Here is a 114,508-nt window from a genome sequence, read left to right as displayed (position 1 = left end):
ACCGTGCCGGAACATGACGACGTGCTGCTGTCCACCGAGCGGCTGAACACCGTCGGTGAGGTGGACGCGAAAGAACGCCGGGTCAGGGTGGGCGCCGGCGTCACCCTCGCGGCGGTGCAACGCGCCGCCGCAACGGCCGGCCTGGTGTTCGGTGTCGACCTGACCGCCCGGGACACCGCGACCGTCGGCGGGATGGCCTCGACCAACGCCGGCGGACTGTGCACCGTGCACTACGGCAACATGGGCGAGCAGGTGCTTGGCATGGCGGTCGCGCTGCCCGACGGATCGCTGCTGAGCCGGCACAGCGCGGTGCGCGCCGACAACACCGGCTACAACCTGCCGGCGCTGTTCGTCGGCGCCGAGGGCACACTCGGCGTCATCACCGGCCTGGAGCTGCGGCTGCGGCCGGCGCCGGCGCATCGGGTCACCGCGATCTGCGGCTTCGCCGACCTCGACGCCCTGATCGGCGCCGCCCGGGTGTTCCGCGATCTCGACGGCATCGCCACGCTGGAATTGATCGACGCCCGTGTCGCAGCCCTGACCGGAGAGCGGCTCGGGGTCGCCGCGCCGGTGCGGGGCGACTGGCTGCTGCTGGTGGAGCTGGCCGGTGACACCGACCAAACCGATCGGCTGTTCGGCCTGCTGCAGCGGTTGTCGTGCAGCGACGAGCCGGCGGTCGGTGTCGACACCGCCACCCGGCAGCGGCTCTGGCGGGTGCGCGAGGCGGTCGCCGACGTGCTGGGCGTTTTCGGTCCGCCGTTGAAGTTCGACGTCTCGCTGCCGCTGGCCGCCGTGCCCGGTTTCGCTGCCGCGGCCGGCGCGGCGATCCGCACCCACGCACCGGACGCCGTGCCAGTGCTGTTCGGCCATATCGGCGAGGGCAACCTGCACTTGAACGTGCTGCGCTGCTCGGCAGCCGCCGAACCCGGGCTGTACGCGGCCATGATGGCGCTCATCGCCGACTGCGGCGGCAATGTCAGTTCCGAGCACGGGGTGGGCAGTCGCAAGCGCGCCTACCTGCCGATGTCTCGCGGGCCGGACGATATCGCCGCGATGCGGACGGTCAAGGCCGCCTTCGATCCGACCGGTTACCTCAACGCCGCGGTGCTGTTCGACTGACCGCCGCATGAACCCGGCGGTTCAGCGAGGCTCGACGAAGGAGAGCCGAGGCTGGGACCGCCGCATGAACCCGGCGGCTCGGCTAGTCGCGGTGGCGGATGCCCACCGCCTGGCGAAGCTGGGCGAGAAACTGGTCGGAGTCGTCGCTGCGGATGATGTAGTGCGAGATCGCGATCCGGATCGCCGCCGCGGCCTTCACCGCTGCGTCCGGGCCGGACAGCATCCGTTGCAGCCCTTCGCGCATCGGGACGATGATCCGGGAGAAATCGCCGAGTACGTGCTTGGGTTCGATGTCGATCATCCGCACGCCGGTCGACGAGTGCTGGTAGTCGACGATGAAACGCAATGCGGCGTCGAGCTTTTCGGTCCCCTTGAGGCCCTCGGTGGCGGCATGGAGTCCGCTGTCGAAGATATGCCGCTCATAGCGGGAGAACGCCGAGACCAACTCCTCCTTCGAGGCGAACCACCGGTACAGCGTCGGGCGTGACACCCCGGCCTGCGAGGCGACCTCGGACAGGCTGAGCTTGGTCAGCCCGTTGCGGCCGAGCACCTCGGCGGTCGCAGCGAGAATCCGCTGCCGCGTCGAGCTATCGGGGCCGTCCACCGTGCTCCGGGTCATATCGGAGACTTTACAAAAAATAGCGTCAGTGTCACGCTGGTTCGGTGCTTGGCCATCGTTCCTCACGGTCGCGGGACCACTGGACGGGGTCGGTAGGGCAATTATCGTGATCGAAGCACCACAAGTCACGTACGAGGATCGCGCGCACCCGCCGCGAGCCGTCATGATCATCACCGAGGCCTTCGGGATCGCGCAGACCGCCGCGGCGCAGCTTGCGGCGCACGGTCACCTGGTGCTGATCGGAAGCCGACAACCCGACCGCGCCGAACGGTTCGCGGCGCAACTGCGGCAGGGCGGAAGGAGTGCGTTCGCCGCCCGGCTGGATTTCGCAGACCCTCAGACGATCGACCGCTTCCTGACCACCGCGGAGTACCTCATCGGCACACCGGACGTGCTCATCACCGATTTCGGGTTGTCGGCCGAGCGAACCTGGGTGGGGGCGCAAATCCTTGCCACACAGGTGATCCCGGCGATGATAGCCAACGGCCCCGGCGATGTGGTGTTGGTCAGTCCGGAGTTGGTCGGGCCCGGCGATGCCGTGCGCCGGCGGGAGTTCGACGCCTGGGCGGCGGCCTTGGATGCGGAGTTCGTCGGCACCCAGGTGCGGGCATCGACCGTCCGATCGGCACCGGCCGGCGGCGTCACGTGCGCTGAAGACGCCGGGCGGCTGGTCGCGTCGATGATCACCGGGCCGCGGTTACGCCTTGTCGAGCTGCTCTCGCCGGCGCTACCGGCCTGATCAACGTCGCCGCACCAGCACCGATTGCTGGATGCCGGCCACCGCACCCTGCTCGTCGAAGAGCGTCCCGAGGGTGGTTCCGATGCCGTCCGGGCCGTAGTTGGTCTCGGCGCGGATCCCGATCCACTCGCCGCAGGGGATCCGGTGCAGGTGCACCACCAGGTCGGTATTCAGGAAAGTCCACTTCCTGATGTCGAGTTTCGTGCCGACCCCGTTCGCGTCGTCGGCCACCGCGAACAGCCGCTGCAATGGCGTCATCGGCTCGCCGGCCACCAGGTCCACGATCGGGCGGATCCAGGACTCGCCGGCGCCGGGAGCCAGCGGCTTGGTCAGCCACCGCCAGTCCAGGCTGTGCACGTAGTTGCGGTCCCAGTTCGCCTGCATATCCGTGCAGCGCGCCTCATCGACCGGCCGCAGCGGGGGAGCCGACGCGTTCGCCACCTCGGTGGTGTCCAGCATCTGCAACCGCCATCCGGTGGCGCGGGCGACCGCACGCGGATGCTGGTCGGGGCCGGGGGCCAGCATCTCGGCGCTGACGAGTTCGATCTGCTTGCCGGCCCGCTCGATCTGTGCGCGCACCCACAACGCACCCTCGGCGGGCACCGGACCGAGCAGGTCGACGGCGACCCGGCTCAGTCGGGTGTCGTCGCGGGCGGCCTGGCGCTCCAGCGCCCGCACCAGCAGCGCCGAAACCGGTGCGGCGTGCTGAATCTGCGCCGACCACGTGCCGCGCACCAGGTCCGTGGCAGCGAATTTCTCGCCCCGGGGGTCGTCCGCGTCGAGCAGTTCGTAGTAGAAGTCGGCCTTTTCCAGGGTCTCTTCCACGGTCTTTTCCACGGTCTTCTCCATGTTCGGACGAATCCCTTTCAGGGCAGCCCGGCGCCGGGGATCTCCACGGTCACCGTGTCCACGCGGGACTCACGGGTACCGACCAGTCGCTTGGGGTAGGCGTCGGTGCTGGACAGCAGGAACAGGGTGCGGCGCTTCGGCCCGCCCAGCATGCAGGCGATCGCGGCCCGTTCGCCGACGTCGATGCGCTGAGTGACGGTGCCGCCCCGCGTGATGCGCTCGAACTGGTGAGCCAGCGTCATCGAGGTCCACACCCCACCGGCCGCGTCGAGGGTGATGCCGTCGGGCGGACCGTCGAGGCCGTCGGCAAAGACCCGGCGGTCACCGAGGCCGCCGTCGGCGCCGATGGTGAATGCGGTGAGGCGCCGGCCGATGGACTCGGCGACGATCAGCGTGCCGCCGTCGGGGGTGATCACCATCCCGTTGGGAAAGTCGAGGTCGGTGGCGACGGTGTGCACGCCGGCGTCGGGATCAACCCGCACGATGACCCCGCCGGAGTACGCCTGCGAGCCGATGTAGCAGCGCCCGGCCGTGTCGATCACCATGTCGCCGAGGTCGGCCGGCGCGAGGTCGCTCAGGTCGGCGACGGTGCTGATCGCGTCGCCGTCGTAGCAGAGCACCTGACGGTCGTGGGCGGATGCGATCAGTAGCGAGCCGTCCGGCCGGAAGCCCAGGCCGCTCGGGGTATGGCCGGGCAGGGCCACCGTGGTCATCGAGCCGTGCAGGTCGACCGTATGGACCGCTTCGCCGAGCATGTCGGAGAACCACAGCAGGCCCTCGAACCAACGTGGGCCCTCGCCGAAGCAGAAGCCACCGGCCAGCCGGGTGGGCGTCAGGCCGGCTGCCGGGGCGTCGGGGTCGAGACTCGTTTCGGCGATGCTCAACAGGGTCGTCCTCCTGGCCTGCGTTCATGGGCGCGACCCGCCCACTTTACAAAACGTGACTGAAATGTCACGCTCGCGGAATGGCGCAGTCTCCTGAGTCCACCGAGATCTCCTCGCCGGCCACGCCCTGGTCAGTCACCGGGCTGCTCGACCTGTTCGAGGTGACGGCGGACGGCCCGGACCGGTTCACCGGCGCGACCGGTTTGGCCGGCGACGACGAACGACAGGTCGTGGAAGGCACCCAGCTGCTGTCGCAGGCAATCGTCGGCGTCGCAAAACGCTTCGGCGACAAGTCGATCCGTTCGGTGCACGCGGTGTTCGCCCGCGCTGTGCTGGTGGGCCCGCCGGTCGAATACGCCATCGATGTGGTCAACGAGGGCCGTTCCACGGCCACCGCGGTCGTCTCGGTGCTGCAGAACGGCAAGCGCTGCGCGACCATGACGGTGCTCGCCGACGTCCCGTCGGCCGACGTCATCCGCCACCACCTGCCGCGCCCGGACGTGGCGCCGCCCGCGCAGGCCAATCCCTGCGCAATGCCGATGACCGGCCGGCAAGTGCGCCTCGTCGATGTCGTCGACGTCAACAGTCCAGACGAGGTGGGACCGCCGGAGATCCACGCCTGGTTGCACTATGACCCCATCCCCGCCCGCGACGACCTCGCCAAGGCGCTGATCGCCTATTTCACCGGCCATCTGGGCATTTCGACGACGATGCGCGCCCACGCCGGGATCGGCACCAGCCAGTCGCATCTGACCGTGTCCACCGCGCCGATGACGGTCACGGTGAGCTTCCACGAACCGGTGCGGTGGGACGGCTGGCTGCTCTATGGCCATGAGAGCACCCAGGTGGGTGCGGGTATGTCTTACGTCCGCGGCACGGTGCACACCGAGGAGGGGGATCTCATCGCCTCCTTCGCCCAGGACGGGCTGATCCGACCGCTGCGCACCAGCGACAACAAGATCGCCGAGCAGGCCCGGATCTAGCGCTCCGGCGCGGCCGCGGGTTCCGGCAGGTCGGCGAACCCGCCGACACGTTCCATGTCGAAGCTGAAAAACCCTGCGATGGGCAGGCTTTCGGGCGGCGGGTCCGGGTAGCTCCAGGCCACGTCCGCGATGACCGTGTCGCCGACCACCGCCGACCAATACGTCGCGTAACCCTTGTAGTTGCAGTAGGTCGAGGTCTCCGACGGCTGCAGCAGGTCGGTGCGCACGCGGCCGGGGGCGACGTAGAGCCGCGGCTGCAGGGCGGTCTCGAACACGATCACCGTGTCGTCGGTGTCCACCAGGGCCGCGCCGGCGACCCCGACGCGCAGCGTCCGCCGCGTCGGTCGGCAATCGATCCGGTGATAGGGGTTGGGCGGGTAGTGCACCAGTTCGCGGCCCTCCTCGAACCAGGTGTCCACGGCATCCCACGGGACCTGCACGAACCCCGGGGCTTCCGGCACCGGCCGATGCGGCAGATCGCCGACGACGTCAACCGGGAAGGCGTAGGACAGCGGCTGGCCCTGGCGATGCACCAGCAGGGCGCGTTCGGTGTCGAGCACCGGGTGATCGGCACTGACCGCCTGTACCCGGCGCGGGTGCGGCTCGACATAGACCAGGCTGGTGGCGATCTCGGGCGAGAACCAACCGGCGCGCTCGGTGCTGAGCGGGCCGTGTCCGGCGACCAGGCTCACGTCGTGTCACCCCTCCCCATGTTCAGATCGTGACTTTACAATTTATGCCTCAACTGTAATATCTTCCAGAGTTGCGCCACCTCCTCGGACAAGCCCTGCCCGGCCGGTGGCGTCGCCTGAGATCCTCACGACGAGCTGGGATGATGCGATGACAAGCACCGCTGCGAGGCTGGACTTGCCGTTCGAGGATCCGCAACTGCGCTACCACCTGGATGTCATTGCGCTCGACGTCACCGCGCTGGTGCAGGCCGCCGGCGGCTGGCTGTATCACCGGGTGGCGACCGGATGGGACGTCAACGTGATGGTGCCGGCGCAGCAGGACCTGCGCCCGCTGCAGATTCTCGGGGTGCGGACAGCCGACCTGGAGACCGAGCTGTCGGCAACCAGCGGCGAGACGGCCAGGCAGGGCCTCGCCGTCGTCACCGATGCGTTCGCCAGGGATCCCCGGATCCGTCAGCGGGTGCAGTCCGCGCTGCGGCGCAGCGTGACCGAGGTCGTGCTGTGGGGCGAAAGCTGGCCGGTGGCCGTCAACCAGCGACTCGACGCGGTGCGCCATGTGCTCACCGTGGCGGGACGGGCCTTCAAGAGGCAAGCCCTGTTGGCCGCCGACACTCGGGCCGACCTCCGAGTGGACTCCACCGAGATGTTCCGCAGCGATCAGAAGCGTTGCCTGCCGGTCGATTCCGATCTGGTGTCGGTCGACTGATGCGTAAGTACTACGACCACACGCTGCTGTATCTGCATGAGACGATCGACCTCGGCCGGGGCACGACCGGCGAGTTCACCGGGAAGTTCACCGGCATCTACCAGCCGATGATGACCGAACTGGGCGCCCGGTTGTTCGCGCTGTGGGAGACCAGCCGCTACAACGGCCACTGGCCGCAGGTCACCATCATCTGGGAGATCGACGCGTTCGCCGACTACGCCCGCATCGGACGGGCGCAGGCCCGCGGCGGCAGCCACGCGAAGCCCGCTGCCGAGTGGTCGGCCTATCTCGCCGGCATCGGGGCCGCCGGGGAGGGCCGCATCATGTATCCCGCCCCGCAGAACAAGACCTTGGCGCAACTCGGCGACGCCGGCTTCGACGCGACGTTGGTGATCCAGGAGATCATGCAGACCAAACCCGGCCGCCAGGACGACTACATCCGGGAGTTGGAGCGCCTGTACGTGCCGTGGTCGGAACGTACCGGAAAACGCTGGCTCGGTTCGTTCACCACCACCTTCCGCTTCAACGAGGTCATCCACTACTGGGCGCTCGACGGCGACTGGGACTGCTTCGCGCAGCACTACCCGTCCTGGAAGGGTCAGCCACCGGCCGAGATCGTGACCTGGATGAGTGTGGCGCCGGCGCTGCGGGACGGCTGGGAGGACTCCATCCTGCAGGCGCTGCCGCCCGCCCCGCTCCAGCGAGGTGCCGAGTGACAGCGGTTGCGGACCGGGCCTTCTCGTACGACCCGTTCGACCCGGCCGTGATGGCCGACCCACTGCCGTACTATCGCGTGCTGCGCGATCACCACCCGGTGTACTACGTGCCCAAGTGGGATCTGTTCGCGCTCTCGCGATTCGACGACATCTGGGATGTGCTGGCGGTCAGTGACGGTACCTTCGTCGCCTCCGAGGGAACGCTGCCGGCAGCCAGCGTGCTGGCACAGCACAACAGCGGACCCGTCCCCGATCCGCCGCTGCACCCGCTGCCGTTTCACGCCGTCTTCGACAAGCCGATCTACGACGACATCCGCCGGCTGCAGTCACCGGCGTTTCGGCCCAGGTCGGTAGCCGACTGGACCGAGCGGATCCGCGTGCTGGCCAATCAGCGGCTCGACGAGCTGCTGCCGCAGGGCCGGTTCGACCTGACCTGTGACTACGGCGGAATCGTGGTGGCCCAAGTGGTCTGCGAGCTGCTGGGCGTCCCGCTCGAGCTGGCCGGCGAGGTGCTCGCGGCGGTGAACGCCGGCAGCCTCGCGCAGGCCGGCGCCGGGGTGGATACGGCTGCGGCCCGACCCAACTACCTGGAGTACCTGATCCCGGCCGTGCAGCGCCGGCGTGCCGAGCAGGGTGCGGGCGGGCTGCCGATCGTCGACGGCATGCTGGCCTACCGGCTGCCGGACGGGCGCGCACTTGACGACGTCGAAGCGGCGACCCAACTGCTGTGCATCTTCATCGGCGGTACCGAGACGGTGCCCAAGATCGTCGCGCACGGGCTGTGGGAGCTGGTCCGCCGGCCCGACCAGCTCGCCGCCGTGCGCGCCGACCCGGCGGCGGTGGAGCTCGCCCGCGAGGAGATGATCCGCTATTGCGCGCCGGCGCAATGGTTCGCGAGGACCGCCCGGAAGCCGTTCACCGTGCACGACACCACCATCGCGCCGGGGCAGCGCATCATCACGCTGCTGGCCTCGGCCAGCCGCGACGAGCGACAATACCCCGATCCCGACGAATTCCGGTGGGACCGGCCCATCAAACGCTCGCTGGCGTTCGGCCGCGGACAGCACTTCTGCATCGGCTACCACCTGGCCCGCCTCGAGGTGACCGTCCTGGTGCAGGAGTGGCTGCGCCGGGTGCCGGAGTTCCGCATCGTCGAGGACGGTGCGACCAGGCTGCCGTCGAGTTTCCAGTGGGGCTGGAACACCATTCCGGTGGAGGTCTGACGCATGTGGGTCCACCGGCTGGTCGCGCCGTACGAATTCGAGCGTATCGAGGTCCCCGACCTCACCGAGCAACAGCTCGGCGACGGACAGGTGCTGCTGTCCTTCGTCGCCGCCGGGGTGTGCGGCAGCGACCTGCCCGCCTTCCGCGGCGCGCAGGGCAGGCTGCCCGGTGACAGCGGCGCCAGCGCGGCGGAGAAGAACGGCTTCCCGATCCACGAGATCGTCGGGGACGTCCTCGCCAGCCGGCACCCGCGGCACCGCCCCGGCGACCGTGTCGTCGGGTGGGCCTCCGGCTTCGACGGCCTGATGCAGCGGGTGATCAGTGACGGCGACGGACTCGCCGGTTTCGACCCGACGCTGACGCCGGCCGAAGCGGTGGGCCTGCAGCCGTTGGCGTGCGTGCTCTACGCCATTGAAGCCGTTGCGCAGCGCACCGAGCTGGCCGGCCGCCATGTGGCGGTGCTCGGCCAGGGGTCGATCGGCCTGCTGTTCAGCGCGGTCGCCAAGGCGGCCGGCGCCCGGCGGGTCACCGGTGTGGACCCGGTCGACCGGCGAGCGGTCGCCGCCGGCTTCGGCGTCGACACCGCCGTGCAGGCCACCAGTGACCGCTGGGTGCACCATCTGGACCCCGCGGACCGGCCGGAGATCGTGATCGAGGCGGTCGGCCACCAGGTCGCCACCTTGAGCCACGCCATCGAGGCCGTCGCGCCCGGCGGCACCGTTTTCTACTTTGGTGTGCCTGACGACGACAGTTACCCGATCAACATGCGCACCATGCTGCGCAACAACCTGACGTTGATCTCCGGCGTGACGCGCGACCGCGGGCGGATGCTGGAGGCTGCAGGCAAGTTCGCTGCCGAGCATCCCGAGCTGCTGAAGAACTACCTCACCCATGTGTTCGGCTGCGATGACGCGCAGGCCGCCTTCGAGTTGGCGATCCGGCCGGTGCCGGACCGGGTCAAGATCGCGATCGTCGCATGACCTCGGCGCTGCGCACCGCGCTGGACCACCGGGCACCGCTGTGGGGCGGCTGGATCACCGGGCCGACGGTGCTGGGCCCGGAGGAATTCGCCCGGGCGGGCTACGACTATGTGGGGTTCGACGCCCAGCACAGCTACCTCGATGATGCGGAGATCGCAGGCATGCTGCGGCACACCGAGCACTTGCCGATCGCCACCGCGGTGCGGTTGCCGAACGCGGACGCCGCGCCGATCGGCCGGGTGCTCGATGCCGGCGCCGACGCGGTCATCATCGCGATGATCGAGACCGCCGAGCAGGCGGCGGCCGCGGTGGCTGCCGCGCAGTATCCACCGACCGGCGTCCGCAGCTTCGGTCCGCTGCGGTCGGGACTGGGACGTGACCTGACTGCCCTGGTGTCTCGGGCGGACGTATTCGCGATGATCGAAACCGCCGCCGCGCTGGCCGACGTGGAGCGGATCTGCGCGGTACCCGGGCTGGCCGGCATCTACGTCGGGCCCGCCGACCTGGCGATCTCGCTGGGCGTGGACGTGGCCCGGGCCACCACCGACCCCGGCATGCGGGAAGCGATGACACAGATTCAGCACGCGGCGTCGGCCGCCGGTGTGATCGCCGCCGTTCACGGCGGATCCGGTGTGGCGGGACGTCGGCTGGCCGCGCTGGGCTATCAGATGATCACCCTGGCAGCCGAATCCCAGGCGTTACGGTGCGGAGCGCTCGAGCACCTCAACGAGGCCAGGGGCAGCCACTGATGAAACGAGCACCCGTTGCCCTGGTCACCGGCGCCGCCCGCGGGCAGGGCCGGGCGATCGTGGAACGACTGCGCGCCGACGGGTTCGCCGTCGCCGCCTGTGACATCGACGGAGCCGGGCTGGACGCGGTGGTCACCGCGCTGGGTAACGACGCGGTGATCGGCATTCCGCTGGACGTGACCTCCCGGTCGCAGTGGGACGTCGCGGTGGCGACCACCGTGCAGCGGTTCGGGTCGCTGACCGCACTGATCAACAACGCGGGCGTACTGCACCGGGCGGCGATCGCCGACGAAACGCAGGACGGCTTCGAAAACGCCTGGCGGGTGAACTGTCTCGGTCCCTTTCTCGGAATCCAGGCGGCGCTGGAGCAGCTGCGCCGGGCCGACGGCGCCGCCGTGGTGAACACCTGCAGCACCGGCGCGATCCGGCCCTTCCCACAACACAGCGCCTACGGAGCGTCGAAGTGGGCGCTGCGTGGGCTCACCCAGACCGCGGCCGCCGAACTCGCAACGGCCGGAATCCGGGTCAACGCGGTCTTCCCCGGACCGATCGCCACCCCGATGCTCGACGACACCACCCAGCAGCGGCTGGCCGCGGTCTCGGCGACCGGCCGACTCGGTGAGCCGGGTGAGGTGGCCGACGCGGTGGCGTTCCTGGTCTCCGACGCGGCGTCGTTCATCACCGGCGCCGAACTCGTGGTGGACGGCGGCCAATGCCTACAGATCCGATGAGCAGACCGCGGCCGCTGTCGGTCGGCATCATCGGCGCCGGACCCGGCGGGCTGGCGCTGGGAATCCTGCTGCGGCGGGCGGGTTTCACCGATTTCACCATCTTCGACCGTGAGGACGGCGTCGGCGGCACCTGGCGGATCAACACCTATCCGGGCCTGGCCTGCGACGTCAAATCCCACCTGTACTCCTACTCCTTCGAGCTGAACCCGCACTGGTCGCGGCAGTGGTCCAAGCAACCGGAGATCCTGGCCTACTTCGAACGCTGCGCCGCCGACCACGGTCTCGGGCCGCACCTGAAGCTGCGGACCGAGATCCGCTCCGCGGCCTGGGAGGCCGACCGTCGGCAGTGGCGCCTGACCACCGCCGACGGCACCGAGCACCGCTACGACATCGTGGTCTCGGCGGTCGGCCTGTTCACCCAGCCGGTGCTGCCCGATCTCACCGAAGAGCAGCCGTTCACCGGCACCGTGATGCACTCGGCGCGCTGGGATCACTCGGTGCGACTCGCCGGCTCTCGGATCGCCGTGCTCGGAACCGGTTCCACCGCGGCACAGTTGGTGCCGGAATTGGCCGACGTCGCCGCGAAGGTCTATTCGGTGCAGCGGTCGCCGACCTGGATCCTGCCCAAACCCGATCGCAGCTACACCCCGCGGGAGCACTGGGTGTTCACCCGCATCCCGTTGGCCAAGCGGCTGTATCGAATGCGCCTGTGGCTGCGCAGCGAGGCGAACATCTCGGTGATCGAGAACGGCAGCGACAAGACGGCTGAGTTCACCGCCACCGCGCGGCGACTATTGGAGACCAACGTCACCGATCAGCGGTTGCGAGCCGCGCTGACCCCCGATCACCCGCTGGGCTGCAAACGGCTGGTCTTCTCCTCGGACTACCTGCCCGCGTTGGGCCGGCCCAACGTCGAGGTGGTGACCAGCCCGGCCAAGGCGCTGCGGTCGCACTCTTTGGTCACCGAGGACGGCACCGAGTGCGAGGTGGACGTGGTGGTCTGCGCCACCGGATATGCCGCCGCGGACTATCTCGGTCAGATCGAGGTGACCGGCGAGGACGGCGTGACGCTGCAGCAGGCGTGGCGCGACGGGCCGCGCGCCTACCTGGGCATGGCGATGCCCGGTTTCCCCAACTTCTTCATGCTGTATGGACCCAATACCAACGTCGGCTCCAACAGCGTCATCTTCGTGCTGGAAGCCCAGGCGCGCTACGTCGTCCGGGTGCTCAAGCACCTGCGGCGCACCGGCAAGACCTACGTCGCGGTGCGGCCCGCCGCGCTGGCCGCCTTCATCGCCAAGATCGACCGATGGATGCAGGGCACGGTGTGGACGACGCGATGCAGCAACTATTTCCGGGCCGCCAACGGCCGGGTGGTCACCCAGTGGCCGCGTAGCGCCGGCGCCTTCTGGGCGATGACCCGCCGCTTCCGGGCCCGCGACTTCACTTTTGGACCCAGGGTCAGTCGAACGTGATGACCTGGCGCACCGCGCCGCCGTCGGCCAACCGGTCCATCGCCTCGTTGATGTCGTCGAGGGCGATGGTAGACGACACCAGTTGTTGCACCGGGAGCTTGCCGGCGCGCCACAGTGCGACGAACCTCGGGATGTCACGGGCCGGCACCGTCGAGCCGAGATAGCTGCCGATCAGCGACCGGCCCTCGGCGACCAGGCCCAACGGGGACACGCTGATCCGGGCATCCGGCGGGGGCAGGCCGACGGTGATGGTGCGTCCGCCCGGGGCGGTCAGTTCGATCGCGGTCTGCAGGGCGGCAGGATGGCCGACCGCCTCGATCACCATCGGCGCCCGCACGCCGGCGTCGAGCGCCTGCTGTGGTGTGTAGGTGCGCTGCACCCCCAGCCCGCTGGCCGCGGCGAGCTTTTCCGGGAGCTGGTCGATGGCGATCACATCGACACCGTCGTGCGCCAGCACGGTCAGCACCGCCGCCATGCCGACGCCGCCGAGCCCGACCACCACCACGGTCTGGCCGGCCGCCGGACGGGCCACGTTGATCACCGCGCCGCCGCCGGTCAGCACCGCGCACCCCAGCAGCGCCGCCACCGATGGCGGCACATCGTCAGGCACCGGCACGGCACTGGTCGCGCTGACCACCGCGTGGGTGGCGAAACCGGAGACCCCGAGGTGGTGGTGGACCGGCTGACCGGCGCGGCGCAATCGGATGTCGCCGCCGAGCAGGGTGCCGGCGCCGTTGGCCGCGCTGCCGGGCTCACACGGGGTCAGCCCGCCGGTGGCGCACGCCGGGCACTGCCCGCAGCGCGGCAGAAACGTCAGCACCACCCGCTGCCCGACCGCGATGCCGCCGATGGCGGGGCCCGCGCCGACCGCCTCGACGATTCCGGCCGCTTCGTGGCCGAGCAGCATCGGCACCGGGCGCACCCGGTTGCCGTCGACCACCGACAGGTCGGAGTGACAGACCCCGGCGGCCTCCACCCGGACCAGCAGTTCGCCGGGGCCGGGCGGAGCCAGGTCCAGCCCGGACACCGCGAGCGGCCGTGACCGGGCGTAGGGCCGTGGCGCCCCGATCCGCTCCAGCACCGCGCCGCGGATGGCAACCATGTTGAAATACAACCATGAGTTCCGCGGTACCGCCCGCCCCGGAAGGGTTGACCAGCCGGGACTTTCCGGTGCATTGGCCGGTGCTGACCCGCTGGGCCGACAACGACATGTTCGGCCACCTCAACAACGCGGTGTACTACCAATTCTTCGACACCGCGATCAACGGCTGGATCGCGGCCAACGTGGCAGATCTCGACCCGGTCGCCATGCCGGAACTCGGTGTGGTGGCCGAGTCGGGCTGCCGCTTCCTAAGCGAGCTGGGCTTCCCGGACCGGCTCGCGGTCGGGCTGGCGGTCACCCGGCTGGGGCGCAGCAGCGTCACCTACCGGCTCGCGGTGTTCCGCGTCGACGATGACGCAGGCCCCGGGCCGCTCGCCGCGCTGGGGCACTGGGTGCATGTCTACGTCGACCGCGTCAGCCGACGGCCGGTGCCGATCCCCGATGGCATCCGCGCACTGCTGGCCACCGCGCAGGTGTAGCGGCACGCTATTCGGGGCTGGTTATGCTCGGCGGATGCCGCTCGTGAGCAAGACCGTCGAAGTCGCCGCCGACGCCGCCACGATCATGGGGATCGTCGCCGACTTCGAGGCGTACCCGCAGTGGAACGACGAGGTCAAAGGGATCTGGGTGCTGGCCCGCTACGACGACGGCCGGCCCAGCCAGCTACGGCTGGACGCGTCGTACTCCGGTTTCGACGGCACCTTCATCCAGGCCGTGTACTACCCGAGTGGCACGCAGATCCAGACCGTGCTCCAGCAGGGCGACCTGTTCAGCAAGCAGGAGCAGTTGTTCTCGGTGGTCGAGATCGGGCCCACCACGTTGCTCACCGTCGACATGGACATCGAGACGGAGATGTCGGTGCCCAAGCCGATGCTCAAGAAGGCCTTCAACAACGCCCTGGATTACTTGGCCGACAATCTCAAACGCCGCGCCGAGCAACTGGCTGCGGGTTAGTCTCAGCGTCAATCGCAGCGGGTCGGCGCCGCTGGTCCGGTGTCGGACGCAGCGGGTCGACGCAGCGTCGTCGTCACGAAGCGGGAGAGCCGATTGACCCATCCAACAACCGATCCCGCCGAACAGCCCTACCGCGCCCGACGGGCGAACTGGGTCAACCAGCTGGAACGGCATGCGCTGATGCAACCGGACGCCCCGGCGCTGCGGTTCCTGGGCCAGACCACCACGTGGGCGCAGTTGCGGAAAAGGGTCACCGCACTGGCCGACGCGCTGAGCCGCCGCGGCGTCGGCTTCGGCGACCGGGTCATGATCCTGATGCTCAACCGGACCGAGTTCGTCGAGGCGGTGCTGGCCGCCAACATGCTGGGCGCGATCGCCGTCCCGGTGAACTTCCGGCTAACCCCGCCGGAGCTCGCCTTCCTGGTCACCGACTGCGAGGCGCGGGTGCTGATCACCGAGACGGCGCTGGTGCCGGTGGCGGTCGGTGTGCGCGGGTTGACCGATCTGCTGGACGCCCCGGACGCCATAGTCGTGGCCGGACCGCCGCAGGGGCCCGGCGAGGACGGCCGGAGCGCACCCGGTCTGATCGCCTACGACGACCTGATCGCCGAGACCGGCACACCGCATCAACCGGTGGATGTCGAAAACGACTCGCCGGCCCTGATCATGTACACCTCGGGAACCACCGGCCACCCCAAGGGCGCGGTGCTCACCCACACCAACCTGGTCGGCCAGACCATGACCGCACTGCACACCGCGGGCACCGGCACGAACGACGTGGCCTTCATCGGGGTGCCGTTCTTCCACATCGCCGGTGTCGGCAACCTGCTGCCCGGCATGTGGCTGGGCATCCCGACCGTGATCAACCCGCTCGGCGCCTTCGACGCCGGCCAACTGCTCGACGTGCTGGCCGCCGAGCAGGTCACCGGCATCTTCCTGGTGCCCGCGCAATGGCAGGCCGTCTGCGCCGAGCAGCAGGCCAACCCGCGCGATATCCGGTTGCGGACCATGTCATGGGGGGCGGCGCCGGCCTCGGATGCGCTGCTGCGACAGATGGCCGAGACCTTCCCCGGCACCAAGATCCTGGCGGCATTCGGGCAGACCGAGATGTCGCCGGTGACGTGCATCTTGCTCGGCGAGGACGCCGTGCGGAAGCTCGGGTCGGTCGGCACCGTGATCCCGACCGTCACCGCCCGCGTCGTCGACGAGGACATGAACGACGTCCCCGTCGGTGAGGTCGGTGAGATCGTCTACCGGGCACCGACCCTGATGAGCGGTTACTGGAACAATCCCGAAGCCACCGCCGAGGCCTTCGCGGGCGGATGGTTCCACTCCGGGGATCTGGTCCGGATGGACGCCGAGGGCTACGTCTGGGTGGTCGACCGCAAGAAGGACATGATCATCTCCGGCGGCGAGAACGTGTACTGCGCCGAAGTGGAGAACGTCCTGGCCGGTCACCCCGACATCGCCGAGGTCGCCGTGATCGGCCGCGCGCACGAGCAGTGGGGCGAGGTGCCGATCGCGGTCGCCGCCGTCAACCGGGCCGATCTGCTGCTGGCCGACCTCGACGGCTACCTCACCGAGCGACTGGCGCGCTATAAGCACCCCAAAGGGTTGGAGATCGTCGACGCGCTGCCGCGTAACCCGGCAGGCAAGGTGCTCAAGACCGAACTGCGGAGCCGCTACGGCGCGGCCCGGGAATCCGAGTCGGTCACCGCCGCAACCGATACCGCACAGAACGCCGACGCTTGAGGTGGCGGCACATTACTGTCCGGTAGGAAACTGCCGACGTTGGAACGAATCGATCTCCTTCTCACGCAGTCATCAGGTATGGTCCGATGGTCGCCAACGGCACGTTGGGGCGCTATGGTGACGCGGGTCTCGGAGAGAACTTGGACGGATGGAGAGAGCCTGTGCGACGCGATCCCCTGCTGCGTCGTGACGCGGAGGCTCCGGTGAGGGGGGTGTTGTGACGGCTCCGGCGCGTCCCCGCCTGGTCGATTTCGCCCGTGATCGGGTGATGCCGCCGCTGGTGATGGTCGGCGGGTTTTTCCGGATGTGCGCGCTGACCGCGCGGGCACTGTTCATGCCGCCGTTCCAGTGGCGCGAGACCCTCCAGCAGGGCTGGTTCATCACCAGCGTCGCCCTCGTGCCGACCGTTGCCGTCGCGATCCCGCTGACGGTGCTGCTGGTCTTCACCCTCAATATCCTGTTGGCCCAGTTCGGAGCCGCCGACGTCTCGGGTGCCGGCGCCGGCATCGCAGCGGTCACCCAGCTGGGCCCGCTGGTCACCGTGCTGGTGGTCGCCGGCGCGGGTTCGACCGCGATCTGCGCCGACCTGGGCGCGCGCACCATCCGCGAGGAGATCGACGCGATGGAGGTGCTCGGTATCGACCCGATCCATCGCCTGGTGGTGCCGCGGGTGATCGCCGCGACCGTCGTCGCCCTGCTGCTCAACGCCCTGGTCATCGTCATCGGCCTGGCGGGCGGTTTCCTGTTCGGCGTGTACCTGCAGAATGTCTCCGGCGGTGCCTACCTGTCGACGCTGACATTGCTGACCGGGCTACCCGAGGTGATCATCTCCACGGTCAAGGCCAGCGTCTTCGGACTTATCGCAGGCTTGGTTGGTTGTTATCGGGGTCTTACTGTTCGCGGTGGTTCCAAAGGGTTGGGGACGGCCGTGAACGAGACGGTGGTGCTGTGCGTGATCGCGTTGTTCGCGGTGAACGTCGTGCTGACCACCATCGGCGTGAAGTTCGGAACGGGGACCTGAGATGTCGACATCAGCAGTGGTGCGCGCCCGGTTTCCCGGGCTGATCGCGAACTATCACCGTTACGTCGGAGCGGCGGGGCGTTCGCTCGACAAGAGCGGCCAGATGGGCTGGTTCTTCCTGACCGCCATTCGGCAGATCCCGTGGGCGCTGCGTCGATACCGCCGGGAGTCGCTGCGGCTGATCGCCGAGCTGGGGATGGGCACCGGCGCCATGGCCGTCATCGGCGGCACCGTGGCGATCATCGGCTTCGTGATGCTGGCCGGTGGCTCGCTGATCGCGATCCAGGGGTTCACCTCGCTCGGCAATATCGGGGTGGAGACCTACACCGGTTTCGCCGCGGCGCTGGTCAACGTCCGCGTGGTCGGCCCGGTCAACGCCGGCATCGCCCTGGCCGCGACCGTGGGCGCCGGAGCCACCGCCGAACTCGGCGCGATGCGGATCAGCGAAGAGATCGACGCGCTGGAGGTGATGGGGATCAACTCCATCTCCTACCTGGTGTCCACCCGCGTGGTGGCCGGCTTCACGGTGATCATCCCGCTGTACGCGCTGGCGCTGATCATGGCGTTCGCCTCGCCGCAGATCGTCACCACGCTGTTCTTCGGACAGTCATCGGGAACCTACGACCACTACTTCCGGACCTTCCTACGGGCCGACGACGTGTTCTGGTCGTTCATGGAGACCATCCTGATCGCGGTGATCGTCATGATCACCCACTGTTACTACGGCTTCAATGCCAGTGGTGGCCCGGTCGGTGTCGGCGAGGCGGTCGGCCGATCGATGCGACTGTCGCTGATCTCGGTCCCGACGGTCGTGTTGTTCGCCGCGTTGGCGCTCTACGGCGTCGACCCCAACTTCAACCTGACGATGTGATGACGATGGCAACCGGGAGAGAGAACAAGTCGCAGACCCCGCCCTACCGGGTCGCGGGTGTGGTGACCCTGGCGGTCCTGCTGCTCATCACCGGATTGGTCTACGGCCAGTTCCGCGGGGCGTTCATCAAGACGACGTCGCTGACCATGGTGGCGCCGCGTGCCGGCCTGGTGATGGACCCGGGCGGTCCGGTGACCTACAACGGCGTGCAGATCGGACGGGTGTCGGCCATCGCGCCGACGGAGTTCGAAGAGAAGCCGGCGGCCAAGTTCACCCTCGACGTGGACCCGAAATACATCAAGCTGATCCCGTCCAACGTCGAGGCCAACATCATGGCGACCACGTTGTTCGGCAACAAGTACGTGTCGCTGACCGCGCCGGACAACCCGACGACGGAGCGCATCAGCACCAAGCACATCATCGCGACGTCGGTGACCACCGAACTCAACACGCTGTTCGAGACGGTGACCAAGCTCTCCGAGAGCGTCGACCCGGTCAAACTGAACCTCACGCTGCACGCCGCCGCGGAGGCATTGACCGGCCTCGGGGACAAGTTCGGCGAATCCCTGGTCAACGGGAACGCGATCCTCGACGACGTCAACGCGCGGATGCCCTACTTCCGGCGCGACCTCAAGGGCTTCGCGACGCTCGGGGACGTCTACGCCGCCGGTGCGCCGGACCTGGTCGGCTTCCTGGAGCACTCGCCCACCACGGTGAAGACGATCACCACCCAGCAGAAACAACTGGACGCCGCGCTGCTGGCCGCGGCCGGCGTGGGCAACCTCGGCGCGGACATCACCGACCGGTTCGGTCCGTACCTGCGGGCGCAGTTCTCCGACCTGGTTCCGGTGTCGGCGCTGCTCGACGAGTACAGCCCGGAACTGTTCTGCGCCATCCGCAACCTCGCCGAGGGCGCGCCCAAGGTGTACAACTTCCTCGGCGGTGGCGACGGTTACGCGCTGGACACCGTCAGTGAGCTGGTCAGCCCGGCCAACCCCTACATCTACCCGGACAACCTGCCGCGCTACAACGCCCGCGGCGGACCCGGTGGGGCGCCCGGCTGTTGGCAGGAGATCACCCACGATTTCTGGCCGGCGCCGTACCTGGTGGCCGACACCGGAGTCAGCCAAGCACCCTACAACCATTTCGAGGTCGGATCGCCCTGGGCAATCGATTACGTCTGGGGCCGCCAAGTCGGGGATAACACGATCAACCCATGAACATCACCAGGACTGCAGTCAAACTCGGCGTCGTCGGATCGGTGCTGCTGCTCTTCACGATCGGGCTGGTCGTGGTATTCGGGCAGATCCGGTTCGACCGGACGTCGCGCTACTCCGCGGAGTTCACCAACGCCAGCGGCCTGCGCCAGGGCCAGTTCGTCCGTGCCTCCGGGGTGGAGATCGGCAAGGTCAAAAACGTGCACCTGGTCGACGGCGGCCGCCGCGTGGTGGTCGACTTCGACGTCGACCGCTCGCTGCCGCTGTACCAGTCGACCACCGCGCAGATCCGTTACGACGACCTCATCGGCAACCGGTACCTGGAGCTCAAGCGGGGCGACGGCGAGGGCGCCGACCAGCGCCTGCCCGCCGGCGGGTTCATCCCGGCCTCCCGCACCGAGCCGGCCCTTGACCTCGATGCGCTGATCGGTGGATTCAAACCGGTGTTCCGGGCGCTCGACCCGGACAAGATCAACACCATCGCCTCGTCGATCGTCACGGTGTTCCAGGGCCAGGGCGGCACCATCAACGACATCCTGCAGCAGACCGCGCAGCTGACCGCGCACATCGCCGACCGGGACGCCGCGATCGGCGAGGTGGTCAAGAACCTCAACACCGTGCTGGACACCGCGGTTCGGCACCGCCAGACGTTCGACGAGACCGTCGACAACTTCGACAAGCTGGTCAAGGGCCTCAACGACCACCGCACCGGTCTGGCCTTCGGCACCGCCGAATTCGGCAACGCCGCCGGCAACCTGGCCGACCTGCTGGCCGACAACCGTCCGCAGCTGCACAGCATCTTCCCGGTCGCGGGCCCCGAGCCACCGGACCGCATGGCCGACGTCGAGGGACTGTTGGAGCGGATCCCGCAGGCGCTCAAGCTCATCGGGCGGACTGGCGTCTACGGCGACTTCTTCAACTTCTACATCTGTGACGCCACTATCAAGCTTCCGGGCCTGCAGCCCGGCGGACCGGTTCGCAACGTCCGGCTCTGGCAGCAGCCGACCGGGAGGTGCACACCGCAGTGAGGACTCTGGAACCGCCCAACCGGGCACGGATCGGCGTGATCGGCATCATCACGGTCGCATTGGTGACCTTGGTGGGGCAGACCTTCACCACGGTGCCGATGCTGTTCGCCGAGCCGAGCTACTTCGGCGAGCTCTCCGACACCGGTGGGCTCACCGCCGGGGACAAGGTCCGCATCTCGGGCGTGGATGTCGGCAAGGTCCAGGACCTGTCCATCGACGGCGATCACGTCCTGGTCCGGTTCTCCGTCGGCGCCAACCCGATCGGGACGGACAGCCTCATCGGGGTGAAGACCGACACCATCCTGGGCCGCAAGGTATTGGCCATCGACCCCAAGGGCGAAAAGAAGTTGTCGCCGCAGGGAGTGCTGCCGCTGGGGCAGAGCACCACGCCCTATCAGCTCTACGACGCGGTCTTCGACGTCACCAAGGCCGCGGCCGGCTGGGACATCGACACCGTCAAGCGGTCCCTGAAGGTGCTCTCGGAGACGGTCAGCGAGACCGCCCCCGATCTGAGTGCGGCGTTGGACGGCGTTGCCAAGTTCTCCGACACCATCGGCAAGCGCGACGACGAGATCACCCATCTGCTGGCCCAGGCCAACAAGATCGCCGCGGTGATGGGCGACCGCAGCGGCCAGATCGACGCGGTGCTGCGCAACACCCAGACCCTGCTGGGCGCGTTCAACCAGCGCAGTCAGGCCATCTCGGCGTTGCTGGGCAACATCGCCTACTTCGGCGAACAGGTGCAGGGCCTGGTCAGGGACAACCCGAACCTGGATCTGCGCCACGTGTTCGTCGAGGCCCAGAACATCACCGACATGCTGGTGCGCCGCCAGGACAACCTGCGCGAGATATTCACGATCCTGGGCCGCTACCTGACGATCGTCAACGACGCGATCGCCTCGGGACCGTACTTCAAGGTCTCGGCGCTCAACGTGATCCCGTTCTGGATTCTGCAGCCGTGGGTCGACGCCGCGTTCAAGAAGCGCGGCATCTCGCCGGAGGAGTTCTGGCGCAACGCGGGCCTGCCGGAGTTCCGCTACCCCGACCCCAACGGGACCCGGTTCGCCAACGGCGCACCGCCGCCCGCACCGCAGGTGATCGAGGGCACGCCGGAGCACCCCGGACCGGCCGTGGCACCGGGATCGCCGTGCTCCTACGCGCCGGCAGCCGGCCTGTTCCCGACCCCGGGCAACCCGTTGCCCTGCGCGAACCTGGACCCGAACGCGGGACCGTTCGGTCCGAGCGGACCGTACCCGGGCCCGACCGATGTGCTGGTCTCGCCGCCGAACCCGGACGGGTTGCCGTCGACGCCGGGCATTCCGATCGCCGGCCGGCCCGGCGAGACCCCGCCGGTGGTGCCGGGCACCCCGGTACCGATGCCCGACGCCAATCCGGGAGCGCGCTCCGAGCCGCTGGGCCCGATGCCCGGACCGGCTCCGGCCAACCCGGGTGCGGCGCCCCCGCCGGCGCCCAGGGCACCCGGTCCGGCCGCACCGCCGGGACCGGGCGACCAACTGCCGGCGCCGTTCATCGCTCCCGGTGAAGGCGGAAACAGTCAGCCAGGTGGCGGCGGCGGCTCGCTGGAAGGGAGGTAGCCGGACGTGAGTACCGCTTTCGACATTCGCAACGTGCGTCTGCCCCAGATGTCGCGTGCCACGATCATCGTGGGTTCGGCGCTGCTGGTGCTGGCGTTGGTGGCCGGCTTCGGCGGTCTGCAGCTGTTCCGCAAGCTCAACAGCACCACGGTCGTCGCCTACTTCCCGTCGACCGACGCGCTGTACGCCGGCGACGCCGTCCAGATCATGGGTGTGCGGGTGGGCGCGATCGACAAGATCGAACCGGCCGGCGACAAGATGAAGGTCACGCTGCACTTCAACAACAAGTACAAGGTGCCGGCCGACGCCAAGGCGATCATCTTGAACCCGACCCTGGTGGCATCACGCACCATTCAGCTGGAGCCGCCCTACCGCGGCGGCCCGGTGCTGGCCAACAAGGCAGTCATCCCCGAAGAACGCACCGAGGTGCCGGTCGAGTGGGACACGCTGCGCAACGACGTCACCAACATCATCACCAAGCTGGGCCCGACCAAGGAGCAGCCCAAGGGGCCGATCGGCGAGGCGATCGAGACCTTCGCCGACAGCCTGGCCGGCAAGGGCGAGCAGATCAACACGACGTTCAGCAGCCTCTCGGATGCGCTGACCGCGCTGAACAAGGGCCGCGGCGACTTCTACGCCGTGACGCGCAGCCTCGCGCTGTTCGTGCGGGCGCTCGACCACAACGACCAGCAGTTCGTTCAGCTCAACCGGGACCTGGCCACGTTCAGCAACAACCTGACCACCACCGATCAGGAGCTCGCGAAGGCCTCCGACCAGTTCTACGCCACCATGACGATCGTCCGGGCGTTCCTGAACCAGAACCAGGAACCGCTGGTCAAGACCATCGACAACATGGCCGAGGTGTCGACGGCCCTCACCCAGCCGGACCCGCTCGAAGGCCTGGAGACCGCACTGCACGTGCTGCCGAACGTGTTGGCCGGCGCGGGTGAGATCTACCACCCCGCGCAGGGCGCCGTCACCGGCTTCCCGGTGCTGCCGAACTTCGCCAACCCGATGCAGTTCATCTGTAGCGCGATCCAGGCCGGCAGCCGGCTGGGTTACCAGGACTCGGCCGAACTGTGCGCGGAGTACCTCGCGCCGGTGGCCGACGCCATCAAGTTCAACTACCTGCCGTTCGGTATCAACATCTGGACCAGCGCCTACACCACGCCCAAGCAGATCGCGTACTCCGAGCCGCGGCTGCAGCCGCCACCGGGATACAAGGACACCACCGTGCCCGGCATCTGGGTACCGGACACCCCGCTGTCGCACAAGAACTCGCAGCCGGGCTGGATCACCGCACCCGGAATGCAGGGTGTGGAGCCCGGTCACGACACCGCCCGGCTGTTGACACCCGAATCGCTGGCGCAGTTGATGGGCGGCCCGGACCCGGCGCCGATCGAGTCCCAGTATCAGACCCCGCCCGGCCCGCCGAACGCCTACGACGAGGCGCCCGGTCCGCTGCCGTTCATCGGTCAGCCGCCCGGGGTGGCTCCGATAGCACCGCCCCCGCCCGGACCGAATGTGATCCCGGGCCCGGTGGCACCGCTTCCCCCGCGAGGTGAAGGCTGATGAGACGAAGTAGAGCGATGAAGACCGTCAGCCGGCGCTCCTGGCAGGCCCTGGTGCTGCTGATGGTGGCGTTGACGCTGACCTCGTGTCGGGATTGGCGGGGTATCGCCAACGTTCCGCTGCCGGGCGGGCCCGGCAGCGGCCCCGGCTCCTACACCGTCTATGTGCAGGTGCCGGACACCTTGGCGCTCAACGGCAACAGCCGGGTGCTCGTCGCCGACGTGTTCGTCGGCGCGGTCGACCAGATCGAGTTGAAGAACTGGGTCGCCACGCTGAAGCTCAAGCTCAACAAGGACGTTCACCTGCCGCGCAACGCCACCGCGAAGATCGGCCAGACCAGCCTGCTGGGATCTCAGCACATCGAGCTGGCGGCGCCGCCGGACCCGGTGGGCGAGCTCAAGGACGGCGACACCATCGGGCTGAACAACTCGACGTCGTTCCCGACCATCGAGCGGACCCTCGCCGGTATCTCGCTGCTGTTGCACCGCGGCGGGTTGTCGGACCTGGAGACCATCACCACCGAGTTCGACGCGATCATGGGTGGCCGGGCCGAACAGATCCGGGCGTTCCTGGACAAACTGGACACGTTCATCGGTTCCCTCAACGACCAGCGTGACGACATCACGCACGCCATCGACTCCACCAACCGGCTGCTCGGCTACTTCAGCGAGCACAACGACGCCATCGACCGGGTGCTGACCGACTTCCCGCCGCTGTTCAAGTACTTCAACGCCCAGCAGGCGATCTTCATCAACGCCATCGACGGGCTCGGCCAGATGGGCCGGGCGACCAACGAACAGATCGCGCCGGCCCGGGGCGACCTCAACAAGGTGCTGACGTCGATGCAGTGTCCCGCGCGGGAACTCCGCAAGGCGTCACCGTTCATACCGGACCTGTTGCAGGTCATGATCACCGCGCCGTACCACGTCGACGGTGCCTTCAAGGCGGTGCGCGGCGACTTCATCAACTCCTCGCTGGTCGTGGATCTGACGTTCGCCTCGATCGACAACGCGATCCTGACCGGCACCGGGTTCTCGGGGATGCTGCGCGCGCTCGAGCAGTCCTTCGGCCACGACCCCGAGAAGATGATCCCGGACGTCCGGTACACGCCGAACCCCGCCAGCGCGCCCGGCGGTCCGTATGTGGAAAGGGCTGACCGGAATTGCTGACAGCGCAGATCAAACGGCAGCTGATCATCTTCAGCGTGCTGACCGTCGCCGCCCTGGCGGTGCTGGGCGTGTACTACTTGCGCCTGCCGAGCCTTGCCGGCCTGGGTCAGTACACCCTCAAGGCGAACCTGCCCGAGGCCGGTGGTCTGTACAAGACCGCCAACGTCACCTACCGCGGAACCATCATCGGCCGGGTCACCGGAGTCGAGCCGACCGAGACGGGCGCGCAGGCCACGATGCAGATCTCCGACAAGTACAAGATCCCGGTCGACGCGACCGCGAATGTGCATTCGGTGTCGGCGATCGGTGAGCAGTACCTGGATCTGGTGTCCACGGATAACCCGGACCAGTACCTCAAACGGGGCCAGACGATCACCAAGGGCACCGTGCCGTCGGCGATCGGGCCGGCGCTGGACGCCGCCAACCGCGGCCTGGCCGCGTTGCCGACGGGCAAGATCACCGAGGTGCTCGACGAGACCGCGACCGCTGTCGGCGGTTTGGGGCCCTCGCTGCAGCGACTGGTCGACGCGACGCAGGCGATCGTCGCCGACCTCAAGGAGAACCTCGGCGACGTCGACGACATCATCGAGAAATCGGCGCCGATCATCGAGAGCCAGGTCCAGTCGGGCGACGCGATCCACCAATGGGCGCGCAACCTCAACGTCCTGAGCGCTCAGGCCGCCAGCCGCGACGAAACGGTGAAGCACATCCTGACCGACCTGCCGCCGCTGGTCGAGCAGGTGCACAGCGTGTTCACCCAGTCCAAGGACAGCCTGCCGCAGATGATGGCGAACATGTCGATCCTGACCGAGATGGCCAAGCGCTACAACCGCAACACCGAACAGGTGTTGGTGTTCCTGCCGCAGGCCGGTTCCATCGTCCAGACGGTCAGCTCGACGTTCCCGGGGCGCGCATCAATAGACGTGGCACTCGGGGCCTTCCCGGGCCCGGTTTTCCCGATCCCGATTCCGGGCCTGAGCCTGGGCTACCCGCCGCCGTGTCTGACCGGCTACCTGCCGGCATCGGAGTGGCGGGCGTTCGCCGACACCAGTCCCGCCGACCTCCCCGACGTCTCCTGCCGGATTCCGCAGGACACGCCGTCGAACAACGTGCGCGGCGTCCGCAACATCCCGTGTGTCGACGTGCCGGGCAAGCGGGCCCCGACGCCGAAGGAATGCCGCAGCGACAAGCCCTACATCCCGCTGGGCACCAACCCCTGGTACGGCGACCCGAACCAGATCCGCAACTGCCCGGCACTGGGGGCGCGCTGTGACCAGCCCGTCGAACCCGGCCACGTGATCCCGGCGCCGTCGATCAACACCGGCCTCAACCCGCTACCGGCGGATATGGTGCCCCCGACGCCGCCGCCGCTGAACGACCCGCTGACCCGGCCGGGTACCGGTAGCGTGCAGTGCAACGGGCAGCAACCGAACCCCTGCGTCTACACGCCGGGCGGGGGGCCCGCTGCGATCTACAATCCACAGAGTGGCCAGGCGGTGGGGCCGGACGGCGTCGAATACTCCGTCGAGAACTCGACCAACATAGGAGACGACGCATGGAAGGGGATGCTGGCACCGTTCCAGTGACCACGGACGGGGAGCAGCAGACCGCAGACACCGCCGCTACCACAGATTCCGCAATTGTTGCGGACGAGCCCAGCGCAGCAGACGACGCGACGACGGAATCGATCCAGGCCGACGCAGCGGACGCCGGGTCGGCGCCGTCCCGCCTCGGGCGCCGACACCTGCTCGGTAGCTGTGCGTTGTTGGTCGTACTGGCCGCGGGGTTGGTGGCCGCCGGCTACCAGGGTCTGCGCGACCATGCCGCGAGTCAGGTCATGGCCCGCGACAACGCGGAAGCGGTGGAGGCGGCGAAGCACTGCGTCCTGGCCACCCAGGCGCCCGACGGATCCGACGTGGCCTTGGCCCAGCAGCAGATCCTCGACTGCGCCGCCGGCGAGTTCCGGACCCAGGCGGGCCTGTACGGGGAGATCTTCGTTCAGGCATATCGGGCGGCCAAGGTGCGCACCGAGCTCACCGAAATGGGTGCCGCGGTCGAGCGGAACAACGAGGACGGCTCGGTCGACGTCCTGGTCGCTTTCCGGGTCAAGGTCGACAACGTCGAGACCCAGGGCAAAGAGGTGGGCTACCGGCTGCGGGCCCAGATGGTCCGCGAAGACGGCCAGTACCGGATCGGCAGACTCGATCAGGTGGCCCGGTGACCGACGCGGTAACGCAGGCGCCCGAGCCGGCGCGGTGGCGGGCACGGGCGGCCGCGCTGGCGATCGACCTGCTGCCGGGCGCGGTGGTGGCGGCGGCGATGGCGCTGGTGGCACTGGGCTTTCCGGCCGGCGGGCCGTGGTGGTGGGTCACGATGTCGATCGCCGGGCTGGCGATCCTGGCGACCGCGGTCAACCGGACGCTGCTGCCGGTGCTCACCGGGTGGAGCCTGGGCCGCGCATACTCCGGAATCGAGGTGGTGCGCGGTGGCGGCACGACCGAACCGGTCGGTGTTGCGCGGTTGTTGCTGCGCGAGGTGGCGCACCTGCTCGATACCGTGCCGTTCTTGGCGGGCTGGATCTGGTCGCTGCGCGACAAGCGTGGGCGGACCTTCGCCGACATCCTGACCGGCACCGAGGTCCGCCAGGCCGGGACACGCCCGCGGCCGGAGGGAATCCGGGCCAAGACGGGCGCGGCGTTCGTGGCGGCCGCCGCGCTCAGCGTCATCGCCGCAGTGGTCAGCTACCTGCTGGTCTTCCAGCGTGAGCACTCCGCGGAGGTGGCGCGGGGCGAGCTCTCCCGGCAGGGACCCAAGATCGTCGCGGACATGTTGTCGTACGACCCGAAGACCCTGCAGGACGACTTCGCCCGGGCCCAGTCGTTGGCGACCGAGAAATATCGCGAACAGTTGGTGCCGCAACAAGATGCGATCCGCAACGGCGCACCGGTTCCGAACTACTACCGGGTCGCCGACGCCGCCGTCCTCAACGCGACCCCGCGCCGGGGGGCGATGCTGCTGTTCCTGCAGGGGCAGCGCGGCACCGCCGGAAAGGAGCGCCTGATCAGCGCCACCGTGCGGGTCACCTTCGCCAAGGCCGCAGGGGACTGGCGGGTCGATGACCTCACCGTCGTCAGCAAGCCGCTGCCGGCCGAGGGGGAGAGATGAGTCCGCGGCGGCAGCTCGGCGCCGATCACCGGCCGCTGTTCGTCGAGCGGGACGTGCCGCCGGGCCGGGCGCTGACCGCCGTGCTGACGGCCGCACTGCTGCTGGCGGCCGCGGCGATCACGGTGTGCACCCTGGTGTTGGTCTCGCATGCCTCCAACCATCGGGCGGCGATGCGCGATGTCGAGGTCCTCGGCGAAGTGGAGGCCTTCATGACGATGTTCTCCTCGCCGGATCCGTTCAACGCCAACGACTACGTCGCAGACGTGATGGCCCACGCCACCGGCGAATTCGAGCAGGAGTGCCAGGACAAGGCCAATCAGATCCTGCTCGCGGTCGCGCGTAGCGAGCCGACCACCGGAACGGTGGTCGGGACCGGGGTCGAGCGGTGGAACGACGATGGCAGCGTCAACGTGTTGGTGGCCGTCGAGAACAGCGGTAAATCACCCGACGGCAAGCAGGACATCAGCGCCGCATCCCGCTGGCTGCTGACGGCGCAGAAGGAAGGGGACCAGTGGAAGATCAGCAATCTGAACCAGGTGCTGTGACCGAGACGTCCTCCGACGGTGACGACGGTCTGACCGAGGACATCGAGGCCACCACCACCGACGACGACGGTGACGGTGACGGCGAACCCGGAGACGAGACCGACGAAACCCGGGACGGCGACGAAAGCGAAACCGCCGCAACGAAACCCCGTGTCCGCAGGCGGATCAGCCTGCGGGTGGCCGGCGCGCTGGCCAGTGCGCTCTTCATCGCGTCGGCGGCGTTCGCGGCCGGCGCCGCCCAGCCCTACCTCGTCGACCGCGCCGAGGTGGCCACCAAACTCGACATCGCCCGCACCGCGGCCCGGGCGATCCACACACTGTGGAACTACACGCCCGAGAACATGGACACCCTGCCGGATCGGGCGGCGGTCTATCTCAGTGGTGACCTGGAAGCCCAGTACCGCAAGTTCATCGCCGCGATCGCCGAGAGCAACAAGCAGGCCAAGGTCACCGACACCACCGAGATCGTCGGTGCCGCGGTGGAATCCCTGGACGGGCCGGAAGCCACTGTCCTCGTGTACACCAACACCTCGGCCACCAGCGAACTGAACAGGGCCGTTCCGTCGATCAAATACCTGGCCTACCGGCTTTACATGAAACGCGAGCAGAACCGATGGGTGGTCACCAGAATGCCCACCATCACCTCGCTGGACCTCACGCCGCGATTCCAGAGCTGACCCATGCTCGTCACGTCGCCGATCTCACCGCGGCGCACCGTGACCGCCCTGCTGCTGCTGACCTTCGCCACCGGCCTGGTCGACGCGATCAGCGTCCTGGTGCTCGGGCGTGTCTTCGTCGCGAACATGACCGGCAACGCGATCTTTCTGGGCTTCGTGTTCGTCCCGGGTGCGGGATTCGACCTGACCGCGGTGTTGCTGGCGTTCGGCGGCTTCTTGCTCGGGGCGATCTTCGGCGGCCGACTGGTGCGGAGCCTGGGTCACCGGCCCCGGGTGTGGGTGACCGCGGCGTTGAGCATCGAGGTGGTGTTACTGCTCGTGCTGGCCGCGCTGACCGGTGCCGGCGTGTTGCAATACGCCGACGCCACCAGACTGCTCTTGATCGGCGGCCTCGCGGTGGCGTTCGGCGTACAGAACTCGACCGCACGCCAGTTCGGCATCCAGGAGCTCTACACCACCGTCCTCACCTCGACGATCGTGGGCCTCGGGGTGGACAGCCGGCTGGCCGACGGCACCGGCGAGCGCCAGAAGCTGCGGCTGGGAGTGGTGCTGACGATGATCGGCGGTGCCGTCGTCGGCGCCACGCTGGCCCGCGCCGTCGTGGCGCCGGTGATCGCGCTGGCCGCGGCGGTGGTCACGGCGAGCATGCTGCTGTTCCGCTACGCCTGAGACACCGGCCCGCTCTCCGCGAGATTGCAACCATGCAGCATTTTCCGCGGATTCGCCTGCATCAGTTCAATCTCGGCGAAGGATAGCCCGTCAGGCGCCGCCGGGTTCATGCGGCGGTCCCAGTGTCGCCTCTCCTCCGTCGAGGCTCGCTGAACCGCCGAATTCAGGGCGGAGGATCGAACTGAGCGCCGACAGCGGGATGTGCGCTTGGACGTTGCCGCCGTCCATGTACCACTGCATCTGGTTGTACTGGATCGGCGAGTCGTGGCTGACCGGGTAATCGGGCATGTACAGGATCAACTCGTCGGGGGTCAACGCCCATGACCGGTAACCCCCGGAGAACACCTTGTCGGGGGTGAATCGTTCGGGCACGAACGGATAGTCACCGGGGCGGTGCTCCCAGAACGCCCGGTCCAATGCCGCCACGATGTAGGGCTCGCCGAGCTGCGGGATCGTCGCGAACGGATCCACCCCCGGTTTGGTGATGTCGGCCAACTGCAGTTGTTGTCCACGAGCCATGTCGAAGGTGAAGGTGCGGTAGGCGTTGTTGATGTACGGCCCGTCGGAGTGGTAGTCCTCGTGGAAGACCACGCTCAGCGCGTCACCGTGCTGGAAGATCTCGAAATTCTCGTTGCCCCAGCTGTCGGCGACCATCGAGGCGCCCTTGGCGCGCCAGTTGCCGAACAACTTCGACAGGTAGTCACGGATCGGCGGCCCGGCGACCGGGTGGTCGATCAGGTCACCGGGCACCGCCATCCGGATGTAGCGGGTCGCCTGTCGCTCGGAGCGCACATCGGTGCTGCAGTAGTGGCCGTCCCAGGCGCCGCCCAGCCCGCTGCAGAACGACGGCGCCGAGGCGCTCGCCGGCGGTGCCGCGGACACCAACAACGCCGCGGCCGCTACGCCCGTCAGTAGCCGGGTCGCCCACATAGCTTCCCTCCTAGGGCAGTTCGACTTTGCCGGCCAGCCATCGGCCGTCGACCTTCTGCATCGTCATCTTCATCCGGCTGCGATCGACCCGCGGGTCGGGGCGCGCGGTGTTGCTGACCGTCTGATCGACCATCACCAGCACCACCACCTTGTCGGTGGACTCCGACTGGACCGCCGAGTCCACCACCGTGCCGCGCGCCGAGGCCTTGTTGTCGATGAGCAGCTGGCGCAGCTCAACGCTGGCCTTGGTGTAGGTGTCCTTGAAATCACCGGTCGCGCCGTTGAGTACCGTGGCGAAGTCGTCGTCGACCTTGCCGGAGTCGATGCTGGTCAACACCTGGGCGTAGTCCACGGCGGCACGCTGCCCGGCCGCGGCGGCGGCGGCGACCCGGTGTTGTTGCCACAGTTGCCAGCCCAGCCCCGCTGCCAGGCCGAACACCGTCAGGTAGACGGCGGCGATGCCGGCGATCGCCCACCGGTTCGGCGGTGGCGGGCCGGCCGTCTGCGGCGCGGCGGCCGGTTTCTCGGTGACCGTCGATTCCGGTTCGCCCTCGGCGGTTTCCGTCTGCTTGGGGGTATCTTCGGCGGCCGGTTCGTCAGCGGTGCTCACCGCGGCGTCTCCTCGGGTGTCATTCTGGCGGCTCGATCAACATCGGCGGCCCGCCGTACTCGGTGGGAACGGTGTAGCGCCCCTTGGGGGTCGGGTCGGTGGTCGCGGCCAAGTCGGCGCCCGGCGGCGGGCCGGCGGTGTCGTCCCCCGGCGGGCGCGGCGCGTTGTGGGCACCACGCACCAAGACCGACTGGTCGGTGTCACGGCAATAGCCGTACAAGAACGGCTCGGGGTAGTCCGCCGCCGACGGCGGGCGCCGCGGCGTGCCGTAATCGCAGGTGTAGCGCGGGTAGATGTCCACCGTCGCCCACATCCCGTCCTCGTGGATCGCCGAGTCGAGCGCCTCCACCGTCGACCGGCGGTAATCGGGGAACAGCGCGTTGAGCGCCGGAACCCGGACGTAGAGCAGTTGCGCCGTGGTGGCCAGATTGGCCAGTAGGCCGACCATGGTGTCGGAGTTGTCGTCGAAGAGCCCGTCGACCGCCGACAGCATGCCGGGCGCCTGGTCGACGAATCGGCGGTAGCCGCCCATCATCGGGCTGATTCCCTTGAACACCTTGTCGAGGTTCGCCGAGGTCACGGCCATACCGTTGTTGACGTCGCTGAGCATGGTGAGCACCACCCGGCTCGACTTCAGCAAGCTCACCGTCTCCGGCAGCACCGAATCCAGGGTGGACAACAAGAAGGTGCCGCCGTCGACGATGTCGGTGAGCTTCTGGGGGCCCTCGTCGGACAGGCTGAGTTCCTTCTTGATCAGGTCGAGTTTGCGCGGGTCGGTCTGTGCCAGCATGCCATCGGCGTCGGCGAGCAACTGCGACATCGGGATCGGGGTCGTCACACGGTCCTGGGAGACGACGCTGCCGCCCGAGAGGAAGGGCCCGGCGCTGGACGGGGGCTCGAAGTCGATGTACTGCTCACCGGCGGCCGACAGACCCGACACCCGCACCTTGCTGGCGGCCGGAATCTTCACCGTCGAGGAGATGTTGGCGACCGCGTCGACACCGGTGCCGCTGACCCGCAGCGACTCGATCCGGCCCACCGGAACCCCGCGGACCGAGACGTCCTGGTTGGCGAGCAGCCCACCGGAATCGGGCAGCGCGATCGTGATCTGGTAGGTCGAGCGGGTCGGATTGACCCGCAGCGCCCCCACCAACAGGTAGGCGGTCGCCACCACCAGGGTCATCGCCAGCGCGAGCCCCGACAGCAGGTTCTTTCGCCGGTAACCGGCGCGAACCAGCGCGACGATGCGACGGCTGACGGCATCGATCATGGTGTCGGCCCCTGCCCCATCAGGCCCGGGTCGTTGGCAGCGGCCTCAGCCTCGGCCGGTGTCGGGGGGATCGGTGGCCCGACGGCCGTCCACGGCGCCTGACCCATGTCGGAGTCCGGGCCGCGACCCACCACGCGTTCTTGCAGCCGCCAGAGCGCGTACTTGATCGAGCCGGCCAGTTTGGCCCAGTCGTAGCGTTTCGGGCCGTGGAACGCCGGGTCGCCCTTGAACCCGGCGTCGGGCATCGAGCCCCACACCAGTCGGTCGATGCTGGCGTGTACCGCGACACCGGTGCCGGCCGTCGATTTGATCAACGGTGCCATCAGCCGGTTCAGCGCGCGCAGGCTGGTGTTCGGGTCGGTCGCCACATCGTTCCAAGCGCCGGCGATTATGTTGGCGTCCTTGATGAAACTGTGCCCGGAGTCGTCGGTCCCGGCGATCGACGGAAACCGGGCCAGCTGTCGGCTGGTTGCGCCGAGCTCCTCGACGAGGTCGGCGAGCTGACTGGTGTTGTCCACCAGTGTGTCGGTGGCCGGGCCCGCCGCGTTGAGCATCTCGGTCAGCGCCTCGCTGCGGGCGTCGAGCCGGTCGGCGAGCCGGCTGGTCTCACGCAGCGCCGTCTCGATCTCGCCGGAGCGGGCGTTGAGTTTCGCCAGCAGTTCGTTGGACTGGTTGATCAGTTTCCCGAACGCTTCGCCCTGGTCGCCGGTGGCCTTACCGGCGCCGTTGACGAGGTTGGTGAAGTTCTGCACCGCACCGCCGTTCACCAGCAGCGCTGCCGAGCTCAGAACCGACTCCACGGTGGCGGCCGACGCGGTGGCGTCCAACCCGATGACGTCGCCGCCCTTGAGCAGCGGGGCCGACGGGTCGACCCGGGCCGGCGGTTTGATCGCGACGAACACGTCGCCGAGCGGGGTCGCCGACCGCAATTCAGCGGTGCTGCCCACCGGGATCCGGACACCGTCCATGATCCGCAGTTCGGTGACCGCGGTGTAGTTGCGGGCGACCATCGACTCTAGCTGACCGACGTCGGCGCCGGCGAGCTTCACCTTGGCGTGCCCGGGCAGGTTCAGCGCGTTGGCGAACACCGCGGTGATCCGATATCCCCCACTGCCGATGCCGGGCGCCGGCAGCGGCAGGCTGCCCAGGCCATTGGTGCCGCAGCCCGCCGCCGACGAGACCACCATTGCACTGCACAGCAGGGCCAGTGCCGCCCTCGGGGACCCCAGTCGTCGCGTCACGTCTACTGCCCCATCATCGAAAGGCCGTCCAGCACATACGTCAGCCCGAAATCCGGGCCGTAATCCGCCAAGGTTCCGGTGCCACAACCCAACTGGCGAAGGTGCATCATGTTGCACAGCTCCTTGGTGCTTTGGCTGTCGACGAGGATCTTGTCGACCAGGGCGTGCAGCCGGACCGCCCCGTTGTTGGTGTCGACGGCGTTGTAGAGGTTCTCCAACGTCAACGGCAGCAGGTTGAGCAGCTCGGCCAGGTCGCGTTGCTTTTCGACGAGCGTCGTCGCTGCCGTGTCGCCGTTGAGGACGGCTTGCTTGAGGTTGTCCCGGTTGGCCTGCAGCAGCGTGGTCGCCTGCGTGATGATCTCGTTGAACTTGTGACCGGTGCTGCCGGTGCCGAAGTCCTCGTCGGCGAGCATCTGACCCAATTGCCGGGTGGTGGAGCCGAATTGACGCAACTTGGCGTCGTTGCGGGCCGCCGCGTCCATCAGTGAGCTGAGATTGGTGATGATCGTGGTCAATTGATCACCGGTCGCCTCGCCGTTGTCGGAGCTGAGTCGCAGGGCCCGGGACAACTCGCCGAGCGCCGATTTGATCTTCTCGCCGTTGCCGTCGGCGATGTCGGCGCCGGCGTTGATCACATCGGCGATCGGCCCGTTGCCTTTGCCGTCGCCGCCGAGCGATTTGGAGACCTTGTCGAGCATGTCCAGCACGCGGTCGAACGCCACCGGTGTCCGGGTGCGATTCAGTCCGATGGTGGTGCGGTCGGCCAGCACCGGGCCGCCCGCGTAGGCCGGCGTCAACTCGATCTGCCGTGCGGTGAGGATCGAGGTGTTGATGGTCACCGCGTGGACATCGGCGGGCACCTTCACCCCGCGGTCGACGGTGAACTCCGCCTCGACGTATTCGCCCTTCGGGGTGACCTTTTTGACCTTGCCCACCGGCATCCCGAGCACCGCGACCACATTGTCCTCGTACAACCCTGCGGCGCTGTCGAACTGGGCGGTGACGGTGATGTGCCCACCGAACGGTTTGAGGTAGTAGACGGCCACGCCTGCGACGACCAGCGCGCCGGCGATCAGGCTCGTCACGATCGCCCTGAGGCGCCGACGGTCCCGGCCGGAGCCTGCCGAGAGTGCCTGGCGGGTCGACGGACCCGGGTCATCCGGCTCCTCGATCGGGTCATCGGCGGCGATCCTCGGGGGCGCGCTCATTTGCAGTCCTTGAAGTATTCGATCATGCCGAACTGCTTGGCGCGGCCGCTGATGGCGCACATCCAGGAGTCGATCGCGATCCCGTTGCCGGCGAAGAACTCGATGCCCGGGCCGTAACCGGTGGCGTTGGTGATACCCCGCAGCGGCGGCGGCGCGGACTGGATCAGGCTGCGCAGCAGGTCGTCGTGCTGGCCGAGCATGTCCGACAGTGAGCGCACGTTGACCAGCATGTCGTCGAGCATCGCCCGGTCGTTGACCACGATGTTGTTCAGGTTGCCCGTCAGACTGGTCAGCGCCGCCAGCATCGCGTGGAAAGTGTGCTGCCGCAACACCAACTCCCCGATGAGATCCTGGCCCTGATCGACCAGGTTGCCCAAGTTCGTCTGTTGGTTGTGCAGCGTGTTGGCCACCCGCTGGGTGCTGGCCAGCAGTGTGCCGAGCTGGTCGCGCCGGTCGGCGGTGATCTTGGCCAGCGAATGCAGGTTGGCCATCGCCCGCGGGATGATCGGCGGCATCCCCTGGAGTTGCTGGCCGAGCACTGCCAGCGACTGCGCGAACTGGTCGGAGTCGACCTGGTCGAACGTGGTGGTGGCGTCCTCGAGCAGCGACTCCAGGTCGTAGGGCACCTCGGTGTGGGTGAGGCTGATCCGTTTGCCGGGCAACGAACCGGGGCCGTCGGGCTCCAACTTGAGGTAGCGGGAGCCGAGGATCGTCATCACCTGGATCTTGGCCCGGGTGTCCTTGCCCAGCGGGATGTCGTTGCGCACCGTCAGGCCGGCCTCGACGTGGTTGCCGGCGAGTCGCATGCTCGACACCCGGCCCACCTCGATGCCGGCGACCACGATCGGGTTGCCGGGGGACAGGGCGGCGGCCTGGGCGAACTCGGCGGTGTAACGGGTGTAGCCGACGCCGAGCACCTTGACCAACAGCGCCGCGGCGACGAGCACCGCCACCACGGCCAGCGCGCCGAATCCCAACCAGGTGGTGTGGTAGGACTCCAGCGGTCGCTCCCGCCACCGGCGGAGGAATCCGCCGCTCCGCATCGGCATGGCGCTACCCATCGACGGTGTTCCGGCATCGGGGCGAGTGCCACGCCAGGTTCTCCCGGGTGATCGGGCGGGCATTGCCGGGGGTGGCGGCGTTGACGATGATCGTGGTGATGTCGTTGAGGCCGGGGAAGAAGCCGGTGGCGTTCAGGTCGCAGAGGTAGGCGTTGCCGTAGGCGCCCTCCCCGAACGCCCGTCCCAGGCCCTTGAGCAGCAGCGGCAGGTTCGCGCCGGTGAACGCCAGTTGCGGTTCTATCCCCGCCATGTGCTTGGTGAACCCGGGTTCCCGGTTGACCATCTCCTCGAAGGACGGGAAGACCTCGTCGGCGATGTTGGACAGTTGCCGCGTCACCCGGGCCAGCGAGCCGACCGAGGACTGCAATGCCGGGCGGCGCGCATCCAGGTCGGTGACCGCCCGCCGGGCCTGGTTGAGGGCGTGGTCCAACTGATCGTTCTGTCCGGCGATGGTTCCGGTCAGCCGGTTGAGACTGGTGATCAGGTCACCGAGCATCTCGTCGCGCCCGGCCAGCGTGGCGGTCAGCGTCGACGACTGATCCACCAGCGCAGCGATCGACGCCTGGTCGCCCTGCAGCGACTGCAGCACCCCCTTGGTCAGATCGTCGGCTTGCTTGGGATTCAGCAGCGACATCAACGGTTTGAAGCCGTTGAGCAGGGCGCCGACGTCGAAGGACGGTTCGGTGTGTTCCACTCCGATGACGCTGCCGCGGGGCAGCACCCGGTCCTGGTCGGGGGCGCCCGCGCCCGCACCCAGCGACAACCCGAGATAGCGCTGGCCGATGATGTTCTGATACGTCACCGATGCGACCGTATTGCCGTACAGCTTCTGGTCGTTTTGGACGATGAACGAGACCTTCGCCAGCTTCCCGTCCAGCTCGACCTTCTCCACCCGGCCCACCCGCACCCCGGCCATCCGGACGTCGTCGCCTTCGCGCAACCCGTACACGTCGGTGAACACCGCCGCGTACGGCGTGGTGGCCCCGGCGACGTCGCGTCGCAGTGTGGCGTAGACCAGCCAGGTCAGCACCGTCGAGACGACCATGAATATGGAGAGGCCGATCAGTGGGCCGCGGAATGTCACTTGTGATCTCCCGTGCCGGCGGGGACGAATGAAACGGTGGTGCCGCGCGCGACCGGCCCGAGTAGCAACTGGGTCGCCACCGACGCCGGTTCGTGCTGCCCGGTGATCAGGCCGAGCTGGTTGCGTTCGGTCTGGCTGCCGACGGGTCCGACATTCCCGCCGTAAGCGGCGAATCCGACATTGCCGCTGTAGGCGGCGGGCGCGACCGGGGACGGCGGCTGCCACTCCGGCGCGTGGGGCTGGGCCGGGATCGGCGGCTCCGGCGGCGGCGGGGGAGCGGGGTCGAGCGGGTCGGCATTGCTGGGGACGCGCGGGAACGGCCCGGTCCACCACGGCAGCGGCGGGTTGGTGTCCTCGAGGTTGCGATCGGGGTTGATCAGCGGCGGCCCGACGGCGCGGAGGTTCCCGTCCGGGCCGATCTCGGTGCCCGGCGGCGGCTCGAGTCCGGCCGGGAAGCGGTAATTCTGCGGAAGCATGGTCTCGGGCAGTTCGGGCCGTACCGAGATCATCGGCGCGGTGTAGCAGCTCGGCCCCTTCACCTGGCCGTACTGCGGGCAGTCGGCCCGGGTGTAGGTGTGCAACGGGGTGAAGGACAGGTTGGCGCGCATGCTCCGGGTGATCAATTTGGGGTCGTAGAGCTGGTCGAAGAACTTGTCGGAGAGCCGGTTGACCCGGGTGAAGATCGGGACGAATTTGTCGGCGTTGTTGGCCAGCACGCCGACGACGGGCGTGAGGTTGTGGGTGATCTGGATCAGCTGATCGATGTGGTTGTCGAACGCCTCCCGGGAGACGCCCACGGTGTGCTGGCCACCGGCGACCAGCGAGGCCAGTTCGGCGCGTTTCTCGGCGAACACCCGCATCGGCTGGACCGCCTGATGCAGCGCGTCGACCAGATCGGGGGCGGTCGACTGCAGGCCGTGGGTGGCATCGAGCAGGGCCGAGACGGTCGACGGTCCGGGCTCGGTGGCGACGATGCCGTTGAGCTGCTCCAGCAGTCGGGACATGTTCGCGCCGGCGCCGAGCAGTTTGACCCGCCGGTTGTCGGTGGCCGCGCCGACGGCGGCCAGGATTCCCAGGCTGTGGTCTTCGCGGCCGCGGCCGGTGGCGGCCAGGATGTCGCGCAGTTTCGACACCGTGGTCTGGAAGATCACCGTGGACAGCTCACCGTTCTCGGCGATGTGCGTGCCGTCCCGGATCATCGAGTCGCCGGCGGCGCCGTCGCCGGGGTCGACGAGCTGGATGGACGACACCGCGAAGACGTTGGACGGCACCACCCGGGCGGTGACGGAGGCCGGGATGTCCTTGGCGTGGTCGGGTTTGAGGTTGATGTGCACGTAGTTGGGCTTGCCGTAGGCCGCCGGGATGACGTCGGTGACGCTGCCGACCAACAGGCCGCGGTACTTGACGTCGGACTGGGCGGGCAGCCCGTCGCCGACGTTGATCAGGTCGGCCACCACCCGCACGTAACTGTTGAGCATGCCGGTGGACTTGGCCAGCAGGCCCGTGGTGATCACCGCGATCACCGCGAGAACCGCCACCCCGGCGCCGAGGAGTTGGCGATCGGAGGGGCCGCGGCCGTCGAGGTCGAGGGAGTTGCCCACTCAGCCACCGAACCTTGCGCCGGCGTCGATGCTCCACAACGCCATCGTGAGCAGCATGTTGACCATGATCACGATCGTGATGGACGCCCGCATGGCGCGACCGGCGGCTACCCCGACACCTTCCGGGCCGCCGGCGGCGTAGAAGCCGTAGTAGCACTGCACGGTGGAGGCCAACCACACGAACACCACGCACTTGAGCACCGAATAGACGATGTCTTGTCCGGACAGCATCATGGTGAAGTAGTGCAGGTACGGGCCGATGGACCCGCCGCTGATGACGCCGGTGACCACCTGGCAGGTCAGGTAGGTGGTCGCCAGGCAGGCCACATACAGCGGGATGACGGCGATGGTCGCGGCCATCAGCCTGGTGGTGACCAGGTAGGGGATCGGCTTGATGGCGATCGCATCGAGCGCGTCGATCTCCTCGGCGATCCGCATCGCGCCGAGCTGCGCGGTGAAGCGGCAGCCGGCCTGCATGGCGAACGCCAGCGACGCCATGATCGGCGCCAGCTCACGGGTGTTGACCAGCGAGGAGATGATGCCGGTCGCCGGGCCCAGCCCCAGCAGATTCAGGAAATTGTAGCCCTCGATCGCCACCAGCGCACCGGCGGTGAAGCCGAGTACCAGGGCCACCCCGGCGGTGCCGCCCCCGACCACGATGGAGCCGTTGCCCCAGGCGATGTCGGAGAGCAGCCGCAGGAACTCCTTACGGTAGTGGCGCAGCACGGTCGGGACACCGGCTGCGGCGCGGCCGAAAAAGACCAGCATGTGGCCAAGCCGGATGGTCGGTGCCGACATCATGCGGTAGACCCGCAGCATCGGGCGTGCGATTGCCGGGATATACGGAGACGCCGTCATCTCTACAGCCCCGTCCGGGGGTAGAGCACGTTGTAGAGCTCGCTGATGCCGACGTTGACGATCATCAGCACCAAGATCGCCTCGACGACCGAAGCGTTCACCGAATTGGCGACGCCGGCCGGCCCGCCCCTGGTGGACAGGCCCTTCTGGCAGGACACCACCGCGACGATCGCGCCGTAGATCACGGCTTTGATCAGCGCCACGATCATGTCGCCGGTGGTGGCGAACGATGAAAACGTCGCCACGAAGCTACCGGGCGCGCCCTTCTGGAAATAGACGTTGAACAGATAACTGGCCAGAAAGCCGACGAAGCAGGTGATGCCGGTCAGGGCGACGCCGATCATGATGGCCGCGGCGAACCGCGGCACCACCAGTCGGCGGATCACCGAGACCCCCATCACCTCCATGGCGTCGGTCTCCTCGCGCATGGTGCGTGAGCCCAGGTCGGCGGTGATGGCCGAACCGACCGCGGCGGCCATCAGCATCGCCGCCACCAGCGATGCGGCCTGCCGGATCACGGCCAGCCCGGCGGCCGCGCCCGCCAGTGACGTCGCGCCGACCTGGTTGGCCAGCAGCGCGAACTGGATGGACAGGGTCACCCCGATCGGCAGCGCCACCAGAACCGTCGGCAGCACCGCGGTGTTGGCCATGAACGCGCTCTGCCGGACGAACTCGCCTCACTGGAACCGGCCGCTGAACAGGTCGATGAAGAAGTACTGCACGGTGCGCACCGCCAGCACGCACTGCTCGCCGACCGTGGTCAGCGATGCCAGCGGGTGGCGGTTGACGTAGCCGACGGTCCAGTCCCCGATGGCCGCGACCCCGTCGAGGGGGGGTTGATCAGCTAATTGACGCTCGTCCCGGGTGGTCATCGCTTGCCGATCATGAACTTGGGATCACCCGGCGCCGCCGATTCCCCGTTGGGCCGATGATCCATGGCGGACATGGTAGCCACCGTGCTTACTCCGAGGTAGGGTTCGGCGATTCTCGGAACGGCCGGTGGGTGGCGCGGGTCGATGCGGGTCGCGGCGGCGCGAACAGAGCTCATCGGGCCTCGCCGTCACCGTGCATCCGGACATGATGTCGGACGCCATGCCCGCCGAGAGGCGCTTCGGGCAACATGACTCGAGTTATGGGCCAGTTACTCAGCGGTAGCACCGATTTCGCGGATTCAGCGTGCCGAAGATGGCTCGGATGGCGATACTCGAGCCGGATGAACTCCGGGCGGAGAGGGTGGCGATGCAGCGATGGTGGGTGCGGTCCGCCGCCGGGATGGTCGCCGGCCTCACCGCGACGGCCGCCCTGCTGGCACCGGGGCCGGCCCTGGCAGACCCGGATCATCCACCGGTGCTTCCGGTGTTCACGCCGGCGCCCAGCGACTGGTCGCCGCATATGGATTTCTGGCCCTACGACACCTTCACCTATCAGGTCACCCCGGAGATGATCGGCGGCATGTCGGACTCGTGCCAGTGGTTCGACGCGCAGTTCGACCCGCTGCTGAGCCAGATCAACGCCTTCAACCGCGACCTGGCCGGGCGCCGCGACGGCTATACCGGTGTGCAGTCGCAGGCGGACGCGGTGGTGGCCAACATCGACCGGTCGACCGGCTTTCTGGGACCGCGACTGCAGCCGCTGACGATCCGCAACACCCCCGACGACTACGGCCCGTACTCACCGATCTACGGCGGTGAACAGCTGACCGGGGTGCTGTTCCAGCTCTCCCGTATCGCCGACAGCATGCGCAAGAAACAGCCGTCGGGCTTCACCCGTCCGCACATCGATTCCGCGGCCGGGTGGGGGGCCGCGTTGCGGAATTCCGGAGCCTGCACCTGACCGCCCGGTCGCCCCGGGTTCCGGTAGGTTCGGGTGCGTTGCGGCCGAGCAGCTCGGCCCAGGGGAGGCCAGGGAGGGGTGGTGTGAGGTGTCGGACCGTGAGGACATGGCAGCCGAGGCCATCGACGAGCCCGAGGCCACCGACGAGCCCGAGGCCACCGACGAGACCGAGGCCACCGACGAGGCTCTGGACGACGACACCGCCGAGCAAACCCCTGACGAGGCCGGCGACCAGACCGACGCGGCGTCGCGACGAGCGCGGCTGCGCTGGATCGCCGCTGCGGTGTTGGCGGTGGGCCTGATCGTCGCCGGCTACGAGGGCTGGCTACTGTTCGCCCACCATCAGCGTGCCGCGGCCGCCGCGCAGGCACTGGAAACGGCCGAGAAGTACGCCCTGGTGCTGACCGGGGTGGACCCGGCCGCGATCGACAAGAACTTCACCGACGTCCTCGACGGAGCGACCGGCGAGTTCAAGGACATGTACGCCGCCTCCAGCGAGCAACTCCGCCAACTGCTGATCGAGAACAAGGCCGCCGCACACGGCACCGTCATCGACGCGGCGGTCAAGTCCGCCACCAAGAACAAGGTCGAGGTGATGCTGTTCATCGATCAGTCGGTAAGCAACAAGGCCTCCCCCCAACCGAAGATCGATCGCAGTCGCATCGTGATGACCATGGAGAAGGTGAACGGCCGCTGGCTGGCCGCCAAGGTCGACATGCCCTGAGCGATGTCGCGGCCGGCCCGCGGCGGCGGCCCGCTGCTAGTTGAACGCCAACCAGCTGGGCAGCGCCCGTTCGTGGGCGTCGCACAGCACCTGGGCGGTGTCGCACGAACCGCGCGGCACCCCGGCGCCGGTCCACATGCCGCCGGCGTCGCGGCGCAGCACGACCGCCGACGACGAACCGCCGTCGAGCAGGACGGCGTGATCGCTGTTCAGACCCCGGAACAGATCCTGCATATTGTCGGGGGTGTAGTGGCCGCCCTGGAAGATGTACATCTCGTCCTTGGCCGCCGAATAGCCCAGGGCGGTGCGCGCCGCGCTCGGCCCGCCGTCGTTGAGTTGCCCGGTGACGCCGGGCGCCAGCAGCCCCAGCCCGCTCACCGCGACGAACCGCTCCCCGCGTTCCACCAGGGCGGTGATCGTCGGCCCGGCCGCGTCGTAGTCCCCGCCGTCGCGGCCACCGCGCGGCCACAGCACATACGGTGCGCCACGGGTCGGCAGGATCATCGTGGTCAGCGTCGACCAGTGCTCGTTGCCGCCGGACAGTCCCTGCTTGCCGGCGTAGGGGATGGTGCCGGTGACCGCGACGTTGGCCCGCCCCTTGCCGCGGGTGTTGTCGACGTAGGCGCCCAGCGGTGAACTGCAGTTGGTGGTCCGCCAGGATCCGCCGCGCTGGCCGCGGATGTCGAAGAAGTTGGCGTTGACAGCCACCATCGGCCGCCCCAGCGCCTGCCAGGCCTGCAGCGGGGTGTACAGCTCGGAGGCCTGTAGCAGCCCCTCACTGGTGCGGGCCCGCGGATCGCGTTCGCAGCGGCTCTGCACACCGCGGTGACTGTCGACCAGCAGGTGCGGCTCGATGCGCTGCGACGCCGCCTTGAGCACGACCAGGTGACCGCCGCCGGACATCTCGTACCACTCGCCGGCGGCGTTGAGCATCGGGGCGGGATGCCCGCTGCCGAAGTTGTAGACCAGGTAGGAGCCCGGGGTGCGGGCGATTGCGGCGGCCAACTGGTCTTGGGCGGCGGCGCGCGCGGCCGGCAGGCCCGGGCCGATCGCCAGGGTGGCGCAGAGCAGCATCGCGCTGCAGCCGGCCGCCAGCCGGCGCACGAAAGCCATTGGAGTCAACGCTGTTTGCCCCTTCGGCTCCGGACCGACAGACACCAAGTTTCCAGGCTAGCCACAGAAACCGTCGGGGCAGCGTGCCGTGATCGGACTGTGCCGCGTCGGTGGCGAATCGGTTACCCGGCGATCAGCCGCCGAGGCGTGCGTGCATCTCCCAGATCAGGATCTCCGCCGGCGCTTCGGCGCGCACCCGTTGACCGCCGCCACCGGTGACGCGGACCGCGTCACCGGCGGCCAACTCGCCGGCGCCCTCCACATCGACCCGGCCGATCGCGACGAACAGGTGAAGGTAGGCAGCGTCGGGCAATTCGACGCTGCGGCCCGGCTGCAGCCGGCCGGCGTACAGCGTGGCCTCGGCGTTCCCGATGGCGATCGCGGCGTCCGGGTCGCTGCCCGAGGCGACGGCCACCAGCCCGCCGCCCGCCAGGGCGTCGCCGATCTGCTGCTGCTGATAGCCCGGGTTGCGGCCGGGAATGTCCGGCACGATCCACATCTGGATGAAATGCACCGGCTCAGTGGTGGATTCGTTCTGCTCCGAATGCAGGACTCCGGTGCCCGCCGACATCCGCTGCGCCAGCCCGGGACGGATCACCCCGGAGTTGCCGATCGAATCCCGGTGGGTCAGCTCACCGGACAGCACCCAGGTGACGATCTCGGCGTCACGATGCGGGTGGGCGTCGAAGCCGGAAGCCGGCGCCACGATGTCGTCGTTGTTGACCAGCAGCAGCCCGTGGTGGGTGTTGGCAGGGTCGTAGTAGTCGTTGAACGAGAACGAATGGCGCGAATTGAGCCAGGGCGCGCGGGTGACAGCCCGGTCGGCGGCCCGCCGCACGTCGAGCAGACCCGTCATGATGCCCAAGGCTAACGTGCGAAACGGCCGCTGCCGGTAGTCTCACTGCAACCGCCGAGCTGATAGGGAGGGGGCAGGCGATGTTCGTCGAGACCGGCGCGCACGATGACGCCGGTGCCGGCGCGTGAGCCGCCCCACCCTGCAGCACCTGCAGCTCGCCGAGCTCATCGCCCACGCGGGGGGTGACCCCTGGGCGGTCGACGACAGCCTGCAGGCCGGCAGCCCCACCCAGATCGACTTCCTGGCCCAGGCGTTCCACCAGGCCGCCGGATCGGCGACCGCCGCCGAGGAGACCTTCCGCACCGCCCGGCAACACTTCGAGCAGTACCACCGCGAGAGCGGCGAGCAGCCGATCAACCACGGCGCCGAAGTGCAACGCGTCAAAGACGGCCTGCACGCCAGCACCGAGCAACTGGGCCGCATCGCCGCAGATCTGGAGACCATCGCCGGCGCCCTGGCCCAGGCCCGCGCGGCGTCGCAGGCCAATATCACCGCGCTCAACGCCAACCTGGTGGGCCTCGACAACCTCGTCGGCCACTACCTCGACCTGGAAAACGAGGGCCACGACTGCAGCACCGAGATCAACCAGTGTCGCCAGCAGGCCAAGGACGACACCGCCACCGCCCTGCACAACGGCACGGTCATCCGCAACACCTACTCCAAGGCTCTGCAGCAGGCCCTGACCAACCTGCGGGTCAGAGACGGCTACGACCCCGACGCAGCGGTGAGCAGGTTCGATGCGGATGCCCCGTCGCCGCCACCGGGACCGGTGCCTGATGACCCGAAGGCCTTCAACGATTACTGGAACAGCCTCACCCCCGGACAGAAGGACTGGCTTTACAACTCCGACCACAACATCGGCAACCACCCGGGCATGCCATGCGATCCGCCGGACCACCTGGGCTACGACCACTACAACCGGCTGCACCTCGCCGACGAATTGACTCGGGCGCGGGCCGCCGCGACGCAAGCCGACGCGCTGCAGAACGAGCACCCGGACTGGGCGGCCGGCAACAACATTCCCCGGCCCAACGAACCGGGCGCGATCTTCGCCGACCGGGTCGCCTACGAGAACTGGCAACGACGATACGACGCCGCCCGCGACGGCGCCAAGTACCTACCCGATCTGCAGGCCGTCGACGCGGCACTGCAGGTCAGCCCCGATCGCAGACTGATGCTGCTCGACACCGAAAGCGGTACGCAGGCCCGCGCTGCCATCGCCGTCGGCGACCCGGACAAGGCCACCCATGTGTCGGTCACCGCCCCGGGACTCAACACCACGGTCCACGGCGCCATCGGAGGTATGACCGATGAAGCGACGCACGTGCGAGGCGAAGCGCTACGGCAGCTGGGGCTGTCTCCGGGGCACGAGCACGACTCGGTATCGGCTATCGCCTGGATCGGTTATGACCCGCCGCAAGTGCCCGGGTTCGACGATCGGGGCGCATCGCTGGCGGGTATCTGGGGCGTCACCCACGACGACCTGGCCCGGGCCGGTGCTCACGACCTGGCCCGCTTCTACGACGGGATCCAGGCCTCCCATCTGGGTGGTCCGGCCGATCTGACCGCGATCGGGCACTCCTACGGCTCGCTGACGACCGGGCTGGCGTTGCAGGAACCCGGCGATCACGGAGTGTCGCGGGCACTGTTCTACGGATCTCCCGGTATCGAGGCCGCCACGCCCGAACAGTTGCATCTGCGGCCCGGCCAGGTGTTCGCCATGGAAGCCCCCGACGACCCCATCCAATGGGTGTACGACGCAAGGACGTTCGGTCAGGGCATTCCGATTCTGGGTTCCTACCTCAATGACGAATTCGGTGACTTCGGCCCGAATCCGGCGACGAATCCCAACTTCACCCAGTTGGCAACCGGGGCGGCCACCGTGCCCGACGGCCATGGTGGAACGGTCAGCCTGCAAGAAGCGCACGGCCACAGCGACTACCCGCGCTTCCCGGACGGCGGCGGGCTGCGAACGACGAACTACAACATCGCCGCCGTCCTCGCCGGCACGAAACCGATTGAAGGCAAATGAGACACCACACCATCATCAGTGTGAACGGTCGACTCCACCGGCTGCTTTTCGTCGCGGTGGTCGTCGCCGCGTTAACAGGAGGATGCCACGTGAACCAGCCTTACGGGCCCACCCCGCCCACCGAAGCCGCCCAGGCGCTGGAAGAATTGCGATCGCTGCCCTCGTTTGAGGACACCCGAGCGCAGGTGCAGGCCGCGATGAAGGAGATCACCGCGGCCGCAGGCGAACTCATCTCCGGCGTGGTCTGGGAGAACCCGCATGAGGGCTCGGGTGAAGGTTGTCAGCGACGGCCATACGAGCAGGCCAACGCGCGCGGGTACCTCTTACCGGACGAGGTCGCGGTCCGGGTCGCGGTATCCGAGCGGGACTGGGCGGGCATCCAGGAGGCCGCCAGGATCGCGGCGGCAAAGCTCGACGCCACCGAACTCCAGGTGATGCAGGACCAGCCCGGCAACCACGACGTCGGGTTCTACGGCCCCGCCGGGCTGTACATCAAGGTCGGCTACCGGGGCAACCTGGTGGTTTCCGGCTACACCGGCTGCCGGCTGCCGCGCGAGCAGAAGTGACCGCTTACCAATCCGATTCGTCGAAGGTGATGACGCCGCGGATGTTCTTGCCGTCGACCATGTCGGCGTAGCCGGCGTTGATGTCCTCGAGCTTGTAGGTCGTGGTGATCATCTCGTCGATCTTGAGCAGCCCGGACTTGTACAGGCCGACCAGCCGCGGCGTCTCGATGTGTGAGCTACCGCCGCCGAAGATGTTGCCTTTCAAGGTCTTCTGCAACATCGTGAACAGGAACAGGTTCAGCTTGACGTCGGCGTCGGCCATCGACCCCATGCCGGTGACCACGCAGGTGCCGGTCTTGGCGGTCAGCGTCAGCGCCTCTTCGATGTACTCGCCCTTCATGTCGCCGACGGCGATGATCACCTTGTCGGCCATCAGGCCCCAGGTCTCCTCCATGACCGGCATGATCGCCTCGGCCATCGACGAGTAGACACCGGTGGCGCCGAACTTGACGGCCTGATCCCGCTTGAAGGCCACCGGGTCGATCGCGATGACGCGCCGTGCCCCGGACAGCACCGCGCCCTGCAGCGCGCTCATGCCGATGCCGCCGACACCGACGATGATGACGGTCTCGCCGGGCTTGACGTCGGCGACGTTGGTGGCCGAGCCGAACCCGGTGGGCACCGCGCAGCCCATGATCGCCGCGGCCTCGAACGGCACGTCGGAATCGATCTTGACCACCGAATCCTGGTGCACCGTCATGTAGGGCGCGAAGGTGCCCAGCAGGTTCATCGCGGAGACCTCGTGCGAACCGGCGCGGATACGGTGGGTGCCGTCGGCGATCGCCTTGCCGCCCAGCAGGACCGCCCCGCGGTCACACAGCGAGCGGAAGCCCTTCATGCACGGCGGGCAGGAACCGCAAGCCGGGATGAAGGCCATCACGACGTGGTCGCCCTCTGCCAGGCCGGTCACGCCCTTGCCGACCTTGGTGATGACCCCGGCGCCCTCGTGGCCGCCGAGCGCCGGCAGACCGATCGGGGTCGCCCCGGTGGTGACGTGGTAGTCCGAGTGGCACATCCCCGCGGCGTGCATCCGGACCTGAACCTCACCGGCGACGGGGTCGCCCAGCTCGATCTCGTCGACCCGCCACGGCGAGTTCAGCTCCCATAACAGTGCGCCCTTGGTCTTCATGATCGGCCATCATAGAACACGTTATAAAAGATGCCGCGATCAAGCGCTTGAACTGCGCAAACTAGCTTCTAGTCGGTCTTGTGCGGGATGCCTACGGACAAGCCCCCGTCGATCACCAGGTCAGCACCGGTCATGTAGCCCGACTCGTCGGAGGCCAAGAACACCACCGCGGTCGACACCTCAGCCGACTTGGCGGCCCGGCCCAGCGGAATCTGCAGCGAGTCGTCCGGGATGGCGATCGTCATCCGGGTGCGGATCAGCCCCGGCAGCACACTGTTGATCCGGATGTTGTGCGGCGCCAGTTCCAGGGCCGCCGCCTTGGCCAGCCCGCGCACCCCCCACTTGGATGCGACGTAGCCGTACAGGCCCGCGGAGCCGCGGATCCCCTCCACCGAGGAAATGTTGATGATGGACCCGCCGCCGGCCGACTTCATCGGCGCGACCGCCGCGTGCATGCCCAGCATGGTGCCGGTCAGATTGACGTCGATGAGCTGTTGCCATCCGGCGAGGTCGAAGTTCTCGATGGTGTTGAATTTGGCGATTCCGGCGTTGTTCACCAAGACGTCGAGGCTGCCGAACTCCCCGACGGCGAGCTGAACCGCCGCGTCCCACTGCTCGGGCCGGGTGACGTCGAGGTGGGCGAACCGAGCGGTGCCGGCGCCCAGCTCCTCGGCGAGCTTGCCGCCCTCCTCGTCGAGGATGTCGCCGATCACGATCTTCGCGCCCTCGGCGGCCAATGCCCGCGCATGTGTTGCGCCCATGCCCCGCGCGCCGCCGCTGATCAGCGCAACCTTGCCCTCGACTCGTCCCATGGCGCCTCAGGTTACGGGGTGCGATGTTTGCCCGCTACGCTGCCCTGATGGCTGTTACCCGCGCCGAGCGAACCTTCCAAGGTGTCCAGGGAGTGCGGATCGTCTACGACACCTGGACACCGGATACGGCGCCGCGCGCCGTGGTGGTGCTCTCGCACGGCTTCGGTGAACATGCCCGCCGTTACGACCACGTCGCGGCGCGGTTCGGCGAAGCCGGGCTGGTGACCTACGCGCTGGATCACCGCGGGCACGGCCGATCCGGGGGTAAGCGGGTGCTGTGCCGGGACATCTCGGAATACACCGGCGATTTTCACACCCTCGCCGGTATCGGCTCCCGGGAGCACCCCGGGCTGCCGCGCGTGGTGCTCGGGCACAGCATGGGCGGCGCGATCGTGTTCAGCTACGCCGTCGACCGCCCCGACGACTACCAGTTGATGGTGCTGTCCGGGCCGGCGGTGGACATGGCCGGCACCGTCTCGCCGTTGCTGGCGTTCGTCGCCAAAGCGCTCGGCGCGCTGACCCCGGGCCTGCCGGTCGAGAAGCTCGACTCCCACCTGGTCTCACGCGATCCGGCGGTGGTGGCGGCTTACGACGAGGATCCCCTGGTGCACCATGGTCGGGTTCCCGCCGGTGTGGCGCGGGCGTTGATCAAGGTCGGCGAGACCATGCCGTCGCGGGCGCAGGCACTGACGGCGCCACTGCTGGTGGTGCATGGCGCCGACGATGGTCTGGTGCCTGCCGAGGGCAGCAAGCGCCTGGTGGGCTGCGTCGGGTCCGCCGATGTGCGGTTGACCGTTTATCCGGGCCTCTACCACGAGGTGTTCAACGAACCGGAACGCGAACAGGTGCTCGACGACGTGGTGGGCTGGATCGACGCGCGGCTGTGAATCGCCGTCGGCGCGATGTCGCCGGTGTCGGTTAGCGTGGCCGCCATGAGTAGCGCCCTATCCGACGACAAGATGCTGGCGCGTATCGCCGCTCTGCTGCGCCAGGCCGAAGGGACCGACAACGCCCACGAAGCCGACGCGTTCATGGCGGCAGCACAGCGGTTGGCCACCGCCACCTCCATCGATCTGGCGGTGGCCCGGGCGCATGCCACCAAACGGACACCGGCCACCGCCCCGGTGCAGCGCACCATCACCATCGGATCGCCCGGCACCAAGGGCCTACGCACCTACGTGCAACTGTTCGTCGGAATCGCCGCGGCCAACGACGTGCGTTGCGACGTGGCGTCGAACTCCACCTTCGTCTACGCCTACGGCTTCGCCGAGGACATCGACGCCACGCATGCGCTCTACGCCAGCCTGGTCGTCCAGATGGTCCGGGCCGCCGACGCCTACCTCGCCACCGGCGCGCATCGGCCGACGCCGACGATCACCGCCCGGTTGAACTTCCACCTGGCGTTCGGCGCCCGGGTGGGCCAGCGGCTGGCCGAGGCCCGCGATGAAACCCGCAGGGCGGCCGAGAAAGACCGCGATCGGCCACCGGGGACTGCGATCGCGTTGCGCAACAAGGAGCTTGAACTCACCGACTTCTACCGCGGTGCTTCGCGGGCGCGTGGTACCTGGCGCGCGACCAGGGCCTCGGCCGGGTATTCGTCGGCGGCGCGGCGAGCCGGGGACCGGGCCGGCCGGCGGGCGCGCCTGGGTGACGACACCGAGTTGTCGGTGGCGCGCTCGGCGCTGGAGCGGTGAGCGGGCAGTTTGAGCGCGACACGCAACGCGCCAAGGTTTATGCCGCGGAGGTGGTTGTGCGGGCCCTCTTCGACCGGGCGGCTGAAACCGGGGCCCGCGGTGTGGAGTTCTTCGGTACCGGCATAACGCTGCCGCCGGAAGGCCGCTTCGGCTCGGTGGCGGCGGTCGGCCGCTATCTCGACGACGTGCTGGCGCTGCCGGCGGTACGCGACCGGTGGCCGGACACCGCGATGCTGACGGTGCGCGCACGCCGCGGTGTCACGGCGGCGCACTACGAAAAGGTCGGCGAAGCAGGCGTTATCGCCGTACCGGACCAACGTGGCGCGGACTGGGCGTTGCGGGAACTGGTGGTGCTGCACGAGGTCGCGCACCATCTGTGTGATGTCCGGCCGCCGCACGGCCCGGAGTTCGTCGCGACGTTCTGCGAGCTGGCCGAGTCGGTGATGGGCCCGGAGGTGGGTTATGTGCTGCGGGTGGTGTTCGCCAAGGAGGGCGTCCGGTGACGCCTAACGATCACCGTTGGGCGTCACCGGCGCCGCTGCTCCTCAGCTACTGACCGGGACCAGCGCGTCACCGCAGGTGCAGCGGTAGGCCTCGCCGGCTCCCTGACAGTGGCACGGGGACTCGATGCGGACGCGGCATCCGCACCCGTCGTGGCCGCATGTCAAGACGGTTCCCGCTTCGTAGTTCGTCATGTGTCGCACCTTTCTCTTGCACCCGGCTGGGCGCCGGTCTGCCTGACTATATACCCCGTAGGGGTATGGGGTAAAGATATTGGGAGGCGGAGATCATGGTTGCCGTCTAGCCTCGGTGGACGTGACCGAAACACCAACGCCCCGCGACGTCGATAGCCTGCTGGACCGCATCTTCGCCGGCGACGACCCCGACCTGCAGGCAGCGCTGGCCGCCAGCGAAGCGGCCGGGCTGCCGTCGATCGCGGTCTCGGCGCAGCAGGGCAAGTTCTTGAACCTGCTCGCGACGGCGACCGGAGCCACCCGCATCCTCGAGATCGGCACCCTGGGCGGCTACAGCACGATCTGGCTGGCGCGGGCCGTCGGACCCGGCGGCGCGGTGGTCACGCTGGAGTACGAGCCGACGCACGCCGACGTCGCCCGGGCCAATTTGGACCGCGCCGGAGTCGGCGATCGGGTGCAGGTGATCGTCGGCCCGGCGCTTCAGACCCTGCCGAGCCTGACCGGCGAGCCGTTCGATCTGGTGTTCATCGACGCCGACAAGGAGAATAATGTCGGCTATCTGGACTGGGCGGTGCGGCTGTGCCGCCCCGGGTCGGTCATCGTGGTGGACAACGTGATCCGTGAGGGGACGATCCTGCAGCCGACGTCCGGCGACGCGACGGCACGTGGTAGCCGGGATGTCTTGGAGTTGATGGGCGAGCACCCGCGACTGCAGGCCGCCGCTATTCAGACGGTCGGGGCCAAGGGCTGGGACGGCTTCGGGATCGCCGTGGTGGCGTAGTCGGGGCCGCGGCGGCCGTCGGTCACCCCAGCGCGGCGCTGCGCCGGTCCGTCACGATGTCGTCGGCCAGCGGCGCGATCGCCGCGATGATCTCCGCGGTGGTCGCCTCGGGCACTTCGCAAGCGGTGAGCGCGGCCGTGAGATGACCGACCGCCAGGTCGAACTGCAATCGGCCGATGTTGCGATCGCGATGGGCGTCGGCCATCGACAACCCCCGGTAGGGTTCGGGGCCGCCGAGCGCTGCCGCGAAGAACGAGACCTGCCTGCTTTTGAGGCGGGCCATGTCGCTGTTGCGAAAGTAGCCGGCAAGCCGGGCGTCGGCCAATACGCGCTCGTAGAACTCGTCGACGACCGCGGTCAGCGCCGCAGCACCGCCGATTTCGTCGTAGATGCAAGTCATCTGAGGCGTCCTCGAGGTTGCGAACGTTGTCTCAACCAGCACACCGCCGGCTCGTTTCACCGCAGTTAAAGCGGAGTCACGATCGTCGAAAGAACATCTCACGCCGGGTGTCCACCGGCGTCGCGCTATCCGCAGACCGCGCCGATGGCCGCCGAACCGACCAGCTTGCGGTACTTGGCCAGCACGCCGGTGGTGTAGCGCGGTGGCGGGGGAGTGAAACCCTCAGCGCGGGCAGCGAATTCATCCGGGTCGGCCACCACGTCCAAGGTCGCGTTGGCCACGTCGAGGCGGATCTTGTCGCCATCGCGTAGGAATGCCACCGGCCCGCCGTCCACCGCCTCGGGGGCGATGTGGCCGACGCACAATCCCGTCGTCCCGCCGGAGAACCGGCCGTCGGTCAGCAGCAGGACGTCCTTGCCGAGGCCGGCGCCCTTGATCGCACCGGTGATCGCCAGCATCTCGCGCATTCCCGGCCCCCCCTTGGGACCCTCGTAGCGGATCACCACGGCGTCACCCGCGCTGATCGTGCCGTCCTCGAGGGCATCCAGTGCCGCCCGCTCGCCATCGAAAACCCTTGCCGTACCCTCAAACACATCGGTGTCGAAGCCCGCCGACTTGACCACCGCGCCCTCCGGCGCCAGTGACCCGCGCAGGATGGTGATGCCGCCGGTCGGGTGGATGGGGTTGGTCAGCGCGTGCAGCACCTTGCCGTCGACGACCGGCGGGTTGAGCTCGGCGATGTTCTCCGCCATCGTCTTTCCGGTGACGGTCAGGCAGTCGCCGTGCAGCAGGCCGGCTTCCAGCAGGGTCTTCAGCATGACCGGCACCCCGCCGATCTTATCGATGTCGAACATGACGTGCTGGCCGAACGGCTTCACGTCGGCCAGGTGGGGAACCTTCGCGCCCACCCGGGAGAAGTCGGCCAGGGTCAGCTCCACTTCGGCCTCACGGGCGATCGCCAGCAGGTGCAGCACCGCGTTGGTGGAGCCGCCGAACGCCATCACCACCGCGATGGCGTTCTCGAACGCCTCCTTGGTCAGGATGTCGCGGGCGGTGATGCCGCGCCGCAGCAACTCCACCACGGCCGATCCGCTGCGCCGGGCGTAGCCGTCGCGGCGTCGGTCGGCCGACGGCGGGGAGGCGCTGCCCGGCAACGACATACCGAGCGCCTCGGCCGCACTTGCCATGGTGTTGGCGGTGTACATCCCGCCGCAGGCGCCCTCGCCCGGGCAGATGGACCGCTCGATCTCGTCGACGTCCTCACGCGACATCAGTCCGCGCGAGCAGGCGCCGACCGCCTCGAAGGCATCGATGATCGTCACCTCGCGCTCGGTTCCGTCGGAGAGCTGGGCGTAGCCGGGCATGGTGGAGCCCGCGTAGAGGAACACCGCGGCCAGATCCAGCCGGGCTGCGGCCATCAGCATGCCGGGCAGCGACTTGTCGCAGCCGGCCAGCAGCACCGAGCCGTCGAGGCGCTCAGCGCACATCACGGTCTCGACGCTGTCGGCGATCACCTCGCGCGACACCAGCGAAAAGTGCATACCCTCGTGGCCCATCGAGATGCCATCGGAAACCGAGATGGTGCCGAACTCCAGCGGGTAGCCGCCCGCTTCGAAGACGCCTTCCTTGGCGGCCTTGGCCAACCGGTCCAGCGACAGGTTGCACGGGGTGATCTCGTTCCACGAGGACGCCACCCCGATCTGGGACTTGGCGAAGTCGTCGTCGCCCATGCCCACCGCCCGCAGCATCCCGCGGGCGGCGGTCTTCTCCAGGCCGTCGGTGACGTCGCGGCTGCGGGGCTTGATGTCGACGGAGTCAGGCATCCGCTCAGTATGCCGGTCGGCGGTGAGCGGACAAAACGAATAAATACCCCGCGGGGGTATCGGCTAAAATAGCCCCATGAGATCAGCCCTCGCGCTCGTCGTCGCGCTCGTCGTCAGCATCTCCGCGGGCGCCTGTCACCGCTCGGCGCCGGTGCCCGAGCAGCAGGAACCGAGCAGTTCGGCGGCGGCCAACACCGGCAGCCCCGGCGACATCGCCTTCCTGGAGGACATGGTCATCCACCATCAGCAGGCGCTGGAGTTGACGGCCATGGTGCCCGGGCAGAGCACCGATCCGGCGGTGGTGGCGCTCGCCGACCACATCGCCGCCCAGCAGCGTGTCGAACTGCAGGGTTGCCAGGCGCAGTTGCTGCAATGGGAAGCGTCCGACGAGCACGACATGGCCACCGACAAGCGCGACATCCCCGGCATGGTCGATGAGGCCACCATGGACAAACTGCGCGGCCTGCGGGGCTCGGAATTCGACAAGCTGTGGCTGCGGTCGATGATCTCCCACCACCGTGGCGCGATCAAGATGGCACACAACGAGATCGAACACGGTCAGAGCCCGGAGGCGATCAGCATCGCGCAGTCGTTGGCGGTGCGGCAACAGGCCGAGATAGATCAGATGAACCAACAGTTGGGGACGCTATGACCACCGATGCCCCCGGGTACTCCCCGCGGAAGGACAACTACGCCAAACGACTGCGCCGCATCGAGGGCCAGGTGCGCGGAATCGCCAAGATGATCGACGAGGACAAGTACTGCATCGATGTCCTCACCCAGATCAGCGCGGTCAACAGTGCGCTGCGCTCGGTCGCGCTCAACCTGCTCGACGAACATCTGGCACACTGCGTCACCGGGGCCGTCAGCGCCGGTGGGGATGAGGCCGACGCGAAACTGACCGAAGCCTCGGCCGCTATCGCGCGGTTGGTCCGTTCCTGACCCGCGCGCCGTTACCATGTGACCCGGCAGTTCCGGGGGCGGCGACGCGCCACACACCACTGGACGCTGCCGCCACACCATGACTGTCGAAACTGGTAGAACCCGAATCGGTCCGTGGACGCCGCGGATCACGGCGCAGTTGGCGATTCTGGCCGCCGCCGCGTTCATCTACGCCACCGCCGAGATCCTGCCGGTCGGCGCGCTGCCGGCGATCTCGGCCGGCTTGGGCGTCAGCGAAGCGCTGGTCGGCACCCTGCTGGCCTGGTATGCGGTGGTGGCTGCGGTGACGACGATTCCGCTGGTGCGCTGGACGGCGCACTGGCCGCGCCGCCGGGTGCTACTGGTCACCCTGGTCTGCCTGACCACCTCGCAGGTGATCTCGGCGATGGCCCCGAACTTCGCGGTGTTGGCCGGCGGCCGAGCGCTGTGCGCGGTCACCCACGGATTGATGTGGTCGGTGCTGGCGCCGATCGCCACCCGGTTGGTACCGCCCAGTCATTCCGGCCGGGCGACGACGGCGATCTATGTGGGCACCAGCCTGGCGCTGGTGGTGGGCATCCCGCTGACATCGGCGATGAGCCTGCTCTGGGGCTGGCGGCTGGCCGTCGTGGTGATCACCGTGGCCGCGGCGGCCATCACCGTGGCAGCGCGCTTCGCGCTGCCGGCCCTGGTGCTCAGCACCGACCAGCTGGCGCTGGTGGGGCGCCATCACTATCGCAACCGCCGGTTGTTGGGCGTAAGCACGCTGATGCTGATCGCCGTCACGGGCCACTTCGTCTCCTACACGTTCATCGCGGTGATCATCGAGGACGTGGTCGGTGTACCCGGGGCCCGGTTGGCCTGGCTGTTGGCCGCCTTCGGGGCCGCCGGTCTGGTCGCGATGTCGATGCTGGCCCGGCTGCTGGACCACCATCCCAAGGCCGTCACCGGTGGCTGCATGGTCGCGCTGTCCGCGGCGTTCGTGGTATTGGCCGCGCTCTCGATCGGCGGCGAGCACACCACCGGGACCGCGGTGGTCGGCGCCGCGGCGATCGTGCTGTGGGGCGCCATGGCGATGGCGGTGTCGCCGATGCTGCAGTCCGCGGCGATGCGCACCGCGCCCGACGACCCCGACGGGGCCTCGGGGTTGTATGTCACGGCGTTCCAGGTCGGCATCACCGGGGGCTCGCTGGCCGGGGGTCTGCTGTTCGAATGGGCCGGAACGTCGGCGATGCTGAGCGCGTCAGCGCTGCTGGTGGGCGTCACTGCGGTGGGGGTGGCGGCGAGCAAACGCCTCTTCGTTGTTCCCTGACGCGCCGGGCGCGGTAACCTGCGCCACTATACGCACGCCTGAAACCGCAGGTCATTTGTGCGCAGGCCGGCGTTTCGGGGCGTTTTCCACTCGCTGCACGAGTTAGCTGACAGTGGGCCTGTGCCACACTTGAAACCAAGATTTGTGACCGGAGGTACACACATGTCGGGATGGAAGCTCGTGGGTCTCGGAGCCTGGCTGTCCACCGCGGGAATGGCCGCGGTGCTCACCCTGGGCTGCGGAGCGGCGCTGGCCGACCCGCCGCAGCAGCCCGGCGACCCGGCGGCGGTGGATGCCGGCCCGATCGATCCGGCCGCGCCACCCGCCGCGGCGGAATTGCCGCCTCCGCCGGACCCGTTCGCTCCGCCCCCGCCGCCCGCGGACCCGTTCGCGTTCCCGCCTCCGCCGGAGCCCGCCCCGCCGGCGCCGCCGGTGCCGGGTGCCGCTCCGGGTGAGCCGGGTGCCGCCCCGGGTGAGCCGGGTGCCGCACCGGGTGAGCCTGGTGAGCCCGGTGAGCCGGGTGCGGCACAGGCGGGTGCGGTACCGGTTGCGGCCGGGCCGGTGGCCGGGCAGAACCCCGAGCCGTTCACCGGCACCCCGCCGTTCCTGCCGCCGTCGTTCAACCCGCTGGACGGGTCGATGGTGGGCGTCGCCAAGCCGATCATCATCAACTTCCAGCGGCCGATTGCGGACAAGGCGATGGCCGAGCAGGCCATCCACATCTCGTCGAACCCGCCGGTGCCCGGCAAGTTCTACTGGATGACTCCCAGCCAGGTCCGGTGGCGCCCGTTCAACTTCTGGCCCGCCCACACCACCGTCACCATCGACGCGGCCGGCACCAAGTCGAGCTTCCGCACCGGCGACTCGTTGGTGGCCACCGCCGACGACAAGACACATCAGATGACGATCACCCGCAACGGCAAGCTGGAGAAGACATTCCCGATGTCGATGGGTATGTCGACCGGCGGGCACGAGACCCCCAACGGCACCTACTACGTGCTGGAGAAGTTCCCCACCGTGGTGATGGACTCCTCCACCTACGGGGTGCCGATCAACTCCACCTACGGCTACAAGGTGACGGTGCAGGATGCGGTCCGCATCGACAACAGCGGCGGCTTCGTGCACAGCGCCCCGTGGTCGGTCAATGACCAGGGCAAGCGCAATGTCAGCCACGGCTGCATCAACCTGAGCCCGGCCAACGCCAAGTGGTTCTACGACAACTTCGGCAGCGGCGACCCGGTCGTGGTGAAGAACTCCGTCGGCACCTACACCAAGAACGACGGCGCCCAAGACTGGCAGATGTAGCGGTACCCTTCTGCTCGCCGGTAGAACCGGCCCGGGTCAGTTCCAGATGCGGACGCGCTGTTCCGGTTCCAGATACAGCGCGTCGTCGGGCGTGACGCCGAACGCCTCGTAGAACGCGTCCATGTTGCGCACCACCCCGTTGCAGCGGAACTCCGGCGGCGAATGCGGGTCGACCGCCAGCCGCCGGATCGCCTCGGCGTCACGGGATTTGGTGCGCCACACCTGCGCCCAGCCGTAGAAGACGCGCTGCACTCCGGTCAGCCCGTCGATCACCGGCGCCTCGGCGCCGTCCAGCGACAACTGATACGCGAGCAGGGCGATCGAAAGCCCGCCGAGATCCCCGATGTTCTCCCCGACGGTGAACGCACCGTTGACGTGCCGGTCGGCGTCCAGTGCACGCGGCACATATGTCTCGTACTGGTCGATCAACGCCCTTGTGCGGGAAGCGAACTCGCTGCGGTCGGCGTCAGTCCACCAGTCGATCAGGTTTCCGTCGCCGTCGTACTTGGCGCCCTGATCGTCGAACCCGTGCCCGATCTCGTGGCCGATCACCGCGCCGATCCCGCCGTAGTTGGCGGCGTCGTCGGCGTCGGCGTCGAAGAACGGCGGCTGCAGGATCGCGGCCGGGAAGACGATCTCGTTCATTCCCGGGTTGTAGTAGGCGTTGACGGTCTGCGGCGTCATGAACCATTCGTCACGGTCGACCGGGGAGCCCAGCTTCGCCAGTTCACGGTCGTAGTTGACCGCGTAGCCGCGCAGGAAGTTGCCGTACAGGTCGGCGCGATCGGTGACCAGCGCCGAATAGTCGCGCCAGTTGGCGGGGTAGCCGACCTTGGCGGTGAACTTGTCCAGCTTGGCCAGTGCCCGCTCCCGGGTCTGCGGCGTCATCCAGGCCAGCCCAGTGATGCTCACCCGGTAGGCCTCCCGCAGATTGGCGACCAGCGCATCGATGCGGGCCTTGGCGTCCGGTGGGAAATGCTTTGCCACGTAAAGTCGTCCGACGGCGTCACCCATCAGTGATTCCACCAGGGACACGCCGCGCTTCCACCGCTCCCTGATCTGTTCGGTGCCCGACAGTCGTCGACCGTAGAATTCGAAATCCTCGGCGACCAGCTCATCGGTGAGGATCCCGGCGCGGCCGTGAATCAGCCGCCAGCGCGCCCAGTCCTGCCAATCGGCGAGGTCGACCGAGGACCACAGCGCGGCGAACGCCGTCAGATAGTCGGGCTGGCGTACCACCAGTTCGGCCGCGACATCCCCGGCGACACCGAGGGCGCCGACCCAGCCCGCCCAGTCGAACCCGGGTGCCTCCTGCGGCAGCCCGGCGAAGCTGCGCAGGTTGTAGCCCAGCTCCGCGTCGCGGCGCTTCACCACGTCCCAGTGCGCGCCGGCCAATCTGGTCTCCAGCGCGACGATCCGGGCCGCGACCGCGGCGTATTCGCTCGGCTCGCCGCCGTAGACGAGCGCGAACATGGCGGCGATGTGGCCCGGGTAGTCGGCCAGGATCTCGGCGTGCTGGTCGTCGCGGTAGTAGGACTCGTCCGGCAACCCGAGACCCGACTGGGTCAGGTGCAGCAGATAACGGGTGGAGTCCTTGGAGTCGGTGTCCACATACAGGCCGACGCCGCCGCCCACCCCGGTGCGCTGACATACGCCCAGCACCCGCGCGAGGGTGTCACGGTCAGTTGCGCCGTCGATCGCGGAAAGCTCCGCCAGCAGCGGTTCCACCCCCCGCTCGGCCACGGTCTGTTCGTCGAGGAAGCTGGCATACAGATCACCGATCCGGCGCTCATCGGTGCCGGGTGCCGCGTCCGATTCGGCGGCCCGGACGAGCAGATCGCGGACCTGGCGCTCGGCCCGGTCGAACAGGGCGCGGAACGCTCCGTCGGTGGCACGGTCCGGCGGCATCTGGTAGCCGTCGAGCCAGCGGCCGTTGACATGACCGAACAGGTCGTCCTGCACGCGGATGGTGCTGTCGAGGTGGCTGAGGTCAAGGCCGGAACGAAGGGCTGGTGAGGTCATCGGGCCCATCCTTTCACGGCGAACCGTACAGCCGTCCTGTAGCGTCACGGCCATGCCTGACGAGGAGCAGCCCGACACCTCCACCGCAGCGGACGACGAAGTCGTCGAACCCGGCGAGACCACCGTCGACACGCCCCGGGACGACCCGAAATCCGCCACCAAGAAGGGCGCCCCGCCGGCGGCCAAGGCGCCCAAGGGTGGCATCTCTGGTTACGGACTGGCATCGGTGTTCCTCGGCCTGGTCGCGATCGGCGCGCTGGTGTTCGGCCTGATCACCTGGAGCATGCACCGCGACGACGTCGACGAGCGTGCCTATCGCAGCCGGGTGCTGCAGACCGCCGCCAGTTGGACCAGCGTGCTGATCAACCTCAATGCCGAGAACGTCGAGAAGGGGATGGCGCGGCTGCGCGACAAGACTGTCGGCGAACTCAACAGCGAGTTCGACGCCGCGCTGGAGCCCTACCGGGATGTGGTGCAGAAGATCCAGTCCCGTAGCAGTGGCCGGATCGAGGCGGTCGCCATCGAGTTGGAGCGCCAGAACCTCGACGACCCGGCCGCGGGGAACGACGAGCCGCAGAGTCCCGGCCGCACCGACCCGGTGATGGTGATCGCCACCTCGATCGCCGAGAACGTGGGGGGCCGACCGCAGACCGTGCACTGGGCGCTGCACCTCGACGTCACCGACGTGGACGGGCACCTGATGATTTCCCGATTGAGGTCGATCCGATGAGCAAGCTGGGACTCCTGAAGTCGCGAACGCTGTGGCGGGTGCTGACCTTCGACATCGCCGCGCCGCTGGCCGCGATCGGCGGCCTGCTGCTGGTCGGGCTGATGCTCGACTGGCCGCTGTGGTGGGTGTCGGTCTGCTCGGTGCTGGTGCTGCTGATCGTCGAGGGCATGGTGGTGAACTTCCTGCTGCTGCGTCGCGATGCCGTCACGGTCGGCACCGACGACGACCGGCCGGGCCTTCGCATGGGGGTGGTCGCCCTGGCCGCCTCGGCGCTGGTGGCCGCGGCGGTGCTCGGGTACCTGCGCTGGACGGTGCCGGACCAGGAGCTGGAGGCGGACTCCGGCGAGGTGGTCAAGACGGCGGTCGCCATGGCCGAGGCCGCGGCGACGGTGTCGCCCGCCAACCCGGAGGCGTCGATCGAGAAGGCGGCGGCGTTCATGGTCCCGGACCGGGTCAACGCCTTCCGGGAAAGCATCGGCCGGACCGCCACCGAGATGGCCAACCGCAACATCGCGGTCGACGCGCAGAACCTCAGTGCCGGCGTCGAGGCGCTCGGTCCGTCGGCGGCTCGGGTCGCGGTGGTGCTGCGCAGCGTTCAGACCGTGGCGAACCAGCAGGTCAAGCAGGCGGTGGTACCGGTGCGGGTGACCCTGACCAAGCGCGGCGGCCAGTGGATGGTGCTGGAGATGTCACCGATCCACGCTCGCTGATACCGGCTACAGCACGTCGGGTGCGCCGCGAGGCTGCAGTTTGACGAACCGGTCCGACAGTCGGCGCATCCGGATCATCAGCGAGGCCGGCGGGCTGACGGTGCCGTCGAGGTACTCGCGCAGCGTGTCGGCGGGTACGCCGGCCCGCGAGCAGAACTCCTCCTGGCTCAGGCCCGACCGCTCGATCAGCACTCGCACGTGGCGGGCGACCTCGGCGCGCTCGTTGGCCTCCAGGTGGGCCCGGGCGCGGGTCAGCACCTCCGACAGCGCCTTGGAGATGCCGTAGGGCCCGGTACCCGCCAGGACTTCTTCAACCTGCCGGGCGGTGCGCCCGTACGGGTCGCGCTTGAGTGCCACCACGATGAGCTGCCAGGTGGCGATGTCGCCGGTCTGCAGTGCGGCGCGGATGGCCGACGTCGACCAGAACTCCACCGGCCGGTCGGTGCTGCCGGACCGGGGTGGCTGCGGTGCACGGCGTCGGTCCGGGGCCAACGTCACCTCGCCTCCTCCAGCATCGACACCGCAACCGCCAGGCAGCGCGCCCGGACGTGGTCCCAGTCCGTTCCGGCCGGGGGCGCACCGTCGCCGGAGTCGTCCACGTCGCGTTCGACCGGTTCCGGGTCGGCGAGCCGACAGATCAGCTGCGTGGCCATCCATTGGCGGTCGGCTGGTTGCCCAGCGTAATACCTGTCGACACCGCGAAGTGCCGCAGCAACGGTTTGCGGGTCGAGCACGTCGACGAGCTCGGCCAGTTCGCGGTAGTCCCGCGGGCTGTTGCGCGACATCAGCAGGTACCCCTTGAGGCGCAGCGTCTCGGCGCAGGTGGGGACCTGCAGGCGGTCGCCGGTCGGCAGCTGGACCGCCGCGGTCTCCATCGGGCGGCAGCGGGTCAACACCGGGCCCTCGAATCCGATCTCGTTCGCCACCCAGGACTCGGTCTCCAGCGCGTCAAGGGCCACCGCGAGCCGGCGCCGCCACACGGTGACGGGATGCACCGGCCGAATCGCCCGGGGCAGGGCCCGGCCGCCACCGCCGCGAGACGGCCAGCCGCCGGCCAGCTTGGCCAGCGCGTTGCCCACCGCCTTGCCGCCGCCGGGCGCGGCCGCCGCAGCTACCGGCAGCGCTTCGATCTTGCTGGTGGCCACCTCGGCCATACCGCAGCCTCGCAGCGCCAGCGGGTCGCCGACGCAGACCGCGTCGGGAACCAGTTCCTTGAGCCGGGCCGCCGACTTCACCACCGCCCGCAGATCGGCACTGGGGGTGATCAGCGCGGAGATGTCATCGGGAATCATCACCACATCACCGAGATCCACTGTGGGCAGCGGCTTTTCGAAGTCCACCGACGGCAGCAGCCAGGCCAGCCAGCGCGGCAGCCACCAGTTCCATTCCGCGAAAATCGCCATCAGCGCCGGCACCAGCACCAGCCGCACCACCGTGGCGTCCACCGCGATCGCCACCGCACAGGCCACCCCCAACTCGGCGACCAGCGGCATCCCGGCAAACGCGAAGCCGGTGAACACCGCGATCATGATCAGCGCGGCGCTGGTGATGGTGCGCGCACTGGTGCTCACGCCGTGGGCGACGGCGTCATGGGTGTTGCCGGACTGCAGGAAGCGTTCCCGGATCCTGGTCAGCAGGAAGATCTCGTAGTCCATCGACAGCCCGAACGTCATCGCCAGCACGATCGGTGGGATGAAGCTGTCGACCGACCCGGTCGGTGTCAGCCCGAACCGCTCCAGCCAGCCCCACTGGAACACGATCACCAGGCTTCCGTAGGCGGCCCCCACCGACAGCACCGTCATCACGACGCCCTTGAACGCCAGAAACACCGACTGGATCGAGATCAACAGCATCACGAACGCGATCAGCGCCACGAACACCAGTACCAGCGGTTCGGTCGCCGCGACCCGGTCGTCGAAATCCTTGATCAACGCCGTCGGCCCGCCGACGTCCACCCGCGCCGACGGCGAACCGGCCGCCGCCGGCAGGTGTTCGCGCATCCAGTCGATGGTCTCGCGGGCGGCCATGTCCTCCGGGTCCACCGACAGCACCGCCGACAGCAGGCCGCTGCTGTCGTCGTCGCCGAAGACCGGAGGCGAGACCGAGGCGATATTGGGCGCCCGGGTCATCTCCCGGCGGACCGCGGCGAACGTTTCGGCATGCGAGGGTGCCGAGGCGTTCGCGCCGGGAATGGTGACCAGCACCCGGACCGGCCCCAACGCACCCGGACCCAGCGCCTGGGCCGCCGCGGCCACCCCGCCCCGGATCTCGTGGGAGGAGTCGAACTGCCGCAGCATGCTGTTGCCCTGTTCCAGCGACAGCGCCGGCGCCGCCAGCGTCAGCAGGAATCCGGCGGCCAGCAGTGCCGACACCCACGGGCGGCGCATCACCCAGGCCGTCCAGCGGGTCCAGAACCGGGACTGGGCGGCCGGGCTGCGCGACCAGTTCAGCAGTGCCGACCGTTTGGCCACCGGGCGGCCGAACACGGCCAGCACCGCCGGAGTGAGGCTGACCGCCGCCAGCACCGCGACGGAGACGGCCAGGATCGCGCCGGTGGCCATCGACACCAGCACCGGGGTGTTGATCAGATAGATACCGGTCAGCGACGCCACCACGGTCAGGCCGGACAGCACCACCGCCAGCCCGGATGTCGCCATCGCGGCGTCGGCCGCCTCCTGCGGTTGGCGGCCGGCCCGCAGTTCTTCGCGGTAGCGCATCAGGATGAACAGCGAATAGTCGATCGCCAGCGCAATGCCGAACATCGACACCGTCGAGGTGACGAACACCGACATCGTGGTGAACATCGACAGCAGATAGACCAGCCCCATCGTGACGATCACCGTGCCGATCCCGAGGGCCAGCGGGATGGCGGCGGCCGCCAGGGAGCCGAACACGGCCAGCAACACGATCAGCACGATCGGCATGTTCCACTGTTCGGCCGCCGCGATGTCCTGCTTGGTCTTGGCCGACGCCGCGGCCCCCAGGGCGCCCTGCCCGATCACATACAGGTTCACCGAACCGTTCTCGATCCGGCCGGGGTGTTCGCCTTCCACGCCCAGCTTGGCGCGCAGCTTCTTGGCGATGTCGACCGCGCCGGTGTTGTCGAAGTCCACTCGCAGCGACACCACATAGGGCCGGTCGGGACGCGGCGGCGGCTGCCGCTGATCGGGAACCACCGTCACGCTGGGCACCTCGCCGGCGACACGCTGCATCAGCGCGACGGCGTCCTGCATGTCGTGGTAGGTGGCGTCCGCGCGCGGAGCCGCCACCAGGGCCAGCGGCGAGGCGCCCTGGTCGGGGAAGTGATCCTCGAGTTGATACTGCACATACAGCGACTGCGACCCCTCGACCTCGAAGCCCCCGCCGGTGAGTTGACCGGAGTGGTTGGCGGCCAAATAGAGCGATGGCAGCACAGCCAGAAACCAACCTGTGAAGACCACCCAGCGGAATCTGCGCAGGTTGCTGCTGAAGCGCATCATGAACTGCTGGATTTCGGTTCTCCCCGCTCTCGCCCGCACCGGTGCGTCGCGTGTTGCGAGCCTACCGCAGCAAGCAGTGGCGCCGGCGCTTTCTCGTCGCCTCTGAGCTGGTCCGATGCGGTCCGGGAACCGCACTGTGACCAGGCCGACGTGCGCTCGGGTGGCGGCGTACTGCCGATGCTGACAGGATGGCGGGCGGTCCCGCCGGATACGGCGAGCGGTGCGGTTCCGCGAGCAGGAGATCCGGCGACGACGACACCGTCCGATCCTGCCGCTGGTGCCGGGAGACGTCCCGCCCATCCGACCAGCCGACGCCTCCGCAACGTGGCGGAACCGCCCGGAAATCTCACCAGTTGTGAGGAGAATTCGTGAACACCGCTCGTGCCGTCCTGCTTCGCACCCGGACCCTCGGTGCCGTCGCCGCCCTGTCGGTGGCCGGCGCCGCGACCGGCGCCCTGCTGTCGGGGCCGTCGGCGCCGTCGGCGACCGCATCCAAGGATCCCTGTGTGGCCAGCGAGCTCGCCCGGACCGTCGGCAAGGCCGTCACCTCGGCCGGCGACTACCTCGACTCCCACCCGGACACCAACCAGGTGCTGACCGGGGCGCTGCAGCAACAGCCCGGCCCGCAGACGCTGGCGGACCTCAAGAGCTACTTCGACGCCAATCCGAAGGTCGGCGACGACCTGGCCAAGATCACCGCACCGGTGACCGAGGTGAGCGACCGGTGCAAGCTGGCGGTCAACCTGCCGCAGGTGCTCGGGCTGCTGCAGGCCGCCCAGGCTCAGGGGGGCCTGCCCGGCGGCCTGCCGGGAGGCCTGCCCGGCGGCGGCCTGCCAGTGAGCGGTCCGCCGGCCGGGGGAGTGACCCAACCGGTCGCGGTTCGCTGACCGCGGTTTCGCAACCGGGAGTGTCCCGGCAGCCTGGGTCCTGGGTGCGGAAGACGAAGAAGAACAGCACCCACCCGACGGCGCCGACGAGCAGCCAGCTGATCATCCGGTAGATCAGCACCGCGGAGATGGCATCCGGCCAGCTCAAGCCGCTGGACACCAGGCCCGGGACCAATACGGCCTCCACGACCAGCAGTCCGCCCGGGATCAGCGGAATCGTTCCCGCGGCGCGGGCGGCGGCATAGGCCACCGTCAAACCGGCCACCGACGCGCTGCCGCCGGTGGCGTAGGCCGCGCACGCCAAGCAGGCGACGTCGGCGATCCAGTTGAACAACGACCAGCCGAATGCCGTCGACGCGTCCCGGCGGCCCAGGCTGACAGACTCCAGTTGCCCCAGCATTCGGCGCCAGGTCGCCACGCCGGTGTCGGCGGGCTTGTCGCGCACCGAGTTGAACCAGCACAGGACGCGTACCCCGATGCCGTCGATCAACTCCGGACGCGACGCGACCGCCTGGGCCAGCAGCAGCAGCGCGACGAAGCCACCGAGGGTGAACAGCAGCGAGAACGGATTGTCGCGTGCACCCAGCAGAAAGGCGCCCCCCAGGCCCAACAGCGCCAGCCCGACCGCCTGCAACACCCCCGACATCACCAGCTGCCACGACGCCACCACCGGCGAAGCGCCCCAGCGTCGCTGTTGGCGGTACAGGAAGGTGGTCGACAGTACCGGGCCGCCGGGCAGCGTGGTGCTCAGCGAGTTGGCGGCGTAAAACGCCGCCTCGGATCGCCACTGCGTGACGTGCACCCCGGCCGAGCGCAGCAGGGTGCGCTGGATCTGCGCGAAGCTGTGCATAGATGCTGCCGCCGCCAGGATCGCGCCGAACAGCCAGCGGCTGTCGGCGCGCCACAGACTGGCCCACGCCGTGGCGAGCTGGTCCCACACCAGCACGATCTCAACCGTCAGCACCACTGCGACCAGACCGGCGATGACCGGACGCACCCAGCTGCGGGCACCGGCCGGACGTTGCGGGGCCCCGGCCGGGACGGCGATTACGTGGTGCGACACGGAATTAGAGGTTAGCCGCGTGACAGCGATATCCGGCTACAGTATGTGCGCTCGCTGCGGCATCGTTACGCTACCGGAATGTCAGCCAGCGCAGCCGAATCCGTCCACCCGACCGTGCGCAAGGCGACAGCCTGGGCCTGGCGCCTGCTGGTGTTGTTCGCCGCGGCATTGGTGGTCCTGCTGATCGCCCGACGGCTCGAAGTCATCGTCGTCCCGGTGGCGCTGGCGATGATGATGTCGGCGTTGCTGCTGCCCGGTGTGGACCGGCTGGACCGGGCCGGCGTCCCCCGCGGCCTGGCGGTGTTCCTGCTGTTGCTCACCGGCGTGGCGGTGCTGGCCGCGCTGCTGAGCTTCGTGATCGACGAGTTCATCGACGGCCTGCCCGAGCTGGTCGAGCAGGTCACCCAGATGGTCAACTCGACACAACACTGGCTGATCGAAGGCCCACTGCACCTGAGCGGCGACCAGATCGACAAGGCCGGCGCCACCGTGATCACCGAGCTGCGCAACAATCAGGCCAAGCTGACCAGCGGCGCGTTGTCGACGGCCGAGACCATCACCAAGATCTTCACCGGTGCGTTCGTCGTGCTGTTCACGCTGATCTTCTTCCTCTACGGCGGCCGCGACATCTGGCGGTTCACCGTCCGGTTCTTCCCCAGTGACGTGCGGGCCAAGGTGCACGCGGCCGGGGTCGCCGGCTTTGAGTCGCTGATCGGCTACATCCGGGCGACCTTCCTGGTGGCGCTGGTGGACGCCGTCGGGATCGGCATAGGTCTGGCCGTCATGGCCGTGCCGTTGGCGTTGCCGTTGGCATCCCTGGTCTTCCTGGGAGCTTTCATTCCGCTGGTGGGTGCGGTGCTCACCGGACTGTTGGCGGTGCTGGTCGCCCTGATAGCCAAGGGCTGGATCTATGCGTTGATCACCCTGGGCCTGATCATCGCCGTCAACCAGCTCGAGGCCCATGTGCTGCAGCCGCTGGTAATGGGCCGCGCCATGTCGATCCACCCGCTGGCGGTGGTGCTGGGCATCTCCACCGGGGCGATCCTGGCCGGTATCGTCGGCGCGCTGCTGGCCGTCCCGACGATCGCGTTCATCGACCGGGCGGTGCGGGTACTGGTCGCCCCGCACGATGCCGAAGATGCGGCGCCGGAGGAGGATGCGACGCCCGAGCAGGATGGCGAACCCGGGGGCGATGCGGCGCCCGAGGAGGAGATCAGTACCGGCCCTCCCGGCGCAGCAACTCCGCCGCACTGAGACCACCGGCGGCGCCGCGTCGCTGCGGATTGTCGCCGCTCTTGTCGCCCTTATCGCCCTTGCCCTCCTGGTCGCGGGGGGCGGTGAGTTTCTCGGTCGCCGGACTGTCCGGGTCGCTCTGAACCGGGATGGCGGTGGTGGGGGCGTTCTCGGTGTCCTCCGGGGGGCCGCCGGGTTTGGGCAACGACCGCGTCCGCTCGTCGGACGGCCGCGGTTCGGCCGAATCCTGCCGGCCGCGCGAGCGTGGCGATCCCGCATCGCGGCCGCCGCGCAGCTCGCCCAGCCAGGACTCGATTTCGCGGTCTCCACCGGCCGGACCCTCGGCGGGGGACTCGACCCGCTCGGTCACCGGATCAGCCGCCTGGAACCGCGTGGTCGGCGCCTCAGGAGGCCCGGCGTTGATCCGGTTGGTCCGGGCGCCCGACGGGCTGCCCGTCACGGGCCGCGTCGGCAGCTGCTCAGTCGCCCGTGGCCGGGCCTGACCACCGGCGGTGGGATGGGTCGGGTCGTGCACTGGTCGCGCCGGGGCCGCGCCCGCCGGCGTCGTGACAAGCGGTGCCGGCGCGCTGGGCCGGTTCACCCTGCGCTTGCGCTCGTCGGGCAGCCGGATCTCGCCCAGCCCGATCCGGTGCTGGATCCGCTTCATCCAGCGCGGCGCCCACCAGCAGTCGTCGCCGAGCAGTTTCATCACCGACGGCACCAGGAACATCCGGATCACGGTGGCATCGAGCAGCAGCGCCGCCATCAGGCCGAACGCCAGGTACTTCATCATCACCAGGTCGGAGAACACGAACGACGCGGCAACCACCGCGAGGATCAGGGCGGCAGCGGTGATCAGCCGCCCGGTGGTCGCCGTACCGATCCGGATGGCTTCGGTGGTCGACATCCCGGATTCTCGGGCCTCCACCATCCGCGACACCAGGAACACCTCGTAGTCGGTAGCCAGCCCCCAGCCGACCGCCACCACCAGCGCGATCACCACCACCATCAGCGGTGTGGGAGTGAAATTCAGCAGCCCGGCGCCGTGCCCGTCGACGAACATCCAGGTCAGGATTCCCATCGTCGCCCCGATGGTCAGCGCGCTCATCACCGCCGCCTTCAACGGCAGCACCAATGAGCCGAACGCCAGGAACATCAACAAGGTGGTGGTGGTCAGCAGGATCACCAGCATCAGTGGCCCCTTGTCGACCATCGCGTGGATGCTGTCCTGCTCAAGCGCGGGGGTGCCGCCAACCAGCACGGTGAGGCCCTTGGGTGTGCTCATGGCGCGCAGCGCCTTGATCTTCTGGGCCGCGTCGTTGCGGTTGATCAGTCCGTTCTCAATCACCCGGATGCTGTGGTCCTTCGACGCACCGGGCAGGTAGGGGCGTTCCTTCCACATCTCGCCCGGGTCGTCGTCCGGCTCGACGAACCCGCTGATCGCCATGGCGCGGTTGCGGATGTCGGCGACCTGCTGATCGGTCACCGGCTTGTCGGCGGTGCTCTGGATCACCAGCGTCAGCTTCTCGGTGCGGAAACCGGGAAAGATCTCGTCGAAGTGCTCCTGGGCCACCCGGGCGGTGTTATCCGGCGGCAGGTACTTCTCGCTCATCCCGCCGAACGTCAGCTTGCCCAGCGGAATGATCAGCAAGATCAATCCGACCACGATCGGGATCGCAAACGCCAGCGGCCGCTTCATCACGAAGTTGACCAGCTTGCCCCAGAAGCCGGCCTCGACCTCTTCGCGGGTCTTGGTCTTCTGGGTCTTCTCGGCGAACCAGCCGATGATGCGGTTGGAGAACTCCCAGTCCCGCAGGAATGGGATGCGGTAGAGGGTGCGGACCCCCAGGGCGTCGACGTTTGAGCCGAGCACCCCCAGGATTGCCGGCAGCAGGGTGATCGACAGCAGCGCGGCCAGCCCCACCGCGGCGAAGAACGCATAGGTCAACGAGTGCACGAAACCCTGCGGCAGCACCAACAGGCTGGCGCAGGAGACGATGATCAGCACCGCCGAGAACACCACCGTGCGCCCGGCGGTCATCACTGAGCGCCGGACCGCGGCCTCGGTGTCGTAGCCCTCGGCGATCTCCTCCCGGAACCGGCTCACCACGAACAGGCCGTAGTCGATCGCGATACCCAGACCGATCAGCGAGACCACCGGCTGGGCGAAGAAGTGCACCGGCCCGAAGTGGGTGGTGAGCTGCAGGATGCCCGTCGCCCCGGCGATACTCAAACCGCCGACGATCACCGGCAGGCTGGCGGCGATCACCCCGCCGAACACGAAGAACAACACCACCGCCACCAGCGGAAGGGCCAGCACCTCCATGCGCTGCTGGTCGCTGGCTATGGTTCCGGTCAGTGCGCTGGCGATCGGCTGCAGGCCGCCGAGTTCGACCTTGCCGTCGTCGAGTTTCTGTAGGTCGGGCTCGGCCGTCTGGAAATTCTTGAGGATGGTGTCGTCGTCGTCGCCCTCGATCTGGATCGAAGCGAAGGCGTGTTTCTTGGCCGAGTCGGCCATGTTGGCCAGCGCTTCGGGATTGGTGAAGTAGCCGACCCAGCTCATGATCTGATCGGGGTGATCGGCCTTGACCTTGTTCAGCCCGTTCTTGATCTCGTCGAACCACTCCTTGTCGTCGACGGTCTCGCCCTCCGGCGCGGTGAACACCGCCACCACATGACTGGTGCGATCTCGGCCGTACACCTCGTCACCGAGAACCGAGGCCTTGACCGACTGACTGCCGTCGTCGTAAAAACCACTCTGGGTGACGTGGTCGCCCAGACTCATGCCGTAGACCCCACCGCCCAAGCAGAGCGCCACCATCACGCCGATTACGATGAACCGGTAGCGGTATACAGTTCGACCCCACCAGGCGAACACCTATACGCTCCTCACTAAAGTCTGTTGAGACATCTTTCGGGCCCGCGCGTCCCTTGCCAGGTTGTCCAATTGTTACTCGCGCGAGGCCAGCAGTGAGCTCAGCGGCCGGAACGGCTGCAGCCACGCCCCTTGCTCCGGCAGCGAATCCAGGCTGATCCGCGGCAGCCGCTCCCGGAACACACCAGGAATGTCCTCCAGGTCGACAAACTCCAAGGTATCCGAGGCTAGCGCCCAGCTGGCATGTTCGCGAAATCCGAGCACCGAAACGGTTATGCCGAGTGCACAGAGTTCTTCCAGCGGTTCCCGGAACGCCTGACCGTCGGCCGAGGCCACCGCCACCGCCGCCAGCCCCTGGTCCCGCCGCAGCGCGATGTGTTCGAGCATGTCGGAATCGACGTCACTGTCCTCGTCGATCTTCGGCTTGGCGAAGACCGCGAACCCCACGTTACGCAGCGCCTCCACCCACGGCCGGACGACGTCGGCGCTGCCCGGTGCGATATTGGTGAAGACGGTGGCCTCGGGCTCGACCGGCTGCTGCGGGTGACGTGCCGAGATCTCAGCGGTGCGATTCAGCAGCCAGCGGCCCAAGGCGTCGAAGCGGGGTCGTTCCGCCCCGGTCGGGCGGCGGCCCAGGATCGCGCCCAAGCCCATGTCCAGGTTCGGTGCGTCCCACACCAGCAGCACCCGACGCGCCGGTGGCCCGCCGGCGGTCGGGTCCTCCGGGATCTGCGCTGACGGGGCGGGGGCCTCGGCCACAGCGTCGCTCACCGCGGCTTCTCCCAGATCAACTCGGTGATGGCACTGCCGGCGTCGCGGCCCTTCGCTTCGTACTTGGTGGTGGGCCGGGCGATCGAGATCGGCAGTGTCGGAGCGGGATTCGTCACCCGGCGCAGGCCGGGCTCGCCGTCGCCGGACTCGGCGATCTGTTCGGCGTAACCGGCATGGTCGGTCGCCGCGTGCAGCACCCCGCCGGGCTGCAGCCGATCAGCGATCAGGGCCATGGTGGACGGCTGCAGCAGCCGCCGCTTGTGGTGCCGCGCCTTGGGCCACGGGTCGGGAAAGAACACCCGCACCCCGATCAGTGACTCTGGGGCGATCAGGTGCTCCAGCACGTCGAGGCCGTCGCCGCGCAGCAGTCGGACGTTGGTGAGCTGTTCGCGTTCGATGGCACACAGCAACTGTGCCAACCCGCGCTCGTAGACCTCCACGGCGATCACGTCCAAATGCGGCTCGCTCCGGGCCATCGCGACCGTCGAGGTGCCGGCTCCGCAGCCGATCTCCAGCACCAGCGGAGCCGCGCGGCCGAACCAGCGTTGCGGATCCAGCGGACCGGGGCGGTCGGTGCCGTCCGGCGGCGCCACGTCGGCGCCCAGTTCGGGCCAGAGTCGCTCCCAGGTCTGGCGCTGGCCGACGGAGAGTGCGGAGTGCCGGTAGCGAACGCTGAAATTTCGGCCACGCCGCGGAACCGGTGCATCGATGCCAGGGACGCCCGATGACGATTCGACGTCGCGCTGCGCGTGCATGCAGTCCATGGTGGCCCATGTACCCAGGTGTACCCACGGCGCGGTCCACATTGATACCCAACAGTTGCTTTTCGAGGCCGCCGGGATCGGCGCGCGGACACCGTGGCACGGTGACTCGCATCCCGGCGGCACAGCTGACACCATGGCCTGCACGTGGTGGGCCGATTGGGCGATGCGGGAGGGCATGGTCGTGACACAGGGGCGCCAGCTTTTCGCCGACGGGCTGACCCGGCTGGCCGCCGAGCTCTCCGATCCACGGCTGTCGTCGATCGCCGCGGACGTCACCGCGCCGTTGCGGGTCGCGGTGTGCGGGCGGCGCGGGGTGGGTCGGGGCACCGTGGCCGCCGCGCTGGCCGCCGCCGGGCTGGAGGTCAGCTGCGCGCCCGATGGCGGGCCAAAAGCCGCAACCGCCGACGCCGCGGTGTACGTCGTGGCCGAAGCGGTCAAACCGGAGGACTCGGCGGAGATCGTGGCGGTGCGCTCGGCGCGGCGCTGGCCGGTGCTGGTGGTGCTCAACAAGGCGGACCTACCCGGACGAGCCGGCGTCGACGCCGTCGCGACGGCCAGCAGCGCGCCGGCGGCACCGCTGTCGGGGCTGTTCGCGCTCGCCGCACTGGCTGGTCGCCTGGACGGCGAGCTGTGGACGGCGCTGGGCATGCTCGCCGCCGCACCCGCCGATCTCCGCTCGGCCGACCACTTCATCAGTTGTCCGCACCCGGTGCCGCGGCAGCTGCGCGAGCGGCTCTGCGCCGCCCTCGACCTGTCCGGAATCGGGCAGCTGCTCGGGCCGGCCCGGCGCGGCGACACGGTGACGCAGGGCAGGGCGTTGCTGCGCCGGCTCAGCGGCATCGACGGCGTCGTCGCACGCCTGGCCGCGCTGGGTGCCGGCGTTCATCACCGGCGGACGTCGGAGGCGGTGGTCCGGCTCGAGGCGCTGGCGGTCGGCCAGGACTTCGCGGCCCGCATCGATGCTTTCCTCAACTCCGACGCGACGGTGGCGGCCCGGACGGCCGCGGCGGCCGTGGTGGTCCAGGAGCCCGGCACGGCGGGAGAACCGGTGCTGCGCCGGGCGCGTCGCTGGCAGGGCCACCGCAGCGCACCGGTGGGTGTCATCGAGCGTGCTTGCGCCGCCGACATCGCCAGGGGTTCGCTGCGGGACTGGGCCAGGACGCGAGGCCTCCCATGACCACCCTCGACCCGGACCCGGCCGCCGAGGACCCGGTGGCGGCGGTGGACGCGCTGGTGGCCGAGATCGCCCCCGGGCTACGGCCGCCGGCGGTGCGGCGCCGCGACGTGGTGATGGTCACCGGCCCCTGGCTGGCCGGGGTCAGCGCGGTGGCAACGGTGCTGGCCGAGCGCCTGCCGCAGTGGCCGGTCGTCGAAGCCGCCGAACTGCCGCCGGGCGAGGTGCCGACGGCGGTGGTGTTCGTGGTGTCGGCCGCGGCGGCACTGACCGAGTCCGACTGCGCGCTGCTCGACGCCGCGGCCGCCCACACTGATGTGGTGATCGGAGCGGTGTCCAAGATCGACGTGCACCGGCAGTGGCGGGAGATGCAGCAGACCGCCCGCGAGACGCTGGCCGACTACGCGCCGCGCTACCGCGACGTGGCGTGGGTGGGGGCGGCCGCGGCGCCCGAGCGCGGCGAACCCCGGGTGGACGACCTGGTCGCGGAACTGGCCAAACAACTGGGTGACAGCGATGTGCAGCGGCGGAACCGGTTGCGGTCCTGGGAGTTTCAGTTGCGCACCGACGCAGACCGGATCGACCGCGACGCCCGCGCGGAGGGGCGGCGGGCACGGGTGACATTGCTGCAGGAGCAGCGCGACGAGGTGGTGCGGCAGCGGCGGATGTCGAAATCGGAGCGGGTGATCGGATTGCGCAGCCGCATCGCCCAGGCCCGGGTGCAGCTGTCCTACTTCGCCCGCAAGCGCTGCGCCTCGGTGCGCGGCGAGCTCGCCGAGGATGCCGCGGGCATGACGCGGCGCCGGTTGCCGCAGTTCGAGGCCGATGTGCGCGGCCGGCTGGAGGAGGTTGTGGCCGAGGTCGACCAGGGCGTCTCGGAGCACCTGGCCGACGTGGCCCAGGAGCTGGGCCTGTCCGGCGACGCCGCGGCGACGACCTCGACCCCGCAGTTCGAGATCGGCGCGCCGGCGTTGTCGTCGCGGCGGTTGGAGACCCAGCTGATGACCCTGCTCGGTGCCGGCTTCGGGCTGGGGGTGGCGTTGGCGCTGAGCCGGTTGTTCGCCAACCTGGCCCCGGGATTGACCGCGGCCGGCGCGGTGGCGTGCGTTGTGGTCGGGGTCGCGGTCACGGTGTGGGTGGTTCGCATCCGTGGGCTGCTGCGGGACCGGGCGGTGCTTGATCGCTGGGTGGGCGAGGCCACTGCCGCGCTGCGCTCCGCCCTGCAGGAACTGGTGGCGTTGCGGGTGGTGGCCGCCGAGTCGGCACTCACCGCCGAGCTCGCCGAGCGCAACGAAACCGAGGCCGCGCGGGCCGCTGACCGGATCGCCGGGCTGGACCGGGAACTGCGTGAGCACGCGGCCGCGACCGCCCGGGCCGCCGCGGTGCGGGATCGGCAGCTCCCGACGCTGCACCGGGCGCTGGCCGCGGTGCGGTCCGAGCTGGGCGGTTTAGCGAGATTCGACGCAGGAGAGGCGAAGCTGGGACCGCCCGATGAACTGGGCGGTTCAGCGAGATTCGACGCAGGAGAGGCGAAGCTGGGACCGCCCGATGAACAGGGCGGTTCAGCGAGGTTCGACGCAGGAGAGGCGAAGCTGGGACCGCCCGATGAACTGGGCCAATCCGGTCCCGCGAACCCCGCCCGGACAGCGGCCGATTAGCGGCGTGTATGCCCGCTTCGCCGCTCGCGGTTCTGCACGGTAATCTCTTATCTAATGAAGGTATAAGAGGTGGACTGCGGCGCACACCAGCGGCAATGCCACGACGCGACACGGGTTACAACAGGAGAGTTCAATGACCTCAGCGACCATCCCCGGTCTGGACAACGCCCCGACGAAACACCGCGGGTTGCTGGCCTGGGTTCAGGAGGTCGCGGAGCTCACCCAGCCCGACCGTGTGGAGTGGTCGGACGGTTCGGAGGCCGAGTGGGACCGGCTGATGGGCGACCTCGTGGCGGCCGGAACCGCGGTCAAACTCGACGACGAGAAGAAGCCCAACTCCTACCTGGCGCTATCCGACCCCGCCGACGTGGCGCGGGTCGAGTCCCGGACCTTCATCTGCACCCGCACCAAAGAGGGTGCCGGCCCCACCAATAACTGGATGGACCCCGACGAGATGCGGGCCACCATGACCGAGCTCTATCGGGGCTGCATGCGCGGGCGCACCATGTATGTGGTGCCGTTCTGTATGGGCCCGCTGGGCGCTGAGGACCCGAAGCTCGGCGTCGAGCTGACCGACTCGCCCTACGTGGTGACGTCGATGAAGATCATGACCCGGATGGGCGCCGCGGCGCTGGAGAAGATCGGCACCGACGGCGCCTTCGTCAAGGGCCTGCACTCGGTGGGTGCGCCGCTGGCCGAGGGCCAGCAGGACGTGCCGTGGCCGTGCAACTCCGAGAAGTACATCACCCACTTCCCCGAGACCCGCGAGATCTGGAGTTACGGCTCCGGCTACGGCGGCAACGCGCTGCTGGGCAAGAAGTGCTACGCGCTGCGGATCGCCTCGGCGATGGCCCACGACGAGGGCTGGCTGGCCGAGCACATGCTGATCCTCAAGCTGATCTCGCCGGAGAACAAGGCTTACTACATCGCCGCCGCCTTCCCGTCGGCCTGCGGCAAGACCAACCTGGCGATGATCCAGCCCACGATCCCGGGCTGGCGGGCCGAGACCCTCGGTGACGACATCGCCTGGATGCGGTTCGGCAAGGACGGCCGGCTCTACGCGGTGAACCCGGAGGCCGGCTTCTTCGGGGTGGCGCCGGGCACCTCCTACAGCTCCAACCCGAACGCGATGAAGACCATCGAGGCCGGCAACACCATCTACACCAACGTCGCGCGCACCGACGACAACGACATCTGGTGGGAGGGCATCGACGGCGACACGCCGGAGCACCTGACCGACTGGAAGGGCAACGACTGGACGCCTGAGTCGGGAACCCCTGCCGCGCACCCGAACTCGCGCTACTGCACCCCGATGTCGCAGTGCCCGATCCTGGCCCCGGAGTGGGATGACCCGGCCGGCGTGCCGATCTCGGCGATCCTGTTCGGCGCCCGCCGCAAGACCACCGTTCCGCTGGTGACCGAGGCCCGCGACTGGCAGCACGGCGTGTTCATCGGGGCCACCATGGGTTCCGAGCAGACCGCCGCCGCTGAAGGCACGGTGGGCAAGGTCCGCAGAGACCCGATGGCGATGCTGCCGTTCATCGGCTACAACGCCGGCGAGTACATGCAGCACTGGATCGACATCGGCAAGAACTCCGATGAGTCCAAGCTGCCGAAGGTGTTCTTCGTCAACTGGTTCCGCCGCGGCGAGGACGGACGCTTCCTGTGGCCGGGCTTCGGCGAGAACAGCCGGGTGCTCAAGTGGATCATCGACCGGGTCGAGGGCAAGGGCTCCGGAGAGTCCACCCCGATCGGTACCGTGCCGCACGCTTCGGATCTGGAGCTCACGGGCCTGGATGTCGACCCCGCTGATGTGGAGCAGGCGCTTGTTGTCGACGCCGCCGAGTGGCGCGCCGAGTTGCCGCTGATCGAGGAGTGGTTCGAGTTCATCGGCGACGACCTGCCCAGTGGCCTGCGCGACGAGTTCGACGCCCTCAAGCAGCGCCTGGGCTAACCCGGCTCGGGGGCTAGTCCGACTGGACTAAGTCCGGTAGGCTCGGGGCATGGCGACGGTCAACATTCACGAGGCAAAGACGCATCTGTCCAGCCTCCTCGCCCGCGTCGAAAACGGTGAGACGATCACGATCGCGCGCGCCGGCAGGCCGGTTGCCGATCTGACACCGCACTCGCGGATCGACATCGCTTTCGGAGTTCTATCCGGCCGGCTCCACTACGACGACGAACATTTCGACGACGTCGACGACGCCCTCAACGCCCAGTTCGGGCTTGAATGACCGGCATCCTGCTCGATACCCACGTACTGCTCTGGTCGCTGGACGACAGTCCACGTTTAGGTCACCATGCGCGCGCCCGAATGGTTTCTGCCCCGGCAGTATTCGTCTCACCGGCCAGCATCTGGGAGATCTCCATCAAAGCGGCTACCGGCAAGCTCGCGATGCCCGCGGACTTTGAGGACGCCGTCGGGAAGTCCGGCTTCCGCAATCTGCCGATCACCGGTCACCATGCCATGGTGTGCAATATCGCTGCGTTGCCGCACAACGATCCGTTCGACGCGATGCTGGTGGCTCAGGCCGAGGTCGAGCGCCTCGAGCTGCTGACCGCGGATGCGAAGCTCCTCGAGGCGCTGCCCGATCTCGTGGATGCGCGGCTCTGATCGCCCGGGCGCGCGGCGTCGCGGCGCCGGACCCGGTGGGACTGGTCTTTGACCGCCGACGCGATCTCGCGCAGGGTGGCGCCTGCCTGATCCGGTCGATCGCGCAGTGCACGAATGGCAGCCTTGGCCATTCGGCCCGGGGTGAGAAGCCGTGCGGGATGTAGATCGTGGTGCATCACGCCGAGGAATTGTGCGACAGCCGATTGGTTGGAAGCGATGTCGCGCAGCATGCGGGTGGCCAACGGCGTCGGCACCCCGGGCACGCCCATATCGTGCGTGCTCGCCCATTCGCGTGAGGCGCAGCCGTCCCTCCCGGGTCGGCCGCACCAAAGTAAGCCCAGGCGGCCAGCCGGCCCGGAGGCGCCACGAGATATTCGGCCGCGCCGCGACGCTGTTCTTGACCGGGAAGCTTCCCGACCGCGTCCGTGCTGACACCCGTCAAGTTTGGCGGCGGTACAGTCTGCCCATGCAGATTCGCGAACACACCTCAGGTCACGGAGGCGCCGACAAGCCGGCCATCATCTTGCACCCGTCGGGCACCGTCATCAGCTTCGACGATCTTGAGGCGCGAGCGAACCGGTTGGCGCACTTCTTCCGCCGGGCCGGGCTGGCCGAGGGCGACACCGTCGCGATCCTCATGGAGAACAACGAGCACATCCATGCGGTGATGTGGGCAGCACGGCGCAGCGGCCTGTACTACGTGCCGATCAACACCCATCTGACCGCGCCCGAGGCCGCCTACATCATCGACAACAGCTCCGCCAAAGCGGTTATCGGCTCGGCTGCGCTGCGCAGCACTTGCGAGAACTTGGCCACGCATCTTCCCAACGGCCTCCCCGGCCTGCTGTTGATCGCTGATGATGACGTGGACGGCTGGCAGCGCTACCCGGAATGCGTTGCCGACCAGCCCGACACCCCGATCGACGACGAGATCGAGGGCGATCTGCTGCAGTATTCCTCCGGAACCACCGGGCGGCCCAAGGGGATCAAACGCCCACTGCCGCATCTGCCGCCGGCCGAGGCGCCCGGCCTGATGACGATGCTGGTGGCCGTCTGGATGTCCCCCGACTCGGTCTACCTGAGCCCGGCGCCGCTCTACCACACCGCCCCGTCCGTGTGGTCGATGACCGCGCAGGCCGCCGGTATCACCACGGTGGTGCTGGAGAAGTTCGATCCGGAAGGCTGCCTGGAGGCCATCCAGCGCTACCAGGTCACCCACGCCCAGTTCGTGCCCGCCCACTTCACCCGGCTGCTGAAACTGCCCGATGCGATCAGGAATTCGTACGACGTCTCCAGCCTGCAGCGGGTGATGCACGCTGCCGCGCCGTGTCCGGTGGAGATCAAGAAGCAGATGATCGACTGGTGGGGGCCGATCGTCGACGAGTACTACGCCTCGTCCGAGGCGCACGGTTCGACGTTGATCACCGCCGAAGACTGGTTGCTGCACCCCGGTTCGGTCGGCAAGCCGATGCTGGGTGCAGTGCACATCCTCGACGAGGACGGCAACGAGCTGCCCGCGGGAGAGGCCGGCGAGATCTACTTCGAGGGCGGCAACGCTTTCGAGTACCTCAATGACCCGGACAAGACCGCCAAGTCACGCCACCCCCGCGGCTGGGTGACGGTCGGCGACGTCGGCTACCTCGACGAGGAGGGGTACCTGTACCTCACCGACCGTCGCCACCACATGATCATCTCGGGCGGGGTGAACATCTACCCGCAGGAAGCCGAGAACCTGCTGATCACCCACCCGAAGGTGATGGATGCGGCGGTATTCGGGATCCCCGACGACGAGATGGGACAGCGCGTCAAGGCGGCGGTGCAGACCGTCGACCCGGCAGACGCCACCGACGCATTCGCTGAGGAGTTGCTGGCGTGGTTGCGGGAACGGTTGGCGCACTACAAGTGTCCGCGCTCGATCTCCTTCGAGGCCCAGCTGCCGCGCACCGACACCGGCAAGCTCTATAAGAACGAGTTGGTGGCGAAATACTCGGCGTGAGCCCGGCCCAGGCATCAAGGGCTGTAGCGCAGCCACAGCGGCAGGGCCGCGTCGAGTAACTGCATGAACTTGAACAACCCGACGCGGTACTCACCCGACCCCAACGGGTTGAGGCGGTATTCGGGGAATGCGATGCCGACCCCGAAGAGTCCGGGCGCCAGAATGCCGTTGCTGGCATCGTATTTCAGCGGACCCCACTGCGGAGTCACCGGATGTTGTCGGGGTTCGAATCCCACCGTGTAGACGACGTGGGTGCATTCCTGCAGCCGGTCGCCGAACCGGGGATCGCCGACCCAACACCGATCCAAACGTTCCGGACGTGTCCCATCGATGTTCTCGCGAGCCCATTGCGCGGCCTCGCCTTTGAGGCCGGTGTCATCGAAAAGGATCCAATCGTCCAGGTATACCGCGTATTTGAGTGGGCTTCGGTAGAAGTTGATCACCTTGCTCGCCGAGGTCGCCAACAGGTTCGGCAACGCGATCATCGATGAATGCGACGAACCGAACACCGCGACGGTAGCGCCGTCGAGGGCAAGCTGCGCAAGGCGGCCCGGATCCAGGGCTGTTTCGATCTCGATCACCTCGAGTCCGGGGTAGTCGAGTTTCGTGGGGGCCGAACCGACCGCAAGGACCACGTTGGTCGAACTGATCTCCCCGCGGTCGGTGCGCACCGTCCAGCGGCGGTGCTGGAGCCACAGCTGCATCGCCATCGCCTGCAAGCGGTTTACCCGGCTGCCCAACTGATCTGAGATCCACACCAACGGCTCGGCGATCATGCCGAGTGGGCATGTCCGGTCCGGATCGATGGTGCTCAGCGCGAACCGGGGCGCCTGGCCGAACCGAAACGACGGCGAAGCGTTTAAGTAGTCCAGAAACAGCCCCGCCTGGGTATTGCTCGAGACGGCCCGCCACTTGGCGCCCAGGTCACCAGCGCCGAATTGGGGGTCTATCCAGGCGATCTCATCTTCCGCGATGCCGTGATCAAGTAGTCGGCCGACGGCGGCGATGCCGGCCGGACCCGCTCCGATGACGGTCCAGGAGTACCCCGTTGCGTTCATTCCTCCATGGTCCCCCGGGGATTGGCTGCCCGGATAGTCGGCCGGCGCGCTCGCCGATCAGCTACCGCCGGCCACCTACGGCGTCAGGGCTTCATGGTCAGGAGGTGCTGCCGGGGGTGCCCGGCCGCCCTTGACTGCCGGATTCCCCATGGACGGTGCCGGGGCCGCCGCGGCCGCCGGGGCCGGCCAGGCCACCGGTGGCGCCGTCGCTGCCGTCGCCGCCGTTGCCGCCTGCCCCGCCGTCGCCGCCATCACCGCCGAAACCGGCCCCGCCTCCGCCGATGCCGCCATGACCGCCGTTACCGCCACGGCCGCCGTCGCCGCTGGCGTCGCCGCCATTGCCGCCGTCGCCGCCGTTGCCGGCGTCGCTGCCACTGATACCGACGATCAGCGGGGTGCCGCCGCCGCCGGCGCCGCCGGCCCCGCCGGCCCCGCCGGTGCTGGCCGTGCCGGTGGCGGCGCCGCCGTCACCGCCGTGCCCGCCGTGCCCGCCGCCGGCGGTGTCACCGCTGCCGCCGACCTTCCCGCCGGCACCGCCTTGTCCACCGGCGCCACCGGTGCTGCCGGTACCACTGGCCGCGCCGCCATTGCCGCCGTTGCCGCCGTCGCCGCCGCCCCCGCGAAGCTGACCGGCTTCGCCGCCGTTGCCGCCTCTGCCACCCGCCCCGCCGGTGCTGCTATTGCCTTCGGCGGCACTGCCGTCGCCGCCGGCACCGCCGACCCCGCCGGTGCCGTAGAGGTAACTGCCGTCGCCGCCGTTACCGCCGTTGCCGCCCGCCCCACCGTCGCCGGTGCCGTGGCCGCCGTTACCGCCGTGGCCGCCGTTGCCCCAGATATCGCCGCCGTGCCCGCCGTTGCCGCCGTCGGCGCCGAGCCCGCCGGCCCCACCGTCGCCGCCGTTGCCGAAGCCACCGGCGTTGCCGCCGTTGCCACCGGCGACACCGTCGAGGTTCGACGACCAGCCATCGCCGCCGTCGCCGAACCACAAGCCGCCGGCGCCGCCGTCAGGATTGGCCTCGGTGCCGTCGATACCGTTGCAGATCACGCCGCAGAAACCCTGGGTCAGCGGCGCGAACAGCGGATTGACCAGATCGCTGAATTGCTGGCCGAACGGGCTGTTGAGCCAGTCCTGCATGGTGTCGTGCAGCCAGCCGTAGAGGAGGTCCATACCGTTCGCCTCCGCGCTGAGCGGCAGGGCATCCGAGCCGCCCAGGTCCGCGTCGACGGGGGACCAGCCGGCGGGATCGAACCAATCGAGGCCTGACGCCGCATCGCCGCCGTCGTCGTCGGGCAGTCCGAACAGCGGACTGAACACATCCACCACCCAGTCGAACCCGTCGGCATGCGCAGGCGGGGCGCTCACCGGCGCAGCGCCCAACGCGATCAAGGCCGCCACCGCCGGGGCGGCCCACGGCAACCGCTGGGTTGGTGCGACACGGTACGAACCCCGACGCCGCCCGGCGTTGCTCAGGTGAAACGACATGGCGATTTACCTTTCGAATAGAGGCAACGGTAGCCCGCGGCGTTCGACTGAGCCGGTCGGTCTCCTGAAGGAGACAATGATCCGCTAACCAACCGTTTGTCCAGCCAATCCAGGTATCACGGCCCAAATGAACGCCTCGCGCACCAGATGATGTTCGATGAAGTGGACAACCGACTCCATAAAAGCTACCGTAGCGGCGCCTACAGCAAAACCACAGGTTTGACTAAGGCACCCACCAGCTACAGACAAGTTAAAGGGGACATCACGGATGGCACAACAGCGTGGCTCTCGGCAGGCAGCAGCAGCGCGGACGCGGTCTCGGAGGCCGAACCGGGTGATCGGGGCTGCGGCTTCGGTGGGTGCGTTCCTGGCGTTTGGGATGGCCCCGTTGGCGACCGCGCCGGCTGCGCAGGCCGATGACTTCGGCTGGGACGCGTTCTGGGATTTCTTCGGCGTCGATGACAGCGGTTCTGAGTCGGGGTTCGATCTGTTCGACGTTTCGACGTGGGGCGTGCCGGGTTCTGCTGAGGGCGGGTTGTTCGGGTTGTCGGACGCCGCTCACGCTGAGCAGTGGCAGGAGACGTTCTACCTGCCGCTGCACGGGATGTTGCAGGACTGGATCAACTCGGACTTCGGTTCGAGTGTCAACGGTGTGATCAACCAGGTGTTCGCGCCGTTCACGGACGGCTTCTGCGGGATGATCTGCAACGGTGCCGATGGCACCGAGCTCGACCCCGACGGCGAGGCCGGTGGGTTGTGGTTCGGCGACGGTGGCGACGGTTGGTCGTCGAACCTTGAAGGCATCGTCGGGGGTAACGGCGGGCATGCCGGTGGTATCGGCAATGGTGGTGATGGTGGTGCCGGCGGCCTGGGGGCTGACGGTGGCAACGGCGGCCACGGTGGCGAGTGGTGGGGCAACGGTGGTGATGGGGGTGCCGGCGGGAACGGCACCGCATCGCTGGCCGGCGGCAACGGCGGTAACGGTGGTTCCTCGGGTCAGGCCCAGGACTTCTTCGGCATGGGCGCGTGGGGCAATGGTGGCAACGGTGGGGCCGGCGGGGCCGGCTGGACTGGCACCAACGGCTCGGCGGGCAGCACGCCGGGGGCGAACGGCGGCAACGGTGTGGCCGGTGGTATCGCGGGCAACGGTGGTACCGGCGGTGACGGTTCGTCGTTCGTCGGGATCGGCGGCAACGGCGGTGTCGGCGGTGTCGGTGGTAACGGCGGCAACGGTGGCACTGGCGCCGCCGGTGAAGCGGGCACGTTCGATGACAATGGCTCGGGCAACGGGGCTGCCGGTGGCAACGGTGGCGACGGCGCCGTCGGTGGCAAGGGCGGTGCCGGTGGTGCGGCCGGTGTCGGCGGCTCCGCGAACGGCATGGTCGGTGCCGACGGCGACGGCGGTGTCGGCGGTAACGGCGGGCTGGGCGGTGACGGCGGTGGGGGCGCAAATGGCCTGGCGGTGGACCAGAACGACTTTGGCGCCAATGGAAACGCCGGCGGTGACGGTGGTGTCGGCGGTAACGGTGGTGCGGCCGCGGCCGGTGGTGCAGCCGGTGGCGCCAGTGCCAGCGCGGGTGCGGCCGGTGTCGACGGCAACGGTGGCAACGGCGGCAACGGAGGTGACGCGTCGGCTGCGGCCAACGGGCGGGACGGCGTCGACGGGTTCGCCGCGAACGACAGCCCTCCCGGTAGCCCCCCCGCGGTCACGGCCACCAGTGGCGGTAACGGCGCCGCCGGCGGTAACGGTGGAGCCGGTGGTAACGGCGGCGGCGACGCTGGCAACGGTGGTAACGGCGGTGTCGGCGGTGCCGGGTCCGACGGTGGTAAGGGCGGTCACGGCAGTGTCTCGGTTCACGGGAACACCGATTCTGTCCACGGCCTGTACAACCCCCCGGGTAACGGCGGATCTGGCGGTGCCGGAGGCAACGGCGGCGCGGCCGGTTCAGGTGCGGCCAACGGCAATGACGGTCTGATCGGTAACGGTGGCAACGGCGGCGATGGTGCTGCCGGCGGTGACATCGCTGATGTGACCGGGCATGCGTCCGTGGAGGGCCCGGCCGGCTCCGGCACCATGGGCCCGCAGGGCTCGGCTGGCACCGGCGGTGCTGGCGGTGCTGGTGGTAGTGGCGCCACCGGCGGCAACGGCGGTGCCGGTGGCAACGGCGGCAACGACCCGAATGCCGGTGGCGCGCACGGTGGCAACGGTGGCACCGGTGGTTCCGGCGGCGCGGGCCTGGCGAACTCGGACGGCTCCGGCGGTGTCGGTGGGGACGGCGGTGCCGGTGGTAACGGCGGCGACGGAAGCAACATCCGCTGGGGTGACCCGGGCTGGGCCACCACCTCCAATGACTCCTCCTCGGGCCCGCTCAGCAATGTCCACGGCGGGGCGGGCGGTGACGGCGGTGCCGGTGGTAGCGGCGCCAACACCGGCGGCAACGGCGGTAACGGCGGCGACGGCGGTGACGTCATCACCCCGCACCTTGGCGCCGACGGCCTCAACGGTGGTGCCGGTGACACCCCGGGTACCGGCAGCACGGGTGGTACCGCGGGCAACGGTGGCGCCGCCGGTACCGGTCCGGACGCGGGTAGCGCGGGACAGGACGGCACCGCGGGCGTCGTCATCCCGTAGTCCGAGTAGCTGGCAGGAAACACCCCGCACAACTGTGCGGGGTGTTTTTTGCGTACGGCGCCGGTCGGGTACCCCGGACGCTCAGATCCCGCCGCGGGCAACCAACTGCGCGGCGATCACATTGCGCTGGATCTCATTGGTGCCTTCGCCGACGATCATCAGCGGCGCGTCCCGGAAGTAGCGTTCGACATCGTATTCGGTGGAGTAGCCGTAGCCGCCGTGGATGCGCACCGCATTCAGCGCGATCTCCATGGCGGCTTCGGAGGCGAACAGCTTGGCCATGCCGGCCTCCATGTCGCAGCGCTGGCCACTGTCGTAACGTTCGGCGGCGTAGCGGGTCAGTTGGCGGGCGGCGGTGAGTTTGGTGGCCATCTCGGCCAGATAGTTGCCGACGCTTTGATGCTTCCAGATCGGCTGCCCGAAGCTCTCCCGTTGTTGGGCGTAGGCCAGCGCATCCTCGAGAGCGGCCGTCGCCACCCCCAATGCCCGCGCGGCCACCTGGATGCGGCCGGTCTCCAGGCCCTTCATCATCTGCGCGAAACCGGCGCCGGGCGTGCCGCCGAGCACCGCCGCGGCCGGCACGATGCAGCCGTCGAAGCTCAGCTCACAGCTCTCCACACCCTTGTAACCGAGCTTGGGCAGGTCTCGGGAGATGGTCAGCCCGGCAATCGGGTTGTCCACCAGCAACACCGAAATCCCGCTGTGCCGCGGGGTGGCCTGCGGATCGGTCTTGGCCAGCAGCGCGATCAACCCGGAATGGCGGGCATTGGAGATCCAGGTCTTGGCGCCGTTGATCACCAGGGTGCCGGGATCGGCGGCAGCCACCGCGGTGGTGATCATGTTCTGCAGGTCGCTGCCGCCGCCGGGTTCGGTCAGCGCCATGGTGGCCCGCAGCGCGCCGGTGGCCATGGCGGGCAGGTAGCGCTGCTTCTGCTCGTCGGTGCCGAACAGCGTCAGCAGTTTGGCGACGACGGTGTGTCCGCCCATCGCACCGGCCAGGCTCATCCAGCCGCGGGCCAACTCCTGGGTTACCAGGACGTAGCACGGCATCGACACCGGAGTGCCGCCGTACTCCTCGGGGACGGCCAGCCCGTAGATACCCAGGTGCTTCATCTGTTCGATCCACGCCTGCGGGTAAGTGTTGGCGTGTTCAACATCGCGGACGGTCGGTTTGACCTCCCGATCGATGAAAGTCCGCACCGTATCGACCAGGATCGACTCTTCGTCGGTCAGCGAGAAGCTCATCGGTACACCGTATGTCAGGATTCTCAGATGACTGACGCGCCCTATTTCGACGACCTGCATGTCGGCCAGGTGTTCGACGCGGCCCCGGCGATGACGTTGACGCCCGGATCCGCCGCCCTGCATCAGGCGATCCTCGGTGACCGGCTGCGGCTGCCGCTGGACGGCGAACTGTCCCGGGTGGTCACCGGAGCCGTGACACCGCTGGCCCACCCCGGCTTGGTGTGTGACGTGGCGATCGGACAATCCACGCTGGTGACCCGCCGGGTCAAGGCCAACCTGTTCTACCGCGGCCTGGCCTTCTTCCGATACCCGGTGATCGGCGACACATTGTTCACCCGCACCGAAGTCGTAGGCCTGAAACAGAACTCGGCCAAGCCGGGCCGGGAGCCCACCGGCCTGGTAGCGCTGCGAGTGACCACCATCGACCAGGTCGACCGGTTGGTGCTCGACTTCTACCGCTGCGCGATGCTGCCGCTGTCACCGGATGCCGCCGACACCGGCCACCGCGACGACCTGTCTGTCATCGGGGCCGGACTTGCGGCCCCGCCGGATGTCACCGCGCACTGGGACGCCGACGAGTTCCGGCAGCGAGTGCCCGGCCCGCATTTCGACCAGGCCGCGGGCAGCTTGAAAGGCGCCGTGCTGACCAGCACCGGCGACGTGGTGTCGTCCGCCCCGGAGTTGGCCCGCCTGACTCTCAATATCGCTGCCACCCATCATGATTCGCGGGTGGCAGGTCAGCGGCTGGTCTACGGCGGCCACACCATCGGGCTGGCACTGGCGCAGGCCTGCCGTCTGCTGCCGAACCTGGCCACGGTGGTGGGCTGGCAGTCTTGCGACCACACCGGGCCGGTCCACGAAGGCGACACCCTCTACAGCGAACTGCACGTGGAATCGGCCACCGACAACATGCTGGGGTTGCGATCGCTGGTCTACGCCGTGGGCGACCCGGATCGCCAGGTGCTGGACTGGCGTTTCACCGCCCTGCAGTTCTGAGCTGGGCCCGCTGTGCGAGCCCGCTGTGCGAGCCGGGCCCGCTGTGCGCGACGGTGCGTGTCCCCGGAAGCGGGAGAACGGGACGTTCGTGAGCCGCTGGCCATGTCACAATCCCGACGGCGTATGTAGAGCGTTCCTCACCGCACCATGACGGCGGGCTGCCGATACGAGCGGCGACGGCGAGCGTGCGCAGATCCGGTGATTCGACCGGTGTGTCGGCCGGGGACGCGCACGCTCGCGCAGGGAAGGGGGCGAGAGGCAATCAGTGCGGCAGGTCGCGGAACGGGGCGTCGCGGTAGGGATCCGGCTCCTTAGGCAACCCGAGCACCCGCTCGCCGATGATGTTGCGCTGAATCTGGTCGGTGCCGCCGCCGATCGAGGTGAAGTAGGCGTTGAGCGCCCGAAACGTCACCGCGTCGCCGACCGGATTCTCCGGTCCGCTCAGCATCGATTCGGCGCCGACGATCTCGGTCTCGACGCGCGCGGTCTCGTGCAGAATCCGCGACATCGCGATCTTGCCGAGCGCCAGCAGGGTGGCGGCCTCGGCACGGTCGGCGCTGGTCTTGGCGCGCTGGTTGTTCCATCGGTTCACCGTCGACAGTGCTTGCACACGGGCGATCTGCTGGCGGATATGGGAGTCGCCGAGGCAGCCGGCCTCGCGCGCCGATTCGACCAGGCCGCCGGTCTTTTCACGGCGACCGCGGCTGGTGCGCGCGATGTCGCCCATCAGCCGGCGTTCGTAGCCCAGCGCGACCTGCAGCACCGACCAGCCGGCACCCGGTTCGCCGATCCGGTTCGCGTCGGGCACCCGGGCGTCGGTCAAGAACACCTCGTTGAACTCCGACTCGCCGGTGATCTGGTGGATCGGCCGGATCTCCACGCCCGGCTGGCGCATTGGCAGCATGAAGAAGGTGATCCCGTTGTGCTTGGGTACGTCCGGATCGGTGCGCGCCACCAGCATGCCGTAGTCGGCAGTCGTGGCGAACGACGTCCACACCTTCTGGCCGTTGACAACCCAGTCATCACCGTCGCGTTCGGCGCGGGTGCGCAGACCGGCCAGATCCGATCCGGCGCCGGGCTCGCTGTAGAGCAGGCACCATTTGCTCTCGCCGCGCAGTGCCGGGGGCAACAGTCTGCGCTGCTGCTCTTCGGAGCCGCAGTCGTGGATGGTGCAGGCGAACAGATCGGTCCGGTCGTGACCGCTGCCGGGTGCCCCGACAGCAGCGAATTCCGCTGCCACCAACCGCGATTGCCGATCGGTGAGCCCACGTCCGTAGCGGGCGCGCTCCCAGCTTGGCGCGGTCCAGCCCGCGTCGAGAACGGCGGCGGCGAACGTCGCCCGGTCGACATCGGGAGACCAGTTGGCCGCCAGCCAGTCCCGGACCTCGGCGCGCAGGACGTCGTCGTCGCGACCGTCGCTCATCTCACGCTCCGATCTCCCGCAGGTAGCGTTCACGGTGCCAGGCCGGGTTGCCGAACAACTGGGCGTCGCCGCGCGCCCGCCGCAGATACCGGTGGGCGGGGTGCTCCCAGGTGAACCCGATGCCCCCGTGGACCTGGATGTTGGTGGCGCCCACGAACACGAACGCCTCCGAGCAGTACGCCTGAGCAAGGGCGAGATCGGCCACCCAGCCCGGCGAGCCGTCGGCGGCGGCAGCGGCGACGTGGCGGGCGGCCGACACCGCCGACTCGGCCTCCAACAGCATGTCGGCGCACATGTGCTTGACGGCCTGGAAGCTGCCGATCGCCCGGCCGAACTGGTAGCGGGTCTTGGCGTAGTCGCGGGCCATCTCCATGGCGCGCCGGGCCGCGCCGGCCTGCTCGCCGAGCAGTGCCACCGCGGAGCGGTCCAACGCGGCGGTGAAAACCTCGACGCCGCAGCCCGGTTCGCCGATCGCAATGGCCGGCGCGCCGGCCAGCCGGACGGTGCACAGCCGGCGCGACTGGTCGACCGTGGTCAATGGTTCCACGGTGACACCCGGCCCAGCGGTGTCCACGGCGAAGACTCCGGGTCCGGACGCCGTGTCGGCCAGCACATAGATCGAATCGGCGCCGTCGGCTTCGAGCACGAACCGCTTCTCGCCGGTCAGCACCGGGGAGTCGTCACCGCGGGCCGACGTCGCCGGCCTCGCGGGCGGGCGGGGCGAGGAGCCCTCGGCGAAGGCGAGCGCGATCCGGGTGTCCCCGGCGGCGATCCCCGGCAGCACGGCTTCGCATTGCGCTGGATCGCCTAGGGCAGCAATCAGATTCACAGCGAGCACTGCCGTCGACAAGTAAGGCCCGTCGAACAGTGCCCGGCCCAGTTCCTCGGCCACCACGCCCACCTCGACCGGACCGGCCCCCGCCCCGCCGTACTCCTCGGGCACCAGCATTCCCAGCAGGCCCATCGCCGCCAGTTCGCCCCAGCTGTCGCCGTCGGCCTTGGCCATCAAGTCGGCGACCGCACCGCGCAACGCCTGCAGTTCCTCGCGATCGGCCACCAGATCAGGTCTCCTTGAAGGCGTTTCGCAGGCTCGCGCACTGGCTGGCGAAGAACGACCGCGAGACCGGCGCCTTGGTCAGCAGCAGATCGAATCCGTGGAACGCTCCCGGGACGGTTTCGACCTCGCACGGCACGCCCGCGGCCCGCAGCCGCTCCGCGTAGGCCAGGTTCTCGTCATGAAACAGGTCCAGCGTGCCCACCCCGATCCAGGCGGGCGCCAGCCCGCTCAGGTCTGCGCGGCGGGCCGGCACCGCGAGCTGCGGATCGGCATCGCCCAGGTACGACGTCCAGCCGAAAAGGTTGCTCCGCGGATTCCACAACCGGTAGCCGCGATCGGCCGGCAAGTGCGCGCTGCGGTCATCGAGCATCGGGTAGACCAGCAGCTGCAGTACCGGTTGCGCGTCGCCGCGGTCGGCCGCCAACTGCGCCAACGCGGCGGCGAGCCCGCCGCCTGCGCTGGCCCCGCCGATCGCCACCCGCGTCGGATCCACGCCGGCCAGCCCGGCCAGCAGTAGTAGCCCGGCCCAGCAGTCCTCCAACGCAGCCGGGTATGGGTGTTGCGGCGCCAACCGGTAGTCGACCGAGGCGACCGTGATGCCGAGTTCGTCGCTGAACCTGCGACAGAGCCGGTCATCCTGCGCGGCCGTGCCGATGACGTAGCCGCCGCCGTGGATCCACAGCAGCGCCGGCGCCGGAGCGGCGGGACGATGCGGTGGCCGATAGACCCGCACACTGCCGCCCGAGGGCAGGGGGAGCACCTCGATGCCGCTGGGGGTGCGTCGGCCCTGCAGGCCGGCAAGTGCCCGGATCGCCGGCAGTGTCCTGGGCCCGATGCCGCCCCGCGGCAGGAATCGCGCGGCCCGGCGCAGATCTGGATGAAACCCGCTGCTTACCATCGGCTCAGTATTGCCGGTGCCGGATCCGTTCCGTGGACAACCCGCCCGATTGCGGTTTACCCCGGCGTAACCGCGGTACTCTCCGGTAATGACGGCAGCACCGCAGACCCCGAAGTCGGGCTGGAATGTGACCGGTCGCCTGCGCTGGTTGAAGCGGGCCCGGACGGCGGACTACCTGCTCGCATTCAGCGTCGCTTCAGCTTCGCTGCCGGTGGTCGGGAAGCGGCTGGAACCCCTGGGCGGAATGACCGCGATGGGGGTATGGGGGACCCGCCACATGCCGGAGTTCCTCTCCAGCGCGGCCAGGTCATGGCTGACCCCGGGTGCCGCCACCGCCCGGAAGCAGGCGCGGGAGCAGACGCGCGCGGTCTCCGAGGCCGCCCTTCGCGGTGTCGTCACCGCATCCGAGCTGGCCATCGAGTGGCCGCAACCGGAGCAGGCGCCGCCGGTGTGGAAGGCGCTGCAGCACCGCCGCCACATTCACCGCTCCGGGGTGCGTTACGGCAGCGACCCCGCCCAGGTGCTCGACGTGTGGGCGCCCCGCGACCTGCCGACGACACCGGCGCCGGTGCTGATCTATATCCCCGGGGGAGCCTGGGTGCACGGCAGCCGGATGCTGCAGGGCTATGCGCTGCTGTCGCACCTGGCCGAGCGAGGCTGGGTGTGCCTGTCGATCGACTACCGCGTCGCGCCGCACAACCGCTGGCCGCGCCACATCATCGACGTCAAGACCGCGATCGCCTGGGCGCACGCCAACGTCGACAAGTTCGGCGGCGACCGCAACTTCGTCGCGGTGGCGGGTTCGTCGGCCGGCGGACACCTGGCCGCGCTGGCCGGGTTGACCGGCAGTGCTGCCGGTGATCGGGAATTCGCGGACCGGCTCCCCGAGGGCGCCGACACCTCGGTGGACGCCGTGGTCGGTATCTACGGCCGCTACGACTGGCAGGACAGGTCCACTCCGGAGCGGGTCGCGTTCGTCGACTTCCTGGAGCGGGTGGTGGTCGGCCGATCGATCCGGCGCCACGGCGACATCTACCAGCAGGCCTCCCCGATTGCGCGGGTGCATCCCGGGGCGCCGCCGTTCATGCTCGTGCACGGCAGCGCCGACACCGTCATCCCGGTGGCGCAGGCCCGCGCCTTCGCCGACCGGCTGCGGGCGGTGTCGCGCTCCAAGGTCGGCTACCTGGAGTTGCCCGGGGCAGGGCACGGTTTCGACCTGACCGACGGATCCCGGACGGGCGCAATGAGTACGGCTATCGGGTTGTTTCTCAACCAGATTCACCGAGACCGCACCACGATCGGCGGCAAACAAGTCATCTGAACCCGCCGACGGCGACACCGCGGTAAGGTCCCTTCATGGGAGTGATCCGCCGGTGAAGCGGCTCAGCGGGTGGGACGCGGTTCTGCTGTACAGCGAGACGCCGAACGTGCACATGCACACCCTCAAGATCGCCGTGATCGAGCTGGATGCCGACCGGCAGAGCTTCGACGTCAATGCCTTCCGGCGGGTGATCCACGGGCGGCTCTACAAGCTGGACCCGTTCCGCTACCAACTGGTGGACATCCCGGGCAAGTTCCACCACCCGATGTGGCGGGAGAACTGCAAAGTCGACCTGACCTACCACATCCGGCCGTGGTCGCTGCCGGCGCCGGGCGGCCGCCGCGAACTCGATGAGGCCATCGGTCAGATCGCCAGTACGCCGCTGGACCGCAGCCGGCCGCTGTGGGAGATGTACTTCATCGAGGGCCTGGCCAACAACCGGATCGCGGTGGTCGGCAAGATCCACCACGCGCTCGCCGACGGGATCGCCTCGGCGAACCTGATGGCACGCGGCATGGACCTGGTGGCCGGCCCGAACTCCGAACGGGATTCCTACGAAACCGATCCGGCCCCCACCGGCGGTCAGCTGGTGCGCTCGGCCTTCCGCGATCACCTGCGACAGCTGGGCAGGATCCCGGCGACCATCGCCTACACCGCGGCCGGTGTGCGGCGGGTGCGGCGCAGCACCCGCAAACTGTCCGCCGACCTGACGCGGCCGTTCACACCGCCACCGACCTTCATCAACCACATGCTGACCCCGGAACGCCGGTTCGCCACGGCCACCCTCGCACTGGCCGACGTCAAGGCGACCGGCAAGCAGCTGGGCGCCACCATCAACGACATGGTGCTGGCCGTCTCGGCCGGCGCGTTACGCACGCTGCTGCTGCGCTACGACGGGAAGGCGGATCACCCGCTGCTGGCATCGGTGCCGATGAGCTTCGACTTCTCCCCGGATCGGATCTCCGGAAACCGGTTCTCCGGGGTGCTGGTGGCGTTGCCGGTGGACGTCGAAGACGTGCTGGTGCGCGTCGAAAAGGCGCGGGAGGCAGCCAATCTGGCCAAAGAGGCCCACCACCTGGTCGGGCCGGAGCTGGTCAGCCGGTGGTCGGCGTATCTGCCGCCCGCCCCGGCGGAGTCGTTGTTCCGCTGGCTGTCCAGCCGCGACGGACAGAACAAGGTGCTCAACCTCAACATCTCCAATGTGCCCGGCCCGCGGGAGCGTGGCCGGGTCGGCGGCGCGCTGGTCACCGAGATCTATTCGGTGGGGCCGTTGACCGCCGGCAGCGGGTTGAATATCACCGTGTGGAGCTACGTCGACCAGCTCAACATCTCCGTGCTGACCGACGGCGCCACCGTCGAAGATCCGCATGAGGTGACCAGCGCCATGGTCGACGAGTTCATCGCAATACGGCGTGCCGCAGGGCTTTCCGAGGGGCTCACGCCGGTCGAAACGGCGATGGCGCCGGCCTGAGCCGGACCCCCCAAGGGCGTCGTCCCGATTCGCCGAGCGTGTATCGGTTGCGAAAATCGTCGCGACGACTGACCGTCAGTACACGTTCGGCGCACCCACGGCGTGAAATCAGTTGCTGGCCATCGCCTGCAATTCGCGTCGCAGCACCTTGCCGGTATTGTTGCGCGGCAGTGCATCCAGGATCGTGATGCCACGGGGCACCTTGTAGCCGGCCAGGTTGTCCCGGACATGCGCCTTGAGCTCCTCGATCGTGGCCGCAGCGCCCGGCTCCAACACCACGAAGGCGACCAGTCGCTGTCCGTACTCGGTGTCGTCGACGCCGATCACGGCGGCCTCGGCGACGGCGCCATGGCTGATGAGCGCCTTCTCGGTCTCGATCGGGTAGACGTTCTCGCCGCCGGAGACGATCATCTCGTCATCGCGGCCCACCACGAAAAGCCTTCCGGTGGCGTCGAAGTAGCCCAGGTCGCCCGAGGCCATGAAGCCGTCGTGGAACTGCTTGGAGTCACCGCCGGTGTAGCCGTCGAACTGCGAGGAGTTCCGCACGAAGATCTGCCCGGTGACGCCGTCGGCCAGCTCGGCGAAATCGGGGTCAAGGATCCGGATCTCGGTGCCCGGCGCAGGCCGACCCGCGGTGTCGGGCGAATAGCGCAGGTCTTCCGGTGTGGCCAGCGCGATCATGCCGGCCTCGGTTGCGTTGTAGTTGTTGTAGACCACGTCGCCGAAAGCGTCCATGAACGCCGTCACCACGTCCGGGTGCATCCGCGATCCCGATGCGGTGGCGAACCGCAATGAGCGGCAAGGGTACTGAGCACGCACGTCATCGGGCAGCGCCATGATGCGGTCGAACATGACCGGTACGACACACAATCCGGTGGCCCGGTTCTCCTCGACCAGCGCCAAGGTCGCCTCGGGATCGAACTTCCGTCGGGTGGCGACGGTGCAGGCCATCGTCAACGCCAGTGCCAGCTGCGAGAACCCCCAGGCGTGAAACATCGGGGCCGCGATGACCACGGTTTCCTCGGTGTGCCAGGGGATTCTGTCGAAGATCGCCGCGAGATCGGCGACCCCGCCGCCGCCGCGACCGGAGCGCCGCGCGCCCTTCGGGGTGCCGGTGGTTCCGGAGGTGAGCATGACCAGGCTGCCGGTGCGGGCCGGTTTGGCCGGGCGCTGCCCGGTGTTGGCGTCGATCAGGTCGTCCGCCGTCAGCCCGGGGATGTCGGAGTCGGCCCAGCTCACCACCCGGACGCACCGGGACTGGGCCGGCACGGCCAGATCCACCGCCGCGGCGAACTCCTCGTCGTAGACGATCAGGTCGACACCTTCGCGGGCCACGACCTCGGCCAGTGCCGGTCCGGCGAAGCTGGTGTTGAGCAGCAGTACGTCGGCGCCGATCCGATTGGCGGCGGCCAGCGCCTCGATGAAGCCGCGGTGGTTGCGGCACATCAACGCGACGGCCTGCGGCGTCCGCCCGGGCAGCCGCTGCAGGCCGGCGGCCAGCGCATCACAGCGCCGGTCGAGCTCGCGGTAGGTCAGGCTGCCGCGTTCATCGATGATCGCCGGACGGTCGCCGCAGCGTTGTGCGGCTATGGCGATCCCGACGGTGGTGGTGCCGCCCTCGCGGGCTGCCGCGGCGGCGACCCGCAGGTATTTGTCGGGCCGCAGCGGCGCCAGCAGTCCGGCGCGGGCGAAGGTCTGCAGCATCGATCCGATGCGCGCGAGCCGGTCGAACGGTCCGGGGGCCATCCCGCTCAGCCCAGGACTGGGAGGCGGCGTTCGGCCGCGAGCTTGTCGAGGGCGTCCTGCATGACGGAGCGCACGTGGGCGTCGACGACGTCGATGTCGGGATCCTCGCCGAACTCGGCGATGATGTCGATCGGCTCGCATACCTGCATGACGATCTTGGTGGGCAGCGGCAGGTTGATCGGCAGCACCGCGGACAACCCGAAGGGGAAGCCGAATGAGATCGGCAGGATCTTGACCCGCATCAGCTTGTCCAGTCGCAGCGCCTTGGCGAGTCCGGTGCCGCGGGATAGATAGAGTTGGCTCTGCTGTCCGCCGATCCCCACCGCCGGCACCAGCGGCACACCCGCGTTGATCGCCGCCCGGATGTAGCCTTTGCGGCCGGCGAAGTCGATCGTGTTCTCTTCCAGCGTGGGCCGGTAGACGTCGTAGTCGCCGCCGGGGAAGACCACCACCACACCGCCGGAGCGCAGCGCCTCGTCGGCATTGGCGTGGTTGGCCGGGATGAAGCCGGTCTTGCGGAAGAAGTCGGCGGTGGCCCCGGTGAAGATGATGTCGTGGCTGAGCGTGTAGACCGGCCGCTCGTAGCCGAATTTGTCATAGAAGCCGGTGGCGAACACCGGCACGTCCATCGGGAACAGCCCACCGGAGTGGTTGGAGACCACCAGGGCGCCACCGTTCGGGAACGAATCCAGGCCCCGCACCTCCGAGCGGTGGTACCCCTTGATCAGCGGCCGCAGCAGCCCCATCACTCGTTCGGTCAGGCCCGGATCCCACTTGGTGATGGGCCCGGGCACGTCCTCAGACCAGTCGCTGTCGGGTGTGTCCACCACGCCCCCTCAATTGAAACGTGTTCTAGTTTTGCCCATGTTACCGGCTTGAGGAGGCCGTGGATAACATCGGCGAAATGGGCGGGCAGTCGGCGGAGCGCATCGATCTGCGAGCGTACTTCGACCGGGTGGCGTACCGCGGCGGTACCGAGCCGACGTTGCAGACGTTGACCGCACTGGTGGCCGCCCATGTCCGCGGTATCCCGTTCGAGAACCTCGACCCGCTGACCGGGGTGCCGGTGATCGACCTGAGCTTGCCGACGCTGACCGCCAAGCTGGTCACGCGGCGCCGCGGCGGCTACTGCTATGAGCAGAACGGCCTGCTGCTCGGTGTGCTGCGCGCACTCGGGTTCGGCGTCGAGCGGCTGGCCGGGCGGGTGGTGTGGATGAGCCCGGACGGGCTCGACGGCCCACCGCGCCCCGAGACCCACCAGGCGCTGGCGGTGCGCATCCCGGGCTGCGACGAGCCGTATCTGGCCGATGTCGGGTTCGGCGGACAGACACTGACCTCACCGATCCGCCTGGTCCCCGACGAAGTCCAGCAGACGCCCCACGAGCCGTTCCGGCTGCGCGGCCACGCGAGCGGCTATGTGCTGGAAACGCAGCTCGGTGCGACTTGGCGGCCGCTGTACACCTTCGGCTTGCAGCCGCGGCCGCTGATCGACATGCAGGTGGGCAGTTGGTATGTGTCGACTTACCCGGAGTCGAACTTCGTCGCCGGGCTCAGCGCAGCACTGGTTACCGATGACGCCCGGGTGAACCTGCGGGGCCGTAACCTGACCATGCACTCCCGCGGCGGCACCGAACGGGTGCGCTTCGACGACGCTGCGCAGGTCTGTAACGCCCTGGCCGACCGCTTCGGGATCGACCTGAGCGATCTCGGCGATGTCGAGGCCAGGGTGGCGCAGGTGCTCGACAGCTGAGGCCCGGCCCGAACCCCGTGGCGGTTGAGGGGCCGAGATGCGCGGAAAGCCCGGAACTCGACGCGCGTCGAAGGGCATGCTTGACCCATGGGTCACTACAAGAGCAATGTCCGCGACCTGGAATTCAATCTGTTCGAGATGCTCGGCCTGGAGCAGTGCCTGGCTGACGGCGCCTACGGCGATCTCGACGGCGACACGGTGCGCCAGATGCTGGCCGAAGCTGCGCGGCTCGCCGAAGGGCCGGTGGCCGAGTCATTCGCCGAGAGCGACCGCCATCCACCGGTATTCGATCCGGCCAGCCACTCGGTGACATTGCCGGAGCCGTTCAAGGCGTCACTGCGGGCCTGGCAGGAAGGCGAGTGGTTCCGGATCGGCCTGGCCGAGGAGGTCGGCGGGGTGCCGGCTCCGGCGATGGTGTCCTGGGCGATCAACGAACTGGTGCTCGGTGCCAACCCGGCGGTCTTCATGTTCATGGCCGGTCCGATCTTCGCCAATATCCTCTATGGCCTGGGCAACCAGCAGCAGCGGCACTGGGCGGCCATGGCGATCGACCGGAACTGGGGCGCCACCATGGTATTGACGGAGCCGGATGCCGGCTCTGACGTGGGGGCCGGCCGCACCAAGGCGATCGAACAGCCCGACGGCAGCTGGCACATCGACGGTGTCAAGCGCTTCATCACCAACGGTGACAGTGACGACCTGTTCGAGAACATCATGCACATGACCCTGGCCCGTCCCGAGGGCGCCGGGCCGGGAACCAAGGGGCTCAGCCTGTTTCTGGTGCCCAAGTACCTGCCCGATCCCGAGACCGGCGAACCGGGCGAGCGCAACGGGGTGTTCGTCACCGGTCTGGAACACAAGATGGGACTGAAGGTCTCGACCACCTGCGAACTGACCTTCGGCCAGCACGGCGTTCCGGCGAAGGGCTGGCTGGTGGGCGACGCCAGAAACGGTATCGCCCAGATGTTCCACGTCATCGAGTACGCCCGAATGATGGTGGGCACCAAAGCGATCGCCACATTGTCCACCGGGTATCTCAACGCGCTGGAGTATGCGAAGACCCGTATCCAGGGTGCCGACATGACCCAGATGACCGACAAGACCGCGCCGCGGGTCACCATCATCCACCATCCGGATGTGCGGCGCGCCTTGATGATGCAGAAGGTGTACGCCGAGGGGATGCGGGCGTTGTACTTTTACACGGCAGCCCACCAGGACTCCCAGGTTGCCATGCAGGTGTCGGGCGCCGACGCCGAGATGGCCGAGCGGGTCAACGATCTGTTGCTGCCGATCGTCAAGGGCGTCGGCTCGGAACGGGCGTATCAGTACCTGACCGACGCGCTGCAGACCTTCGGCGGATCCGGCTTCCTGCAGGACTACCCCATCGAGCAGTACATCCGCGACGCCAAGATCGACAGCCTCTACGAGGGCACCACCGCCATTCAGGCGCAGGACTTCTTCTTCCGCAAGATCGCCCGTGACCGCGGTGCGGCATTGGGGCACCTGGTCGGCCAGATCGAAGGGTTCCTCGACAGCGGCGACGCGCGTTCGGAGCTGGCCGACGCCCGCAAGCTGCTGGCCGGCGCGCTCGACGACGTGCGGGCGATGGTCACCGCCATGACCGGATACCTGATGGGGTCACAAGAAGAGCCCCGCGAACTCTACCGAGTGGGTCTGGAATCGGTACGGTTCCTGCTGTCCGTCGGTGACCTGGTGATCGGCTGGCTGTTGCTGCGCCAGGCCGAGACCGCGCTCGGCGCGCTCGAAGGCGACGTCACCGATAGTGACCGGGACTTCTACGCCGGCAAGATCACCGCGGCAACGTTTTTTGCCGGCACGGTGTTGCCCCGGCTCGGCGCGGAGCGACGCATCGTCGAAAACGACGACCTGGCGGTGATGGATCTGAGCGAGGACGCGTTCTGATCACGCGCGGACCTGGCGCACTACCCTCGACTGCTGTGGACACCCACACCCGCAAGTACCGGCTGCCCGACCACGGCTACACCATCGTCCGGTGGGCGCACGAGCTGGCCAAGGGCCGCGGAGCGGTGGTGGTAGAACCCGACGTCGAGGCGATCCGGCGGCCCGGCGGTGCGCTGACATTCGCCGACGCCGCCCCGTTCAAAACCGTGCCGGATGGCCCGCTGTCGGTGCTGCGCGAACTGCTCGATCTGGAGGCCCGGGAGGTCCGGTCGTGGAGCAAAGCCGGGTTCGCCCGGTTCCACAAAGGTGCCGCCGCCCGACGGGTCGACCGGATCTGCCGGGAACAGGGCAGTGAGGCCGCCGTCGACTGGGTGCTGGCGAACGCGACCACCGGTGAGGTGAACCTTCCAGAGCTCCGGGACCGGCTCGGGGCCCGGCTGTACACCGCCGGCGGCCGCGACGAGGACTTCTACCGCGCCGAGGTAGGACGTTGCATCACACACCGCCGCGCACAGCGGATGAACCGGAGCTGACGCCTCAGCCGCGCCGCTGCCGAACCTTGTACGTGGACGGCCATGACACCCGGGTGTCGTCGCCCAGCAGCGCCGTTCCCTTTGCGCCGACGGTGACGTTGTAGGCCTCCTGCCCCGGGCCGACCTCACGGTTGGCGTGCTCGGTGGCCAGGTAGTAGAGCTGATCGATCTCCATGTCGACGAAGGCGACGAAGCTGGTCTTGCGCACCGCGTCGCCGAAACCGGCGGTCATGCGATCCACCAGGATGCGCGAGCCGACCGCCACCGCGGCCAGGATCGCGAACGGCATCACCCAGGAGCACAGGTAGGTCAGCGGGGAACCCGGGTGGTGCAGCGTGGCCGGGGGGATCGCCGCCGATACCGCCATCGCCGCGGTCGCGGCCAGCCAGATCCACGTCAGCCGGTTCACCACCGGGGCGAATAGCTCCGTCTGCACCGCCGCCTCGGGCAGATCCGCCTTCGCGACGGCCGCCACCACCGACTTGCCCAGCAGCGTGCTGGTCAGCAACACCGCGAACAGGGCGGCGAAACTCAGCGGCAGCGCCCACCGCTGCGCCCAACTCGCCAGCGGCAGCACCGCCAGCACCGCGAAGGTCGCTACCGCCCCCACGCCCAGTGGCCGGGCCGACGACTCGCGGTCACCCACCATGACCGCGACCGCAACGGCCAGCGCCACCAACGCCGCGATCGACAGTGGCGCATTTCCCGCCAGCACCCAGTACACCGCCCAGGGCGCGAACCAGACCAGAACTCCCACGACGGCAGTATAGGGGCTTACCGTTGCCTCAACGGGAGCTGAGATCAGCTCTCCAGCGTGTATCCCATCGGCATCAGCACGCTCTTCTGCTGCGTGAAGTGCTCGACGCCCTCCTTGCCGTTCTCCCGGCCGATCCCGGAGTTCTTGTAGCCGCCGAACGGGCAGCACGGGTCGAAGGCGTACCAGTTGATGCCGTAGGTCCCGGTGCGGATCTTGCTCGCGACCTCGATCCCGTGCGGCACATCGGTCGTCCACACGCTGCCGGCCAGCCCGTACACCGAGTCGTTGGCGATCGCGATCGCCTCCTCCTCGGTGTCGTAGCCGATGATGGACAGCACCGGCCCGAAGATCTCCTCCTGGGCGATGGTCATCGAGTTGTCCACGTCGGCGAACACGGTCGGCTCGACGAAGAAGCCGGCGGCTAGATCCTCGCGCCCTTCGGGGCGCGAACCGCCGCAGACCAGCCGGGCACCCTCTTCGATGCCCTTGGCGATGTAGGACTCGACCCGCTGCCGTTGCTTCTCGGTGATCAGCGCACCGATCTGAGCGGCCGGGTCATCCGGCAGCCCGACCGGCAAGGCGGTGACGAAGTTCTTGATCGCCTCCACGATCTCCTCGTAGCGCGACCGCGGCGCCAGGATGCGGGTCTGGGCCACGCAGGCCTGCCCGGTGTTCATGATCCCGGAGAACACCAGCATCGGGATCGCCGACGCCAGGTCGACGTCGGGCAGCACGATCGCCGCCGACTTGCCGCCGAGTTCCAGCGTGCACGGCTTGAGCAGCTCCGCGGCGCGCTTACCGATCTCCTTGCCGACGGCCGAGCTGCCGGTGAAGGAGAAGATGTCCACGTCCGGGTTGGAGGTCAACGCCTGGCCGGTCTCGGCCCCGCCCGGCACCACCGACAACACCCCCTCCGGCAAGCCCGCGTCGGCGAACACCTGCGCCAGCGCGTTGGCGCTCAACGGCGTCTCGGCGGCCGGCTTGAGCACCACCGTGCAGCCGGCCAGCAGCGCCGGGCCCAGCTTGTTGACCGCCAGGAACAGCGGCACGTTCCAGGCGACGATCGCACCGACCACACCCAGCGGCTCCCGGCGCACGATGGTCTGCCCGTAGGCGCCGGTGCGGACCTCTTCCCAGCTGACCTCGTCGACTGCGGGGCCGGCGAAGAAGTTCAGTGCCCCGATGGAGCTCAGCCAGTGCATGGTCTCCACGCCCGTCGGCGGCTGCCCCGTCTCGGCGGCCAACAGGCTGGTGAACAGCTCCTTGCGCTCCTCCATCAGCTTGATCGCGGCGGCGATGACCGCGGCCCGCTCGGCCGGCGGCGTCGACGGCCACGGCCCGGAGTCGAACGCTCGACGGGCCGCCGCAACTGCGTTGTCAACGTCGTCCTTGGTGGCCAGCGGCACCTTGCCGACGTACTCGCCGGTGGCCGGTGAGTGGACTTCGATCACCTGGTCGGTGGCCGGGGCGGTCCACTTGCCGCCGATGAACAGGGTGTCGTATTCGGTTGCGGTGCTCACGGTCATGGCGCCACCCTACCTAGCCGACGGGCGGATTAGAACACGTTGCAGTCAACGGGGTCAGCGGGGCTGCAATACCAGCACCAGGTTGCTCACCAGGAACTCGCGAACACCGGGCACCGCGGTAATCGGCCACGCCCATCGGGGGTGATAGCGGGGGAAAGCCGCGACGAGCGCGCCGGTGTGGCGGGCCCAGTCCAGGCCATCGGCGGCCGACACCGCGAACAGCGACGAACCGTAGTTGTTCTTGGGCGGGTGGCCGTGGCGGCGGGTGTAGCGCCGGGCGGCCCGGTGCCCGCCCAGATAGTGGCTCAAGCCCATCTCATGGCCGCCGAACGGACCCAGCCACACCGTGTAAGACAGCACCACCAGCCCGCCGGGCCGGGTGACCCGCAGCATCTCCGCACCGAGCCGCCAGGGCCGCGGCACATGCTCGGCCACGTTGGAGGACAGACAGATGTCGACGCTGTCGTCGGCGAACGGCAACGCCATCCCCGAGGCCCGCACGAACGTGCCGGACGACGACACGGACCTGGCCTCCTGCATCGCGTGTACTTCTCGGGGGTCCGGCTCGACCCCGATATAACGCAGGCCGGCCTCGGCGAACGCGGTGGCGAAGTACCCCGGCCCGCCACCGACGTCGAGCACCGTCCTGCCCGCCGGATCGTCGCCGCACAGTCCCCGCCACAGGTCGGTGACCAGGTTCGCGGTGTCAGCGGCCAGCGCGCCGTAGAACCGGGCCGGATCGCGCTGCTCGTAGCGGAACCGGCTCAGCAGGCGCACCGAGCGGCCCAGCGTCGCGCGTCGGGCGAACTCCTCGGTGGCAGCCACCGGTCCAAGACTAGGCCCAGCCTGCGGGACTACCCTGTAGTCCTGTGTCCGCCGTGCGCTCCGTCCTGCTGCTGTGCTGGCGTGATACCGGGCACCCGCAGGGCGGGGGCAGCGAGACCTACCTGCAGCGCATCGGCGCGGAGCTGGCCGCCGCCGGGATGACGGTCACACTGCGCACCGCCCGCTATCCGGGTTCACCCGAACACGAGGTCATCGACGGGGTAAGCATCAGTCGGCGCGGCGGCCCCTACACCGTGTATCTGTGGGCGCTGGCGGTGATGGCCGCGGCGCGGGTCGGACTCGGCCCGCTGCGGCGGGTCCGTCCGGATGTGGTGATCGACACCCAGAACGGCCTGCCGTTCCTGGCTCGGTTGATCTACGGTCGGCGGGTGGCGATGCTGGTGCACCACTGCCACCGTGAGCAGTGGCCGGTGGCCGGCCCGGTGCTGAGCCGGATCGGCTGGCTGGTGGAGTCGAGGCTGTCGCCGTGGCTCAACCGGCGCAACCAATACCTGACGGTGTCGCTGCCCTCGGCGCGCGATCTGATCGAACTGGGGGTCGGCGCCGAACGCATCGCGGTGGTGCGCAACGGTCTTGACGAGGCTCCGGCGCCGACGCTGTCGGCGCCCCGGGCCGAAACGCCGCGGGTGGTGGTGTTGTCGCGGTTGGTGCCGCACAAGCAGATCGAGGACGCCCTGGACGCTGTGGCGGCACTGCGCAGCAGGGTGCCCGGCCTGCACCTCGACGTCATCGGCGGCGGCTGGTGGGGCGACCGGTTGGTGCAGCACGCCGCAGCGCTGGGCATCAGCGATGCGGTGACGTTCCACGGCCATGTCGACGAGACCACCAAACACCAGCTGGTGCAACGGGCTTGGGTGCATGTGCTGCCGTCCCGCAAGGAGGGCTGGGGGCTGGCGGTCATCGAGGCGGGCCAACACGGGGTCCCCACGATCGGCTACCGGGCCGCCGGCGGGCTGTCCGATTCGATCGTCGACGGCGTGACCGGGCTGCTGGTCGACGACCGTGACGAGCTTGTCGAGCAGCTCCATCGACTGTTGGCTGATGCGGTGCTTCGCGAACAGCTCGGCGGCAAGGCGCAGGACCGCAGCGCCGAATTCTCTTGGCGGCAAAGCGCTGACGGGCTGCGCGAGGTGCTGGAGGCGGTCTGTGAGCGCCGCTACGTCAGTGGCGTGGTCTGAGCGACGCCGAGGTGCATAGATGACAGACCACGACGCCGCTCCCGTGCTGCTCTATGACGGGGTCTGCGGGGTGTGCAACCGATCGGTCCAGACCATCCTTCGCCACGACCGGCACGGCACTCTGCGGTTCGCCGCGCTGGACAGTGACTTCGCCCGCGCGGTCATCGAGCGCCATCCAGATCTTCAGGACATCGATTCCATGGTGTTTATCGATGATCCCGGTCAACCCGGCGAGCGTGTCAGCGTTCGATCGGCGGCGGCGCTGAAGGTGGTGCGCTATCTGGGCGGGCCGTTCCGGTTATTCCTGGCCGCCCGCATCATTCCCGCGGGGCTGCGTGACCGACTCTACGATCGCTTCGCCGCCGTGCGCTACCGGGTTGGCGGAAGGTATGACACCTGCCCGCTGCCGGCGCCGGAAGTGCGCACTCGGTTCCTGGTTTGAGGCAGGAGTGATGGGCCGCCGGGTCTCGCAGGGGCGGTGCCGGTGGGCTCAGGGTGGCGGGGGTCGGCTGTTGAGGGCGCGTTCGGCGATGATCGCTCGGGCGCGGTTCTGGGCCCGGGTCCGCCGTCGGGTGGGCATCATCAGGGTTCGACCGGCCGAATCCGATTGTCGGTCAGTCGGTGCGGTTAGACGTCCCGTCGGTTCACAGAGGGCGGGGAACAGCAACCGACTGCCGGGGCGGGTGGTGTAGGTCTGGCCGGCCGGGCTGAGCCAGTCGATGGTGCCGTCGGGGTGTTGTCGGTCGCGCCACCCGTGAAACGTCTTGAGTAAGTGATGCTTTCGACACAGGCAACGCAGGTTCGACGGATGTGTCGGCCCGCCGAGGACGTAGGCGATCGCATGGTCGAGGTCACAGAATTCCGCCGGCCGGTCACAACCGGGCCACCGGCACGTCATGTCCCGGCAGCGCACAAACTCATCTAATGCGGTCGAGGGCCGGTACCTCGGCTCGGGGGCACTATCGGGTCCAGGGTGTCGCACCGGCTTGACGGTGGCGCCGGCGGCGATCAGTTCGGCCAGCATCGGTGCGGGGATCAGCGGTCCGCCCAGCAGCAGCGCCGGCGGGGCTTTGGGGGGCGGGTCGGGCTCGGCGGTGCGCTCTACTGGCGCAAACAGGTTCCGACGGTCGATCGGCGGCGGCGGTGGGTCTTCACCGTTGCGGTGCGCGTCGACGCCGGTGCCCACGCTTTCGATGCTGGCGACCACGTGGATCAGCATCGAACTTGCTGGACGGTCCTGGCTGGCGGGGCAGTCCTGGTTGCCGCACCCGCAGGCCAGCGTCTGCCCGCCGGCGGCCAGCGCGCCGAGGGCGTCGGCACGGCGTTGGGCGATGGTGCGCGGATCGTCGTCGCAGACGCTGTGCGCCATGGCCAGCAGCCGCCGGTCGAGGGCTTCGGCGTCGTGGGCGTGCAGCCGCCCCCACAGCGGGGTGGTGGCATGGTCAGTGTTGCGTTTGTCGACCACCAGGTCGCGGGAGCGGGCATGTTGCCGGCTGCGGCGCAGGGCCTGCGGGTCGTGCGCCTCGACGATCGCGTCGATGGCCTGCCCGGTCTTGAACGCCGACAGTGGCCCGTAGTGCAGCGCATCGGCGGCCAGGGCGGTATCGACCGCGGCCAGCGCCCGACGGTCTTCGATCAAGGTGGTGTGCCAGGAGATGGTGGCCACCAGAGCGGCGTTGAGCTGTCCGGCGGCGAACAGTGCCGCCACCTTGGGCAGGCGTTCGCGCAGCGCCGAGGCCAAATACATCTGCCCGGATGCTTTCCCGTGGCTGATATCGCAGGCGGCACCGACTTCGGCGGCCACCGCGTCCCAGCCGTCACAGGCCCATTTCGAATGCGCTGGGTCGTCGTACAGTTTGCGGCCTACCAGCTCGGCGATCGCCGCCAGGCGGCGGGCGGCCGCGACGGCCTCCGCTTGGGCCCATCCGCCGATCGCTGCCACCAGCGCGGCCTCGTCCAGCCCGGCGAGCGCCTCCGGGTCGGGCAGACCGGGCGTTTCGAACATACTTTCGATTGTACGCCCTCTAACTGACTCAACCTATTGGGCAGGGCCGCACGTTGTGGATAACTGCTGCCATGGCTGGAAGGTTGTGGAGATGGCTCGATCGCGACGTATGAAGGTCGCTGCCGAGGAGAGGACCCGCTTGGTCCTTGCCGTGTTGGCTGGGGAGACGACCTGTGCTGAGGCAGCGATCTGGCAGCGCGGCGCCGCGCTGATCGATCTGGTCCCTTCGCGGACCTCGAAGCCTAGAGGCGCTTGGCGATCGATGAGGCCCAACGCGTCCTGCAACTCCAGGAGTGGTCTCTGATAACGGATCCCGGTATCGCTACTGCCTCCGGTTCCAGTGGATCGGCGACTGATTGTCAGAATCTAGTCGTTCGGGATGGCGCTGCCGTCAGTGCTGCGGAACCATGCTGCGCAGGGTGCTGGTCACGAACTTCTTCAGTGCCACATCGCGTTCCGCCTGAGATTCCCCGACCGTGGTGAGTAGCGCGTAGACACCCAGCAGGAAGAACGCCGCACTGTGGTAGGCGTCCACGTCGTCGTAGAGCTCACCGCGAAGGCGTGCGCGTTCGACCTCGGCGGCCAGCAGCACGAAGGTCGGATGACTGGTCCACTGTTCCGGCTCAGGCCGGTTGGGTGAGAAGTAGAGACTCAGGACGTCGCGGAACAAAGCTGAGCCCCAGCGGCTTTCGAGGGCCAAGACCAACTCCACGATCACCGCTAACACCGCAGCGAGCTCACGTCGGGTGTCGAGGAATCGGCTGAGCTCTTCGGCGAGGCGCATCTCGTCTCGCCGGATGAGCTCGAGAAGCACGTGCTCCTTGGTGGGGAAGTGGAAGTAGAAGGTGCTGCGCGCCACCCCCGCCGCTTTGGCGATGGCGTTGATGTCGGCCGCGTTGGTGCCGGCCCGCTGAAACTCCACGATCGCGGCGTCGAGCACGCGGGCACGTGTTCTGCGGCGCTGAGTCTCGCGCTGGGTCGCACTGTCTGGCACGGCCTCATTGTGCCGCAGGGACGTAATTTGCTGTCCCGTGTCAGCCAAAAAGCCACCCGGCGGCGTACCGACCCACACATTGACAACGCAATCAACGCTTACTCATTGTCATTTGTCAGCGAGTGTGTTAGACCTAGCAACCGAGCGGGTGGTAGCTGACCAGGCAGGGGCGGGCGATGACGACAGCGACGGCGCCGAATACCCGGGGCCAGCGCATCCTGTTGTGGACGGTGCCGCCGGCGGCCGGGTTGTTCGCGCTGGCCTATTTGCTGTTCCCGGTGTTCTCCCCGCCGCTGTCACCGACGCTGACGCCCGAACAGGTCGCTGCCTTCTTCGCCCAGAACGTCACCGGCATCCTGGGCGTGGCCATCTTGTGCAATCTCATCGCCTGCTCACTGGTTCCGCTGTTCGCGGTCACCGCGGTACAGATATCGCGGACCGCGACGTCGAGCAGTGTCTTCACCTACGCCTACCTGCTCTGCGTCGGAGTGGGCCTCACGGCGTTCATCCTCGCCGACTACTGCTGGGCGATGGCAGCGTTCCGGCCCGAACGCGACCCGCAACTCATCAGCCTGCTCAACGACATGGCCTGGTTCTTCTTCATCGCGCCCGTCGGCACGATCATCGTGCAGAACATCTGCCTGGCCCTCAGCATCTACCTGGACGCGCGACCCGAGCCGATCTTTCCCCGCTGGGTGGCGCATTTCAACGTCGCGGCAGCCGTGCTGCTGGTCCCCAGCGCATTCTCGCTGCTGCACAAGTCCGGGCCGCTGGCCTTCGACGGTGCGGTGTCGTTCACGCTGCGGCTCAGCGTATTCGCCGTCTATCTCGTCGTGATGTTCGTCGTGCTGCTCGGCATCGTCAATCGCCAAAGCGACGATCACGAGGCCATGGCATGACCAGGAGCGTGGCCGCGCCCGCCGTCGGGAGATCCCCCTCGCCGCGTAGGAAGAACAAGCTCGACCAGTGGATCGCCTTCTGGTCCGTCCCGGTCTTCTTCGCACTCTTCGGGCTGGTCTTCGTCCCGCTGAGCTGGATGATGCCGCCCCGATCGCCGAGCAGCCCGCAGCCGCAGATCATCGAGTTCATGCAGTCGCACAACCTGCTGATCGCTTGTGCCGTACTGACGTTGGTGTTCGGCCTGGCGCCGGTGTCGAACGCCTGCTACCTCATCCAGATCAAGCGGATGTCGGTCAGCCCGGTGTTCCGCTACTGCGTCATGATGGGGGCGACCTGCGGCGCCATGGTCGGCATGTTGTTCCCGATGTTCTGTTTCGGGCTGGGCGCGTTCCGGCCGGGCTACGATCCGGCGATCCTGGCGATGCTCTACGACTTCGGCTACCTGGCCTTCATCGGCTCGCTGGGATGCTTCTGCATCATGTGGATGGCCTTCGGGCTGGCGATCATCCTCGACCAGAACAACATCCTGCCGAAATGGCTGGGCTACTACACCGTCTGGCAATACGTCACCGAGCTGATGGCCGCACCCGTATGGATCGCCAAGTCGGGACCGTTCGCCTGGAACGGGCTGATGACGTTCTGGCTGGCGATGACGCTGTACGTGTCATGGCAGTTCATCGTCTACACCTGCATCTTCCGGGCGATCAAGAACCAACCCGACGAGGAACTCGAGAACCACTGGCTCGACGCGCGAGCCGCGACGTCGCCGGCGGGGGCCGGCGCATGACCGGGGTCACCGTCGGACTCGGCGTCGACACCGCCGAGACACCGCGAACCGTCCAGCCGCGCGGGCACCTTCCGGGTGAAACCAGCATGTGGTTCTTCGTCATCGGTGACCTGCTCATCTTCGCCGCCTACTTCGTGTCCTATATGTACTACCGCGGCCAAGACCATGCGGTGTTCCTGCAGAGCCAGGCACAGGTCAACCTGAGCATCGGCATCGTCAACACCGTTGTGTTGCTGACCAGTTCGCTGTTCGTGGCGCTGGGCACCTCGGCCGCGCGGGTCGGAAGGACGGTCGAGGCACGCCGGTGGTTCTGCGCAGCGCTGGGGTGCGGGGCGGCTTTCCCCCTACTCAAGATGTGCGAATACATCCCGGAGATCACCGCCGGGATAACACCGGGCACCAACCTGTTCTTCATGTACTACTTCGTGATGACGGGAATGCACCTGTGCCATGTGCTGCTGGGACTGGTGATTCTCTGCTTCGTCATCCGCGCATTGCGCGGACCGACGACAGCGCGGATCTCGTTCGTGGAGACTGGCGCGACCTACTGGCACATGGTCGACGTGTTATGGCTGATCCTGTTCGCGTTGCTGTACTTGATGAGGTGATCGGCGATGACCGGGTATCGGCGTAACCAGCTGATCTTCGTGTGGGCGCTACTGACGGCGGTGACCATCGCGTCGTGGCTGACCGCTCGCGACGGCGGCGAGGCGCACCAGTTGAGTGCCACGGTCACCGTCGTCGTGCTGCTGATCGCCGCGGTCAAGACGCAGCTGGTGATCTGGCACTTCATGGAGGTCGGGCGGGCGCCCAGGTGGCTCAAGCTGACGACGAACGGTTGGCTGCTGGCGCTGTTCGGGCTGCTGTTCGGGTTCTACTTCGCCGCTGCCTGATCCCCGCTGCGGCCAGCCCTGCGGCTCCCACCACCAGCATCGCCAGCCACCCCAGATGGGCGGCCACCACGGCCCGGCGCGCGCCGGCGGGTCCCTTCGGCGCACGGCCGCCGACCCGGTACACGGTGAAGTCGGAATCGCGGTAGGAGACCGGTAGCCGCGACAGTGTCTTTGCCGCAGCACCCATTTCACCGTCAGTGCCGGATTCGACGACCACCCAGCCCACCCCGTACACGCCGAGCGTCACCGGCTCGGCGCCGGACAACAGCGCCTGCTGAACCGCCCGGGCGTGAGCGCCCTCACCGGGCACGGTCTGCCCGCCGACGTGCAGATCGCCGGTGGTGAGCACCTCGGCGCGCACCCACCGGCCCAGCGGGTCGAGCACCGGCGCCGGCCCGGCCCAGGCGAAGTGCCGCATCGTGTCGGCCGGCAGCACGGCGACCGGGCGCGGATCGGCGTTGATCTTCGCCGCCACCGCTGCCCAGCCGGGCGGGTAGTGCACCGGCGAGATCCGGCCGCCCACACCCCAGGCCAGGTCGGGCAGTACGACGATCAGCGCGATGCAGCACACCAGTGCTGCTCGCGGCGGCGGGAGCCGGTCGCGCAGACCGACCACCGCGCCGGCCCCGGCCAGCACGTAACCCGGCATCGCCAGCGCCACCCACTTCTGACCGTCGCGCAGCAGTCCGGCACCCGGCGCGACGTCCACCGCCCAGCCCAGCGCCGCCAACCCGGGGCCGGTCGCCAGCATCGCCAATACCAGTACGGCCGTGCCCGCCAGCACCAGCAGCGGCCGCGCGGCGGGGACCCGCCGCACCGTCGGCACTCCCAGTGCCACCACGCCCAGCAGTACCGCCGTCGCAACCAGCGCGAAAATCGTTGTCCGGGAGCCGGGTACCGCCTCGGCATTCCAGATACCGGCCAGCCCGGCCAGACTGCCCAGGGTGCCCAGACCCGGCTCGGCGCGGGCCGCGAACGCCGCCACCCCGGCCGGCTCGCCGCGAACGGACCCCGGGCCCACCACCAAGGCCATCAGCCACGGGAGTGCGGCGGTCGCGGTGGTCGCCACCGTGCCGGTCGCACACCACCACCGCGGCGGACCGGAACCCGGTGCCGCAACGCACACCAGCGCCACTACGGCGGCCAGCAGCAGCCCGGTCGGGGTCAACCCGGCCAGTGCCAGAAAGAACACCAACCCGAGCAGACCGCCGCCGCCACCGGATCGCAGCCGCAGCATCGCCACGGCCACCCAGGGCAGGCACCCGTAGCCGACCAGCAGGCTCCAATGCCCCTGCAGCAGTCGTTCGGCGACATAGGGATTCCAGATCGCGACGGTGACGGCCACCAGCTGGCCGGGCCGCCCGGCCTCGGGCAGCACCGTCGCCACCAGTCGCGCCGCACCGCAGCCGGCCAGCCACAGCGCCGCGATCAGCAACGCCTTGACCACGGTGCCGCCATCGAACAGCCGCGAAGCCAGCGCCACCGCGAAGTCCTGCGGTACCGCCCGCGGCGCCGCCTCGCCCAGTCCGAGCGCGCTTCCGGTCAGATACGACCGCGGCGTCGACACCGCATCGCGCAGCAGCAGATAGCCCGGCCGCAGCAGCGGCGCCAGCACCAGCAGCGTCAGTCCCAGTGCATAGCACGGCGCCACCCAGCGCCCGGCTCGCACCACCGCGGGCTCAGGGTTGATCGGGAGCGGGATCCGGTTGACCGCGGGTCGGCGGGTCGGCCTCCGGGGGTGTGGCAGGGCGGTCCAACTGCGGACGCTGCGTCGGCAGTTTCTCGGTCTCGGCCTCGGCTCCGGTGACGGGTCCGGGGGACGGCGACCTGGGAGCGAAGCCGCCGAAGAACCCCCCGTCGGAGCCGTCGCGGCCCGGCTGGCCCAGGGCGGCCTCGGCGGGCAGGCTGAACCAGCCGACCAGCACACCGCCGATCAAGGCGATCAGCCCGGCGGCGGTGAAGGTGATCGGCAGGACCCGCGACCACAGGGCGACCCGGTCCCGCTCGTTGCGGGCGGCGTTGACCTGCGCCTCGATGGTCTCTTCGGAGCTGACGACGGTGTAGTCGGCCAGCGCCACCTCCGGCTTCAGCGGGTCACGGGCGTAGTAGTGGTTGGCGTGCAGCTTCGACTTGACGATGGTGCCCGAGACCGGGTCCACCCACAGGGTCTTCTGCGCGGCGTAATACCGCGTCATGGTGATGTCCTCGTCGGGGTCGACGCCCTCGATGTTCCACATCCGGGCCGGGGCGCTGATCTCGCCGTCCTCGTCGTGGCCGTACAGCGACGGGTAACGCACCGGCTCGGACAGCGTGCCGTCCGGGTCGTAGCCGACGTTCTGGGTGAACCGGTAGACGGTCAGCCCGTTGACGTCGTCCTCGCCCTCGTAGTTGGCCTCGTAGGCCTTCTGCGCGATCGGATCGAAGTACTGGTAGGACTGCTTCTGGGTGTCGAAGGGGAACCGGTAGGACAGCCCCTCGTGCGGCAGCGCGATGTTCGTGGGCGGGCTGTCGTCGTCGAAGTTCCGCGGCCGCTGCACCGAGCCACCCGGGTGGTTGTCATCCGAAATCGCCTCGGCGGTACGGCGATCCAGCGTCACGGTGTCGACGATCGCCAGCAACAGGCCGGTGTCCTTCTGCCGGTCCGCGCGCCGCAGCGAGGAGCCGGCCTGCAGGGTCACGACGTCGGCGTTGGCGGGCGCCTCGACGCCGATCTGCTCCTGGGACACCAGCGGCACATCCTGGTCGACCACCGCGTGTTCACTGCCGAGCGATTCCGGATCCAACGCGGCGCCGCTGCCGTTGCTGATCAGGGTGGCCTCGACGTCCAGGGGGATCTTGGCGATCTTGCCGGCGGTGTAGGTGGACAGCAGCAGGGCAGCGATCAACAATGCGGCACCGAGGCCCATGATTGCGCATGCCGCGATACGCATCATGACTGCTCGGTTCACGTCGCCGCACCATTCCTTTCCGACCCGTACCTAAACCTGTCTGACCCTAACAGCAGAAGTTCAAACAGCTAGGGTGTGTCCATTGATGCTTTGGACCGCGATCGGCTGAACCAGCAGGTGGGCGGCGTACGCAGCTTTCTGCCCGCCGTCGAGGGGATGCGCGCCTGCGCCGCCATCGGCGTGGTCATCACCCACGTGGCCTTCCAGACCGGGCACTCGTCGGGAATCACCGGCCGGCTCTGGGGCCGTTTCGACATGGCCGTGGCGGTGTTCTTTGCGCTGAGCGGGTTTCTGTTGTGGCGCGGGCATGCCGCGGCCGCGCGCGGGCTGCGGCAGGCGCCGCCCACCGGGCATTACCTGCGCTCGCGCATCGTGCGGATCATGCCGGCCTACCTGGTGTCGGTGGTGGTGATCCTGGCGCTGCTGCCCGACGCGAGCGGTGCCAGCCTGACGGTGTGGCTGGCCAATCTCACGATGACGCAGATCTACGTGCCGCTGACGCTGACGCCCGGCCTGACCCAGATGTGGAGTCTGGCCGTGGAGGTCAGCTTCTACATCGCCCTGCCCTTCCTGGCGCTGGCGGCGCGACGGCTGTCGGTGCGCGCCCGGGTGCCGGTGATCGCGGCCGTGTCGCTGCTCAGCCTGGGCTGGGGCTTTCTGCCGATCCACACCCCCTACGGAGTGAATCCGCTGAACTGGGCGCCGGCCTACGGCTGCTGGTTCGGGGCGGGCATGCTGCTGGCCGAGTGGGCGCACAGCCCGGTCACCCGGGTGCACCGGCTGGCCCGCCGGCGATTGCCGATGGCGGGCCTGACCCTGGCGGCGTTCTTGGTGGCCGCCTCGCCGCTGGCCGGCCCCGAAGGGCTGACTTCGGCCACCGTCGGCCAGTTCATCGTGCGCACCGCGATGGGGGGTGTACTGGCCTGGGCGCTGCTGGCGCCGCTGGTGCTGGACCGTCCCGACACCCCGCATCGCTTCCTGGCCAGCGCGCCGATGGTCACGCTGGGCCGCTGGTCCTACGGGATCTTCATCTGGCACCTGGCCGCGCTGGACATGGTGTTCCCGGTGATCGGCCGATTCGCGTTCACCGGGGACATGGCGGTGGTGCTGGCGCTGACGATGGTGTTCACCGTCGCGATCGCCGCGGTCAGCTACGCCCTGGTGGAACAACCGTGCCGGGAGATGCTGCGCAGTTGGGAGATCCGTCGTGCTGCCCGCGGTGCAATGCCGGCAGCAGCCGGTCCGGTGGCGCCCGAAGAGCCCGAGCCCGCCGGAGTGCGCTGAGGCCGAGACCGGCGCCCGGCGTCACTCAGGCGGCCGCTCCCGACGGCGTGTAGTCGGCGACGTCGCTGGTGAACTCCGGTGTGCCGTAGGCCTTCAGCCGCCGCTTGAGCAGGCGCAGCACGTAGGCGTTCGTGAGCCGGCGCAAGCCGGGAGTGCGGACAGCGCGTTGCACCACCGACGCGCGGCCGTAGACGAACGGCGCCGTGAGGGCGATCCGCAGATAGTCACCCGCCCCGAGCGTGACACCCATCTTCGCGGCCACCGCGCGCTTGCCGCCGCAGAACATCCGCACGAAAAACAGCTTGCTGTAGCTCTTCTCGACCGCGTCGGCGATGCGTTCCCGCAAGGTTTCGTCCTGCCGCAGGTAGGCGGCCATCGTGGAGCGAACCAACTCCCCGCAGGTGGCGTCGTCGAAGTCATCGCGCAGCAGCGCGGCACGGGCGCTGAACACCCGAATAATCTCCGTGGGCGTGGTCGGCAGCAGCTCTTCGGGCAGGCCGAGCAGAACGCAGCGATAGCGGGTGAACTCGACCTCGGCACGCTCGCTGGGCGTGAACTCGGTGCGTCCTTGGCGGCGGGCGTCCATCGCCAGCACGTAGAGGTTGATCATGCCGGCCGGCATCTGATCAATCTGCGGGATCGGCAGCCCGTAGATGCCGACGTCCCATTTCGGGGATCGCTTGAGCGCGTTGAAGCGGACCATCGAGTGCATCAGCCGCACCATGGCCGCCGCCTCGAAACCCTGGCCGTAGCGGTCCAGTGCACCCGGCAGCGTGGTGACGGCGAAGAAACTGGTGGTCTCGTTGACCCGCCCGGCGGCACGCTTGCCCGACAGCGCGCCGGTCAGTGCCATCGGCAGCGCGGCGTAGGTGTTGAGGAAGGTTGCGATGAACGCACCGCGGACGACGAACGGTGCCAACAGTGCCATCGGCAGCCGGGAGTGCTCGGCTCCCTTTCGAACCAGGTCCATGTCCAGCCAGTCCGGGGTGGCTTCCATGTCGGCGATGAATGCCACCAACTCCGGTGGCGCGTCGGGCACCGCTTCGATGCCGTGGCGGCACGCCTGCTTGAGCATGCCGATCAGCGTGCTGACGCTGTATTGGCCCATCAGTGCGGCGTAGGAGTCCGCCACCACATCGCCCAGCCAGGTCGCCGTCGAAATCAGCTCGACCGCGGCCTCGTCGGCCAGCAGCTTGGCCCGGGTGGAGGGCCGGCC

105 protein-coding genes and 2 pseudogenes (2 of these 107 cut by a window edge) are annotated in these 114,508 nt (G+C 68.6%); 62 read left to right on the top strand and 45 right to left on the bottom strand.

The window, feature by feature from the left end:
- Positions 1-1,119: the 3' portion of an FAD-binding oxidoreductase gene (locus tag ACAG20_RS08165; RefSeq protein WP_370492334.1), read on the top strand. Its footprint begins 222 nt before the window's first position; only the last 1,119 of its 1,341 coding nucleotides appear in the window; the start codon falls outside the window, past its left edge; it ends in the stop codon at positions 1,117-1,119.
- Between the two features lie 82 nt (positions 1,120-1,201).
- On the opposite strand, the gene ACAG20_RS08160 is transcribed toward ACAG20_RS08165, so the two are convergent.
- Entirely contained in the window at positions 1,202-1,738 is a 537-nt protein-coding gene (locus tag ACAG20_RS08160) for a TetR/AcrR family transcriptional regulator (RefSeq protein WP_370492190.1), read from the bottom strand.
- Positions 1,739-1,844: 106 nt separating this feature from the next.
- On the opposite strand from ACAG20_RS08160, the gene ACAG20_RS08155 reads away from it, so the two are divergent.
- Positions 1,845-2,477 carry an SDR family NAD(P)-dependent oxidoreductase gene (locus ACAG20_RS08155; protein ID WP_370492189.1) on the top strand — a complete coding sequence of 211 codons (633 nt, stop codon included), beginning with the start codon at positions 1,845-1,847 and terminating at the stop codon, positions 2,475-2,477.
- Here ACAG20_RS08155 and ACAG20_RS08150 read toward each other — a convergent pair whose 3' ends face one another.
- Both ACAG20_RS08150 and ACAG20_RS08145 read right to left on the bottom strand, forming a co-directional pair.
- Positions 2,478-3,326 carry a thioesterase family protein gene (locus ACAG20_RS08150; RefSeq protein ID WP_370492188.1) on the bottom strand — a complete coding sequence of 283 codons (849 nt, stop codon included), beginning with the start codon at positions 3,324-3,326 and terminating at the stop codon, positions 2,478-2,480. It lies immediately after the preceding gene.
- 17 nt (positions 3,327-3,343) lie between these two features.
- The gene (locus ACAG20_RS08145) at positions 3,344-4,162 is read right to left on the bottom strand and encodes an SMP-30/gluconolactonase/LRE family protein (protein ID WP_370492333.1); all 819 of its coding nucleotides are present in this window, start codon (positions 4,160-4,162) and stop codon (positions 3,344-3,346) included.
- A 128-nt stretch (positions 4,163-4,290) separates the two neighbouring features.
- Here ACAG20_RS08145 and ACAG20_RS08140 point away from each other — a divergent pair, with 128 nt between their 5' ends.
- Positions 4,291-5,193: an acyl-CoA thioesterase gene (locus ACAG20_RS08140; RefSeq protein WP_370492187.1), complete on the top strand. Its 903-nt coding sequence runs from the start codon at positions 4,291-4,293 to the stop codon at positions 5,191-5,193.
- Here the strand turns inward: ACAG20_RS08140 and ACAG20_RS08135 are convergent.
- Complete coding sequence (locus ACAG20_RS08135; RefSeq protein ID WP_083037109.1) at positions 5,190-5,885, bottom strand: DUF427 domain-containing protein; 696 nt, start codon at positions 5,883-5,885, stop codon at positions 5,190-5,192. The two genes, ACAG20_RS08140 and ACAG20_RS08135, sit on opposite strands and share 4 nt — an antisense overlap.
- Positions 5,886-6,033: 148 nt before the next feature.
- On the opposite strand from ACAG20_RS08135, the gene ACAG20_RS08130 reads away from it, so the two are divergent.
- From ACAG20_RS08130 to ACAG20_RS08100, 7 genes are read left to right on the top strand one after another with little or no spacing between them, the layout of a single operon-like run.
- Positions 6,034-6,591 (top strand): hypothetical protein, encoded by a 558-nt coding sequence (locus tag ACAG20_RS08130; protein WP_049792807.1) that lies wholly within the window; start codon positions 6,034-6,036, stop codon positions 6,589-6,591.
- On the top strand, positions 6,591-7,307 hold the full coding sequence (locus ACAG20_RS08125; RefSeq protein WP_083037110.1) for an NIPSNAP family protein: 717 nt from the start codon (positions 6,591-6,593) through the stop codon (positions 7,305-7,307). The genes ACAG20_RS08130 and ACAG20_RS08125 overlap by 1 nt, the downstream gene beginning before the upstream one ends.
- A 50-nt stretch (positions 7,308-7,357) precedes the next feature.
- Positions 7,358-8,530 (top strand): cytochrome P450, encoded by a 1,173-nt coding sequence (locus ACAG20_RS08120; protein WP_049792980.1) that lies wholly within the window; start codon positions 7,358-7,360, stop codon positions 8,528-8,530.
- 3 nt (positions 8,531-8,533) lie between these two features.
- On the top strand, positions 8,534-9,511 hold the full coding sequence (locus tag ACAG20_RS08115) for a zinc-binding dehydrogenase (protein WP_013827056.1): 978 nt from the start codon (positions 8,534-8,536) through the stop codon (positions 9,509-9,511).
- Positions 9,508-10,260: an HpcH/HpaI aldolase/citrate lyase family protein gene (locus ACAG20_RS08110; RefSeq protein ID WP_013827057.1), complete on the top strand. Its 753-nt coding sequence runs from the start codon at positions 9,508-9,510 to the stop codon at positions 10,258-10,260. The genes ACAG20_RS08115 and ACAG20_RS08110 overlap by 4 nt, the downstream gene beginning before the upstream one ends.
- Positions 10,260-10,991 (top strand): SDR family NAD(P)-dependent oxidoreductase, encoded by a 732-nt coding sequence (locus ACAG20_RS08105; RefSeq protein WP_013827058.1) that lies wholly within the window; start codon positions 10,260-10,262, stop codon positions 10,989-10,991. Before ACAG20_RS08110 ends, ACAG20_RS08105 begins: the two co-directional genes overlap by 1 nt.
- Positions 10,973-12,466: an NAD(P)/FAD-dependent oxidoreductase gene (locus ACAG20_RS08100; protein WP_013827059.1), complete on the top strand. Its 1,494-nt coding sequence runs from the start codon at positions 10,973-10,975 to the stop codon at positions 12,464-12,466. The genes ACAG20_RS08105 and ACAG20_RS08100 overlap by 19 nt, the downstream gene beginning before the upstream one ends.
- On the opposite strand, the gene ACAG20_RS08095 is transcribed toward ACAG20_RS08100, so the two are convergent.
- Entirely contained in the window at positions 12,453-13,568 is a 1,116-nt protein-coding gene (locus tag ACAG20_RS08095; protein ID WP_083037163.1) for an alcohol dehydrogenase catalytic domain-containing protein, read from the bottom strand. The genes ACAG20_RS08100 and ACAG20_RS08095 overlap by 14 nt on opposite strands.
- A 14-nt stretch (positions 13,569-13,582) precedes the next feature.
- On the opposite strand from ACAG20_RS08095, the gene ACAG20_RS08090 reads away from it, so the two are divergent.
- The 16 genes from ACAG20_RS08090 (at position 13,583) to ACAG20_RS08015 (ending at position 29,803) form a co-directional block, all read left to right on the top strand.
- Complete coding sequence (locus tag ACAG20_RS08090) at positions 13,583-14,047, top strand: thioesterase family protein (RefSeq protein ID WP_013827061.1); 465 nt, start codon at positions 13,583-13,585, stop codon at positions 14,045-14,047.
- 34 nt (positions 14,048-14,081) lie between these two features.
- A complete protein-coding gene (locus ACAG20_RS08085; protein ID WP_041316664.1) occupies positions 14,082-14,522 on the top strand; it encodes an SRPBCC family protein in 441 nt (146 codons plus the stop codon).
- Positions 14,523-14,615: 93 nt separating this feature from the next.
- Complete coding sequence (fadD5, locus tag ACAG20_RS08080; protein WP_083037111.1) at positions 14,616-16,274, top strand: fatty-acid--CoA ligase FadD5; 1,659 nt, start codon at positions 14,616-14,618, stop codon at positions 16,272-16,274.
- A 268-nt stretch (positions 16,275-16,542) separates the two neighbouring features.
- Positions 16,543-17,295, top strand: coding sequence for an ABC transporter permease (locus ACAG20_RS08075; RefSeq protein ID WP_085975688.1), 753 nt, complete (start codon positions 16,543-16,545; stop codon positions 17,293-17,295).
- 1 nt (position 17,296) lies between these two features.
- On the top strand, positions 17,297-18,166 hold the full coding sequence (locus tag ACAG20_RS08070; RefSeq protein WP_041316666.1) for an ABC transporter permease: 870 nt from the start codon (positions 17,297-17,299) through the stop codon (positions 18,164-18,166).
- Positions 18,166-19,386: an MCE family protein gene (locus ACAG20_RS08065; RefSeq protein WP_041316668.1), complete on the top strand. Its 1,221-nt coding sequence runs from the start codon at positions 18,166-18,168 to the stop codon at positions 19,384-19,386. Before ACAG20_RS08070 ends, ACAG20_RS08065 begins: the two co-directional genes overlap by 1 nt.
- A complete protein-coding gene (locus ACAG20_RS08060) occupies positions 19,383-20,411 on the top strand; it encodes an MCE family protein (RefSeq protein WP_013827067.1) in 1,029 nt (342 codons plus the stop codon). The genes ACAG20_RS08065 and ACAG20_RS08060 overlap by 4 nt, the downstream gene beginning before the upstream one ends.
- The gene (locus ACAG20_RS08055; protein WP_083037112.1) at positions 20,408-22,006 is read left to right on the top strand and encodes an MCE family protein; all 1,599 of its coding nucleotides are present in this window, start codon (positions 20,408-20,410) and stop codon (positions 22,004-22,006) included. Before ACAG20_RS08060 ends, ACAG20_RS08055 begins: the two co-directional genes overlap by 4 nt.
- 6 nt (positions 22,007-22,012) lie before the next feature.
- On the top strand, positions 22,013-23,578 hold the full coding sequence (locus ACAG20_RS08050) for a virulence factor Mce family protein (RefSeq protein WP_083037113.1): 1,566 nt from the start codon (positions 22,013-22,015) through the stop codon (positions 23,576-23,578).
- Between the two features lie 17 nt (positions 23,579-23,595).
- Complete coding sequence (locus tag ACAG20_RS08045) at positions 23,596-24,747, top strand: MCE family protein (RefSeq protein WP_083037114.1); 1,152 nt, start codon at positions 23,596-23,598, stop codon at positions 24,745-24,747.
- Positions 24,741-26,333, top strand: coding sequence for an MCE family protein (locus tag ACAG20_RS08040; RefSeq protein WP_083037115.1), 1,593 nt, complete (start codon positions 24,741-24,743; stop codon positions 26,331-26,333). Before ACAG20_RS08045 ends, ACAG20_RS08040 begins: the two co-directional genes overlap by 7 nt.
- Complete coding sequence (locus tag ACAG20_RS08035) at positions 26,303-26,968, top strand: Mce protein (protein ID WP_235673671.1); 666 nt, start codon at positions 26,303-26,305, stop codon at positions 26,966-26,968. Before ACAG20_RS08040 ends, ACAG20_RS08035 begins: the two co-directional genes overlap by 31 nt.
- Complete coding sequence (locus ACAG20_RS08030) at positions 26,965-27,912, top strand: RDD family protein (RefSeq protein WP_083037116.1); 948 nt, start codon at positions 26,965-26,967, stop codon at positions 27,910-27,912. Before ACAG20_RS08035 ends, ACAG20_RS08030 begins: the two co-directional genes overlap by 4 nt.
- Positions 27,909-28,457, top strand: coding sequence for a mammalian cell entry protein (locus ACAG20_RS08025; RefSeq protein WP_083037117.1), 549 nt, complete (start codon positions 27,909-27,911; stop codon positions 28,455-28,457). Before ACAG20_RS08030 ends, ACAG20_RS08025 begins: the two co-directional genes overlap by 4 nt.
- Positions 28,424-29,134, top strand: a complete 711-nt coding sequence (locus ACAG20_RS08020; protein ID WP_109559422.1) for a mammalian cell entry protein — start codon at positions 28,424-28,426, stop codon at positions 29,132-29,134. The genes ACAG20_RS08025 and ACAG20_RS08020 overlap by 34 nt, the downstream gene beginning before the upstream one ends.
- A 3-nt stretch (positions 29,135-29,137) precedes the next feature.
- The gene (locus ACAG20_RS08015) at positions 29,138-29,803 is read left to right on the top strand and encodes a YoaK family protein (RefSeq protein ID WP_083037119.1); all 666 of its coding nucleotides are present in this window, start codon (positions 29,138-29,140) and stop codon (positions 29,801-29,803) included.
- Positions 29,804-29,893: 90 nt separating this feature from the next.
- On the opposite strand, the gene ACAG20_RS08010 is transcribed toward ACAG20_RS08015, so the two are convergent.
- From ACAG20_RS08010 to ACAG20_RS07965, 10 genes and pseudogenes are all read right to left on the bottom strand, one after another.
- On the bottom strand, positions 29,894-30,733 hold the full coding sequence (locus tag ACAG20_RS08010) for a mannan-binding family protein (RefSeq protein WP_013827077.1): 840 nt from the start codon (positions 30,731-30,733) through the stop codon (positions 29,894-29,896).
- A gap of 10 nt (positions 30,734-30,743) precedes the next feature.
- A complete protein-coding gene (locus tag ACAG20_RS08005; RefSeq protein WP_083037120.1) occupies positions 30,744-31,343 on the bottom strand; it encodes an Mce protein in 600 nt (199 codons plus the stop codon).
- 19 nt (positions 31,344-31,362) lie between these two features.
- Complete coding sequence (locus ACAG20_RS08000; RefSeq protein WP_083037121.1) at positions 31,363-32,613, bottom strand: MlaD family protein; 1,251 nt, start codon at positions 32,611-32,613, stop codon at positions 31,363-31,365.
- Complete coding sequence (locus ACAG20_RS07995; RefSeq protein WP_083037122.1) at positions 32,610-33,800, bottom strand: MCE family protein; 1,191 nt, start codon at positions 33,798-33,800, stop codon at positions 32,610-32,612. Before ACAG20_RS07995 ends, ACAG20_RS08000 begins: the two co-directional genes overlap by 4 nt.
- 56 nt (positions 33,801-33,856) lie before the next feature.
- Complete coding sequence (locus tag ACAG20_RS07990) at positions 33,857-35,062, bottom strand: MCE family protein (RefSeq protein WP_109559423.1); 1,206 nt, start codon at positions 35,060-35,062, stop codon at positions 33,857-33,859.
- Complete coding sequence (locus ACAG20_RS07985; protein ID WP_163762396.1) at positions 35,059-36,111, bottom strand: MCE family protein; 1,053 nt, start codon at positions 36,109-36,111, stop codon at positions 35,059-35,061. The genes ACAG20_RS07990 and ACAG20_RS07985 overlap by 4 nt, the downstream gene beginning before the upstream one ends.
- 4 nt (positions 36,112-36,115) lie before the next feature.
- A complete protein-coding gene (locus tag ACAG20_RS07980; RefSeq protein WP_083037123.1) occupies positions 36,116-37,207 on the bottom strand; it encodes an MCE family protein in 1,092 nt (363 codons plus the stop codon).
- A complete protein-coding gene (locus ACAG20_RS07975) occupies positions 37,204-38,808 on the bottom strand; it encodes an MlaD family protein (RefSeq protein ID WP_083037124.1) in 1,605 nt (534 codons plus the stop codon). Before ACAG20_RS07975 ends, ACAG20_RS07980 begins: the two co-directional genes overlap by 4 nt.
- On the bottom strand, positions 38,809-39,666 hold the full coding sequence (locus ACAG20_RS07970) for an ABC transporter permease (RefSeq protein WP_083037125.1): 858 nt from the start codon (positions 39,664-39,666) through the stop codon (positions 38,809-38,811).
- 2 nt (positions 39,667-39,668) lie between these two features.
- A pseudogene (locus tag ACAG20_RS07965) lies at positions 39,669-40,538 on the bottom strand (MlaE family ABC transporter permease).
- A gap of 322 nt (positions 40,539-40,860) precedes the next feature.
- Between ACAG20_RS07965 and ACAG20_RS07960 the strand changes: the two are divergent.
- Both ACAG20_RS07960 and ACAG20_RS07955 read left to right on the top strand, forming a co-directional pair.
- Positions 40,861-41,499: a hypothetical protein gene (locus ACAG20_RS07960; RefSeq protein ID WP_370492186.1), complete on the top strand. Its 639-nt coding sequence runs from the start codon at positions 40,861-40,863 to the stop codon at positions 41,497-41,499.
- A 106-nt stretch (positions 41,500-41,605) separates the two neighbouring features.
- Positions 41,606-42,223, top strand: coding sequence for an Mce protein (locus ACAG20_RS07955; protein ID WP_083037168.1), 618 nt, complete (start codon positions 41,606-41,608; stop codon positions 42,221-42,223).
- Positions 42,224-42,259: 36 nt separating this feature from the next.
- On the opposite strand, the gene ACAG20_RS07950 is transcribed toward ACAG20_RS07955, so the two are convergent.
- Both ACAG20_RS07950 and ACAG20_RS07945 read right to left on the bottom strand, forming a co-directional pair.
- Positions 42,260-43,336 carry a phosphodiester glycosidase family protein gene (locus tag ACAG20_RS07950; RefSeq protein ID WP_013827089.1) on the bottom strand — a complete coding sequence of 359 codons (1,077 nt, stop codon included), beginning with the start codon at positions 43,334-43,336 and terminating at the stop codon, positions 42,260-42,262.
- Between the two features lie 133 nt (positions 43,337-43,469).
- Complete coding sequence (locus ACAG20_RS07945; protein ID WP_013827090.1) at positions 43,470-44,192, bottom strand: pirin-like bicupin family protein; 723 nt, start codon at positions 44,190-44,192, stop codon at positions 43,470-43,472.
- A gap of 124 nt (positions 44,193-44,316) precedes the next feature.
- On the opposite strand from ACAG20_RS07945, the gene ACAG20_RS07940 reads away from it, so the two are divergent.
- Positions 44,317-46,224, top strand: a complete 1,908-nt coding sequence (locus ACAG20_RS07940) for an alpha/beta hydrolase (RefSeq protein WP_083037127.1) — start codon at positions 44,317-44,319, stop codon at positions 46,222-46,224.
- Positions 46,225-46,313: 89 nt separating this feature from the next.
- Positions 46,314-46,790 (top strand): LppA family lipoprotein, encoded by a 477-nt coding sequence (locus tag ACAG20_RS07935; RefSeq protein ID WP_083037169.1) that lies wholly within the window; start codon positions 46,314-46,316, stop codon positions 46,788-46,790.
- A 4-nt stretch (positions 46,791-46,794) separates the two neighbouring features.
- Here the strand turns inward: ACAG20_RS07935 and ACAG20_RS07930 are convergent, their stop codons facing one another.
- Both ACAG20_RS07930 and ACAG20_RS07925 read right to left on the bottom strand, forming a co-directional pair.
- Positions 46,795-47,919 (bottom strand): NDMA-dependent alcohol dehydrogenase, encoded by a 1,125-nt coding sequence (locus ACAG20_RS07930; protein WP_083037128.1) that lies wholly within the window; start codon positions 47,917-47,919, stop codon positions 46,795-46,797.
- Positions 47,920-47,987: 68 nt separating this feature from the next.
- A complete protein-coding gene (locus ACAG20_RS07925; protein ID WP_013827094.1) occupies positions 47,988-48,731 on the bottom strand; it encodes a glucose 1-dehydrogenase in 744 nt (247 codons plus the stop codon).
- A gap of 47 nt (positions 48,732-48,778) precedes the next feature.
- On the opposite strand from ACAG20_RS07925, the gene ACAG20_RS07920 reads away from it, so the two are divergent.
- From ACAG20_RS07920 to ACAG20_RS07910, 3 genes are read left to right on the top strand one after another with little or no spacing between them, the layout of a single operon-like run.
- The gene (locus tag ACAG20_RS07920; RefSeq protein ID WP_041319343.1) at positions 48,779-49,618 is read left to right on the top strand and encodes an alpha/beta hydrolase; all 840 of its coding nucleotides are present in this window, start codon (positions 48,779-48,781) and stop codon (positions 49,616-49,618) included.
- Positions 49,619-49,663: 45 nt separating this feature from the next.
- A complete protein-coding gene (locus tag ACAG20_RS07915; protein WP_041319345.1) occupies positions 49,664-50,425 on the top strand; it encodes a DUF2786 domain-containing protein in 762 nt (253 codons plus the stop codon).
- The gene (locus ACAG20_RS07910) at positions 50,422-50,928 is read left to right on the top strand and encodes a TIGR04338 family metallohydrolase (RefSeq protein WP_041316694.1); all 507 of its coding nucleotides are present in this window, start codon (positions 50,422-50,424) and stop codon (positions 50,926-50,928) included. Before ACAG20_RS07915 ends, ACAG20_RS07910 begins: the two co-directional genes overlap by 4 nt.
- 42 nt (positions 50,929-50,970) lie before the next feature.
- Here ACAG20_RS07910 and ACAG20_RS07905 read toward each other — a convergent pair whose 3' ends face one another.
- Positions 50,971-51,120, bottom strand: a complete 150-nt coding sequence (locus ACAG20_RS07905; RefSeq protein ID WP_081465452.1) for a metallothionein — start codon at positions 51,118-51,120, stop codon at positions 50,971-50,973.
- Between the two features lie 121 nt (positions 51,121-51,241).
- On the opposite strand from ACAG20_RS07905, the gene ACAG20_RS07900 reads away from it, so the two are divergent.
- Positions 51,242-51,901 carry an O-methyltransferase gene (locus ACAG20_RS07900; RefSeq protein WP_083037129.1) on the top strand — a complete coding sequence of 220 codons (660 nt, stop codon included), beginning with the start codon at positions 51,242-51,244 and terminating at the stop codon, positions 51,899-51,901.
- 22 nt (positions 51,902-51,923) lie between these two features.
- On the opposite strand, the gene ACAG20_RS07895 is transcribed toward ACAG20_RS07900, so the two are convergent.
- Both ACAG20_RS07895 and ilvD read right to left on the bottom strand, forming a co-directional pair.
- A complete protein-coding gene (locus tag ACAG20_RS07895) occupies positions 51,924-52,301 on the bottom strand; it encodes a group 1 truncated hemoglobin (RefSeq protein ID WP_013827099.1) in 378 nt (125 codons plus the stop codon).
- Positions 52,302-52,426: 125 nt separating this feature from the next.
- Complete coding sequence (gene ilvD / locus ACAG20_RS07890; RefSeq protein WP_013827100.1) at positions 52,427-54,124, bottom strand: dihydroxy-acid dehydratase; 1,698 nt, start codon at positions 54,122-54,124, stop codon at positions 52,427-52,429.
- 76 nt (positions 54,125-54,200) lie between these two features.
- Here ilvD and ACAG20_RS07885 point away from each other — a divergent pair, with 76 nt between their 5' ends.
- The 4 genes from ACAG20_RS07885 to ACAG20_RS07870 all read left to right on the top strand — a co-directional run bounded on the left by ACAG20_RS07885 (position 54,201) and on the right by ACAG20_RS07870 (position 57,662).
- Positions 54,201-54,776: a DUF305 domain-containing protein gene (locus tag ACAG20_RS07885; protein ID WP_083037130.1), complete on the top strand. Its 576-nt coding sequence runs from the start codon at positions 54,201-54,203 to the stop codon at positions 54,774-54,776.
- On the top strand, positions 54,773-55,066 hold the full coding sequence (locus ACAG20_RS07880; RefSeq protein WP_083037131.1) for a metal-sensitive transcriptional regulator: 294 nt from the start codon (positions 54,773-54,775) through the stop codon (positions 55,064-55,066). Before ACAG20_RS07885 ends, ACAG20_RS07880 begins: the two co-directional genes overlap by 4 nt.
- Positions 55,067-55,145: 79 nt before the next feature.
- Positions 55,146-56,357 (top strand): MFS transporter, encoded by a 1,212-nt coding sequence (locus ACAG20_RS07875; protein ID WP_370492185.1) that lies wholly within the window; start codon positions 55,146-55,148, stop codon positions 56,355-56,357.
- A gap of 162 nt (positions 56,358-56,519) precedes the next feature.
- Positions 56,520-57,662, top strand: coding sequence for an Ig-like domain-containing protein (locus tag ACAG20_RS07870; protein WP_370492184.1), 1,143 nt, complete (start codon positions 56,520-56,522; stop codon positions 57,660-57,662).
- A 36-nt stretch (positions 57,663-57,698) separates the two neighbouring features.
- Here the strand turns inward: ACAG20_RS07870 and ACAG20_RS07865 are convergent, their stop codons facing one another.
- Positions 57,699-59,684: a M13 family metallopeptidase gene (locus tag ACAG20_RS07865; RefSeq protein WP_370492183.1), complete on the bottom strand. Its 1,986-nt coding sequence runs from the start codon at positions 59,682-59,684 to the stop codon at positions 57,699-57,701.
- A 52-nt stretch (positions 59,685-59,736) separates the two neighbouring features.
- Between ACAG20_RS07865 and ACAG20_RS07860 the strand changes: the two genes are divergently transcribed.
- Together ACAG20_RS07860 and ACAG20_RS07855 are read left to right on the top strand one after the other, a co-directional pair.
- Positions 59,737-60,414, top strand: coding sequence for a hypothetical protein (locus tag ACAG20_RS07860; protein WP_370492182.1), 678 nt, complete (start codon positions 59,737-59,739; stop codon positions 60,412-60,414).
- Positions 60,411-61,124 carry a hypothetical protein gene (locus ACAG20_RS07855; RefSeq protein WP_370492181.1) on the top strand — a complete coding sequence of 238 codons (714 nt, stop codon included), beginning with the start codon at positions 60,411-60,413 and terminating at the stop codon, positions 61,122-61,124. Before ACAG20_RS07860 ends, ACAG20_RS07855 begins: the two co-directional genes overlap by 4 nt.
- Before the next feature lie 6 nt (positions 61,125-61,130).
- Here the strand turns inward: ACAG20_RS07855 and ACAG20_RS07850 are convergent, their stop codons facing one another.
- Positions 61,131-61,622 carry a helix-turn-helix transcriptional regulator gene (locus tag ACAG20_RS07850; protein ID WP_112689186.1) on the bottom strand — a complete coding sequence of 164 codons (492 nt, stop codon included), beginning with the start codon at positions 61,620-61,622 and terminating at the stop codon, positions 61,131-61,133.
- Positions 61,619-64,603 (bottom strand): MMPL family transporter, encoded by a 2,985-nt coding sequence (locus tag ACAG20_RS07845; RefSeq protein WP_370492180.1) that lies wholly within the window; start codon positions 64,601-64,603, stop codon positions 61,619-61,621. Before ACAG20_RS07845 ends, ACAG20_RS07850 begins: the two co-directional genes overlap by 4 nt.
- Before the next feature lie 368 nt (positions 64,604-64,971).
- Here ACAG20_RS07845 and ACAG20_RS07840 point away from each other — a divergent pair.
- Positions 64,972-65,325 (top strand): annotated as a pseudogene (locus ACAG20_RS07840) (hemophore); the annotation flags it as partial.
- Positions 65,326-65,341: 16 nt separating this feature from the next.
- On the opposite strand, the gene ACAG20_RS07835 reads toward ACAG20_RS07840, so the two are convergent.
- The gene (locus ACAG20_RS07835) at positions 65,342-66,553 is read right to left on the bottom strand and encodes a YbhN family protein (protein WP_370492179.1); all 1,212 of its coding nucleotides are present in this window, start codon (positions 66,551-66,553) and stop codon (positions 65,342-65,344) included.
- A gap of 78 nt (positions 66,554-66,631) precedes the next feature.
- Between ACAG20_RS07835 and ACAG20_RS07830 the strand changes: the two genes are divergently transcribed.
- Positions 66,632-67,807, top strand: coding sequence for an AI-2E family transporter (locus tag ACAG20_RS07830; protein WP_370492178.1), 1,176 nt, complete (start codon positions 66,632-66,634; stop codon positions 67,805-67,807).
- Here the strand turns inward: ACAG20_RS07830 and ACAG20_RS07825 are convergent.
- The 3 genes from ACAG20_RS07825 to trmB all read right to left on the bottom strand — a co-directional run bounded on the left by ACAG20_RS07825 (position 67,767) and on the right by trmB (position 72,187).
- Positions 67,767-70,664 carry an MMPL family transporter gene (locus ACAG20_RS07825; RefSeq protein WP_370492177.1) on the bottom strand — a complete coding sequence of 966 codons (2,898 nt, stop codon included), beginning with the start codon at positions 70,662-70,664 and terminating at the stop codon, positions 67,767-67,769. The genes ACAG20_RS07830 and ACAG20_RS07825 overlap by 41 nt on opposite strands.
- A gap of 72 nt (positions 70,665-70,736) precedes the next feature.
- On the bottom strand, positions 70,737-71,420 hold the full coding sequence (locus ACAG20_RS07820; RefSeq protein WP_370492332.1) for an NYN domain-containing protein: 684 nt from the start codon (positions 71,418-71,420) through the stop codon (positions 70,737-70,739).
- Positions 71,421-71,428: 8 nt separating this feature from the next.
- A complete protein-coding gene (gene trmB, locus ACAG20_RS07815; RefSeq protein WP_370492176.1) occupies positions 71,429-72,187 on the bottom strand; it encodes a tRNA (guanosine(46)-N7)-methyltransferase TrmB in 759 nt (252 codons plus the stop codon).
- Between the two features lie 142 nt (positions 72,188-72,329).
- Here trmB and ACAG20_RS07810 point away from each other — a divergent pair, with 142 nt between their 5' ends.
- The 6 genes from ACAG20_RS07810 (at position 72,330) to fadD4 (ending at position 79,638) form a co-directional block, all read left to right on the top strand.
- The gene (locus ACAG20_RS07810; protein WP_370492175.1) at positions 72,330-73,373 is read left to right on the top strand and encodes a hypothetical protein; all 1,044 of its coding nucleotides are present in this window, start codon (positions 72,330-72,332) and stop codon (positions 73,371-73,373) included.
- Positions 73,370-75,028, top strand: a complete 1,659-nt coding sequence (locus ACAG20_RS07805) for a hypothetical protein (RefSeq protein WP_370492174.1) — start codon at positions 73,370-73,372, stop codon at positions 75,026-75,028. Before ACAG20_RS07810 ends, ACAG20_RS07805 begins: the two co-directional genes overlap by 4 nt.
- A gap of 133 nt (positions 75,029-75,161) precedes the next feature.
- Positions 75,162-76,982 (top strand): phosphoenolpyruvate carboxykinase (GTP), encoded by a 1,821-nt coding sequence (locus tag ACAG20_RS07800; RefSeq protein WP_370492173.1) that lies wholly within the window; start codon positions 75,162-75,164, stop codon positions 76,980-76,982.
- Positions 76,983-77,031: 49 nt separating this feature from the next.
- Positions 77,032-77,262: a type II toxin-antitoxin system Phd/YefM family antitoxin gene (locus tag ACAG20_RS07795; protein WP_112688807.1), complete on the top strand. Its 231-nt coding sequence runs from the start codon at positions 77,032-77,034 to the stop codon at positions 77,260-77,262.
- Positions 77,259-77,642 (top strand): type II toxin-antitoxin system VapC family toxin, encoded by a 384-nt coding sequence (locus ACAG20_RS07790; protein ID WP_370492172.1) that lies wholly within the window; start codon positions 77,259-77,261, stop codon positions 77,640-77,642. Before ACAG20_RS07795 ends, ACAG20_RS07790 begins: the two co-directional genes overlap by 4 nt.
- Before the next feature lie 466 nt (positions 77,643-78,108).
- Positions 78,109-79,638: a fatty-acid--CoA ligase FadD4 gene (gene fadD4 / locus ACAG20_RS07785; RefSeq protein ID WP_370492171.1), complete on the top strand. Its 1,530-nt coding sequence runs from the start codon at positions 78,109-78,111 to the stop codon at positions 79,636-79,638.
- Between the two features lie 14 nt (positions 79,639-79,652).
- Here fadD4 and ACAG20_RS07780 read toward each other — a convergent pair whose 3' ends face one another.
- A complete protein-coding gene (locus ACAG20_RS07780) occupies positions 79,653-80,696 on the bottom strand; it encodes an FAD-dependent oxidoreductase (RefSeq protein WP_370492169.1) in 1,044 nt (347 codons plus the stop codon).
- Between the two features lie 97 nt (positions 80,697-80,793).
- Positions 80,794-82,179, bottom strand: coding sequence for a PGRS repeat-containing protein (locus ACAG20_RS07775; protein ID WP_370492168.1), 1,386 nt, complete (start codon positions 82,177-82,179; stop codon positions 80,794-80,796).
- 334 nt (positions 82,180-82,513) lie between these two features.
- Between ACAG20_RS07775 and ACAG20_RS07770 the strand changes: the two genes are divergently transcribed.
- A complete protein-coding gene (locus ACAG20_RS07770) occupies positions 82,514-84,811 on the top strand; it encodes a PGRS repeat-containing protein (RefSeq protein WP_370492167.1) in 2,298 nt (765 codons plus the stop codon).
- An 81-nt stretch (positions 84,812-84,892) separates the two neighbouring features.
- Here the strand turns inward: ACAG20_RS07770 and ACAG20_RS07765 are convergent, their stop codons facing one another.
- Complete coding sequence (locus ACAG20_RS07765; RefSeq protein WP_370492166.1) at positions 84,893-86,056, bottom strand: acyl-CoA dehydrogenase family protein; 1,164 nt, start codon at positions 86,054-86,056, stop codon at positions 84,893-84,895.
- Positions 86,057-86,083: 27 nt separating this feature from the next.
- Between ACAG20_RS07765 and ACAG20_RS07760 the strand changes: the two genes are divergently transcribed.
- Positions 86,084-87,052 (top strand): MaoC family dehydratase, encoded by a 969-nt coding sequence (locus tag ACAG20_RS07760; protein WP_370492165.1) that lies wholly within the window; start codon positions 86,084-86,086, stop codon positions 87,050-87,052.
- Positions 87,053-87,314: 262 nt separating this feature from the next.
- Here the strand turns inward: ACAG20_RS07760 and ACAG20_RS07755 are convergent, their stop codons facing one another.
- Genes ACAG20_RS07755 through ACAG20_RS07745 form a run of 3 tightly spaced genes read right to left on the bottom strand, consistent with a single transcriptional unit; the run spans position 87,315 to position 90,430 of the window.
- The gene (locus ACAG20_RS07755; RefSeq protein ID WP_013827127.1) at positions 87,315-88,475 is read right to left on the bottom strand and encodes an acyl-CoA dehydrogenase family protein; all 1,161 of its coding nucleotides are present in this window, start codon (positions 88,473-88,475) and stop codon (positions 87,315-87,317) included.
- A 1-nt stretch (position 88,476) separates the two neighbouring features.
- Entirely contained in the window at positions 88,477-89,532 is a 1,056-nt protein-coding gene (locus tag ACAG20_RS07750; RefSeq protein ID WP_370492164.1) for an acyl-CoA dehydrogenase family protein, read from the bottom strand.
- A 4-nt stretch (positions 89,533-89,536) separates the two neighbouring features.
- The gene (locus ACAG20_RS07745; RefSeq protein ID WP_370492163.1) at positions 89,537-90,430 is read right to left on the bottom strand and encodes an alpha/beta hydrolase; all 894 of its coding nucleotides are present in this window, start codon (positions 90,428-90,430) and stop codon (positions 89,537-89,539) included.
- An 88-nt stretch (positions 90,431-90,518) separates the two neighbouring features.
- Between ACAG20_RS07745 and ACAG20_RS07740 the strand changes: the two genes are divergently transcribed.
- Positions 90,519-91,751, top strand: coding sequence for an alpha/beta hydrolase (locus tag ACAG20_RS07740; protein ID WP_041316719.1), 1,233 nt, complete (start codon positions 90,519-90,521; stop codon positions 91,749-91,751).
- A gap of 52 nt (positions 91,752-91,803) precedes the next feature.
- A complete protein-coding gene (locus tag ACAG20_RS07735) occupies positions 91,804-93,222 on the top strand; it encodes a wax ester/triacylglycerol synthase family O-acyltransferase (RefSeq protein WP_370492162.1) in 1,419 nt (472 codons plus the stop codon).
- Positions 93,223-93,330: 108 nt separating this feature from the next.
- Here ACAG20_RS07735 and fadD12 read toward each other — a convergent pair whose 3' ends face one another.
- Both fadD12 and ACAG20_RS07725 read right to left on the bottom strand, forming a co-directional pair.
- Positions 93,331-94,968, bottom strand: a complete 1,638-nt coding sequence (gene fadD12, locus ACAG20_RS07730) for an acyl-CoA ligase FadD12 (RefSeq protein ID WP_370492161.1) — start codon at positions 94,966-94,968, stop codon at positions 93,331-93,333.
- Positions 94,969-94,973: 5 nt separating this feature from the next.
- Positions 94,974-95,714 carry a 1-acyl-sn-glycerol-3-phosphate acyltransferase gene (locus ACAG20_RS07725; protein ID WP_234825666.1) on the bottom strand — a complete coding sequence of 247 codons (741 nt, stop codon included), beginning with the start codon at positions 95,712-95,714 and terminating at the stop codon, positions 94,974-94,976.
- A 158-nt stretch (positions 95,715-95,872) separates the two neighbouring features.
- Here ACAG20_RS07725 and ACAG20_RS07720 point away from each other — a divergent pair, with 158 nt between their 5' ends.
- The 3 genes from ACAG20_RS07720 to ACAG20_RS07710 all read left to right on the top strand — a co-directional run bounded on the left by ACAG20_RS07720 (position 95,873) and on the right by ACAG20_RS07710 (position 99,174).
- Positions 95,873-96,718, top strand: a complete 846-nt coding sequence (locus ACAG20_RS07720) for an arylamine N-acetyltransferase (protein ID WP_370492160.1) — start codon at positions 95,873-95,875, stop codon at positions 96,716-96,718.
- An 87-nt stretch (positions 96,719-96,805) separates the two neighbouring features.
- Positions 96,806-98,641 carry an acyl-CoA dehydrogenase gene (locus ACAG20_RS07715; protein WP_370492159.1) on the top strand — a complete coding sequence of 612 codons (1,836 nt, stop codon included), beginning with the start codon at positions 96,806-96,808 and terminating at the stop codon, positions 98,639-98,641.
- Between the two features lie 35 nt (positions 98,642-98,676).
- Entirely contained in the window at positions 98,677-99,174 is a 498-nt protein-coding gene (locus ACAG20_RS07710; RefSeq protein ID WP_370492158.1) for a hypothetical protein, read from the top strand.
- Between the two features lie 4 nt (positions 99,175-99,178).
- Here the strand turns inward: ACAG20_RS07710 and ACAG20_RS07705 are convergent, their stop codons facing one another.
- From ACAG20_RS07705 to ACAG20_RS07695, 3 genes are read right to left on the bottom strand one after another with little or no spacing between them, the layout of a single operon-like run.
- Positions 99,179-99,931: a hypothetical protein gene (locus ACAG20_RS07705; protein WP_370492157.1), complete on the bottom strand. Its 753-nt coding sequence runs from the start codon at positions 99,929-99,931 to the stop codon at positions 99,179-99,181.
- A gap of 44 nt (positions 99,932-99,975) precedes the next feature.
- Positions 99,976-101,457: an aldehyde dehydrogenase gene (locus ACAG20_RS07700; RefSeq protein ID WP_370492156.1), complete on the bottom strand. Its 1,482-nt coding sequence runs from the start codon at positions 101,455-101,457 to the stop codon at positions 99,976-99,978.
- A gap of 54 nt (positions 101,458-101,511) precedes the next feature.
- On the bottom strand, positions 101,512-102,282 hold the full coding sequence (locus ACAG20_RS07695; protein ID WP_370492155.1) for a methyltransferase domain-containing protein: 771 nt from the start codon (positions 102,280-102,282) through the stop codon (positions 101,512-101,514).
- A gap of 44 nt (positions 102,283-102,326) precedes the next feature.
- Between ACAG20_RS07695 and ACAG20_RS07690 the strand changes: the two genes are divergently transcribed.
- Entirely contained in the window at positions 102,327-103,481 is a 1,155-nt protein-coding gene (locus ACAG20_RS07690; protein WP_370492154.1) for a glycosyltransferase family 4 protein, read from the top strand.
- A 19-nt stretch (positions 103,482-103,500) separates the two neighbouring features.
- The gene (locus ACAG20_RS07685) at positions 103,501-103,923 is read left to right on the top strand and encodes a thiol-disulfide oxidoreductase DCC family protein (protein WP_112686323.1); all 423 of its coding nucleotides are present in this window, start codon (positions 103,501-103,503) and stop codon (positions 103,921-103,923) included.
- Between the two features lie 48 nt (positions 103,924-103,971).
- Here ACAG20_RS07685 and ACAG20_RS07680 read toward each other — a convergent pair whose 3' ends face one another.
- Together ACAG20_RS07680 and ACAG20_RS07675 are read right to left on the bottom strand one after the other, a co-directional pair.
- Complete coding sequence (locus tag ACAG20_RS07680) at positions 103,972-105,486, bottom strand: DUF222 domain-containing protein (protein WP_370492153.1); 1,515 nt, start codon at positions 105,484-105,486, stop codon at positions 103,972-103,974.
- Between the two features lie 391 nt (positions 105,487-105,877).
- Positions 105,878-106,498: a TetR/AcrR family transcriptional regulator gene (locus ACAG20_RS07675; protein ID WP_041319364.1), complete on the bottom strand. Its 621-nt coding sequence runs from the start codon at positions 106,496-106,498 to the stop codon at positions 105,878-105,880.
- Between the two features lie 158 nt (positions 106,499-106,656).
- Here ACAG20_RS07675 and ACAG20_RS07670 point away from each other — a divergent pair, with 158 nt between their 5' ends.
- From ACAG20_RS07670 to ACAG20_RS07655, 4 genes are read left to right on the top strand one after another with little or no spacing between them, the layout of a single operon-like run.
- Complete coding sequence (locus ACAG20_RS07670) at positions 106,657-107,379, top strand: hypothetical protein (protein ID WP_370492152.1); 723 nt, start codon at positions 106,657-106,659, stop codon at positions 107,377-107,379.
- Complete coding sequence (locus tag ACAG20_RS07665) at positions 107,376-108,167, top strand: hypothetical protein (RefSeq protein WP_370492151.1); 792 nt, start codon at positions 107,376-107,378, stop codon at positions 108,165-108,167. Before ACAG20_RS07670 ends, ACAG20_RS07665 begins: the two co-directional genes overlap by 4 nt.
- Positions 108,164-108,775, top strand: a complete 612-nt coding sequence (locus tag ACAG20_RS07660; RefSeq protein ID WP_370492150.1) for a cytochrome c oxidase subunit 3 family protein — start codon at positions 108,164-108,166, stop codon at positions 108,773-108,775. Before ACAG20_RS07665 ends, ACAG20_RS07660 begins: the two co-directional genes overlap by 4 nt.
- 6 nt (positions 108,776-108,781) lie before the next feature.
- On the top strand, positions 108,782-109,060 hold the full coding sequence (locus ACAG20_RS07655) for a cytochrome C oxidase subunit IV family protein (protein ID WP_370492149.1): 279 nt from the start codon (positions 108,782-108,784) through the stop codon (positions 109,058-109,060).
- Here ACAG20_RS07655 and ACAG20_RS07650 read toward each other — a convergent pair.
- A complete protein-coding gene (locus tag ACAG20_RS07650; RefSeq protein ID WP_370492148.1) occupies positions 108,987-110,732 on the bottom strand; it encodes a hypothetical protein in 1,746 nt (581 codons plus the stop codon). The genes ACAG20_RS07655 and ACAG20_RS07650 overlap by 74 nt on opposite strands.
- A 7-nt stretch (positions 110,733-110,739) precedes the next feature.
- The gene (locus ACAG20_RS07645) at positions 110,740-112,008 is read right to left on the bottom strand and encodes a DUF3068 domain-containing protein (protein WP_165824904.1); all 1,269 of its coding nucleotides are present in this window, start codon (positions 112,006-112,008) and stop codon (positions 110,740-110,742) included.
- 156 nt (positions 112,009-112,164) lie between these two features.
- Here ACAG20_RS07645 and ACAG20_RS07640 point away from each other — a divergent pair, with 156 nt between their 5' ends.
- On the top strand, positions 112,165-113,292 hold the full coding sequence (locus ACAG20_RS07640; protein ID WP_370492331.1) for an acyltransferase family protein: 1,128 nt from the start codon (positions 112,165-112,167) through the stop codon (positions 113,290-113,292).
- A 25-nt stretch (positions 113,293-113,317) separates the two neighbouring features.
- Here ACAG20_RS07640 and ACAG20_RS07635 read toward each other — a convergent pair whose 3' ends face one another.
- Positions 113,318-114,508, bottom strand: the 3' portion of a protein-coding gene (locus ACAG20_RS07635; protein WP_370492147.1) for an oxygenase MpaB family protein. It continues 138 nt past the right edge of the window; only the last 1,191 of its 1,329 coding nucleotides appear in the window; its start codon lies beyond the right edge, outside the window; it ends in the stop codon at positions 113,318-113,320.

This window comes from Mycobacterium sp. pW045, from assembly GCF_041287085.1.
Lineage (GTDB): Bacteria > Actinomycetota > Actinomycetes > Mycobacteriales > Mycobacteriaceae > Mycobacterium > Mycobacterium algericum_A.
The sequence above is the reverse complement of the archived record's forward strand: the minus strand, read 5'-3'. Positions and strand labels throughout refer to the sequence as shown.

Excerpts from the sequence above, each read along its gene's own strand:
- ACAG20_RS08160 (WP_370492190.1), bottom strand. The coding sequence starts at position 1,738 with ATGACCCGGAGCACGGTGGACGGCCCCGATAGCTCGACGCGGCAGCGG.
- ACAG20_RS08150 (WP_370492188.1), bottom strand. The coding sequence starts at position 3,326 with ATGGAGAAGACCGTGGAAAAGACCGTGGAAGAGACCCTGGAAAAGGCC.
- ACAG20_RS08140 (WP_370492187.1), top strand. The coding sequence starts at position 4,291 with ATGGCGCAGTCTCCTGAGTCCACCGAGATCTCCTCGCCGGCCACGCCC.
- ACAG20_RS08130 (WP_049792807.1), top strand. The coding sequence starts at position 6,034 with ATGACAAGCACCGCTGCGAGGCTGGACTTGCCGTTCGAGGATCCGCAA.
- ACAG20_RS08125 (WP_083037110.1), top strand. The coding sequence starts at position 6,591 with ATGCGTAAGTACTACGACCACACGCTGCTGTATCTGCATGAGACGATC.
- ACAG20_RS08120 (WP_049792980.1), top strand. The coding sequence starts at position 7,358 with ATGGCCGACCCACTGCCGTACTATCGCGTGCTGCGCGATCACCACCCG.
- ACAG20_RS08115 (WP_013827056.1), top strand. The coding sequence starts at position 8,534 with ATGTGGGTCCACCGGCTGGTCGCGCCGTACGAATTCGAGCGTATCGAG.
- ACAG20_RS08110 (WP_013827057.1), top strand. The coding sequence starts at position 9,508 with ATGACCTCGGCGCTGCGCACCGCGCTGGACCACCGGGCACCGCTGTGG.
- ACAG20_RS08105 (WP_013827058.1), top strand. The coding sequence starts at position 10,260 with ATGAAACGAGCACCCGTTGCCCTGGTCACCGGCGCCGCCCGCGGGCAG.
- ACAG20_RS08100 (WP_013827059.1), top strand. The coding sequence starts at position 10,973 with ATGCCTACAGATCCGATGAGCAGACCGCGGCCGCTGTCGGTCGGCATC.
- ACAG20_RS08095 (WP_083037163.1), bottom strand. The coding sequence starts at position 13,568 with ATGGTTGCCATCCGCGGCGCGGTGCTGGAGCGGATCGGGGCGCCACGG.
- ACAG20_RS08090 (WP_013827061.1), top strand. The coding sequence starts at position 13,583 with ATGAGTTCCGCGGTACCGCCCGCCCCGGAAGGGTTGACCAGCCGGGAC.
- ACAG20_RS08085 (WP_041316664.1), top strand. The coding sequence starts at position 14,082 with ATGCCGCTCGTGAGCAAGACCGTCGAAGTCGCCGCCGACGCCGCCACG.
- ACAG20_RS08075 (WP_085975688.1), top strand. The coding sequence starts at position 16,543 with ATGCCGCCGCTGGTGATGGTCGGCGGGTTTTTCCGGATGTGCGCGCTG.
- ACAG20_RS08070 (WP_041316666.1), top strand. The coding sequence starts at position 17,297 with ATGTCGACATCAGCAGTGGTGCGCGCCCGGTTTCCCGGGCTGATCGCG.
- ACAG20_RS08065 (WP_041316668.1), top strand. The coding sequence starts at position 18,166 with ATGACGATGGCAACCGGGAGAGAGAACAAGTCGCAGACCCCGCCCTAC.
- ACAG20_RS08060 (WP_013827067.1), top strand. The coding sequence starts at position 19,383 with ATGAACATCACCAGGACTGCAGTCAAACTCGGCGTCGTCGGATCGGTG.
- ACAG20_RS08045 (WP_083037114.1), top strand. The coding sequence starts at position 23,596 with ATGAAGACCGTCAGCCGGCGCTCCTGGCAGGCCCTGGTGCTGCTGATG.
- ACAG20_RS08035 (WP_235673671.1), top strand. The coding sequence starts at position 26,303 with ATGGAAGGGGATGCTGGCACCGTTCCAGTGACCACGGACGGGGAGCAG.
- ACAG20_RS08025 (WP_083037117.1), top strand. The coding sequence starts at position 27,909 with ATGAGTCCGCGGCGGCAGCTCGGCGCCGATCACCGGCCGCTGTTCGTC.
- ACAG20_RS08015 (WP_083037119.1), top strand. The coding sequence starts at position 29,138 with ATGCTCGTCACGTCGCCGATCTCACCGCGGCGCACCGTGACCGCCCTG.
- ACAG20_RS08010 (WP_013827077.1), bottom strand. The coding sequence starts at position 30,733 with ATGTGGGCGACCCGGCTACTGACGGGCGTAGCGGCCGCGGCGTTGTTG.
- ACAG20_RS08000 (WP_083037121.1), bottom strand. The coding sequence starts at position 32,613 with ATGATCGATGCCGTCAGCCGTCGCATCGTCGCGCTGGTTCGCGCCGGT.
- ACAG20_RS07995 (WP_083037122.1), bottom strand. The coding sequence starts at position 33,800 with ATGGTGGTCTCGTCGGCGGCGGGCTGCGGCACCAATGGCCTGGGCAGC.
- ACAG20_RS07990 (WP_109559423.1), bottom strand. The coding sequence starts at position 35,062 with ATGAGCGCGCCCCCGAGGATCGCCGCCGATGACCCGATCGAGGAGCCG.
- ACAG20_RS07985 (WP_163762396.1), bottom strand. The coding sequence starts at position 36,111 with ATGCCGATGCGGAGCGGCGGATTCCTCCGCCGGTGGCGGGAGCGACCG.
- ACAG20_RS07970 (WP_083037125.1), bottom strand. The coding sequence starts at position 39,666 with ATGACGGCGTCTCCGTATATCCCGGCAATCGCACGCCCGATGCTGCGG.
- ACAG20_RS07960 (WP_370492186.1), top strand. The coding sequence starts at position 40,861 with ATGGCGATACTCGAGCCGGATGAACTCCGGGCGGAGAGGGTGGCGATG.
- ACAG20_RS07955 (WP_083037168.1), top strand. The coding sequence starts at position 41,606 with ATGGCAGCCGAGGCCATCGACGAGCCCGAGGCCACCGACGAGCCCGAG.
- ACAG20_RS07950 (WP_013827089.1), bottom strand. The coding sequence starts at position 43,336 with ATGGCTTTCGTGCGCCGGCTGGCGGCCGGCTGCAGCGCGATGCTGCTC.
- ACAG20_RS07945 (WP_013827090.1), bottom strand. The coding sequence starts at position 44,192 with ATGACGGGTCTGCTCGACGTGCGGCGGGCCGCCGACCGGGCTGTCACC.
- ACAG20_RS07930 (WP_083037128.1), bottom strand. The coding sequence starts at position 47,919 with ATGAAGACCAAGGGCGCACTGTTATGGGAGCTGAACTCGCCGTGGCGG.
- ACAG20_RS07925 (WP_013827094.1), bottom strand. The coding sequence starts at position 48,731 with ATGGGACGAGTCGAGGGCAAGGTTGCGCTGATCAGCGGCGGCGCGCGG.
- ACAG20_RS07920 (WP_041319343.1), top strand. The coding sequence starts at position 48,779 with ATGGCTGTTACCCGCGCCGAGCGAACCTTCCAAGGTGTCCAGGGAGTG.
- ACAG20_RS07915 (WP_041319345.1), top strand. The coding sequence starts at position 49,664 with ATGAGTAGCGCCCTATCCGACGACAAGATGCTGGCGCGTATCGCCGCT.
- ACAG20_RS07905 (WP_081465452.1), bottom strand. The coding sequence starts at position 51,120 with ATGACGAACTACGAAGCGGGAACCGTCTTGACATGCGGCCACGACGGG.
- ACAG20_RS07895 (WP_013827099.1), bottom strand. The coding sequence starts at position 52,301 with ATGACTTGCATCTACGACGAAATCGGCGGTGCTGCGGCGCTGACCGCG.
- ilvD (WP_013827100.1), bottom strand. The coding sequence starts at position 54,124 with ATGCCTGACTCCGTCGACATCAAGCCCCGCAGCCGCGACGTCACCGAC.
- ACAG20_RS07885 (WP_083037130.1), top strand. The coding sequence starts at position 54,201 with ATGAGATCAGCCCTCGCGCTCGTCGTCGCGCTCGTCGTCAGCATCTCC.
- ACAG20_RS07880 (WP_083037131.1), top strand. The coding sequence starts at position 54,773 with ATGACCACCGATGCCCCCGGGTACTCCCCGCGGAAGGACAACTACGCC.
- ACAG20_RS07875 (WP_370492185.1), top strand. The coding sequence starts at position 55,146 with ATGACTGTCGAAACTGGTAGAACCCGAATCGGTCCGTGGACGCCGCGG.
- ACAG20_RS07870 (WP_370492184.1), top strand. The coding sequence starts at position 56,520 with ATGTCGGGATGGAAGCTCGTGGGTCTCGGAGCCTGGCTGTCCACCGCG.
- ACAG20_RS07865 (WP_370492183.1), bottom strand. The coding sequence starts at position 59,684 with ATGACCTCACCAGCCCTTCGTTCCGGCCTTGACCTCAGCCACCTCGAC.
- ACAG20_RS07860 (WP_370492182.1), top strand. The coding sequence starts at position 59,737 with ATGCCTGACGAGGAGCAGCCCGACACCTCCACCGCAGCGGACGACGAA.
- ACAG20_RS07855 (WP_370492181.1), top strand. The coding sequence starts at position 60,411 with ATGAGCAAGCTGGGACTCCTGAAGTCGCGAACGCTGTGGCGGGTGCTG.
- ACAG20_RS07845 (WP_370492180.1), bottom strand. The coding sequence starts at position 64,603 with ATGATGCGCTTCAGCAGCAACCTGCGCAGATTCCGCTGGGTGGTCTTC.
- ACAG20_RS07830 (WP_370492178.1), top strand. The coding sequence starts at position 66,632 with ATGTCAGCCAGCGCAGCCGAATCCGTCCACCCGACCGTGCGCAAGGCG.
- trmB (WP_370492176.1), bottom strand. The coding sequence starts at position 72,187 with ATGCACGCGCAGCGCGACGTCGAATCGTCATCGGGCGTCCCTGGCATC.
- ACAG20_RS07810 (WP_370492175.1), top strand. The coding sequence starts at position 72,330 with ATGGCCTGCACGTGGTGGGCCGATTGGGCGATGCGGGAGGGCATGGTC.
- ACAG20_RS07805 (WP_370492174.1), top strand. The coding sequence starts at position 73,370 with ATGACCACCCTCGACCCGGACCCGGCCGCCGAGGACCCGGTGGCGGCG.
- ACAG20_RS07800 (WP_370492173.1), top strand. The coding sequence starts at position 75,162 with ATGACCTCAGCGACCATCCCCGGTCTGGACAACGCCCCGACGAAACAC.
- ACAG20_RS07795 (WP_112688807.1), top strand. The coding sequence starts at position 77,032 with ATGGCGACGGTCAACATTCACGAGGCAAAGACGCATCTGTCCAGCCTC.
- ACAG20_RS07790 (WP_370492172.1), top strand. The coding sequence starts at position 77,259 with ATGACCGGCATCCTGCTCGATACCCACGTACTGCTCTGGTCGCTGGAC.
- fadD4 (WP_370492171.1), top strand. The coding sequence starts at position 78,109 with ATGCAGATTCGCGAACACACCTCAGGTCACGGAGGCGCCGACAAGCCG.
- ACAG20_RS07780 (WP_370492169.1), bottom strand. The coding sequence starts at position 80,696 with ATGAACGCAACGGGGTACTCCTGGACCGTCATCGGAGCGGGTCCGGCC.
- ACAG20_RS07775 (WP_370492168.1), bottom strand. The coding sequence starts at position 82,179 with ATGTCGTTTCACCTGAGCAACGCCGGGCGGCGTCGGGGTTCGTACCGT.
- ACAG20_RS07765 (WP_370492166.1), bottom strand. The coding sequence starts at position 86,056 with ATGAGCTTCTCGCTGACCGACGAAGAGTCGATCCTGGTCGATACGGTG.
- ACAG20_RS07760 (WP_370492165.1), top strand. The coding sequence starts at position 86,084 with ATGACTGACGCGCCCTATTTCGACGACCTGCATGTCGGCCAGGTGTTC.
- ACAG20_RS07755 (WP_013827127.1), bottom strand. The coding sequence starts at position 88,475 with ATGAGCGACGGTCGCGACGACGACGTCCTGCGCGCCGAGGTCCGGGAC.
- ACAG20_RS07745 (WP_370492163.1), bottom strand. The coding sequence starts at position 90,430 with ATGGTAAGCAGCGGGTTTCATCCAGATCTGCGCCGGGCCGCGCGATTC.
- ACAG20_RS07740 (WP_041316719.1), top strand. The coding sequence starts at position 90,519 with ATGACGGCAGCACCGCAGACCCCGAAGTCGGGCTGGAATGTGACCGGT.
- fadD12 (WP_370492161.1), bottom strand. The coding sequence starts at position 94,968 with ATGGCCCCCGGACCGTTCGACCGGCTCGCGCGCATCGGATCGATGCTG.
- ACAG20_RS07725 (WP_234825666.1), bottom strand. The coding sequence starts at position 95,714 with ATGGGGCTGCTGCGGCCGCTGATCAAGGGGTACCACCGCTCGGAGGTG.
- ACAG20_RS07720 (WP_370492160.1), top strand. The coding sequence starts at position 95,873 with ATGGGCGGGCAGTCGGCGGAGCGCATCGATCTGCGAGCGTACTTCGAC.
- ACAG20_RS07715 (WP_370492159.1), top strand. The coding sequence starts at position 96,806 with ATGGGTCACTACAAGAGCAATGTCCGCGACCTGGAATTCAATCTGTTC.
- ACAG20_RS07700 (WP_370492156.1), bottom strand. The coding sequence starts at position 101,457 with ATGACCGTGAGCACCGCAACCGAATACGACACCCTGTTCATCGGCGGC.
- ACAG20_RS07685 (WP_112686323.1), top strand. The coding sequence starts at position 103,501 with ATGACAGACCACGACGCCGCTCCCGTGCTGCTCTATGACGGGGTCTGC.
- ACAG20_RS07680 (WP_370492153.1), bottom strand. The coding sequence starts at position 105,486 with ATGTTCGAAACGCCCGGTCTGCCCGACCCGGAGGCGCTCGCCGGGCTG.
- ACAG20_RS07670 (WP_370492152.1), top strand. The coding sequence starts at position 106,657 with ATGACGACAGCGACGGCGCCGAATACCCGGGGCCAGCGCATCCTGTTG.
- ACAG20_RS07665 (WP_370492151.1), top strand. The coding sequence starts at position 107,376 with ATGACCAGGAGCGTGGCCGCGCCCGCCGTCGGGAGATCCCCCTCGCCG.
- ACAG20_RS07660 (WP_370492150.1), top strand. The coding sequence starts at position 108,164 with ATGACCGGGGTCACCGTCGGACTCGGCGTCGACACCGCCGAGACACCG.
- ACAG20_RS07655 (WP_370492149.1), top strand. The coding sequence starts at position 108,782 with ATGACCGGGTATCGGCGTAACCAGCTGATCTTCGTGTGGGCGCTACTG.
- ACAG20_RS07640 (WP_370492331.1), top strand. The coding sequence starts at position 112,165 with ATGCGCGCCTGCGCCGCCATCGGCGTGGTCATCACCCACGTGGCCTTC.